Source organism: Stenomitos rutilans, assembly GCF_059505485.1.
Window position 1 is genome coordinate 1 of the sequence record NZ_JCACKR010000070.1, and the last position, 82264, is coordinate 82264.

Consider the following 82264-nt stretch of genomic DNA (forward strand, 5'->3'; position numbering starts at 1 on the left):
TTCTACTCGCTACAAAGGTGACATGCTCCCCTTAAGAGTTGTGTCAGTCAATCAGCCTGACGGGCTTGAAACTGCTCAACCCCAAGTTGCTGCCCGCTGTCTAGATGTTCAATCTTGCTTACGGTGGGAATACTAGGTTTGAGATGACGAAAAAGACTTGATTAAGGGGAGTAGTGGCAGCTAGAGGCTAAAGCATTTGCAGTTTTAGGGAAGCTGGCAATGCAATCTTTTTACTTAGAGAATGGTATTCACTAAGATAGATTACCGATAACAAACAAAAATTTATATCGAATGAAACATGCACTTAATCCTGAAATATTTGCTGAGGATAAGGTCGTTAACTCTCATGGATATAGAGAACTTGGGTAGCGCTTGAATTGTCATATCTAACCATTGCTTGGATTAGCAGTCTGCCTATTTTAGGCTTTTACTTGATTCTTCAAAAACTGCTTGAATTGGTGTTAAGTTCTCGTTGCTTAGCTGCAAGATAAACTACATATTTTATACAAAAATCAGGCATTTTATTTTTACCTAAAGGCAGCGGAATTTATGGCAAATGATGGTAACAGCATCTCCAGATTAGTAAACGGTATCTCCGACAGCCAATTAGTCGCCCAATTTCAAATGGCAGCTAAAACTCACTTCAGTGGCAAATTGGATTTTTCCACCGCTGATGGCAAACAGTGGAGCCTTTACTTTCGTCTCGGTCGTTTGATTTGGACGGCAAGTAGTGAGCATCGCTTTCGCCGTTGGTATCGATTACTCAAGCAATTTTGCCCGACTATTCATCCCCAATCGATTCATTTACGAGAAAACGAATTTCCGTTTTACTGGGAATATTTGGTGCTCTCGGTCTTATTTAAGCGGCAGCATATTAGCCGTGAGCAGGCGATCGCGCTCATTCAAGCCGTTGTTTTAGAAGTTTTATTTGATCTGCTTTATGTAGGTGAGAAAATTACCGAGAGTGGCTACATATATGACAAGCAAGAAGAATTTAGCGATCCGCTTGCGCCCTTTAATGCAGAGCAGATTCTTGGGCAGGTACAGCAAGATTTAACCCAATGGTATAGCGCTGGTTTGATCCATTATTCACCGAATGCTGTGCCTGTGATTAAGCGACCCGATGAGTTGAAACAATGTGTTTCGCCTAAAACCTACCAGACGTTAGAAACGCTCATTCATGGCAATGCAACCTTACGGGATTTAGCTAGAACAACAGGGCAGGAGTTAGTCAGCCTCACTCGCGTTTTAGCGCCCCATTTTCAGCGGGATCTGATTGGGCTGAGCCAGGTACCAGATTTTTCAGCTCCCAGCGGCTTTAACACTCAGCCAAAAGCAGTCGTTACTACCAATCCGAATGCACCTCTCGTTGTGTGTATTGATGATAGTCCGCAGGTTTGTAAAGCAATGGAACGCATTATTCAGCCTGCTGGTTATCGCTATGTCAGCGTGGAAGATTCAGTTCACGCGCTGCCGTTGCTGTTAGAAAAGAAGCCCGGTTTGATCTTCTTAGATCTCGTGATGCCGATCGCAAGTGGCTATGAAATCTGTGCCCAAATTCGCCGCATTTCGATCTTCAAAACGATTCCGATCGTCATCCTGACTGGCAAAGACGGCATTGTCGATCGGGTGCGTGCCAAGGTTGTTGGGGCTTCTGATTTTCTGGCAAAACCTGTAGATGCGGCAAAGGTGCTGGCGATCGCCCATCAATACTTGCCCCTCGCTCCGACGACTGCCGTTCCGCCTGACGATCCTAGTCCACCAGAGCCGCTGGAAGAGAGCTACGACATGGGCGAAACCACCGCCCTACTCATTCACCAAAGCATGAGTAATGTTTCCAGATCTCTGTAATCTGTCCGCGTTCAACGTCCTGACCACACCCTTCAATGAGCATCTGACCTTATGAGCACAGTTCTACTAATCGAAGACAGTTTGACAGAAGCCGAAATGTTAACCCGCTATCTCCAACAAGCAGGTCTCCTCGTCATCAGTGCAAAAAGCGGTGAAGAAGCTCAGGAGCGGTTGCATAAACAAAGACCTGACCTGATTGTGCTAGACGTGATCTTACCGGGACAGAGCGGCTTTGAACTCTGCCGCGAACTGAAGGCAAATCAGGACACAAAGCAGATTCCGATCGTCATATGTTCCACCAAAAATACTGACGTAGACAAGATGTGGGGCAATATGCTGGGGGCGGATGCGTATGTCACCAAACCCGTTAACCAGCAGGAATTTCTGCAAACAGTCTGTCGCTTGATGGGGCAAGCCGTATGATGCCGTTCTCAACGGACGATCGCCACAATCAATCCCATGACCAATTGCTGCAACTGGCGTATCAGGGAGATGCCACGGCGATCGCCACGTTAATGAATCGCCACCTCAGCCGTCAGCAGATTACCGCCCAAGTGGAATGGGAAGGGAATCGGCTGCACATTTGCCTGGAGGCCGTCCGTCCGCCTGCCCCAGAACCATTGACTACAGTGATCCATCGCACCATTTTGAAGTTGAAGGTGCCTACGCTCAAAACGTTGAAAATCAGTTGTCAACAGGCTGATACGCGTGAGCTTGTCTGGAGTCAGGAACAAGCGATCGCGCCCCGCAGCACTGCTAATACTGTTAATCCAGCTCATACAGCGTTGTCGAAACAAGACGCTGATCGTGCTTCCCAATCGCTGGCTGCACCGATCACGCTTCAAGACTGGCTGAGTCAGACGGCAAAGCCATCCTTAGCCGAGTTGATGCAGCCCCTTTCAGCGACGAATGAGAGTGAAGCAGACTTGCGCTTTCTCCGGTTTTCCTTCAGTGCTTCAGAAACCGCGCTACTCTCCCTTGCCAGCATTCGGCAGGTGATGAAGGTGCAGCCGCAGAGCCTTTTGACGGTGCCTGATATGCCAGCGTTTGTCATCGGGATCTGTCATTTTCATGGCGAAATGCTGTGGCTGGTAGATCTGGGGTTGCAGCTTGGGTTTCAAGGCGTCACCGTGGGGCGATCGCACCTTCACGCACCCTCTGCCACAGCCCCACAGGGGCACTGGATGGCGATCGTCATTCAAGCGCAAAGCAAATCGCTGGGACTCATTGTACCCCAGGTGATCGACATTGAACGCCACGCTCCCACCCAGCTACAGCCACCAACGAAGGACTTGTTTCCCGCCACCCTGCTGCCGTTTATCCAGGGTTATTTGGTGCGGTCTAGCAGTCCTGTTTTGGATGCCAATGCGTTGCTTGCCGATCGCCGCTTGCAGGTTCACGCCGCCTAGTAAGAGTCTCGTCGGATAACACCCCACGGCCCCTCCACTCATCCACCCTTCCACTCATCCACCCTTCCACTCATCCACCCCCTTCAGTTTGGGTTTGTTACTACCCTTACGCCCCGCCATTGCCCAGCTGATCGCTCCAGCATGGCACCCCTCTTACCGACATCCAGAAAACACTTACAGGACTGATTCCGATCGAAGCCATTGCTGTTTTCCGTTACCGCACTGCCAACTCTACGTCTTTTCAGAGGTTAATACCCGTGACCATTTCTCACTCAAACCAAGATTTGTTTGCGCTCTTTGGCGATGCATCAGAAGAGCCATCGTTACTTAGCAGCCACTACGCTGCCACCACGTTCGCTCCAGCACCGGGCAATGGCAATGGTCATAGCGGGAGCCAGCCTACGACCGATCGCAACAGCAGCCCAACCGGACTGGGGAATGGCGGATTGGGGAATGGCGGTCATGAGTACAGGTCAGCCGACAATGGCAACCGCTCTGGTCAGTCCAACGGGTTTGCCGATTCTAGCCAGCCTGAGAAAGTTGCCGTGCAAAAGGCGATCGTGGCAATTCAGGCGATTCGCAAAGAGGTGGAGAAGTCGCAAACGGCTATCAAAACTGAACTGACCAGAGTGGGCACCTCCAATAATTCGGTGATTGCCGAAAATCTGAATCAACTGGATAAATTGCCACCGCTGCTCGATCAGTTGGGGCAGTTTGTGCAGCAGCAGTTTCAGGGACAGTTGACGGCTAAAGCGCAGCAGCAAATTGCCGCCAACCGGGAATGGTTAGGGGCGATCGCCCAACAGATGCAGCAGGCGGAAACTCAGGATGATCTATTCCATATGATCGTGAGCGAAATGCGCGATCAACTCCAGGTCGATCGCGTGGTCATCTTCAACTTTGACACTGAGACGAAAGGAACAGTGGTGGCGGAATCGATTGCCTCTGGCTGGACACCCATGCAAGGCGAAGCACTTCCAGTACTCCTCTTTGGGGCTGAAAATGCCCGCGAATATCGGCGGAGGCAAATTGTGAGCCTGCGCCATCTTGATGCCGATCGCATCTTTGCCTATCAACGCCAACTGCTCGAACGCTTTCAGCTCTTAGCCAGCCTCGCCATTCCGCTAGTGATTAACGATCAGGTGCAGGGCTTGCTCGTGGTGCAGCAATGTCGGCAACCGCGCGTTTGGCAAGAGCCAGAAATTTATCTGCTCACGGATATTGGTGCCAAACTATCGCTGGTTTTGCAGTTCGTTCAATTCAAAGTGCAACTGAAACAGATTGCCGCACGGGAACAAGCAACCAGCAAAGTCATCCAAAAAATTCGCAGTACGATCGATATCCAGGCCATTTTTAGAGTCACGACGCAGGAAGTAAGCCGACTGCTGGACGTAGAGCGTGTCACCATTTACAAATTTCGCCCCGACTTTTTTGGCGATTTTGTGGAAGAAACGGTTTCCGGCAACTACCCTCGTCTAGTCGGTAGCGGTTGGGAAGATCCTTACATCAGCGAACATCGTGGCGGACGCTTCCGTAACAACGAACCGCTGATCGTCGAAGATGTGCGGGTCGGTGAACTCCAGTGGGAGGGCGGACGGCTAAACGCTAAAGCACCCCGCAAACCCCTCACCGACTGTCATATTGAGGCGCTGGAATACTACCAGGTAAGAGCCTGCGCCGTGGTCGCCATCTTTCAGGGGCAGCATCTCTGGGGTTTGCTCTCGGCGTTCCAAAATAGAGAGACTCGCGCCTGGGATGAGGCAGACGTTCAAGTGTTGATGCAAATTGCGAACCAGCTTGGCATTGCGCTTCAGCAAGCGGAGTTTGTGGCGCAAGTGGAGGCAAAGGAAACCCAACTGGAAAAATTGGTGGCTCGCGAAAGGGCAACCGATCGTGTGATCCAAAAAGTTCGCAGCACCACCGATTTGCAAGATATCTTTAGGGTGACAACGCAAGAAGTGAGCCGCTTGCTCAACGTCGAGCGCGTCACCGTTTACAAATTCCGTCCCGACTTCTTTGGCGATTTCATTGAAGAAACGGTTGTGGGTAATTATCCTCGTCTGGTCGGCAGCGGCTGGGAAGATCCTTACATCAGCGAACATCGCGGCGGACGCTTCCGCAAAAACGAGCCGCTGATTGTGGATGATATTCAGGTTGGTGAAACCCACTGGTCAGGCGGACGGATGCATCCCCAGATACCCCGCAAGCCCCTGACCGATTGCCACATTGAGGCGTTGCAATATTACCAGGTTGAAGCCTGTGCCGTCGTTGCCATTTTTCAGGGACAGCAGCTTTGGGGCTTGCTCTCTGCCTTCCAAAACACAGGCGCGCGCCAATGGGACGAGGCAGACGTTCAACTGCTGATGCAGATTGCCAACCAGCTAGGCATTGCCTTGCAACATGCAGAATCGGTGCATGAATCACAGGCGAAAGCACTGCAACTGCAACGAGGGATTGAACGCGAACAGGCACTTGCCCGCGTCGTCAACCGGATTCGCAACACCCTGGAGATTGACACCATCTTTAAGGCGGCGACGCAGGAAGTCAGGAGTCTGCTGAGTGTGGAGCGTGTGACCATCTACAAATTCCGCCCCGATTTCTTTGGTGACTTCATTGCCGAGTCTGTAACAGGCGGCTACCCCAACCTCACGGGCAGCGGCTGGGAAGACCCCTACATCGGCGAACATCAAGGCGGCAGGTTTCGCCAAAATGTCCCGCTCGTTGTCGATGATATCCACAGCGGTGAAACCATCTGGGAAAACGGGCATTTAAACCTTCAGGCTCCCCGTAAACCAATGACGGATTGCCATGTTGAGGCATTGGAATACTACCAGGTGCAAGCCTGTGCCGTTGTCTCGATTTTCCAGGGCACCAAGCTCTGGGGCTTGCTCTCGGCATTTCAAAACAGTACCTCTCGCGTCTGGGAAGACGGTGAGGTTAACTTGCTCATACAGGTTGCCAACCAGATTGGCATTGGGATTCAACAGGCGGAATATGCCAGCCAGCTTCAGGCACAGTCACAGCAATTGGCAGAAGCCGTCGCCCGTGAAAAAGCCTCGAAAGAATTGCTGCAACAGCGGGCTGTACAACTCTTGATGGCAGTCCGCCCAGCGCTGGAAGGCGATCTAACCGTCCGGGCACCGCTCAGTGAAGATGAAATGGGCACGATCGCCGATGCCTACAACAATACGCTTCAGGCACTCCGCAAAATCGTGGTGCAGGTGCAAGATGCCGCCACACGAGTCAGCGACACCTCTCAAAGCAACAGCAGTGAGATTACCAAACTATCCCAGGGCGCTCAAAAAGAGTCGCAGCAGGTGACGGCAGCACTGGCACAGATTCGGACAATGGTGGAGAGTACACAAGCGGTCGCCAGCAGTGCCCAGAAGGTAGAAGTGGCGGTACAGCAGGCAAACCAAACGGTGCAACAGGGCGACGCTGCCATGAACCGCACGGTGGAAGGGATTCAAACCATCCGCCAAACCGTGTCTGAAACCAGCAAGAAAATCAAACAACTGAGCGAATCGTCCCAAAAGATTTCTAAGGTGGTGAACTTGATTTCAGGCTTCACGACCCAGACTCAGCTTTTGGCACTAAATGCGGCGATCGAAGCCACCCGTGCAGGCGAAGCAGGACGAGGCTTTGCGGTGGTAGCGGATGAAGTACGTTCCTTGGCGCGACAGTCGGCGGAAGCCACCACGGAGATTGAAAAACTGGTGCAGGAAATTCAGGCAGAAACCAGTATGGTGTCGCAGGCGATGGATACGGGCATTCAACAGGTGGTCAACGGCACAGCCTTGGTGAACGAGACGCGCCAGAGTTTGACCGCGATCGTGGCTTCAACGGCACAGATTAGCAGCCTGGTGCAGCACATTACCCATGCAACGCAGGCACAGACGCAGGATTCGCAACTGGTGACGCAAACAATGGCAGAGGTGGTGGCGATCGCCAACGAAACCTCTACCACCACCAAACAGATTGCCACCTCGTTCGATCAACTCCTGACTACTGCCAGCGAACTGCAAACCACCGTGAAGCGGTTCAAATTATAAAGACACGAACGATCGGATCTCATTCTGGAACGTCTCACCATGTCCATTCCATCTACCGTCCAGCAGGAAGACTATGCAAACTTCCTCACCGAGGCAAGCGACCTGCTCCAAACGATCGAGCAGGAATTATTCCACCTAAAGCAAGACCATACGCCTGCACGGGTGCATAGTCTCATGCGAGCGGCACATACCCTTAAGGGCAGTGCTGCCAGCGTGCAGCTAGAAACGGTGAAGTCCGTTGCCCATGTCTTAGAAGACGTGTTTCGGGCGCTCTACAACCCAAAGGTGGTGATCGACGCTGAGCTAGAAGCCTTGCTCTTTCAGGCATATGAGTGTCTGCGGCTACCGCTGATGGCCGAGTTTACAGGCGGCAGTGTGGATGAGGCAGAGATCCTGGGGCGATCGGCGACCGTCTTATCGGCACTGCAAACGAAGCTCGGCGACTTGTTTGATCAAGATACGCCGATCCCAACTTCCGTCGAACTGGGGTTTGATCTGGTGCAGTCGATGTTTGAGGGTGGCGTGGAGCAACGGCTACAAGCGCTCGAACAGGCTCTAACCCAGCCCCAGCTTACGACCCTTGCTGCGCAGCTACAAGCTGAAGCGGAAGTGTTTCTGGGTCTGGCAGAATCGTTGCAATTGGCGGGTTTTGGCGCGATCGCGCAAACCACACTTGCCGCGCTTGCTGCCCACCCCAATCAGATCCAACAGATTGCACCCCTGGCGATCGCAGACTTTCGTCAGGGACAGGCGGCCGTACTAGCGGGCGATCGCACCCAAGGCGGCTCACCCGCGATCGCGCTTCAGCAGCTTGCTCAAGTCCGTGCAACGGTGACAGCACCGACCAATGTCGATCGCAACAGCGACGGACACTACCCTGAGCCTCACCAGCCATTCAATCAGCCATCTCATCAGGCTGCTCACGGATACCGCACCGAGCGGTCTTTGACAGCGACACCGACCCTAGAAAAAAAGCCGAAAACGTTTTTTCAACGGTTAAAAGATTTCTTCTCTCTAGAGCCAATCTACTGCCCCGATCGCCCCATTCCCACGCCTACTTCTCCGATTGCGCCGCCCACAACGCCTTCTCTCTCATCCTCCTCCGCCAACGACAGCCTGGATGCCTTCTTCGATCGTATCTCAACAGAACCCACCCCCTTCACACCACCGTCTACATTACAGCCCGATCATCCACTGTCCCCCTCACAATCTGAGCTTCCACGTCCTAATCTATCCGCGCCCGATCTTGCACTTTCTGATCTGCCACAGCCCGATCTGACGCTGCTCGATCTGTCCATGCCCTATCCTGCACTGCCTGATCTTGCGCCACCCAATCTTGCGCCGCCTGATCGTTTCAACTCTGAACAGTCATACCCGACACCCGACACCCAACACCCGACACCCGACACCCGACACCCGACACCCGACTCCTCTCCCACCCCCGTCGTTCGCGTCAATCTGGGGCAACTCGAACGGTTAGATTACCTGGCGGGGGAACTATTGATCAACCAGAACCAGCAGACAATGCAGGATGATCAGTTTCGACTTGCTGTGCAAGAACTGGTGCTGCATCTGCAAAAACATAAACGGACGCTCAGCAGTTTGCAAAGTTGGTCAGATTTGACCCTGGCGACCAACGGTTCCTCCCCACAACCGCTGCTTTCGGATGGGATGACCGACTTCGATGCACTAGAGATGGATCGCTATACCGATTTTCATGTGTTGGTGCAAGCGGCGCTCAACGATCTGGTGCAGTTAGAAATCGTGGGAGAGAGCCTGGAAACCCAAATTCGGCAGGCGAGACAGGCGAGAGAGACGCAAAAACGGTTGCTCACCAGCATTCAAGATGACCTGACAACGGCTCGAATGCAGCCCCTAAGCGAAACTCTCAATCGGCTGTCGCGCGTTCTCCAGCAGTTGGCGACGGTTCACTCCAAGCCTGTGGCAATGTCGCTGAGTGGGATGTCTGTGCTGGTTGACAAGGCGATCGCCGAAAAACTCTACAATCCCCTGCTCCACCTGGTGCGAAATGCCTTTGACCACGGTATCGAAGCCCCTGCACTACGGCAAGCCAGCGGCAAACCAGAAACGGGGCAAATTCACATTCATGCCTATCATCAAGGCAACCGCACGTTGATCGAAATTCGCGACGATGGGCAGGGAATTGACTGGCAGCGGGTTGCTGAGAAAGCGATCGCGATCGGGCTAGTAACCCCGGACGTTGCAGCCGACCTATCCTCTGCACAGTTAGCAGATTTTCTGTTTCGATCGGGCTTTTCCACTGCCGCTCAGGTGAATGATTTATCGGGGCGGGGCGTTGGTTTAGACATGGTGCGATCGGAAATGCAGGCGTTAAAAGGCACTGTTAACGTCAGTTCCACTCCTGGACACGGCACGACCTTTACGCTCTCTCTACCGCTGTCGTTCTCCACCACCCGTCTCATGATCTGCCAGCAGCACGGCATCACCTATGCCTTACCCATCAATGTGATTCAGCAGGTAATTTTATCCCAGCCCAATCAATTGATGCAAACCAGTGGACAACAGATGGTCTTACACTGGCAAGCGGATGACGTGGAACAGATGGTGCCAGTCCACACCTTAGCGCAACTACTCAACATCCCGCGCTCAAAAACGCTAGCTGAAGACTCGTCCCAACGTACACCCATCATTTTGCTGCAAGGCACTGAGGGACTTTGGGGACTGCGTGTGGATCAGGTGATGGGTGAACAAGAACTGGTGATTCGCCCCCTGGGAACGGCGATCGCGCCTCCACCCTATGTCTATGGCTGTAGCCTGTTGAACGATCGACAAATGGCGCTGGTGATTGATCCCGTTATCCTCCAGGCGTTTCACATCGCTCCACTCAGCGCATTGCAACCGACCAAAGCACCCGCAACGCTCCACTCTCTGCTCGTCACGGCTCCCCCCTCACGCACCCACATCCTGCTAATCGAAGATTCATTGACGGTGCGTCATAGCCTTGCTAGAACACTACAGGAGCAGGGCTATCGGGTTTCTCAAGCAGGAGATGGCTTAGAAGCGTTTACATTCCTACAGCAAGATCCTGACGTACATCTGATTATTTCTGATGTTGAAATGCCGCGCATGAATGGCTTTGAATTTCTCAGTCAGTTGCGAAAAACGCCTACCTTGCAGACAATTCCTGTCGTTATGTTGACTTCTCGTAGCGGTGAAAAATATCGCCAGTTCGCCACAGATCTGGGAGCCAATGCGTTTGTGAATAAGCCGTTCTCTGCTGAAGCACTCTTGCCGCTTCTGGAGACGTTGATTAACCCATCGACTCTGGTGAAGTCATAAGGGCAAATAGCCATCTACCCCTATGAGGATTGGGCAATGGAATCTCAAGCATTGACATCACTCCACGTCTAAACATTCTTTTTCAACAGGCTATTTATGTTTACCATTGCACCACCCCAGTCGTCTCAGCAGCCAGCTTCACAGCCTACGGAGCCACACTCTTGTCAGGCGATCGCCTTTCAAATTGCCGGGCATTGGTTGGCACTCCCTCATACGGCCTTGCTGCAAGTGGTTCACCAAACAGCGCTGAACAGGGATGTCGGGTCAGAGACGTTGGTTTATCTAGGGAAGCAGCCACTTTCCATCCTGAATCTGCGCCCGCTGTTGGCAGCCGTTCCCACTGGTCGATCGCGCTCCCAAGACCAACTTACCGCTATAGAAGCGCCGTTTCTTGTCATTGCAGCACTGGATACAACCCTTGTCGGCATTCCAGTCGATCAACCACCCATTTTGCTTGAGCTACCCCTCACAGCCACCTATGCTGTACCGCCTGCCTACTACAACGCCATTCGTGGGATTGCCAGTCATGTGGTTGCGGTTCCCCAGCTAGGGGCAGTCCTCTTACTAAACCTACAGGCAGCCACCAGCGGGGTTTGACCGTATGCTTTCACAGCTCCTTAGCATTGCCACGGCAGGAGACTCAAGCTGTCACTGAAGCTAGGCTGAATGATAACAACAACTAACAGGCTTAGTTGTAGCAGCGGAAAAATTCTGGTCTTTAGTGAGCTATTAGAGTGAATTGTCCCACTTATGGTTGAAACCGGGACAGTTCATACTTATTGGTATTGGATTGGCGTATATGATGAATATAACGAATTGCTGAAGCGAGTGTATGTTGAGTTCGTGATAGAGGCACGGCATAACAAGATCCCATGTATACTAACCGCCGAGAGTTGATCTGTAGGAGCTCAAGGTTTCTGCGGCGTGTGAAGCGAGACGTTATGCCGAGTTGAGGGAAAGGAATGGTTGAACAACCCTTTAATCAGTAATGATGAGTACATCCTTTGAATCCTTTGAACAAATGCTCACTGGGGGGCATCCTAACTCATTGGGCAGAACGATTGAAGTTGTCGATTTGGTATTAGAAACTCCAGTCAAGCTTTCTGATTTATACAATTGCTATTTCAGTACTGATGAAGTTGTTCGGCTGCGCACTTCAAATGCTATCAAGAGAATTTCTCGTGAAAAGCCTGAATGGCTCGTACCATACATTGACAAACTAATTTCTGAAGTATCAACTATTCATCAAGCCTCAGCACAATGGACAATAGCAGAATTATTCCAGACCCTTTCAATTTTCATGTCGGAAACACAGCGCACTAACGCACTAAAAATCCTTAAACAAAATCTTGAAACTGCTACAGATTGGATTGTTCTGAATAACACAATGGAAACGCTCGGTGAATGGGCAGTAACAGATTCAGAATTAAAAGGATGGTTATTGCCACATTTGAATAGGTTGAGTGGCGATAGTAGAAAATCAGTTGCAGGGCGAGCTAAGAAAATAGACGCAAAGCTGCATAATTGATTTCCCATATGCTGGTTCATGTTGTTATAACAACAGCGTCCCGTTTAGCCCAATGACACAACGTTGTAAGTTGCTCACTAGCAATTCATCGCAAAGCTCTACCCTATGGCCGCTAAAACTAGTGCCGTCACTTCATGATGATTTGACCACAGCAATTGTCCTTTTCAGCTACTAGGGAATAGCAGTAGTGCTTAAGAGACGCTCCACCACGGTTTTTGCTCTGCGACCACCCATTGGAATCATGCGATGAGCGAGTACATGCGGTGCCAGGAACTTCACATCATCAGGGATGGCATAATCTCGATCGTCTAAAAACGCGAGGGCTTGGGTTGCGCGGTGGAGAGCAACCGTACCTCTAGGGCTAACTCCTAACGTAATCTCTTCATCGTGCCGTGTGGCTCGCACCAGGTTGAGCATGTACTGTTGCAGCGTTGGTTCTACCTTGACAAGCGTGCAGAGGCGATGCAATTCCTGGATATCGGCGATCGATAAACAAGGTTGTAGCTCTTCCACATTGACTTGCCTTTGCAGTCGCTGCAACATTTGCAGCTCTTCCGTTTCGGACGGGTAACCCAGCGAGAGCGACAGCATGAAACGATCCATTTGCGCTTCTGGAAGCGGAAACGTGCCTTGATACTCCACCGGATTTTGAGTGGCAATGACAAAGAACGGATCGGGTACCTGGCGCGATCGCCCATCAACGGTGACCTGGTGTTCTTCCATAACCTCCAGCAATGCCGACTGCGTGCGGGGAGTGGCACGGTTGATTTCATCTGTTAGCAAAATATTGGCAAAGACAGGCCCAGGCAAAAATTCAAACGCGCCTGTGCTGGGATTCCAGATATTTGTCCCTGTCACATCGCTGGGCAGCAGATCGGGAGTGCATTGAATGCGCTGAAACGTGCCGTCGATCGATCGCGCCAGTGACTTTGCCAGCAGGGTTTTACCCACCCCTGGTACGTCCTCTAGTAGCGTGTGTCCGCCTGAAATCAGGGCCACTAGTACCAACCGAATGGCGTCGTGTTTCCCCACGATCGCCTGTCCCAGGTTTTCCGTCAGTGTTTGAATGCGTGCTCTCATACTGATGCAGATTCCAAAAATGTGGGCAGAACAGGTTTCTTTCAGTGTGCCCTAGTTACAGTGGTTAAGCGATTGCATAGCTGATCGTTAATCCCTATGACGTTATAGCAATCCTCATTTACTGGGCGAAAACTAATCTGGATTAGCCTACTCCTTCAGCGAAGCAAGCTACAGCTTTTAACCATCAGCTTCCTCTAGCTAACCGCTGACTGCTGACTGCTAATTGCTATGACCTACGTCTTTACAGTTCCTTGAATTAAGCCTCTAGATTCACTCATGCAAATTTACAGACGCCAAAAGATTGGAGGTTGCTCTTAAGTAGAGGTTAATCTGTGTAGAGGTAGGTCTATCGAAGTCGAGCGATCGAGATGAAATCAAGACTCTTAGAGGCGATCGAAGCCTTTTCTGGTATCTACAGCGGTTGGATTCTGTGGAACCTCTTTTTAGCCTTCATTCCCCTGGTGCTAAGCTTCTGGCTGTTTCGGCGCAAAACCAACGATCGCCCCTTTGTGTGGTGGTTAGGATGGCTTGTCTTTCTGGCGTTTTTGCCCAACGCACCCTACTTGTTGACAGACATCATTCACCTGATTCGGGGTACACGGGTAGGATACGCTACCTGGATCATTGCGCTGGTCTTCATTCCCTTGCATATTGCTGCCATTGTGAGTGGCTTTGAGGCGTATGTCATCTCGCTGATTAACCAGGGGCACTATTTGAAGCGTCAGGGGCAGCGAAAGCTTGTGATGTGGGTTGAGTTAGCTTTTCATGGGCTTTGTGCGATTGGCATTTATCTAGGCCGGTTCCAACGTTTCAACAGTTGGGATTTGGTGACCGATCCAGGGAACGTGCTGCTGGTAACGATCGACGATCTGACAGCAAAACTCCCACTGCTAGTGGTTGTGGTTACGTTTGTGATTCTCACCGTCCTTTACTGGATCATGAAGCAAATTACGTTGGGGCTGCTGTTGCGCTTTCAATATACGCATCGGGACAAGCTAATTAACTCTGATTAAGGCAATGGTTTGGCCTGTCTTGGTAAGCCGATCGAGCGATGAGGCAACCTTGGAGCATCCGCTACGCCAGTACAATGAAGCATTAGCCTCTGCAAGCCCGCACGCTCGTTGCGATCATGTATGGAACCATCGCTAGATATCACTCTGCAAATGATTTTGACCGTCATCGCAGGGATTGGGGCGCAGGTATTAGCAGAATTCCTCAAGGTTCCGGGCATTGTCTTTTTGCTGCTAGCTGGCATTTTGCTGGGTCCCAGTGTCTTTGGATGGCTGTCTCCCGATCGCCTGGGTTTGGGACTAGACGTCATTGTGTCGCTGCTCGTAGCGGTGATTTTGTTTGAGGGCGGTTTCAACCTGGAACTGCGAGAGTTGGGTCGCGTGTCGGGTAGCCTGCGCAATCTGGTGACGATCGGCACCCTCATTACCTTGCTGGGCGCTGGCGTTGCAGCCCACTGGCTCAGTGAATTTCCCTGGGCGATCGCCTTTCTCTATGGCTCTCTGGTGGTGGTGACGGGGCCAACCGTGATTAACCCATTGCTGCGACAGGTCAAGGTCGATCGGCAGGTGGCAGCTTTACTAGAAGGTGAAGGAGTCCTCATCGATCCTGTTGGTGCGATTCTGGCAGTTGTCGTTCTCAACATCCTGCTAAACGGTGAAGCCGATCCCGTTCGCATTATGAGTGGGTTGATGGTACGGTTGGGCATTGGTAGCGTGATTGGCATCGCTGGCGGCTGGTTGCTCGGCTTGATTCTCAAACGAGGGCGCTTTTCCGATGACCTGAAAGCCCTGGTAGTATTGGCAGGCTTGTGGGGGCTGTTTGGGCTGGCGCAAACGGTGCAAAGTGAATCAGGGCTAATGGCAACCGTTGCGGCTGGCATCACGTTAAGAGCCTCATCAATACCCGAAGAACGCTTGCTCAAGCGGTTTAAGGGACAGCTCACTATCCTAGCGGTATCCGTTTTGTTTGTGCTGCTGGCAGCCGATCTGTCGATCGCAGGCGTCATCGCCCTTGGCTGGGGCGGTGTGTTGACCGTACTAAGCCTCATGCTGGTCGTGCGTCCCCTCAATGTTTGGTGCTGCACCTGGAACAGTGGCTTGAACTGGCGGCAAAAGCTGTTTATTTGCTGGATTGGCCCAAGAGGAATTGTTTCAGCGTCGATCGCCTCCCTTTTTGCCATTTCGCTCACTCAGCGCGGTATTAATGGGGGTGACTCCATCAAAGCGCTCGTCTTTCTAACGATTATTCTCACAGTCTGTTTACAGGCACTCACCGCGCAGTGGGTGGCAAATCTGCTGCGAGTCACCTCCAACGAAGCCACTGGAGCCGTCATTGTGGGCTGCAATCCCTTAAGTTTACTCATTGCACGCCTATTAACTGAACGGGATGAACCTGTTACGCTCATTGACACGGCACCTGAAGCGCGTCAAAAGGCGGAACAGGAAAATCATCGCATTTTCATCAGCAGTGCACTCGATGCTGAAGTGTTGGAAGAAGCGGGACTGAGCCATGTGGGTACGTTTCTAGCCATGACCAGTAACGGTGAAGTGAATCTGGTCATCGCCCGACAGGTTGCAGAAGAATTTCGGCCCCCTCGCGTTCTAGCCATCTTCCCACGCGATCCCCAGGTCAACAGCACGCACAAAGCCGCTACCGAAGAACCCAAGATTCAACAAGCGTTTACGTCTCAAATTACACTCAAAGCCTGGAATGAGTTCATCAGCGATGGGGCTGTCAAACTGGGAGAAACCGTGTTGCGAGAAGACGCGATCGAGCCACAACAGGCGCACCTGCAATCGCTCATCACAGCCGATACACTGCTGCCAGTACTGATCGAGCGACAGGGAAGTTTAGCCATTTTTCCAGCAAATGAGAGCTTGCAAGTAGACGATCGCCTGATCTATCTTCTGCATGACCCCAAACCCAAACTCTTAAAGCTCCTCTCTGGCTCCAGTCAGACACGACTCACCCTCGAAAAACTGCCGGAAGTGGAGAAATTTCCCCTGCTGGTTGATGAGGATGACCGCGAAACGAAGCCCGATGATGAAATACTGACCGCTCCAACGACTGATTAAGCTTTGTAGAGGAATCGATATTCATCCATAGCTTGCTCTCGGCATTCTACAGGAGACAAGTGAGGATGTTCTCGCTGAAGGCCGTACTGTAGAATCTCCAAATATGCTGGCACTACACGGCTTTCGCCTAGATCAGCTACTAAGCTTGGGATGTGGCTGCTAAGGCCATATCGAAATTTTCGTACGTCTTTAAGCGGTCGCTTCTCAAGGGTTCTAACAGCCTTGCCGATCGGATCTTCCCTCTCAAGCCACCTATGTGGATTTCGTTGTATCGACTTTAAGTAGTTCGCTTCACTTTCTCTAATTAATACGTAAGCAGCAGACGTAATGAGGATCAACCCTAAGATTTCGTCAACAATGGATCCGGTAGTTTTATCTAAATATCGGAGAGCTATCAGGAAAAAAGAGATTAGAAAAACAACAAATGCGCTTACTGTTAGGATTCCTGTTTTTTCTCGATCAGCAAACCAAGGGGGAATGTTAGACATTTTGCCAGAGTTAGGCTACTTTTCCTGAATTATCTTGCTTAGAGATATAAATGGCAAGCACTTCGTTTCTAATAGCCAAATCCCCCAGAAACACAATACTTGTAGCGGTTCTAGGGGACATGTACGAAAGCGATTCTAAATACAACCACAATCAGCTTGTTGGCGGCATCACGATTCTTTTCGCTAGGCCAAGGCTCTTGAGAGCTTGAATCGACCACCAGGTCATGTCCAGTTCCCACCATTTCAGCCCAGCCTTTGCCACATTGGGGTAGGCGTGATGGTTGTTGTGCCAGCCTTCGCCGTAAGTAAGAATCGCTGCCCACCAGAGGTTCCGCGAATTGTCGTCAGGATTAAACGTGCGGTAGCCTCGCATGTGGCTGGCAGAATTGATGAGCCAGGTGCTGTGCCAAAGTAAGACCGCTCTTAAAAACACGCCGTAGATGACAAACGACCAGCCACCTGCCAGGTAGAGTGCTACACCCACGGGCACTTGCAGCAGCAAGAAGTAGCGATCGAGGAAACGATAGAACGGATCTTTATCAATATCTGGCGCGAACTGGCGGTACGAGTTGCGATCGAAGAAACGCGCTTGAGGATAGAACAACCACATCATGTGGCTCCACCAAAAGCCTTTTTGAGCCGAATACGGGTCTTTTTCGTTATCTTCGGTATAGAGATGGTGCATGCGGTGCCCAGCGACCCAAAACGTCGGGCCACCCTGGAGTGCCAACGCACCAATCAACGTAATCGTGCGCTCCAGCCACTTGGGTACCTGAAAGCTACGATGCGTCAGTAGGCGATGATAGCCCAGGCAAATACCAATACTGCCAAAGAGCCAGTGCAACGCAAGCGTGACACCCAGCGCTGTCCAGGAGAAGAACCAGGGTGCCAGGAGTGCCAGGGCGTGAAATGTCCCAAAAAACACCACATTGACCCAGCTCAGCGCGATCGACTGCCTGCTTTCGGAGGCAGTTTCAAGAGAATTAGAAGTCATGAAAATCCTTGTCAAAATGACCACAACGAACCAGTGTCTAACCTTGCAGCACTGGCAGGCTTACTCTCTCTACAACCTGCCCCATCCCAGCAGCAAGAAGCCCGATGAGGCAAGTATCAATACTCCTGTTCAAGCGATCGCGCCTCTAATGAACTTATCAGCGGCTCGTTTGCAAAAGAACCCGTTACAGTAGGAGAGAATGCAAGTGTTACTTACACCTGTAGCCTAACAGCGAACTTTAAATCTTGCAAGTGTTACTTACATTTTGCCCATGTCTGCTCAACGAAACCCAACTCGACAGCGTTTAATTCATGCAGCGCTGGAGTTGTTTGCTGTTCAGGGTGTGACCGATACAACGACGCGGCAGATTGCAGAACTGGCGGACGTCAATGAAGTTACGCTCTTTCGCCACTTTGGAAACAAGCATGGCTTGCTGCTAGCGGTGATTGAAGATGCAGGCGTGTTTGCGCATCTCGGTCAAACGCTCATTCGGAAGGCCAATCAGACCAGCAATATCTACCAGGCGCTTAAAGACTATGCCACTGCCTCCTTAGCCGCAATGGATCAGGTGCCTGCTGTGGTGCGATCGGTCGTGGGCGAAGCCGGACAATATCCTGCCAAAAACCGAGAGGCGATCGGGCGTGGGTTTACGCAAGCCAATCGCTACGTTGCCAAATATTTTGAAACGGTGATTAAGCGGGGACAACTCGACACACACATTCCTGCCGAAAAGCTTGCAGGATTGCTTAATGGCATGCTGTTGGGCTACGCCGTGATTGAGTTCACTAGCGAATTCCATCAACTTTGGCAGGACCGAGATGACTTTCTTGAAAACCTGGTGACGCTTTTTCTTCAGGGTGCGGTGTCGCCCTCTTCAGAAGCAAGCCCGACGGCGCTTGGATTGCTTCCATTTAATTCAACTGCCACACTCACTAAAACCGCTGCCACTGAAAAAGTTGCGGATCTTCCGGCTTCCTTAGTCCATACCATCTTGCAACGCGCTAAAAAACTGGGACTGCAAGAGTATGCGATCGCCTACGTTCTCTTTGGCGCAGGATTGAGTCCACTAGAGATTTGCCAATTAGAGCGATCGCACCACATCAGCGACCCACATCAACAGCTTCTGCAAATCACACAGGGCGCTGTACGACAGGTACCCGTTAATCAGTGGCTGATGGGCAAACGCTACGGCTCGTACACGCGCAACCCGCTCACGCAATGGCTGCGAAGCCGAAAAGACAGCCAGCCAGCCACGTTCCTAAACCCATCTGAACAACCCCTTGCTGAGCGTGAATTACTTCAGCTTTGGCACTCTCTCACCGACGGCTTGCTCACCCCAGATGGACAACCACCTGTGATCGAGCAAACTCAACAAACCTGGTGTGTGGAACTCTTGATGCGCGGCATGAGTTTAGCCAATATGCGTCTGCTGACAGGTTGGGATGTTGCAAGGCTTCAACCCTATGTCGATCGAGCCAAAGAAAAAGCTGCACTGGAACAGGCACTTCGTCTGGATCACAAAGCATAAAACATGGGTGGGACTGCTGCGCCTGAAACAGTTGTATCACCTCATTAACCGTCCAATTTGCATGACTGCCTGCGTTGAAATGTTCACCTCAAGCAGCGTCATGGCGATCGCACTCATGGTAGGCAGCAGTCTGACAAGGCAAATTTGATGAGGTCTTTAATTTCCTCACTTTTTACCGAGCTATAGATCTAAAGTGGTGCGATCGGCGTATACCTTCTCGACAACATTGAGCTGCTTATCACTCTGTTCGTTTGCTGAGCTTGATTATACCCAGACTTTTACTGGTAATCGAGCGATTTTGTGGTTCGCTTAGCTCAAAAGCAGCTTTGACGTATCCTTCCACAGGCAGAGGAAGTCATTAGTTTCAGTATTTACCCTTAGTTTGAAATAGTTTTTAGGTTTTGAATGATACTCAAAATCTACGGAACTACTTGTGTAAATTTAAGAGGCATCACCACTTATGGCTTTTCCAATTGCATCTCCTCAGCGGGGTGCGCCTTCGCGCCGTGCGTTGCTGAAATGGGGTTTTCTTAGTCTTGGTACAGCGGTTTTGACCACTCTGCCAAAAACAGTCTTAGCCCAATCTGGTAAATCCATCAAAACGTTGACCTTCAATGCTGACGATGTTGGTATCCTTAACTTCGCTCTCTTACTAGAAGAACTAGAAGCAGCGTTCTACGTGCTCGCGCTTGCGTCTGGGAAGATTACTGATGCCAAGGAATTTGATTATCTGAAAGCCATTGGCAAACACGAAGCAACGCACGTCAAATTTCTCCGTAAAGTTTTAGGAAAGAACACAACGTTCAGGTTTCGAGACCTTAGCTTCAATCAGGCTGGTTTAGAGGCTGTCCTAGCTGACCGTAATACCATCCTGAACACCGCTGTTGCACTCGAAGATACTGGCGTTCACGCTTATAACGGTGCTGGACCAAGCCTTAAAGATCCCACCTATCTCTTGGCGGCTGGTTCAATTGTTTCGGTAGAAGCGCGCCATACAGCAGGAGTTCGCGGATTATTACAACGCCCTTCTACTGAACCTGATAGCGATCGTGCAGTGAGCGATGCTGAGTTAGTCCCTGAACTTAACCCATTCAAAGGGCGACCTTACGATGAACTGTACACACCAAAGCAAATTGTGGCGATCGTTGCTTCGCTGAAGATCCTGAATAATCCCATTACTGGCGCACTCGTTGCCTGAACTAAGGAGTTTTACCATGACCATTTTTTCAAATCTCGTCTTAGAGCAGGCAGCACCCACGGCACAATCGCAGGTTCAGCGCTTTGGAATAACCATCCTGGAGCGAGTGAGCACCAAAACCTTGTCCCTCATTGCAAGCGTCGTGTTCTTTCTGCTGTTTGTCGTGCTCTTCCTGTTGACGACTCTTTTTATTACGCCCACCGCACCCGCTTACGCTCAAACCGCAGTCTTGACACCCCGACAAGTCGTTGAGTACGCACTCACCCTGGAGAAATTGGAAGCTGATTTTTATCGTCGTGCCTTGACCCAAATTGAGAGTGGTAGCCTGACCAGTCTGCCAGAGCCAGCAAAGGCGGCAGTGCGGTCTTATGGAGAGGATGAAACCCTGCACGTGCCTGACCTCTCGACTGTCTTAACTGCACTAGGTGGCAATCCAGACGCAATCACGATTCCTGCAAATCCCAATTACAACGCCATACTCAGCAGAGACCCATTTGCCAATCCTGAAGATTTCCTCCTTGCATTACAACTCGTTGAAGATACAGGGGTAGCTGCTTACAAAGGACAGGTACAAAATTTGCAGGCGGCTGGTGAGGCTGGTAAAGCTGTGTTAGCAGGTGCTCTAGAAATACATAGTGTGGAAGCTCGACATGCGGCTGGCATTCGCTATCTACGGCAGACGTTTTACAATGCTAATGTCCGTCCCTGGATTCGGAAGTCTAAGGAAGTGCTTTACCAAGAAGTGCGTCCTGACTCACCGATTCCCTTTGGTAATGAAGCCTTTGATGGTTACGCTACAAGAGATGAGGTGCTGGCAAGAGTGGCTCCCATCTTAGCTGGATCATAGCTTGCGTCATAAGTAGACGTTGCTGAAGTAAGAGTCTAGAGCTTGTGGAATGAATAGCAGGCTCTAGACTTACTGATGTGCTTTCAAGAGTTAGTTCTCAAATATGGTGGAGTGAATGTGTGGGGTGTGCTCATGGCTAGGTGCTGATCAACGCAGAAGCTTTCTGTTTAATAAGACTTATGGATGAACAGTGGAAGCTGTGTGCAAAAATTTCCTGACGTAAAAGCGTCTTAGCGATCGCTGCTCGGTTTGATGACATGAGTGAGGCTAACTCGGCTGTGTACTTGCACTCAGGTGGAATGGACGGGTTATGGAGTGGGATTTAGAGCTAGAGTCGTGTCGCTAGCGCTTTCCATCTCCTGCAAAACCTACTCCGATCGGAGGACGCGGCGACCCAAGCATCTCCCTATAGTAGGAAAGTTTGAGTACTTGTCCGTGAAAACGTTGAGAGCCTTTAACTAAAAGGAAACTCAAGCCAATCGGCTGCCCTTTGCTTAACCACTCTATTCATACGAGAGGAAATCTATGAGCCAGCAAGACAACATCGCTGTAATGCAACGCTTTGGGGAAGCCGTTAATAGCGGGAACCTCGCCGCCTTACGTGATGTCATCGCACCCACTGCCCTTGATCATGATCCAGCACCCGACCAGGATTTGGGACCAGAAGGCTTCATCAAATTTTTCACCGGCTTCCGGGCAGCGTTTCCAGACTTGAGTATAGCGATCGACCATCTGGTTATAGATGATGACAATATTGCGATCGCCTATACCGTCAAAGGGACACATCAGGGTGACTTTTTAGGTGTGCCAGCAACGGGTCGAAAAATTAGTGCGCGAGGTATGCAAATCGCCCGCTTTGAGAACGGTCAAATGGTGGAGCGATGGGGCAGTTCTGACCAACTTGGCATTCTCCAGCAGCTTGGCGTCGATCCAACGGCTCAATAAGCCTGGCTCAATCACTGCATCGCTGTAAAGGGTTAGCGTTCGGACATTACCTTTAGATAACACTAAAGCTTCATTACCGAATGCTAACTCTCAATCTACGTACAATTCATGACCTTAGATCTCATTTTTACATCGGTTTTTTTCATTGAGCTGCCTCAGTTTCTTCGTACTTTTAGCTCGACGCTTTAAGCCTGTGGTAAGACGCAACTGTGATTGGCTTTCTTTAGTTTAAAGGGGAACAATAAGCGCAGTACAACGATGACAGCTCAAGCTCCCCAACAAACAGACTCCTTTCAAAAGCTAAAAGCTCTAGTCAAAAGCATTGACATCGCCATGCTGACGACGCTTGATGAGAGCGGTGGTCTACACAGTCGTCCCATGTCGTGCAATGGAGAGATTGACGATGATGGCACCCTCTGGTTTTTCACCTCTAGCCAATCGCCTAAAGTGGATGAAATCGATCGTCGCCAGCAGGTAAACGTGAGCTTTGCCGATCCTCATAAGCAGCAATATGTTTCGCTCTCTGGCACGGCTCAACTGGTGCAAGATCGGCAACAAATTCAGCAACGATGGCAGCCAAAACTTCAAGCATGGTTCCCCAACGGTTTAGAGGAGCCAAACATTGCCCTACTAAAAGTCACGGTCGAGAAAGCTGAATACTGGGATGCACCATCTGGCTTTGTGGCACATACCCTTGGTTTGCTAAAAGCGGTCACAACCGGGAAACCAGCAGAAGGCGGTGAAAATAAGAAAATGTCTCTTTAGTCGCAGCTTTCCATGCAGGCGATGTACACCTCTACCGCTGGAATGACACGAAACTTAGTCAATTCCCTAAAACCCGATGTAAAAATGCGGGTTTTTTATTGTTTTTGCTTACGTTTGTTTGTATGATTGCTTATTGACACACAACCTACGTTATTCCGACTGGCTATTCGCACATTAAGGAGACATGGAATGACCCTCCGGCAACAGAAACCCAATGGTTTGGGTACGTTGATTCACCGATTTACAGACCGATTAAGATTCAGTTCATTCAGAAAATTTGTCTCCCTCATGGTTGTGGGAGTCGTACTAAGCGCTGCGATCGCTGCTTGCTCTTCAAGCAATAACGCTTCAGCGCCCGGCACTTCTGGTAGCGCTAGCCCCGTTGCAGACCAGAAAAAAGATGTCGAACTGACCCTAGTTGGTTACGCCGTACCTAAAGCTGCTCATGACGCCATCATCCCAAAATTTGTTGAAAAGTGGAAGACTGAGCATGGCGGACAGAATGTGACCTTCAAGCAGAGCTATGGTGGTTCAGGCACTCAAACTCGCGCCATTATTGACGGTCTAGAAGCCGATATAACTCACCTAGCGCTAGCTGCTGACACAGGCAAGTTGGTGAAAGCAGGCTTGGTCAATGCTGATTGGGACAAGAAAGAGCCAAATAACGGTATTGTGGCAAAGTCGGTTGTGGCGATTGTGACCCGCGAAGGCAACCCCAAACAGATCAAAACCTTTACCGATTTGACCAGAGATGATGTGAAATGGGTCACTGCAAACCCCAAAACCTCTGGTGGTGCTCGCTGGAATTTCCTTGCATTGTGGGATTACGGCCTGAAGACTACTAAAGACGAAGCGAAAACCAAAGAGTTTGTCACCAAAGCCTTTAAGAACGTCGCTGTGCTGGCAAAAGATGCACGGGAATCCACCGATTCCTTTGCTAAGCAAGGTCAGGGTGATGCGTTGTTGAACTACGAAAACGAGATCATTCTTGCTAAGAGTAAAGGTGAAAAAGTAGAGTATGTGGTGCCTGAAACCAACGTGTCGATTGACACGCCCGTTGCGATCGTAGACAAAAACGTGGATAAACACGGCACTCGTGAAGTGGCTGAAGCATTTGTGAACTATCTGTTCACTCCGGAAGCACAAGCAGAATTTGTGAAGGTTGGTTTCAGACCGCTTGATGCTGATGCGGCCAAGACGAAAGAAAATGCCGATAAATTCCCACCTGTGAAGACCCTCGGTACCATCAAAGATTATGGCGGCTGGAGCGATTTCCAGAAGAAATTCTTTGAAGATGGCGCAATTTTCGACCAGATTGAAGACTCTGTTGGGAAGAAATAGCCGTTCAGTTGAGGATTGATGAATTTGAGGGGGCAAGGTTACTTGCCCCTTTTTTTAATCAGGCAAGGCGTTAAGTAATGAGGTGATGGCTTGAACGCCGATGAGCAATACAAAAAAGCCTGCCGCTAGAATGCTCAGTGGTCGCAGCATTGCCTCTAGCTGTTTCAGTTGACGCTCCAGATCGCTTTCGTAATACGCTGACAGTTTGCCCAACATTTCATCCAGGTTGCCCGTCTCTTCGCCTGTCCGCAGCATTTGCAGTGCCAACGGCGGCAGTTTCCCCTCAAGGCTTTGACTCAAGCTCTGCCCTGCCTGAATCTGACGAGCCGCGATCGCCAAACTCTGCCGCAACGCCAGATCAGGAATGCGCAAACGAATTAGCTCAAGCGCTTGCAGGATGGGTACGCCACACCGTAGCGGCAACTCTAGTTCTGTGAAGTAAAGAAGCGATCGCACCTGAGCAATCCTTTTGAGCAACGGTATTTTCGACATGACCTGATACAGCACCACACCTGCACCAGCAGTCGCAATATGGGCAAAGAAAAATAACGCACAGAACATAATTCCAAAGGTCAACCATGTCATGGCTTCTTTTGGCAGTACGACGCTTAGTAATGCCGTTACACCCATGAAACAAATTGAGCTTTGAAGCAGTACGGAGCGGTATAAGAGTAGCCGTTTGCTTTCAGTTTCAAATCCGATCGCCAATCGCTCAAAGGTGTCTGCCAATGAGCCACTGTATTCGGCTGATCGAATCAGGGCGATCGTCCAGCCGTCAAAGTAGGGCGATCGTCCTTCCAGTGAGGTCGCCAGATCTTGACCCATTTCAATCTTCAAACTGGCTTCTTTCAGGATGCGCTGTAAGGTTGCACTACCATCCTTTCCCGCCATGCCTAAACTTTGCTGCACAGGAATGCCAGCATTCAGCAAGGCCGCAAACTGATGAAAGAAACGAGCGTTTTCCAGCATGAAGGGGGATGGGGTGTGGGGTGTAGGGTAACAGCGTTTTTCCGCCTACGCCCTACACCCTAACCCTCTACTCTAATACTCCGGTACCGACGAATCAACGTCCCGGCTCCATGCCGTAATGCCACCTTTCACGTTGATGCCGTCGATGCCTGCTTGTTCTTTGAGGATGCCGATCGCCTTAGCCGATCGACCACCCATCTTGCAATGCACGACGAGCTTATGACCATTCAACAGATCCTTCACCTGACTCACGCCAGCGCCATTCTCAATATCAGGCAGCGGCACTAACACGGCACCGGGAATCTTCGCAATCTCGTACTCGTGTGGGTTGCGAACATCCAGCAGGACGTAATCGTTCGCATCGCTATCCAACAATTGCTTGAGTTCTTGCACGGTTATTTCTTGCATACCAGCTTGCTCCTTTGCCTCAGCGGCTTTTGCTTGGGGAATGCCACAGAATTCTTCGTAGTCAACCAGCTTTTCAATAACGGGACGAACGGGATTAGGGCGCAGCTTGAGTTCCCGGAAGCTCATGTTCAAGGCATCGTACAGCAGTAGACGACCGCTAAGCGTAGTGCCCTTGCCGAGAATGATTTTGACCGTTTCCGTCGCCTGAATCACACCGATGATCCCCGGCAGAATGCCCAACACGCCACCTTCAGCACAGGAAGGAACTAATCCGGGTGGAGGTGGTTCGGGATAGAGGTCACGATAGTTGGGGCCACCTTCGTAGTTAAAGACGGTTGCCTGCCCTTCAAACCGAAAGATGGAGCCGTAGACGTTAGGCTTGTCGAGCAGCACGCAAGCATCGTTAACGAGATAGCGGGTCGGGAAGTTGTCCGTTCCATCCACAATGACATCGTAGTCTTTGAACAACTCCAGCGCATTCTCAGAGGTGAGGCGCGTTTCGTAAAGGTCTACCTGACAGTAGGGGTTGATTTCGTGAATGCGGTCTTTGGCAGACTCAATTTTGGGCTTGCCCACCCAGGAGGTCCCGTGGATGACCTGTCGTTGCAGGTTAGAGAAATCGACCGTATCAAAGTCCACAATACCTATGCGTCCGATACCCGCAGCGGCAAGGTAGAGCAGCAGAGGGGAACCGAGTCCACCCGTGCCAATGCACAAAACGCTGGCGGCTTTGAGGCGCTTCTGCCCTTCTAGCCCCACTTCAGGCAAGATCAGGTGCCGCGAGTACCGTTCGTACTCTTCTTTAGTCAGTTGAATGTCATTCAGATCGGGATTTAGCATGGTAGAGAAAAGCTAAAGGATAAGAAGGATGGAACCAGATTGCTGAACGGCTTCACATTCGAGCCAGTGCAGCAAGTTGGATAGTTTCGGGGTCAAATTGGTGTTGCTCGTTTAGTATCCAACTGCGACAGTCGATCGCAGTGCCTTGCTCAACGGAGACAATCAGGTAAGAGTATTGTGACCAGGCGATCGCGCGATCGCACTCTGAAGGGATTGCTGGATGGTCAGGATGGGAATGATAAATGCCAATAATATCCAAATCGCGCTGATGTGCTTCGCGCATGGCTGCTAGCGAATCTTCCGGCGCAATCCAATAACGACGAGTCTTCGTCAAGCCTTCTCGATCGTTGAGGACAGTGGCCACATCTTGATCCCACGCGTTGGGTGTTGTGTAAACCTCATGCACGACCTTCTCATCAGCGGCGATCGTGCCCAACAGCAAACCACAGCACTCTTCGGGATAGGTGCGATCAGCGTGGGCTTGAATGGCCTGCAAGTGGTCAGGGTGAAGCGTTAAGGACACAAAAGCCTCGATCGTTGCATTACAGACTATCTATTCTAGGACAGGATTACTCTAGATATGTGAGTTGTCTAAAATGCTTAAGCAACGGCTGGCTTTGGTTGCCCTTGCAACTGACAAAGTGCTTTCAATGTTTGCAGGAGTTGTAAGGCACGATCGGGTTCAAAAAGGTGCAGCGTTGGCATTAACTGATAGGTTGGTGTACTCCCCTGTCGCAAAGACACAAACTGATAGTCTGTACCATTTGTAATCCAGCCCCATACTGAGTCTTGATGCATCAAACTCTGATGTGCATAGGTGAGCAGTTGGGGTAGCCCAGGCGTTAATGAGATGGAGCTATTCTTCACCTCAATGATCAAAATCCCAAACGGCTTACCCTCTCGCGGTGCGGCTTTATTGATCGCCAGAATGTCAAACCGCCCAGTAGTGTAAGTGTCTTCATCATCGACTGTGATACGTGCGATCGCCTCTTCTAGATGCAGCTCAACCGGAAATCGAATGAGATTACCTTGGCGAGTGGTAGCGCCGATGGCACCATCAAGCTGTGGCACTGGCAAACCGGACACTGCCTCAATACTCTACAGGGCCATAGTAGCTGGGTTTGGTCAGTGGCATTCCATCCACAAAGACCACTCTTAGCCAGTGGCAGCTACGATCGTACGATCAAACTTTGGGATCTGGATGCAGGCAAATGTATCCAAACTCTAGAAGAGCATACAGCTCCTGTCATCTCGGTTGCCTTTAGTTCCAATGGCAAATGGCTGTTAAAACTGGTAAGTGCGCTCAGGTACTGAAAGGACATACCGACTTAGTTTCAACAATGATGTGCCAATTGAACGTGCCTGCAAAGGACAGTGGCAATCAAGCCGATGCAGATTCCCCAAAAGTCGTCCCACTGCAATCCACCTCATCCCTCTTTAGCGGCAGTTTTGACGAGACAATCAAACGTTGGAGCCTTGAAACACTATTGTGCCAATCAACCTTAAGAGTACCGCGCCCCTATGAGGGTATGAATATCAGCCATAGCATCGGACTCAACGAAGCTCAAAGAATGACTCTGAGGGCTTTAGGAGCCGTTAGCGATAAAATATAACTTTTTCTTATGAGAAGGGCTTGAACTTTTGGCAACGGGTTGCTCTAGATTTAGACTTTCGGCAAATGGATGGCTGAACCAAGTAGAAAACGGCTGCGATTGCTCAACGGAAGAATCGGTATTTCAGGTTGACCTGCGGCAAAAGGATGCCTTATTAGACGGCAAAGGCTTGGCTTAAGTCACAGTTTTAGTGAGCCGCTGTTAAAGCATCGCTCGGTGTACTACGCCCTAAGAGCACCGCCTCGATCGCCCGTCCCAATTGTTCTGAGATGCGATTATAGCTAGAGAAAATCGGGCGCGATCGTCCGTAAGGAGCCTGTGACAAAAAGACATCCACAACGGGTTGCTTTGCTTTGTAGTCCTGATAAGCTTTGCTTTGCCGAGATTTTAGATTTGTGGGCAAGTACCCCGTTGCGATCGCCCACTGCGTTTGAAACAGCTCACTCATCACATATGCTGCAAAAATTCGGGCCGCCTGTTCGCGTTCAGGCGTGGTTTTAAGCAAAAACAGGTTTTCACCCCCGATCGCCGTTGCCTGAGTCACCTGGCTGGGAATCGGTAACACTCCAAAGTCTACCCCCGTCTGCTCAAGCTGTCCTAGCGTCCAGGGTCCCGATAGCTGCATAGCAACTCTACCCGCCAGAAACCCATCCAGCTCATAACCCCGTTCCGGCGTAGATAGTTCAACCGAACCATCATCAATTAAATCACGCCAAAATTGCAGAGCCGCGATCGCGCCATCGCTCACCAAGCTGGTTGAAGCTTGAGACTTGAACGCTTGGACACTTTTCCCCTGCTCCCCTTGCACCCTCACACCCTCTCCTCCCTCCAGCGATCCTCCACCGCTCCACAAAAACGGGAGCCACATAAACACCGTCCACTCGCCTTTGCCTAAAGGAAGCAACATGCCGTGCTGGTCAATCCGTCCATCCCCATCTATATCGCGCGTAAGCCGGCGGGCAACCTGGCGAAACTCTGCCCACGTCTTAGGTAGAGCGTTGATTCCCGCTGCTCGAAACAGGCTAGGGCGGTAGTAGACGCCAACGTTGTTAGTGCCAAAGGGAATCGACCAGAGATGGTCTTCAAGCGCCATACTCTCAAGGAGGGTGGGATCAAGCTGTTGTCGTAGAGGTGAGACGTTAAACCAATCCTCTAAGGGACGGATCGCCTCAAGTTCAACCAATTGACCTGTCAGCAATGGTGAATACCAGAGCAAATCGGGAGCCGCATTGCCCACGATCGCCGCCAAGATTTTGGGCAATTGCTGGTCACTCTGCCCAACGTAAAGGGACTCTACATGAATCGTCGGATGCTCAAGATTAAACTGGTCTACTAACTGCTGTAATACAGCTCGATTGGAGGGTGGATTGACTCCTTGCCACAGAGTCAGGCGCGTGGTGTTAGGCATTACCACAGTAGACTGACAGCCAGGTAAGACAAGCAAACAGAAACACAAGAAACACCCTGCTAAATAACGATGAATTTGCATGCTTGACCTGCGTCTCCTTCTATACTCATCTTCCCCTATTGAAAATCACTTTAGAGTATGTTCGATCGAGACTCAGAGCTGGCTTTTTGCTGCTGCCGCTGCATCGCCTCACCGATCGTGACATTCAACTGAGCACCAATCAGCATCATCAGCGAACTGAGATAGAGCCATAGCAGCAAGACAATCACGGCCCCGATCGCTCCATAAGCGCGGTTGTAGCTCCCAAAATGGGAAACGTAAAAGCGAAACAGGCCCGAAAGCAAGGCCCAGCAAACGGCTGCTACAACAGCGCCTGGAAGAATCGGCGTTCCAGCCGTCCAGCGACTTGGCCCATAGCGGTAAATAAACCCGCAGGCAAGAGCAATGATGCCCAACGCCACAGGCCAAGTAAACAGCCGCCACACCGCGAGGAGTCCTGGTTGCAAGGTACCACTGCTTTGTGCCACGACCTGCACAATAAAGTCACTGATAAAAACCAGTACAGACGCAAAAATCAGCAATTGAATGGTACCCAGCGTTAACCCTAACGACACCAGCTTTGCCTTCCAAAAAGGGCGTACTTTATGCAATGGCACCTGATAAATCTGATCAAGCGCGATCATCGCCGCACTGAGCACCCCCGAAGCGGCCCATAGCGCCACAATGAAGCTGACAGAAAAAAGCCCCTGATTCCGTTGCGTACCAATTTCGCCAATAAAGTTTTGAATGAGCGTCAGCGCATCTTGTGGCGCTATGCGGCTCACCTGGCTGGCAAGGTCTTGAAACGTGGCTTGAGAAAACCCAATCAGGCCGATCGCTGTCAGCAGCGCCAAGATACCAGGAAACAATGCCAACATCGCATTGTATGCCATCTCCGACGCAAGACCAGGCAACCGTTGCTGACCAGTCCGCTTAAAAATCTCATGTAGCGTGACTGGCGTGAGATACCGAAAAAAGCGGAAGAAGCGAATCTTCAACATAGCTGAAAGCTGACAGCGGTGAGCCATCCACACGTCTGATGACAACGAATTTGTTTCATTATCCCAAACGTTACACTCCTTACGCTTTTTAGCTGTGGATTACGCCTTTGCGTGTAAGATTCAGTGCAGGAATTTTGCCGCAAACAATTAAACCTCGTGCTTTGAATTTGAAGAGGACAATGATCAATGAAAACATCGATGAAACGACTCGTATCTTTCCAACTATCTGCTGGTGCAATGGTGGCTGCAATCACAGCGATGAGCATCAGCATTCCCGCTTTCGGCGCTGACCCCAGCCCGACTGCTGCACCCACAAGCCAACCCGCACCCACCAGCCAGCCAGCCGCTCCCGCTCAAGGCTCATTGATTGGGCAATGCCGCGCCGTCAACAAAAAAGTTTCTGTTTACAAGCAAGCCACCACCACAAGCGCTGTGGTTAGCACCCTCAACGCTGAAACCAAAGTGACTCTAGCAGACAACGGTAGCAGTGGCTTTATCGGCATCAGTAGCCCTGTTAGCGGCTATTTGCAGACAGCAAGCCTTAAACCGTGCAGTGGAACAACCCCCCCTACAGGCAACACGTGCCGTCGTGTCATGCAACCCTTGGGCTTAGCCATCCGCAGAGAGGCGACGCCCGATTCTGCCACCGTTGGCGGTGTAGCGAATTTAGAGCGTGTTGATTTGTCCACTACGCCAGCCACCTCGAAACGAGGTCCCGATGGTCGTAACTGGGTACAGATTGCGAAACCAACGGCCGGTTGGGTCTCCAATGGCTTCCCTGGTGGCAGCAGCAATTTGGTGCTTTGCCCCTAGAGTTGTTGCTGAGCATGTGCTTCCGTTGTCATGACTCTAATCAGTAGGGCGATCGCGCCTCACCTTGTCTAATCAGCGGCTTCAAAACGGCACTAATTCGGTGGTGTGAGCAATGGAATCAAAACGGGTGCAGGGTATCTCCCTCGACAGGGAAAGTACTCTCGCACCCTGTTCTACTATGCTAGAACCTCTTCTCTAGAGCCTTTCATCGCGTGTCTCACATCTTTATTCAAATTGCTAGCTATCGTGACCCAGAATTAACGGCTACGGTCAAGGATGCTATTCAAAAGGCGGTTTACCCACAGAATTTGTCCTTTGGCATTGTCTGGCAGGGGAAGCCAGGAATTGATCCTCTCCCAGTAGAGTATTTATCCTGTTGTCGTCTATTGTTAGTGGACGCCGATCGCAGCCGTGGCGTGTGTTGGGCGCGATCGAAAACTCAGTCACTTTGGGATGGTGAGCCTTACACCCTTCAAATTGATAGCCACATGCGCTTTGTGCATGGTTGGGATGAATTGCTGCTGCACATGCTGATGCATTGCCCTAGTGCCAAGCCGTTACTCACGGCCTACCCACCTGCCTACACCCCACCCAATCACTTACATCCTGGCGAACCCACACGGCTGGTGGCCTCTCACTTTACAGAACAAGGTATTTTGAGCCTAGCTAGTGGTGCCAGCCTGTGCTACGACATAAAACCACAGCTCGGCATGTTTATAGCAGCAGGCTTCTGGTTTGCCCCCTCCCAAATGCTTCAGGACGTTCCCTACGATCCACAGCTTTATTTTCAAGGAGAGGAAATCAATCTAGCAGTCAGAGCTTGGACTCATGGTTGGGACATCTACCATCCCAATCAGGTCACTTGCTATCACGAATATACCCGCCCTGGCAAGCCGAGACATTGGGAAGAGCATGATTACTGGTGGCGGCTCGATCAAGTGGCCCATCAGCGCTTAAAGCACCTTTTGCAAATTGAAGCATCAAGCCAGATCAGCCTCGATCGCTATGGGTTAGGCACACAGCGAAGTCTGAGTAGCTATGAGCAGTTCAGCGGCGTTGACTTCCAACGTCAACAGTTAACCGCTGGTGCCAGAAGTGGACAGCCATTATTCGGTCAGTATTTCTTCTAACAGCAAATCTACTCACTATATCTCCACTGCGGCCTTTCACAAATAACGAAATGGATACAATGAAAGTGAACCTGCTGGATGGGCTAACCGCTGACTGCTAACCGCCTTGAAAGAGCATTAGCTTAATGCAAGCTCTACTTAACTAATGCTTTGCCTAACACTTTACCTAATGCTTTTCGTCAGGTAATGGCCTTATTTAAAGCTTAGAACAAGCTACCTCTAAATTCACGAATCCCACTGCTAATGTTCTGTTATTTATGTCAGTGGAAATTGCCGAGGCATAGAGCCGCTGATTTTGGTTTCTAAGCAAAATAGACTTATCGTAAAGATAATGTAAGCTCAAAACAAGCAACCTTTTTATTTAAGGTGAAGATACAACAAAGACTCTATCAACAGCTGTATTGATTGGTTTATTTTCTTAGCTACAGAGCCAATTCGTTAAGGGTTAGTTGCTGGAAGTCCTTCAACGGTGCCTCCTTACATCATGAAAACCCAACCGTTGTGCCCGGTAACACGCATTGAGTTTTGAAACCGCTTGATTGAACCTCCCCCATCGCCCTGGCTTGCCCCTACATTCACCTGTTATCGCCCTGCCAAAGAAAACGTACATCTCTAGCACATCATTGGTTATGACGAAACTACTTTCAATCGCCATTCCTACCTACAATCGAGCGCCCCAACTACAGATACAGCTTGCTTGGTTAGCACAAGAAATTAAGGGCTTTGAAGATGACTGCGAGATTACAGTCTATGACAACTGTTCGACTGATCATACTCAAGCTATCATTCATGAGTGGCAGCAAGTGCTTGGTGAAGCGACTTTGAGGTCCGTTCGCAATCAGGAAAATATTGGTGGCATGAGAAATCTTGCCCTTTGTTTAAGTGATTCAAGCAGTCGCTTTACCTGGACGTTGGGTGACGATGATCCAATCGATGCGGGTACCGTTTCTTTCATCATTCAGACGCTTAAAAAGAATCCTGAGCTTGGCTTACTGTATTTGAACTACGCAGCTTACTATAAAACGCTCGATCAGTACAACCCCGATCTTTGGTTGCCAACTGATTTTGAGCAGAGCCCTGTTCCCGGTAAAGCAGCCTTTCAGCGCTGTATCGAGGGTCACTATACCGTAGGCGGTGTCATCTTTCTCTCCGCGACAATTTTCCGTACCGAACTTGCTCAGACAGCCCTGAAGATGTGGCCCGAAAGTGTCAAAAATTGGGGCGGCATGGCGTTTTGGACAGGCTATTGCGCGACTCAAGGTGATATTTTTGTCACTCAAAACAAACACCTTGTTTGTATTTGTGGGGCAAGTCAGTGGGAAAGTGAGAAAAAGATCCACACTCGGTCATTAGCCAAAGATATCCCTGAAGTGTGTTGGAAGCTTCAAGAGATTGGTTATTCTCATCAAATGGCCCGGCGAGTCATTGCAAAGAGCCTGGGCAGCTACTTTTACTGGTGTCGTACAGACTTGTTGGGATACTTGCGCCCCTTCAAAGATTGGCCTTTAGAAATGGCAGCGGTCGGCGCGTTTATGATTGCTTCGTTGGGATCATCGGCCTTAGAAGCGAGCAAACTTAGAGAGACGTCTGAACCAGTCGGGCGTTCTGAAATCGCTTACACCATTGCAACAGAGCGTGAGCAGTGGCGGTGAGCTTTATGCGATCGCCTACAGCCACTGGCTATCCCTTAATTTCATGCGAGAGCATTTTTGATCCTAAAGTTTCTTCCCTGTCTTTATCTGAATCGTTTTCCTGTTCACTTCAGTTAGTGTCATTTCATGCTGAACGTTATTCGTCGAAAAGTCGATCGCCTTTTGTCTGAAATCAAATACATGGGGGCACTCCGTCAGCATGCCAAAAAATTGCCCGCGCTCACGGCACAAGATCGGCTCATTGCAGAGGCATGCCGCCAAGAGGGCGCTTTTGTAACATCGTTGGAAGGGTTGGGGCTACCCTTCACCACACCCATGCTGGAGGAAGCAGAAAAGCTCCTGGTTAAGATGCAAGCAGACCTGGCAAGCCGCACAGATCTGAGCACCTGGGGTACCACTGAAAATCCTGCTTACCCACAAATTTTTACGGTGACCGACTTGCCTGCATTCAGCCAATGGGCGCAAAATCAACGATTGCTCAATATCATTGAAAGCTACATTGGGCTGCCCGTCGCGTTTCAGGGCGTGCATCTTCGGCGCGACTTCGCCAATGAGCATCCTGTTACTACTGAGTTCTGGCACCGAGATTTAGAAGATCGCCGTGTGATTAAGCTCTTTGTGTATTTGTCAGATGTGGCAATAGAGACGGGGCCTTACGAGTATATTCCTCGCTCAAAAACGCCCGCTGCGATCGTCCGACGCATTCAAGCCAGCTTCGCCAAGCGCATTGAGACAAATCCCTATGACATGGGAATTACGGATGAAGAGATGGCTGCGATCGTCCCTCGTGCAGACTGGCATACCTGTGTCGGTGCCGCTGGAACGGTGTTGTTTTCTGACCCCGTTGCCGTGTTTCATCATGGCAAATCTCGCACACAAGGACGATCGGCACTCTTCTTTGTCTACACAGCGCAAGATCCCTTAAGACCACAAGACTGCAAGCAGTATAGCGATCGGACCTATGCTCGACCAGAGCAATTCCAACCCCAAACGGAATCCTCAGTGCCAGCAATGCCATAAAAATGTCCCATAAACGAGACATCGAATATCAATTTAAATTTCCTGTCTTGCCGAGCCGTTGGTAGGGACGTTACATGTAAGATCCCTACCAACGGCTTTATTGTGAAATCTACTTTAAATCGGTGTAACGTACCCAAAATCAGAAGTCAGAATTCCTCATAAGGTTGAACAATACTGCCTTCTGCCTTGTTGCGTCCCATGTTTAGCCTACGGTTCTTCAACCTGTTGCACTTCTAGCTGAGCGGGCAGTGGCTCCAGATTCGGCAAGGCAACCAGTTCGGCTTCTGCTGGTTGTTTGGCTGTAAGCGGTAGACGCAGTGGCTGGGGTTGTTCGAGCCAGCAGCTTGCGATCGGCAGCGTTTGCTCCAAGTCACTCAAGGGGCGCGGAATCACCATCACCGCATGCAGTTCGCCGATGCGTTCTGCCTCATGCATCCCAGCTTCTACAGCGACAGCAACATCGGCTACCGCACCTCGAATAATCACCGTGCACAACCCTGCGCCGATCGTTTCGTGGGCAGAGAGTTGCACATCGGCAGATTTCAACATAACATCTGCGGCTCCCACCATCGCTGGAAAACCTCGCGTTTCCAGTAAGCCGATCGCCTGATTGCTTAACCGACTCGATTGACTGCCTTGAGCAAACTCAGCAAGTAGTTTGCCGATCGGCAGTACGGCTTCCAGGTTGGGGAAGGGGCGAGGAATCACTAAACTAGACACCAGTTGACCAAACTGTTCCGCCGCCTCTACACCTGCCGCAACGGCTAACCGGACGTCGGAGATACCGCCCCGAACGATCGCGGTGCAATGCCCACTGCCGATTTTTTCGTATCCGACTAGAGCAACCTCGGCTGACTTCAGCATCATGTCTGCTGTGCCCACAATCGCTGGAAAACTTTGCGTGGATACTAACCCTAAAGCGCGATCGCTGAAATCGTCTGGAATAGATTTACCGCCCTCCATCTTAATCCTCGTTACCGCTTCTTAGATTGTAGACTTTGGCTCCTGGTTGAGAGAACTCACTAAAGTGTGACGCTCACTCGCTTTCTACACCCCTCAAGCGCCAACCGTCTAGGATGCATCATGCTTCAAACGCCTGATGAGCTTGCGTACTAATGGCCTTACGTGCTCATTCCTGCCCTTTCAAAAACGTTTGTCGGTGTGGCAATAACGTTGATAGCAAACGGTTGAGATTTTCCTGCCCATAAACTGGCGTGCTAAAACTAAGCTGAATTTCTGCGGTTGGCTGGCTTAAAGCAGTTTCAACCGTTCCATTTGGCGGCTCCTGCTGTGCCACAGGTACAGGAGAAGCTGGGGGAGGATTGGGTGACTCTGCCGCTACAGTCATTGCATGATCGGGCATACCCAGAAGGGACAAGGGGGGAACCATTTCACCACGATCGATCGAATGATTCCAGATGGTGGAAGCCGCACCAATACAAGCGCTAGCTCCAATCTTGCCCTCGCCGATGATCAGCACTCCCGCACCGATCGTGGCTTCAGCTTCCACCTCTAGCGTACCCTGATGGGCATGAAGCACCGTTCCCATACCCAGGCAAGCACCTGCACCAATTCTGATGCAGCTACCTGGATCTGCTTGCAGCAAAACACCAGCCGCAATGACAGCCGTTGGATGGATCGTGACATCGCCACTCACACAGAAGTGATCACTGGTAACAGGTTGTAGCGACGGCACATACATGAGAATGAGAACCTCATTTGAACACTAGAAAGCTGTTGGTTGCTGCGACTAATGGCCATCAGCAGTGGCTTTTAGCCATTAACCACAGATTCTATTCACCCACTCAGATCGGATAGCAAGACCTGAAGATAGAACAAGCAACCCTGCCAGCGCTCAAAGCAATCATTTACTAGGGCGCTGAAGCATCGTTTCCAGCACTCGTCGTTTCGAATCGGTGTCCGTGCCAACCAGTCGGACATACGCACGGCTGTGTTCAGAAATCACCGCGGACAAGGCAGCTAGCACCTCACTTTCACGCTTTGCTTGAATCACGCCGCCCGTTTGCCACGAACTCGTTTTAAACCGACGCTCATCGGCATACTCGGTACTAATCTGGTAGCCCTGAGCCAGTGCTCGACGAACTTGCTCAACCGCTTCCTGGCTTAAACCTGGTGGGGCAGGGGTGTAACTACTGTAAGCAGGACCAGCGCTGGCAGAGCTAGAACGATCGCCATTGCTAGTTGTCGCACCAGCCTGACTTGCACCAGCCCCGCCCGGTCGTTGAATAATCATCTCGACCACTCGCCGCTTCGCTTGCGTATCTACCCCAATCAAACGGACATATTCACCGTTATGCTCAGCGATACAACGCTCAAGCGCTCCTAACACATCGGCTTCGCGTCTGGAATCGACCGCGCCACAGGTTTGCCATGAGCTGGTTTGAAAGCGCCGCTTATCGGCGTGTTCCATCCCGACTTGATGCCCCTGTGCCAGCAGTTGCCTGACCTGAGCAACTACGTCTGCGCCTAAACCTGCTGAAGGCGCAGCATATCCTCCCTGACCCTGACTAGAGGAAGCCTGGTAACTAGACGGCGATGAGGCCATCCCTGGTCGCTGAACGATCAGTTCACCCACTCGGCGTTTAGCCTGCTTATCGACTCCAATCAACCGCACGTATTCTCCACTATGCTCAGCCAGACACTGCTCCAAAGCGGCAAGGATATCGCCTTCGCGCTGAGAGTTAATCGCCCCGCAGCTCTGCCAAGAACTGGTCTGAAAGCGCCGTTTATCGGCATGCTCGGAGCCAATTTGATAGCCTTGAGCCAGCCACTGACGTACCTGAACGATCGCGTCCTGACTTAACCCTGCACCCTGAGAGCCGTTATTACCAGAGCCAGCGTTGGAGCCAGAGCGATTAGTATGGCTGGCATAAGAAGCAGACGATGTTTGCGTTTGATCACCCGTTCGCCCGTTGGGCCGTTGGATAATGGATTCAAACACCCGGCGCTTGGCACCTGGATCAATGCCAATCAACCGCACATAATCTTTGCTATGTTCAGCTAAACAGGCTTCCAGTGCGGCAAAAACTTCTGATTCTCGTGTGGCCTGAATAGGTGCACAGCTTGTCCAAGAAGCCGATTGAAACCGTCGTACATCGGCATGTTCGGTGCCAATGCGAAAATTTTGAGCCAGCAATTGACGTACCTGTTGCACCACGTCTGCACTTAGGCGTGTGTGGCTGCTCGACCCGCTCGATTCGTAAGCCCGCGTCATCTCATCCCTCACAGATGCTATACAACTAAGATTGTCAGCGCAGTGATAGCCCGATCGCAGCGCGTCATTAATACCCAACACATGGGTTGCAAACTTAACATCGCCTGCCTGAACATCAGGAAGGCGATCGGCCTGTTGCTGGTTGGTAATCACCGACCCCGAAGCAACATACTTCCCAGGTGGAATTTCAACATCCTGAATCAGCACATGCATCATTACAATGCTGCCCTGACCTACCCGCGCATTAAATACCGTAGAGCGGAACCCGATAAAACAGTCGTTGCCAACATAAGCAGGACCGTGAATCAGCGCCATGTGGGTGATAGAGGCATTATCTCCAATCCAAACAGAGTAAAGATTGCTGTCATCACCAACCACTCGCCCACGCTCTAAACCGTGAACTACCACACCGTCTTGAACATTCGTACCGTTACCGATATGAAAGGGGCTGCCCTCATCTGCGCGGATGGACGTTCCAGGCGCAATCAATACTTTTTCGCCGACGTAAACATCCCCAATGATATTCGAGAACGAATGCACGTAGGCGGTTTTGTCAATTTGTGGAGTAGTCAGACTCTTCGACCAGGGAGTGGGGGGAGCCGCAGCACTACGAGCGACCATAAACAGATTCTCCTATGAAAAATTTAGCGAGTGCACACCAATGGCGTGAAGGAGCCAGTCGCAAGCATCTGCTAAGACTGAAACGCTAGGCGATAGGCCAGAGCAAACACTGCCGTAGGACAATCCTTTTGCTGAGGCCCGCGCTCCTTCGTTGAGGGCGCATAAAAGACATCCCTGAACTCGGAGCCTGTCCGCGCCAAACCCTTAAAGGAAGCTCTGATGCCGCCTTGACCGCACCAGAATCAGCGCTCTGAAGAGTGAACGCGAGAGCCTGGAGTGCAGCACTAGCGGTAATCGTCTCGCTTGTTGTAAAGGCGACGATCGTCCACACTAACCGTGTCAATAATCCCCACTACCACCGCATCGATCGGACGGTGTTCGCTGCCCGCCACCTGACGAGCAGCACTACCACAGCTAACCAGAACCCACTCATCCATCCCAGCACCAACCTGATCGGCAGCCACTTCATAGCGTGGTAATGGAGCGCCTTCCTCATCCATAAATTGCAGGAGGAGAAACTTCACACCACTCAAGCTTGGCTCTTTCTGAGTGCTGACAACCGTGCCACGGACTTTTGCAATCTGCATGCTGCTTTCTTTTGCGTTCGTTATGGTCTGGTGTAAGGGCCAGCGTGAATCGCTCTACCGCTGACGCTATCCCGGAACTGCTCCACTTCATCGGTGTAGCGGATGGGGAGCACATACTCCAGGTTTTCGTGGGGACGAGCGATGATGTGAGTTGAGAGCACCTGCCCACCGCTCACACGCTTGACGTTATCAACACCAGCCGCAACTGAAGCTTGCACTTCCGAAACATCGCCACGCACAATCACCGTCACGCGACCGCTACCAATTTTTTCGTAGCCTACCAGCGTAACGCGAGCCGCTTTTACCATTGCATCGGCAGCTTCCACAACAGCGGGAAAACCGAGCGTTTCAATCATTCCAACAGCAATCGCCATGAGTCGTACTCCCTAAATAATTAGTCAAAAACAGTAAACAGTCTGGCTTCGTGCCTGAACGCTTAACATAAGGCCGAAACCAGGTTTGCCAGTGGAAATATCCAGTGCGAACGGTCTAAAGCCTGCGTGAAGGGTGCAATCAAGAATCCAGCCTTGCGGAAAATGTTGGATGAAGCATCCTGCCTTCGCTAGACGCGAAACTGCTCAACAGCTTCGGTGTAGCGGATTGGTAGTACGTATTCCAGATTTTCATGAGGGCGCGCGATGATGTGAGTAGACAAGACCTCACCACCATTTACCCGGTTTGCCGAGTCAACGCCAGCCGCGATCGATGCCTGCACTTCTGAAACATCACCGCGCACAATTACTGTGACACGTGCACTACCAATCTTCTCATAACCGACTAAAGTTACGCGGGCAGCTTTGACCATTGCATCCGCGGCTTCCACAACCGCAGGGAAGCTCTTTGTCTCAATCATTCCAACAGCAATTGGCATATCCTCCTACTCCCTTCCTACAGAGTTATCTTGCAAATATTTGGTAATAATGCTTGACAGAGATACCGCTTAAAATTATGACGGAAAATGCCATTATTAAAGCTCTTTTGCAGCTTTGGGTATCTTCATTTAAGAATAGAGCGATTGTCTTACATTTGGCAATATAACTGTAAATAATATTTTTAGATTTTAGTTATTAGTAAAACTGATTTAATCGGGTCTCTCGCTATGTATTCTGCCAGAGGGTCAATAATTTCTCATTATTTATCCAGGTTTTTGAGGCTGATGCTGATGCAGCAGTTGTCGTTGACAGGTCTCTTTAATGAGCTGAAACCTCTATACGTTGGGAGGTAAACGGTAGACGAGCGCCATTCCTTATCTTCGAGTTAACGAGCAAACCTGGTTGTCGCATTTTGATAGATTATTTACAATAGTTTACATAATTTTTTATCTATACAAGAAGAAGATACATTTGTTATGACGTATTAGACGGGTGACAATGCTGTTGCAACGGTCTGCGATCGCGACTATTGACCGAGATTTTGCTGTTCTAGAGTGTCGGTCTTACGCTAAAGTAAAGACAATTAAAGTGCTCAGCTAACTCGTTGATAATTAATTAAAAGTTTGAGCAAAAGTTTGAGGTTCTTGAAACCTTGCTAAAGCGATTTGAAGTGAGCCTTTAAAGGCTAGAAAGATTACTTAAGTTTCGGTGCGATGGTCTTTCAATGATTCAGTTTCTCCTCCAATCAAGTTGGTGGGTGCCTTGTTATGGGCTAATCGGTGCAATCCTGACGCTGCCCTGGTCAACTGGAATTGTCCGTCATACTGGCCCCAGACCTGCTGCTTATTTCAACTTATTTATGACGGTGCTGTCGTTTTTACACGGCGCTATTGTGTTCAGGGCAACCTGGAACCAGCCGCCCCAGGCGATCGTCTTCCATTGGTTTCATGCAGCAGATTTAGATCTAACCTTCGTGCTGGATATTTCGGCAGTGAGCGTTGGTGCGATGGAATTGGTCACAGGACTAAGTCTGTTAGCGCAACTGTTTGCTCTGGGATACATGGAAAAAGATTGGGCACTAGCGCGGTTTTTTGGCCTCATGGGGTTCTTTGAAGGAGCTATGAGTGGGTTAGCCATTAGTAATTCGCTGCTGCTGACCTATGCGCTGCTGGAGATGCTGACTCTTTCAACGTATTTATTGGTTGGCTTTTGGTATGCTCAACCGCTGGTGGTAACGGCGGCGCGAGATGCATTTTTGACTAAGCGAGTCGGCGACATCCTACTGCTGATGGGGGTTGTTGCCCTTTTTACCTTGAGCGGCACGGGCAGTTTCTCTGAGCTTTACGAGTGGGCTGATACGGTGACATTGGCCCCTACGACAGCAACGCTGCTGGGGTTTGCTTTGATTGCTGGGCCAACCGGAAAATGTGCGCAGTTCCCCCTCCACCTCTGGTTGGATGAGGCGATGGAAGGCCCTAACCCAGCGTCGATTTTGCGTAACTCAGTAGTGGTTGCCTGTGGTGCTTATGTGTTGATCAAGCTTCAGCCGATCTTGAATCTTTCGCCGATCGCCCTATCGGCGCTAGTCGTGATTGGCGCAACAACGGCAATCGGAGCTTCGTTAGTGGCGATCGCGCAAATCGACATCAAGCGAGCGTTGTCACACTCAACCAGTGCTTATTTAGGCTTGGTTTTTATCGCCATCGGGACTCAATGGACAGGCTTTGCGTTGATGTTGCTCTTTGCTCACGCCATCTCGAAAGCCCTGATGTTTATGAGCGTTGGCTCGGTGATTACTACCACGCATAACCAGGACTTGACTGAGATGGGTGGGCTATGGTCACGCATGCCAGTCACTACCTCTGCGTATGTCATGGCGTCTGCTGGTTTGATAGGGATTCTGCCGCTGGGTGGTTTCTGGGCGCTGCGGTTGGGCATGGATGACTTTTGGACGGCTGATCCGCTGCTGGTTGGGGTTGTGCTGGTGGTCAACGCCCTGACAGCGTTGAATTTGACGCGTGTTTTTCGATTAGTGTTTTTGGGTTCATCCCAGCCGAAGACGCGACGTGCACCAGAGGTGGGTTGGGCGATGGCTGTCCCAATGGTGTCGTTGATCATTGTGACGCTGCTGACCCCAGTGATGATGGATCGCCTGTCTGTTTTACCTGACTGGGCGTATTTCAACCATACGGCGGCGCTACTTCTGGTGCTATCAGGTATTGTTGGCTGTGCGCTGGGTTCCACCATTTATCTCCACAAAGCCTGGTCACGATCGGTGCATTTGCCTTGGCGCGTCTTGCAAGATTTACTGTCGTATGACTTCTACGTTGAACGGCTCTATGCAGTGAGTGTGGTAAAAGGTGTCGTGCTGATGGCGCGCTTCAGCAACTGGTGCGATCGCTACATTGTGGATGGCATGGTTAATTTCTTGGGGATTGCCTCTATCTTCAGCGGCGAAAGCCTGAAATACAGCATTACCGGACAATCTCAGGCCTATTTGCTCACGATTTTAGTGGCTGTTAGTCTGCTGGGTGGGTTCTTAATTTGGTTCGCGTGGTAACTCTGGAGTGGCATCATGCTCAGTGCGTTAATCTGGATACCGATTTTGGGCGTGTTGCTCATTGGGTTTGGCGTTGAACCGCTGATTCCATCACGAGCACGGCTGGTGGCGTTACTCACGGTTGGCAGCGTGTTTCTGCTGACGATCGTGCTCGGTACCCAGTTTGCAGTCGGGGATGCAGGCATGCAGTTTGCAGAGCATTTGGTCTGGATTGAACCACTGGGTTTGACCTATGAACTGGGGGTTGATGGCTTATCCTTACCGTTAATTGCCCTGAACGGTTTGTTGACGGCGATTGCGATCGCGGGTGGAGAGCCCTCAGTCAATCGCCCTCGGCTTTATTTCATCTTGCTATTGCTGCTCAATGCCAGCGTGACAGCCGCCTTTCTTGCCCAGAATTTGTTGCTGTTCTTTTTGTTCTATGAGATCGAACTCATTCCGCTTTATCTGCTGATTGCCATTTGGGGCGGAGCAAACCGGGGTTATGCTGCAACCAAGTTTCTGATTTACACCGCCATTTCAGGCATTTTGATCCTGGCTGCGTTTTTGGGATTGGCGCTGCTGACGGGTGCCCCCAGCTTCGACTACCAGGTGTTGTTAACGCAGGTTTTGCCCCTGGGTCAGCAGTTTGTCCTGTTGGGGGCAATCTTGATCGGGTTTGGCATCAAAATTCCCCTGGTGCCTTTCCATACCTGGTTGCCCGATGCTCATGTGGAAGCATCAACGCCTATTTCGGTGCTCTTAGCGGGCGTGCTGCTGAAACTGGGTACCTATGGCTTGCTGCGGTTTGGGTTAGGGCTTTTTCCTGAAGCGTGGGCCGTGTTGGCACCCTGGCTGGCAACCTGGGCAGCAGTCAGTGTCCTTTATGGGGCGTTTATGGCGATCGCCCAAACGGATATGAAAAAGATGGTGGCCTATAGCTCGATCGCGCATATGGGCTATGTGCTGCTGGCTGCTGCTGCCGCTACACCGCTGAGTCTTTTGGCCTCCGTTTGCCAGATGGTTAGCCACGGACTGATTGCAGCGATGCTCTTTCTGCTCGTAGGGGTCGTCTATCAAAAAACAGGCACTCGCAATCTAGAGGCGCTGCGGGGTCTGCTCAATCCTGAGCGAGGTTTGCCCCTCATTGGCAGCCTGATGATCATTGGAGTGATGGCAAGCTCTGGCATCCCTGGCATGGTGGGCTTTATTTCAGAGTTTTTGGTGTTTCGAGGCAGTTTTCCCATCTTTCCAGTGCAGACGCTGCTCTGCATGGTGGGAACGGGTCTCACAGCCGTGTATTTTTTGCTGTTGGTCAACCGCGCGTTCTTTGGGCGGCTGTCGGAAAGCGCCGAAAATCTGCCGCCAGTCTCCTGGAACGATCGCGCCCCAGCCATGCTTCTCGCTGCCTTAATCGTGGTGCTGGGATTACAACCGAACTGGTTAGTTCACTATAGTGAGACGACCACCAAAACCCTGATAAGTGATCGCTTGGCGATCGCGCAAGCCTCTGTAGTTGTTAAACAAGTGGTTGCTAAACAAACGCTAAAAGCGGAAATAATGGAATAGATACTTCATCCCTCAGCCCTTCGTCTCGTTTGAATCATCATGACCGATACGCTCAACGTAGCCGCTCAATCGTCATCGCATCCGTTAGCGGGGTATATCAATCGCTTGAAAGCGGGCGATGCGCTACTGCCAGACACGCCCCAAAACGTGTTGGAAGTGGTGGGCATTCTCAAGAGTTATGGCATTGTACTGGAGGCTTATTACCAGAATCTTCTTTACATCGCTGAACATCAATTCCTCGTCTTTTTCCCGTTTTTCAAATATTTCAATGGCGATGTTTCCTTAGCCAGGCTGTTACGCCACTGGCAGCACAATCGCATCAACTTTGAGTATGCCGAATACTGCATGAAAGCTATGTTCTGGCATGGTGGCGGCGGTTTAGACGCCTATCTAGATTCGTCAGAATTTAGGGCACAGGCGCAGTCAGCCATTCAGGCAAGAATCAAGGGAAATCCCTTACTCATAGGGTTAGATCGCTTGTTTCCAGATTTTTTGCCTGAGCAAGTACGGCAACTGTCCTACTACAGCGGGCTGGGTCAATTTTGGAAGGTGATGAGTGAAATGTTTCTGGAACTCTCCGATCGCTACGATCGCGGCGAGATTCAGTCTATCCCGCAGGTCGTTGACCATATCAAAGCAGGGCTGGTCGCTGCTGCAAGCCTACCCATCACCTATACGGTCAAGCTGCGCAAGCAGTCCTACGACATTATTCCAGCCTCAACCGGGTTAACGTTTTTGCCCGATGTGGCGGTGCCTTACGTAGAGGCCGTCTTCTTCCGGGGTACGCCTTTTTCCGGCACAGTTTCATACAATGCACAGGCGCACCAAATTTCGCCTGATCAAGGCCGCTTTGCCTATGGTGCGCTGTATGCTGATCCGCTGCCGATCGGGGGTGCTGGCATTCCTCCCACCTTGCTGATGCAAGACATGCGGCACTATCTGCCAGAGTATCTGCACGAAATCTATCGCCGTGGCCTACGGGGTGAAGACGATTTGCGGGTCAAAATCTGCGAGACGTTCCAGAAGTCAATGTTCTGTGTCACCACCGCTACGATTCTAGGGTTAGCTCCTTTCCCCTTAGAAACAACCGATCCAGAGCAGCAGCGGCAAAATCAAACGTATCTGGAGGGCTGGATGGATCGCTTTGTCCAATCTCGCTTGCCCAATGTGCAGTCGATCGCTTAAGAGCGAGAAATGAGTGAACGTGTAATGTTGAGGTGCGGACGTACAGTCGTGCGTCTCCTACGAGGGATCTCATACCAATAGGACTTACGCAGTTGCCCCCTTTTCTTGTACGCCCAAAGGGCTTTAAGCTCCCAATTCTGGGGGACTTTGAGTGCTTGCTCCCCCAAATTTGGGGGCTGGGGCGCTAGTTTTAGAGAATTTGCGTAAGTCCTGACCAATTGAAAGTAACCGACTGAACGCACGATCGCTAAGTAGAGCGATCGTCACATCAATCCTCATCATTCGCCACATTCACCCACAGTGCTAAGCCACCACCACGCCCACGAGCCGCAATCAACGTCGGAGTGACTCTGAAAAAGGCAAAAAAGGGAAGACTGCGAGCGGATTGTGCGTAAATGTTTTGTGTGACCTTACGTCCTGGTACTGCGCCATTGTAAATGGCTTTGCTCAGCACAGTCAGTTGTACGTGGGTAAAGTCAAAGGCCAGCAAATTCTTCTTGCCCAGGTAATGCGCTGGGCCAGTGAACCGTAGCAGCACTGGGCCAACCTCAACCTGATTGTCGATCGTCCCTTTTCCGATCGCCGCATCGCTAGCCTCTGCCTGAAAGGAAATTTGAGCCACCGCAAACTTGGGTACATAGAACCCATTTCCCAGGACAATTCCACCACGCCGCACCTTTCGTGTACCTGTGGCAAAGCACAACTGCCAAGTCCCCAACAATGGCTCGAAGGGGTAGAGTAGATGCTCTTGTTTTGCGGCTTTTTCTGCTTGTAGCAAAGCGTTCACAACGGCTGAAGCCGTCGGGCGATCGTTCGCCTTCGCTTGAAAGGCAACTGCGGCCTTAGTTAAGACCGCTAAAAAGCTAGCCGATGGAGAAACCAGGTCAGCAGTCATACAGTCTTTTCATTACCATTTCAATCGCAACAACCCTAAGCTAACGGATAACGGGAACCGCGATCGCTTACGGTGACGGCTCGGTTTCAGAAGCAGGTTTAGCATCAGCGGTGTTGGGTGCTGCTGGGTTTTGGGTCTCGGTGAACGTCACGTCGATCGCCTCTAACGTCGGCGGCTCCTCCAAAATGGGTGACTCTGGTGAAGACTCTGAAACAGCAGGAATGCTCGTAGCATCTGAAGCAGCCGTATCTGCACCAACCGCATCAGCTTCAGGAGTACGAAATTGCTTTCTAACGTAGACTGGTTTGCTCTCACGTTTGGCAGTCAGTCCCTTAAATGAACCCTGGACTTGTTTGGCGATCGCAGCTAACGTACTCTCCTTCGACGGCTCCTTCTCGTTTAGTTGCCCATCGCCATCAAACTGTACCACCGCCGTATCAGCCGCGATCGTTTTGGAGGACGGCACAGCCTTTTGACGGGCATTGGCAAAATCAGCAGGCGTTAGCGGCACATAGGGGTGCTCTTCTACAGCAGGGGGTGGCGTACTGGTGGGTGTGGTGGTCGTCGTCACAAGTGCCTCGACCCACGCTGTCAGCTTTGCAGCCTGTTTGCCGATCGGCTGAGCGATCGGTGCCAGCACCTTAGATTTCGATAGTCCCTCCCACGTCTGAGACAGTGCCGCTCGCCATTCGGCAGGAGTGGGTACAGCCGTTTGCTGATCTACTGGTGCAACCTGCCGTCTCAGCTCAAGTGTCTGCCAGCCCATCCAGCCAAGTAAGACCACACTCGCCGTTTGTCCTAGCAGTACGCCGCCCGTAATGCGCCCTGCACAAACCCACAGCACTAGCGCATAAAACATGCCCAAGCCACTCCAGAGGAAGTCGTGCTTACGATGAACCTCTGGGAAAAAGAACGCCGCCATATAAAGTGCAACGCTGCTCAACCCAACGACAAATGCCAGAATATATGCCAGCATACGGCTGCTCCAAACGATGCCAAACAACTATTTATAGATCGATTCTGTCAGGGAGTGTTGAAGTTTCAGCGATTAATTTTTCTCAGACTGGAACCGCCTCAAGCCCAAACTGTATTCCGTTTTCCCTGCTGTCACATCTCCACTCTAGCGTTCAAACCATACAGCTTAAGATTATCTTCCAAGCGAACTAAGACGGTTCGAGCTACCCTTTAGGGGATAAGACCCAAGCACTTGCAGAGTTAGGCAAAGAATTCTTATGGCACAAAGCTTTGGTGTAATTGGTCTGGCGGTGATGGGCGAAAACCTGGCGCTAAACGTCGAGCGTAACGGGTTCCCGATCGCTGTCTACAACCGCAGTCGTGAAAAGACAGATGCCTTTATGTCGCAACGCGCCGTGGGCAAAAACGCTGTAGCAGCTTATTCCTTAGAGGAATTTGTGGCGGCCTTAGAGCGTCCCCGCAAGATCCTGATTATGGTTAAGGCAGGTGCTCCTGTTGATGCCACGATCGAGCAGCTAAAGCCTCTTTTGGACGAAGGCGACATCCTCATTGACGGTGGCAATTCTCTGTTTACCGATACGGAACGCCGCGCGAAAGATTTGGAATCAGCCAAATTCACCTTCATTGGCATGGGGGTAAGTGGTGGGGAAGAAGGTGCACTCAATGGTCCCAGCTTAATGCCTGGTGGCACAGAGCAAGCCTATCGCTACCTTGAACCCATCCTGACAAAGATTGCTGCTCAAGTCGATGATGGCCCCTGCGTCACCTATATTGGTCCCGGTGGGGCTGGTCACTACGTCAAAATGGTGCATAACGGCATTGAGTACGGCGATATGCAGCTCATTGCCGAAGCATACGACCTTCTCAAGAGCGTTTTGGGGCTTAACGCAGAGGAACTGCATGAAGTCTTTGCTCAGTGGAACACCACTGATGAACTCGACTCGTATTTGATTGAAATTACCGCCGATATCTTCAAGAAAATCGATCCGGATACAGATACCCCTCTGGTTGAGTTGATCCTGGATGCGGCTGGGCAGAAAGGCACTGGGCGATGGACGGTTGCCGATGCACTAGAGCTTGGAGTGTCGATCCCCACCATTATTGCAGCGGTCAACTCTCGCATCATCTCGTCCTACAAAGAGGAACGGGTAGAAGCATCGAAAGTGCTGCCGGGTCCCACCGCAAAATTTGAGGGAGATAAAAAAGCCTTTGTCACGAAGGTGAGAGATGCCCTCTACTGCTCCAAAATGTGTTCTTACGCTCAAGGGATGGCGCTGCTGAGCAAAGCATCTGAAACCTACGGCTTTAAACTGGATCTGGGTGAATGTGCTCGGATTTGGAAAGGCGGCTGCATCATTCGGGCACGTTTTTTGAACAAGATCAAGCACGCCTTTGACGAGAATCCCTCGCTGCCAAACTTGCTACTGGCTCCTGAATTCAAGCAAACCATTCTGGATCGTCAGGAAGCTTGGCGTGAGGTGATTGCAACGGCGGCTAAGGTAGGCATTCCGGTACCCGCGTTTAGTGCGTCATTAGATTATTTTGACAGCTATCGCCGCGATCGCTTGCCGCAAAACCTCACCCAGGCACAGCGCGATTACTTTGGTGCCCATACCTATCTCCGCACCGATAAAGAAGGTGTCTTCCACACTGAATGGATGAAGCCGGACGAATCAGTTCAGAAGCAAACGCCGGATACGGTCTTAGAAGACCAGCGCCAGCCATCAGCGGCTGAGGTGCAAAAGCAAGAAGTTGAAACACGCAGCTAAAGTTTGCGATCGCATTCAGCAAGAGGGCGTTCTCAGTCTTTGAGTGCGCCCTTTTCTATGCCTTATCCTCGCGTTCACTCGGCATTTCTTCTAAAGCAGGACAAGCATTGGGGGACAAGCGTAAATAGCGCAAACATTCTTCTGGTTTGAGCTGTCGCAGGGTACGATCGCGCGCGATCGCCAGCAGTTCGTCCCAAGTAGCAGCCCAAAGGTAAAGCTGCCCATGCGTATTGAGGCTTGCAACATAGCGGCCATCAGGGCTGAAAAAGGCTTGTTGAATTTGTTCTGGCGTGACTCCCGATTCAGCAGAACGTAATAGCGCCTGTTCCGTACCTGTTTTTGCATCCCACAGACGGATCGTGCCATCTGCACTAGCCGTTACTAACGTCGCGGCATCAGGGCTGAACTCAGCATCTAGTACCGCCTCCCGATGACCCGTCATCACAACTCGTAAAGCACCCGTGGCTGCATCGAGAATTCTGGCAGTGCCATCCCAGCTTGAGATCGCAACCAGTTGTCCATCAGGGCTAAAGTGGGCGCTACTAATCACATCCCGGTGATAAAGTGTCGCCATTAGCTTGCCAGACCCAATATGCCAAATGCGTGCGGTGCGATCGCGGCTGGCGCTTAACACTCGCTGACTATCGGGGCTAAACTGCGCCTGCTCAATGATGTCTTCGTGCCCCTGCAACCGCTGGAGCAGCTTCCTAGAGGACACATCCCACACGTAGATTGTTTGATCATTGCCCACACCTAAGAGGGTTCTGCCATCAGGACTGAAGGCAAGCTGACGAACCAATGGGCGTTTGCTCAATACCGTCTGCTTGGGCAAACCTGATGCAGTTGCGAATGAGGGTGGTATGGCATCAAGGCGACTGATGTGCTTCAGCGGTTGGTTGGTTGGGGCTTGCCAAATTTCTACAATGCCGTTGGCAGCAGTCGCTAGCACCTGAGCATCAACGCTAAAGGCAACGCTGGCAAGCTTAGCGTCAGACGAAAGGTTGCGACGTAACCATTCAGAATTACGAACCAATTCCGCCTCATCTGGTGGAAATTTGTTTGCCGTGGTTGAACCAACCTGGCTCACTAAAAGCACCGGATTGACCGCAGATGAAGGCAAAGCTGAGCTAGCTGCGGGCACTGGCAGCTGATTATAAAGCATTGATGTTGGCGAAACAGGAGAGCGTTGGAGCGATCGCGTTGAGTCGTTTGAGGACCCTAAGAAATTCAAGAAGTTAAATAGCTTTTTTCCGGCTAGACGCGCTGGTCTCCATAGTTGATCTGCTGGCTCAGACATAACACGCTCAGCCTCATCCGGCCGCATCATCGCGGTAGTCGGGTTCCAGGTTTGCAAAGTACCATCGACGGCAACTGTCACCATGCCCCCAAAACGTTCTACTGACGTAGTCCGTGATGCAGACGGTAGTAGGCTAGAACGTGCAAGCGTCATCGAAGGAATAGACTTAGCTGGTTCTTGGGTTGGCAGCTGACGAAAAGCCGCCCACTGAATCGGACGATTGTTCATCTTCAATAGCGGAAATTCACTGCCTGGTTCAGTTGCCCATAAGCGAGTTGCCCCATCTGCACTAGCGGTCGCAAGCAAGGAGTTATCGCCGCTAAACTGCACAGCCTCGATCGCTCCTGAATGACCATTTAAACTACTTAAAAGCCCTCCAGACTGCACATCCCACAGGCGAGCAACCGCAAGCGAACGATCGTCCCCTAATCCGTGGCCCACCACCACCAGCTGACGGCTATCGGGGCTAAAGGCAAAGCGATCAGTCCCGTCATCCTGGGGCACCGTATGCGGCTCAGGATACGCGTCGCTCTTTAGCTCACCATCTGCTTTAAATTGTTGCCAGGGTTGCCCCGTAGCTACACTCCAGAGCTGCACTTGCTTTGCCGTAGCGGCCGCAAGAAAGCGTCCATTCGGGCTAAATAACACCTGCTTTAGCGGTTGCACAGCTTGTCTAATTGGCTGTCGCAACTGGCTGCGGTCTTGAGCACCTCCCCTATTCGCCATGATCAAAGCGCGACGTAACTGTCCGGTGTGGCTGAGCCAGAGCCGCGCATTGCCATCATCACTCGCTGTAGCAATCAACTGACCATCTGGACTGAACGTAGCGCTGCTGACAGAAGCCGCATGACGTAAGAGGACGCGACGTTGCCAATTGCTTACTTGCCAAAGTTGCGCCAAGGTGCCGCTGGCTGTCAACAGGGTTTGATTGTTAGGGTTAAAGCTCAGGGCAGTGACAGGAGCCGCATGATGAAGCGTGGCACGCGATCGACCACTATTTGCATCCCAAACCCGTACCTCACTGCCAGCACTAGCGGCAAGCCATCCGCCACGAGGGGCAAAGGCCAGTCGGCTGACTGGTACTTTAAAGCCACTCAACGTCAAGACGCGCTTGCTTGAGGCAACATCCCATACCTTGACATCGGTAGAATTTTGAGCGATCGCCGCCAGTTGAGTGCCATTAGGGCTAAAAGCGATCCCTGCAATCGGCGTTGCGGGCGTTAGCGTTGCAGGTTGCACCGCTGGCTGATTGCTGTCGCCATGCCACGAAAATACCTTCTCTACTCGTTGCGTTTCCAGCGACCAGAGCATCACGGTACCATCATTACCGGCGGTAGCCAGGTAGCGCTGGTTAGGGCTAAACGCAATGTGATGAATGGCTCCTTGAGACCCTTTTAAGCTAAACTGCAACCTCAAGCGCTGTAACGCCGCTCGCAAACTTGCCTGAGCCTCATAGGTATGGCCACCTTTTTCAGCCGCTAGCCGACTGATAAGTAAAGCAGTCGTTGGGTCACTCTCCGGCTCTTGCAAAATTGATTGCGCCACCGCGGCCTGTTCTCGAGACGTTGAAATTTGCAGTTGATAGTCTTTCTCCGCTTGGCTTGTGACCACCGCTCGATACTGGCTAAACGTAACTACTAATGCCACCAATAGGGTACAAGGGACAGTCAATTGCAGAAGGCGGCGTTCTTTCTGAGTGCGGCGATTTTCCTCACGGCTCACCGCAATGTACCGCTGTGCCAACGCTGACAGTTCATCAGGATAGGCAATCAAATAATCTTCAGCCTCTGTAAGGCGATCGCCGTGCAGCAAATATTCGGGCGATCGCGATTCTTCAGCGGCGTACCACTCTTTTGCTGCATGCTCCATCCGTCGCTGCCGTTGGAGTAACTCCCGGTTTTCATCTAGCCAGGTTCGCAGTAGTGCCCAGTTCCGGATCAGCGCTTCGTGAGCGACATCTACGGTTTCTTGATAATCGCTATGACAAAGTTGACCCGTTACCAAATCAGCCAAATCGTTTGGCGATCGCTGCGTGATACCAATAATGTTGAAGTTAGAGCTGTCATCCAGCACCAAAGAAGGCGAGGGATCGTAGTCAGAAAGCTCTTGCAGGCGTTTACCCCGACGCATCTGAGCAAACCGTAGAGCTGTAGATACATTGGCAAACCGCTGCACTGATTGATCTTGGCGGCTACAGGTCGAAATCAGGCGGTTCGTGACAACAAGCTTGGCAGTCACTAGCTTTTCCAGGACTCGTTCAACCAGTTCGACTGGAAACCACGGACTGACAAGCTCTGATTTGGTGATGCGACGGCGCGTATCTTCCGTGCCATCACCAATCTGCGTTAGTGCAATAAAAATCCGCTTAGCGACGCGCTGTTCTTCATGGGTCAGGCTGTAAAAAGTATCATTTGCCCGCTTCTGCAAAGTACCTCGCACGCCACCCAGCTCATTGTAGGCATCTAGCGTCAAGTGCGCTGGCCCACCGTCTGGGCCAGGTTGTCGTTGCTGCCACAGTTCAAGCAGCGTGTATTGCAAGAGCGGGAGTTCTCCAGGTGCGCCCACAACGTCAAGTAAAATGTTGTAAACCAGGTTAGGCTCACAGACAATGCCTGCTTTTTCAGCCGGTTTAACGATCGACGCTTTGATCTGTTGATAGGTAAGAGGGGTAACTGTCACCAGATGCTGCTCAATTTGCTCAGCCAGGCCATTGTAGAGAGAATATTTGCCGAAAAAATCGGCCCGCAGCACCACGACCACGCTGAAGCAATCCCCAATTTCCCGCAAGGCCGTCACAAGACTGTTAAAAAAGCTTTGACGATCGCGCTCTGCTTGAGTGCCCTGGCAAAGGGTAAAGACTTCCTCAAATTGATCAATGATCAGCAAGAGCCGCGAATTTCTACCATGCTTGGCAGACATTAAACTGGCGCGAACGAGATGAGACAAGCCAGTGCCACCATCGCGCAACAGCGTTTCTGCCCGCCTCAGTTGCTCAGCACGATCGACCGCCGAATCTTTGGGATTGACGAAGGCCGTAGCCAAGCTTTTCAGCGGCTGCTCGGTGGGGCTAATTAACTGAATGCGCCAGCGATCGCTACCCGAAAACTTTTTGCCCTGACGCAGGGTATGAATTAAGCCAGCACGCACCAGCGACGATTTTCCACTGCCAGACGCTCCCACCACAGCGGCAAAATTGCCCACTCTCAGCTTTTCAATGAGCTGATCGGTCAGATCCTCGCGTCCAAAAAAGTACTCAGCATGGGCTTCATCAAAAAACTCCAACCCCCGGTACGGACAAACATCCTGCACAAGCTCTGTTTTGATGATCGCAGGCGCACCCTGTCCACGGGTAAGCAGAATCTCACTGCCAGAATTTTCAAACAGCGGTTGCTGCATTTCACGCTTGAGCGCGTTGCTCACCCAATCAGTCAACGCATAGTTCGTTACCGTACCGTTCACCATGCGAGACGGATCTAGCCCATCCAACAGCGCCTGAGTAAACACGCTGTACTTACCGATCATCGATTCGTAGGCCGCTTCATATTCCCGCGATGCTGCCATAAACAAGCGATCGGTGCCTGAGCGAGCACCCGGATCAGCCTCCAAAAAGTTCAGCAACTCACCACTGTGGCAGCAATCAAGCAGGATGATACGCTGCCGCACAGGGCTTTCCTGCAAAAGTCGTCGTAGCCAAAAGAGCGATAGCCCATAAAAGCTGGCACTCGGATTTGCATCACTGGTTGCTAAGAAGCCTTCCTGGACACCCGCATCTTTTTGCAGTCCGTGCCCCGAAAAGTAAAAGAGTGCTGTTTGAGGGATGTTGGTGCCCTTCGGTTTAAACAGCTTTACCAGTGCCGCTTCCAGTTCAGCTACAGTAACCTGGGTTTTGAAGCCAATTCTGGACTGACCCGCCTGAACAATTTCCGGCATGCGGACAACCCGAAAATCGCCATCCGTTTGCAGTCGCTGAGCGATCGCCTCAGCATCGTGGGAGGGAGCGCTTAGCCCTGGCAACCACTGATACGTACTAATGCCGACAATGAGAGCATCGCGTGACATGATTAAACCTTCCCCCACGGTTAGTAGCCGTGAGGATAAATGATGTGCTCAACAGTTTTAGGAACAAGCAAACAGTGCCTTTAGCGCACCGAAAACATCGCCAGGAACAACACAAAACGTCGTTTAGAAACAGCCACAGGGAGCGTGAACCGAGCTCTTACTGTCAGCCGTTAATCGATCGTAGAAGGGAGAAGTTAGCGAGTAAAATCTACTTTTATGGCTGAGAAAAACCTACGCCAGATGGCTTAGATTTCCCTTTAACTAATAGGAACAAAACCTGAAAGTCCCTTACCAAAGCAATTCCTATCCATTAGCACTCAGAAAATCTTAGAATTCAAACTATCTCTTATTAATTCAAACGTAATGAAGTTTGTGGCAAGTGTACAAGGGGGTAACACCCCTAAGGGTGATTTTTTAGATCCCTTAGATCGGTTAAGAGGTGAGCCTGATGAAATGTAAGATCTAGTGAACTGAATAAAGCTTTCAGAGGATGTCTTAAAAGGTATGGCTCATTATCCAAGAGTTGCATGGGCGCGGCATACCCTGCGGGAAGCAAGCTACGGGCAACGATGCTTCGAGTTTTACGGGGGCGGGTTGCCGCATGCCATGCCTTTGCGCGAGGCGATCGCAACGTTTCAGACATCCTCTCAGCGATCGCTTGCTCACCTTGCATTACAGCGTTTTCCAGGCACGTGAGGTTGCGCGTTGGGATCGAGGTTGCACCGCCGTTGCCTGAGCATTGCGATATGGCAGTCACTTATTTGAGCACTGGAAACTCTGCACGCAACAGAGTTTGAATGGCGTTCTCCATGTCTTCGGGTTTGGTTAACGAAGAGTAGCGGTGAACGACATTGCCCGCGCGGTCAACTAGAAATTTCGTGAAGTTCCACTTAATCGCTTCCGTACCCAAAATGCCTGGAGCTGCTTTTGTCAGATATTTGAACAATGGATGAGCGTTTTGACCATTCACGTCGATTTTTTGAAAGAGGGGAAACGTCACGCCAAAGCGCATTTCGCAGAAGGACTGGATTTCACTGGTGCTACCTGGTTCTTGCTGCCCAAACTGGTTACAAGGAAAGCCTAGAACCTCAAAGCTCTGACTAGCGTACCGATCGTAAAGCGACTGAAGCCCCTTGTACTGAGGCGTAAAGCCGCACTGGCTAGCGGTATTCACAATCAACAGCACCTTGTCTCGATAGGTACTCAAATTGATGGGTTTGCCTTCAAGGCTGGTGGCAGTAAAGTCGTAGAGCGATTGGGGCTTGGTGGTGGTCATAACGATAAGTTCTTAACAAAACGCAACGATATCTTCACTCTAACTTTACCACTGTCCACTGCGTGACGGGTGCGAGCGATCGCCAGCCTAAAAACCGTCCAACAGGTTCTGCCCGTTGAATGGCAATGCGGGTGAAGGTTCCGCCCACCTTGTCATACCACTGAAAAAGCAGGCGTTCTCCCTCGATCGTGACGACATTAGCAACGAGCCGTCCACCCGGTTTCAATGCAGTCCAGCAACTCTCCAGCAACCCTGCTGTTGTCACACCACCACCAATGAAGATCGCATTGGGACTGGGTAAATTGTTGAGCGCATCGGGCGCTTTGCCATCAACGATGTGCAATCCCGGGGTACCAAGGGCAGTCGCGTTATCGGCAATATACTGGGTTCTGGCTTTCTCAATCGCGATCGCGCGGCAGCGGGGATGGCTCCGCATCCATTCGATGGCGATCGACCCACAGCCTGCGCCCACGTCCCACAGCAGTTCTCCTGGTGTCGGAGCTAGTGCCGATAGGGTGATGGCTCGTACTTCGCGCTTGGTTAGTTGTCCATCATGGTGATAAGCATTATCTGGCAGTCCTGGTGTTCGTGGCAGCAGTGGGATGCCTGGATCGGGGACGCATTCAACCGCGATCGCGTTGAGATCCGCTAAAGCCATTTCCTGCCATGTTGCAGCAAGGCTTGTAATGTGCCGTTCGTATTTGCTACCCATTCGTTCTAAAACAGTCATTGCGCTGTTGCCAAAGCCACATTGAGTCAATAATGCAGCCACGATCGCGGGCGTTTGTTTCCCTTCGCTCAAAATTAAAAGTTTGGCCTTGGGGTAGAGATAGGGATGCAGCAGGGCAGGCGATCGACCGCACAGGCTAACCGTTTCGACCTCCGTGAGCGACCAACCAAGCTGGGCACAGGCGAGGCTAAACGTTGAGGGTGCTGGAACAATGGTCATTTCGGCGATCGGAATATGGCGCAGTAGCGTGACGCCGATGCCGTAACAAAGAGGGTCACCGCTTGCCAGCACACAAACCGCTTGCCCCTGACGATGCAGAATTTCTTCAACCGAGTGGTGGATGGGCGATGTCCAAACCACACGTTCGCGATCGTCCTCTGGCAGCATGGCAAGATGGCGATCGCCACCTACCAAGACTTCAGCTTGGTTAATGAGAGAACGGGCGATCGGGCTGAGTCCAGCTAATCCATCTTCGCCAATGCCTATGATCGCAAGCCACTTCTGAGTCATATACATCAATCATCTACGAGATAACTAGCGGTCAGAAGGTGGAGGGGTAGAGGAAGCAGAGGGGGCAGGGGACAGGGGACAGGAGTTAGAAGTCAGGAGTCAGGAGTCAGAATTAACTCAAAACTCAAAACTCTCCACTCCTGCTGATCGCTGACCGCTCATTACAAAAATTGGCATCTCACGTCTTGCCTGCTTTCTCATGCTAAGTTACGAAAGCCTGGAGTCGGGAAAGTCCGGTGTGATTCCGGTACTGTGCCGCAACTGTGAAGCGAAAGGACGAAGTAAAGGATGAAGGATCAACGCTAAAGGATAAGTTTTACCTTTAGTTTTTAGCCTTTAGCCTTTAGCCTTTTCAAGTCAGAATGCCGACTAGGTGGTATCTGTGGGATACCGTTGTCTACTCCCTGCGTCGCACGGGGAAGGAGTAAGGGTTTGTCTTCAAACGTTGCCCTCTCAAAATCGGCAATCTGTCCTGGTTTGTTTGTTCCATCGATCGCGCAAGATGGGCTACTGGTTCGCCTGAGAATACCGGGCGGTTTGCTGAACGTGGCCCAGTGCGAGGCGATCGCGGCTCTTGCTGATGATGCGGATAGTGGTTTTGTTGAAGTTACGAATCGCGCCAATATCCAAATCCGTGGGCTTCAAGCTGATGTGTCGATCGAAGCGCTAGAACATCTACAAGCAGTAGGCTTAGCGTCTCCGATCGCGGCGGTGGATGCCCTTCGCAATATTATGGGTAGCCCCACCGCAGGTATCGATCGCCAGCAGTTGTTAGATACCCGCCCTTTGATTGCGGCCTGGAATGAGTATTTAACCACTCGTCCCGATTTTGCGGTGCTGTCACCAAAGTTTAGCGTGTGCTTTGACGGTGGTGAAGCGGTTTCAGTCCGCGATCGTCCGAACGACATCAGTTTGGTGGCAGAAGCGATCGACCACGAAATTTTGTTCCGCCTTCATTTGAATTTGGGCGATCGTGGGGACGCGCCTTGTGATGTTGGTGTGCTGGTTAAACCGCAAGAAAGTTTGCCGTTATTATCAGCAATAGCAGAGATTTACTGCGATTACACAGAGCAAGTGCTGAAGATAGAAAAACAGCGTAAACCACGCTTACGAGACCTTTTGCATGATTGGGGTGTAGAGCTATTTCTGCAACAAGTTGTCGATCGTCTTCCGTTTTCTTGGCAAAGAAGTGAATCGCCTGCTAATACCTTGCTGCTCAATCACTATCAACATTTAGGGGTTCATTCCCAACGTCAAGCGGGCTTTTCCTACATGGGTGTAGTGCTTCCACTGGGTCGTTTGGAGACGCAGCAATGGCGTGAATTAACAACACTTGCAGCACGTTATAGCAATGGTATTCTTCGTTTAACGCCCTGGCAAAACTTGCTGCTGACTGATATCCCAACGCCAAAAGTTGCCGCCGTACAGGCAGAAATTGAACAGCTTGGATTGTATGTTTCTGCAACTCATCCTCATAGCGCGATCGTAGCTTGTTCGGGGCTTTCAGGCTGTAAAGCATCGGCTACTGACACCCAAGAAAATGCGCTAACTTTGGCAAATCATTTGGCAGAACATTTAACGCTCGATCGTTCAATTAACATTCATTTCAGCGGTTGTGAAAAGTCTTGCGCTCAGCATCACACTAGCGATATAGCCTTACTGGGTATTGCACAAGAAGGTGAGGCAACCTATCAGATTTATGTTGGAGATGATGGCTCAAAATTTGGTCGATCGCTCGATAAAACCTGTACTTTTACGCAGTTGCCTACTGTCATTGAGCAAATAATTCGCACCTATCAAGCAAAACGATTTCATCCAAATGAAACCTTTAGAGCCTTTGTGAATCGCCACGAGATCGCGGAACTAAAGCAATTATTTAACATTGCTCAAGTGGTATCTTAAGCGAGGCAGCTATGGCAATGAAACTAGAGACGATCGTACCCTTTGGTCGATCGCTGGATGAATACATCAGAATGTTTAACCTGACGGATGCTGATTTAAGCAAACGCATTCTTGGCGTAGGTGATGGGCCTGCTAGCTTTAACGCGGGGGCAACAAAATTAGGGTATACCGTGACCTCTATTGACCCTGTCTACCAGTTTGGTGTTGCTGAAATTTTGTCTCGTTTTAATGCTGTTATCGATGACATTATTCATCAGGTAAAAGCTTCTCCAAATGACTGGGTTTGGACATATCACCAGTCGCCTGACAACCTACGCAAAAATCGCGTTCAGGCCATTTATACTTTTTTGAGTGACTATGAGACTGGCAAAGCAGAAGGACGGTACTTAATTGACGCATTGCCCAAACTGGCGTTTCTCGATCGAGCCTTTGAGCTTGCGTTGTGTTCTCATTTCTTATTCCTTTATTCGGAACAACTCGACTATCAATTTCATCTAGATTCAATTCGAGAGATGCTTAGAGTCAGCCAGGAAGTGCGAATTTTTCCGCTCTTGACGCTGATGCGTGAGCGATCGCCCCACCTTGATCCAGTCATAGAAACCTTGACCGAAGGCTATCGGTTAGCCATCAAAACAGTGCCTTACGAATTACAAAAAGGTGGGAATGAAATGCTAATCATTACAACGAAACATGAGCATGATTGACTACATTCGAGATGGCAACGAAATTTATCAGCACTCGTTTGCCATCATTCGAGCAGAGGCAAATTTGTCACACCTACCTGCGGCACTAGAAACTGTGGCCGTGAGGCTGATCCATTCCTGTGGCATGACGGATATTGTGCAGGATTTAGCGTTTTCCCTGAACGCAGCGGAGGCTGGACGATCGGCATTACGCAACGGTGCACCCATTCTCTGTGACGCTCAAATGGTGGCAAACGGGGTTACTCGTAAACGCTTGCCTGCCAACAATGTGGTGCTTTGTACGTTGAATGACCCACAAGTGACCACGATCGCTCAACAAATCCAAAACACGCGATCAGCGGCAGCGTTGGAACTGTGGAAACCCCACTTGGCAGGGGCGATCGTGGCGATCGGCAACGCCCCCACCGCGCTCTTTCGTTTGTTGGAATTGTTGGATGAAGGCGCATCCAAACCCGCACTGATCTTGGGCTTTCCCGTTGGCTTTGTGGGTGCCGCCGAATCCAAAGCCGCTCTTGCAAAAGACAGCAGAGACGTTCCTTTTTTGACCCTTCAGGGTCGTCGGGGTGGGAGTGCAATGGCAGCCGCAGCCGTGAATGCGTTAGCAAAGGAGAATGAATTATGACAGCGGAAAGGCAGAGGGCAGAGGGCAGAGGGCAGAAGGCAGAGGGAGCAGGGGGAGTAAGGGGAGCAGAGAGAGCAGGGGAAGTTGAGAAAGTTGAGGCAGCAGAAGCAGCAAGGGGAGCAGGGGAGGCAGAGGAGGTAACTCAAAATTCAAAACTCAAAACTCAAAACTCAAAACTCTCTTCCCCAACTCCCGACTCCCGACTCCCCACTCTCCCACCCCTCGGCAAACTCTACGGCTTAGGCATTGGCCCTGGCGACCCAGAACTTTTGACGCTCAAGGCTCATCGCATTTTGACCTCGGTGCCTGTCATTGCCTATCCCATGATGGAAAGTGGCAAGGTGCTGGCACGGGCGATCGTGGCTGACTTTATTCGCCCAGAGCAAATTGAAGTGCCCATGCCGCTTCCGTTTAGCGTGGAGCGATCGTCGCAGCCGTACTATGACACTGGCGCTGAAGCCATTGCCCAACACCTGACCGCCGGACGGGATGTGGCCGTGTTATGTGAAGGTGATCCCATGCTGTACGGCTCGTTTATGTACATCTTCAATCGTCTTGCTGGACGCTTTGAAACTGAGGTGGTGCCGGGGATTTCTTCAACCTTTGCCAGTGCGGCTATGCTGGGTGCACCTCTTACCTACCGCAATGATGTGCTAAGCATCATGCCTGCCACGCTGGATGAAGCAACCTTGCGCGATCGCCTCGCTGTTGCGGACGCGGCCATCATTATCAAACTGGGTAGACACTTCGCCAAAGTTCGCATCATTTTGGATGAACTGGGTTTGCTCTCACGAGCGCTGTACATTGAACGTGCCACCATGCCAAACCAGCAAATTCGCCCGATCGCTGCCATGAATCCGGTTGACGTTCCTTACTGGGCGCTCATTCTCATTCCCAGCGAGACGCGACCACAGTGAAATTGCCGATAATAGAATCACTTCTGCCCCCCAAATGGGACTGTTGCTATGACTTCTTCTCTCCCTCAAACGGCTGCTTCTCAGTTAAAAGGACTGGCGTTACCACCGCTGGAGAATGGTGATCGCTTGACCCGCCCTGAATTTGAGCGTCGCTATAACGCCATGCCCGAAGTGAGAAAAGCCGAACTCGTTGAAGGAGTCGTCTATATGGCATCGCCGTTACGTTTTAGACCTCATGCTGAACCACACGGACGATTAATTACCTGGTTGGGTGTTTATCAGGCTGCTACACCTTACGTTCAAATGGGCATTGAGCCAACGATGCGTTTGGATATCGACAATGAGCCGCAACCAGATGGCGTGTTGTTGATCAGCCAGGAAAGTGGTGGATGCTCATCATTGAGTGAGGATGGTTACCTAGAAGGCGCAACTGAACTAGTTGTAGAGGTTGCTGCGAGTAGTGCCGCCATTGACCTGAGCGATAAAAAACGTGCTTATCGGCGAAATGGCGTGCAGGAATACATCGTTTGGCAGGTGTTTGACCAGAAGATTGATTGGTTTCAGCGACAGGATGGCGATTACGTTTCGTTAGCGCCCGATGACGAGGGTATCATTCACAGTCAGGTGTTTCCAGGCTTGTGGTTAAACGTGGCAGCGATGTTGCAGGGCGACATGCGATCGGTCTTAGCCGTCTTGCAAACAGGCATTGAAACCGCAGAGCATCAAGCGTTTGTCCAGCAACTTGAAGCGCTCCGGAGCAAAACGACGCAAGCCAACGATCGACCGCAATGAAGCCACCCGTTGTCATCATTCTCAGCGAGAGCAGCACGGCGATCGCGCGGCAAATCCAAACAGCCCTACCCATCACTACGATTTATGGATTAGCCGAGCGCACGCAAACGGTCGATGTGTCCTACACCAAATTTGGCGACACAGTACGAGAACTCTTTAGCAACGGCACGCCGCTTATTGGCATTTGTGCAGCAGGAATCCTGATCCGATCGCTGGCTTCCCTACTCACCGACAAACGAGCCGAACCTCCTGTCATTGCCGTTGCAGAAGATGGAAGCGCTGTCGTGCCGCTTTTGGGTGGCTTAACAGGTGCGAATGAATTGGCAACCGCGATCGCCCATGCGCTGAAAACCAGAGCCGCCATCACCGCTACCGGACAACTCCGCTTCAACGTGGTCTTGGAAGCCCCACCATCTGGCTATCGGCTCATCAATCCCAACCATGCCAAAGCCTTTACGTCTGATCTCATTGCTGGAGCCACCGTAACGCTCATCGGTGATGCGCCCTGGTTGAGTGAAAGCAATCTTCCTTTTCGTCCAGAGAGTACACACACGATCGAAGTAACCGATCACGCTAGCACGGGTAGCGCCACCCATCTGATCTATCAACCTGTTTCAGTGCGAGGCAAGTTGGCGATCGTGGGAACAGGCCCCGGAGCCGCTGAGTGGATGTCACCAGAAACCAAAGCCATTCTGCAAGCCGCCACAGATTTAGTCGGTTACAAAACCTACTTAGATTTAGTGGGCACCTTTGCTCAAGGAAAACGGCACGAATCGGATAATCGGGTAGAACTCGATCGGGCCCGTCAAGCGCTGGATCTTGCCGCCGAAGGTCGATCGGTCGCAGTCGTCTCTTCGGGCGATCCGGGTATTTATGCGATGGCAAGTGCCGTATTTGAAGTGATCGATCGTGAAGCCAACCCCACCTGGGAAACGATTGACATTCATGTTGCACCTGGAATTTCCGCGATGCAAGCCGCCGCCGCCGCGATCGGCGCTCCCCTGGGTCATGACTTCTGTGCCATTTCCCTTTCCGACATTCTCAAACCCTGGTCAGTGATTGAGCAACGCATTGCTTTCGCCGCTCAAGCTGATTTTGCGATCACGTTCTATAATCCTGTTTCCAAACAGCGAACGTGGCAACTGGACAAGGCAAAAGAAATTTTGATGCAATGGCGATCGCCCGAAACGCCTGTGGTTCTGGCTCGCAATCTTGGGCGATCGGGTCAATCAGTCCACGTCAAACCCCTTGCAGAACTAGCCTCAACCGATGCCGATATGCGAACGGTATTGCTCATTGGTTCTAGCAAAACACGCATGATAGAGCGATCAGATGGTGGGGTTTGGGTCTACACGCCACGCCACTATGAGGGATAAGGGATGAAGGCTAAAGGCTAAAGTTTGATCTGCTTCCCTGGCTCTCCTGCTTCCCCTGCTCCCTCCGCTTCCCCAGAATTGCTATACGATCGGAAGTCTCATGGGGCAAAATGGTAGGGTACTGCTGCTACGTCCAGGAGAACTGCTGGGTTTTGAGGATGTCTTATGTCTAAGAGTCTTGCCAATCGTCGTCGCACCGCTCCCTGGATTCAGCGCTGGTCGCGTCCGCTCATCGGTGGAGTTGCCATTCTCGGTATTCTCAATACCGCTTACCTGACCATTACCAAGCTGACGAATGGCGCTACGGCTTGTCCCAGTGGAGGCTGTGAGCAGGTGCTTTCCAGTGCCTATGCCACTGTCTTTGGTTTACCACTGGCGTTGTTTGGGTTGTTGGCTTACATCGGCATGGCGGTTTTTGCCCTTGCCCCCCTGGCAGTTCCAAGCGACCAACAGAAGGAACTCCGATCGAACCTGGAAAATTGGACGTGGCTGCTGCTGTTTATCGGATCAACGGCGATGCTGGTCTTCAGCGGCTACCTCATGAGCATCATGTTCACCAAGTTTGTCATCCCATATGGCGCTCAGGGCATCTGCTATTACTGTGTGGCATCAGCGATTTTTGCTACAACTCTTTTTGTACTTACGCTTCTGGGTCGCGCTTGGGACGATATTGGACAACTCTTTTTCACGGGCATCATTGTTGGGATGGTTACGCTGGTCGGTACGCTGGCGCTCTATGCTCCTGTTGGTAAAGCAGTTGCAGGTGCGTACAACATCACCTCTGGTAGCGGTCAGGTCTTTTTTACGGTGCAAGATACGTCTGGTGACGCAGAGATCCAGCTTGCACGCCATTTGAAGAAGATTGGCGCAAAGATGTATAGCGCCTACTGGTGCCCTCATTGCTACGAGCAGAAGAAAATCTTTGGCACTGAAGCACTAAAGGATCTACCGTTTGTCGAGTGCGCTCCTGATGGGAAGGATTCGCAGACTGCTGTGTGTCAGGAGACTGCGGTTAAGGTCGAAAAAGAAACCGGGAAACCGTTTGGCTTCCCCACCTGGGAGATCAACGGTAAGTTTTACTCTGGGCAAGAAACCTTACAAGAGTTAGCCACCCAATCGGGTTATCAGGGGCCGCAAAACTTTAAGAACCGTTTTTAGCGCCATTCCTACTGCGATCGCCGCAGACACTAATTTGTGAAAACAAAGAAATGGAGTGCTTCAAGGGCAACAACTCGCCGTAGACTGAATAACGGTCAGTCGCCAGGTTCAGACCGTTTATGCTTTCGTTGCTTGTCAGTATGTTGCTTGCTCAAGCCGTGCCCATGACTCCCGCTGCACCGCAGGAAATTGTCATCCCGCAACAGACACGTCCGTTGCCGGGTGAGCTTGATCAGGTGCCCGTTTTTAACAGCAATAACCCGGAGGTGGTGAAAACTGAGGGCATTTTGCTCTCAACCTTTCCGCCCCACGGGAAGCGGGTGCCAGGAGCACATCTCGATTTTTCCTTTCGTGGACGGTTTGACCTGTTTTCGCATCACATTGCACGGGCGATCGAAACCCCTGACGATTTGCGATCGCTCTACCTGGGCGTGATTGTCTACAACCCCGGCGATGAGCCTGTAACGGTTGATGTGCTGCAAGCCGCCAGCTACCTTAGCCAGCCCGATGCCGAATTCATTGCGCTTCCCGATCACCTTGATAATGCATTAGGCACGGTTTACTCAGGGCCAGGCGATCGGGCGATGAATGACGTGCTGCGAGGCAAACGACAGGCCGGATGGGTCGATCGACTGGTCATTCCTCCTAGGCAGAGCCGAATGCTGATGAATCTGCCTATTCCTGTCCGCACTTTAAAGCCACCCTTGAATGGGCGATCGACGCTGGCACGGCTTTATAGCAGCGGTGCCGTTTATATGGCAAATCTAGCCATGTTTGCCAAAGAGAGTCCTGATGGGAGCGAACGTGCCCCCACTTTAGAAGAATGGGAAGCCCTGCTGAAAACAGGTGATTTTGCTGGCCCTCGTGAAGCAGCGCCTAGTCCGCCCGATCGTCCTACCGGGTCAGAAATCTACGGTCGTGTGGCAGCCGTGGCGCAAGGTTCCCAATGGCGCACACAGGTTACCGATCCAGACAGCCGCTTGTTAGCGATTCCACAGCGGGGGCAAGCCTACTCCTACGGCTTAAGCACGCTTTTAGCAGGCAAAATGGGCACCGGGCAAAACCAGAGCGCCACGCTGCTGAGCCGTTATCCAGGTACAGCGTATCAGGCTCATGGCAACTACGGCATTGAGTATGATCTCACCTTTCCCCTCATCAACAACACAGACGCACCGCAAACCGTGCAGGTGTTACTTCAAACGCCACTGAAGGAAGATACGTTAACTAAAGCAGGGCTGCGGTTCCGGCAACCGCCCTATACCAGCGTATTCTTTCGAGGCACCGTTCGCATTCGCTACAACGACGATCGCGGCTTACCTCGCACTCAGTACTGGCATCTAGTACAGCGTCGGGGGCAACTGGGCGAACCGTTGGCAACGCTTACCATGCCCCCAGGCGATCGACGCTTAGTACACGTTGATTTTCTCTACCCACCCGATGCAACGCCGCCTCAAATGCTGACCATTCAAACGCTGAGTACGTCGCCATAAGTTCGTAGAAAAATTCCTTATCAGAGCGATTTTGCTTGTAGAAGTGGGTATCTTAACAGCAAATTTTCGCTCTTGCTGATCACCTGTGTATGACTTCCCAACCGCCTAACCTGACGGCTCTTGCCAAGCAGGGAGACTTAACCGCGATCGCCGCTTTAATGAATCGCGCTTTGCAACCCAAAGGCATTGCAGTCAAAGTTGCCTATCAGAAGGGGCATCTGCGCGTGCTGCTAGAGGGGCAACCGATTCCCGATCAGACGGTTCTGGCACCCTATATCCGCAAAGGCATTGCAGCGCTGCAAATTCCCGGACTGCATACCCTGGGTGTTGTTGGGCGGTTAAAAGGAACGAACACATCCACCTGGAGCGAAACCTTTGCAATCGCGGCGGCAGATACGATCGCGAGTTCAGCACCTCAACCGACAGAACCCGCTAAACCAGCGCCTGAGGCGGGGGTAGACGATTCAGCGTTAGCAGAAGACAGCTCGACCGTTAACCAGGAAAGCCATAACCAGGAAGGCCATCCAGCGATCGCGCCAACAGCCCCTTCCGCCACCGATCTCGATGCCATTACTGCACACCTCAATCAGACAATGGGAACCGAAGCCCTGGTGTTTGAGGTAGCCCAGAGCGATCGCACCCTCAAACTCACGGCTAAAACTGACCAAATTCTGGAAGGAGATACGTTTGCCAAAACGGTGCAAAACCTGCTGCTACCGCTCAACTTGTCTGACATTGATCTCATTCAACTGTATAAGCAAAAAACGAAAAGCAGTAGTCCTTACAAGATCAAAGAATTCACGCTGCCAAAGGAGCCAGCACCAACCGAAGCGACTACAAATGACACCCCAGAACCGCACGCAACCGAGAGTACTGCGTCGCTGTATCAATCTCCCCACTCTCGACCTGCTCAACCCTCACCAATTAACTCAACTGCTCAATCCCCCAGCCAAACCAACAAGTCCAAATTCGTGATGATTGGGTTGGTCGCGCTGTTTGTGGTGCTGCTCATTGGAGCCATCAAGCTACTCGCCAAGCCACCTGCCGCAACAGAAGTCTGCCAGGATGCAGCGGGCGCACCAGCCTATTGTCAGCTTGCGGTGCAACTGGTTGGAGAACAAACTCTGCACGACCTGAAAGAGTCTGCAACCCCCTTTACGCCTGAAATGGAAGAAAGGGGTGTGGAGATCTGTGTCAACGCCGTCGGTGCAAAGGTACCGCGAAACCTCAATCGGCAAAAAGAGCGTTACGATTCCTCAATCCGCAAAGAGCCGATCTCGCCGGGAGTCATGATGGTCGAGGCGCAACTAAAAACGGTTCCTCAAAGAAACGTAAAAATGCCGCAGGCCAGTCCAACGGCTGAAGAAACCGTCTTTCGATCGGCGTGCTTGTTCACAAATCAAGACGATCGAATCCGACTGGTCAAACATGTCGTCTTACCGAATGGCTGGCCCGAAGAGCCGTATAAAGGTAAGCAAGAATGGGAGCCTATGCAGCGATCGCTCAAGGTCTACCAGATCCTTATCATGTTGGGCGGCGGCACACTCTTCACGGCGATCGGGCTATTTGCCGCTTCAGCCTTCAACTTCGGCTTCCAGATCTACACGTTCCGAGGGCTATTTCAGACAGCATCAATTCTAGGCACACTCGATACGCTATTGATCGTGCTATCGGGCGCACATCTACATTTGTTTGGTGGAGTGCCTTTGACCTGTTTAGCACTGGGTCTAACTCAAATATGGGTCAAAGATCTTCGTGTTGATTGGGCCTCAGGCTATGGCTCTGTTGCTCTCGGAGTCTTTGTGATGATAATCATTCGGTTCATACTGAACTGGCTCTTGATAGGCTTCATTTTCTCAGTGCTTTAGAATCTTCCGCTATGCTGCTTTTCCAGCTTGGTGCAAGCATCAGCACGGCTCAAACAGCGATTCAGCCGTCGGATAGAGTGCATAAGTTGAACGATTAGCTACTTTTGTTCATAGTGAACAGTCACCCTTTTATTAATTGTTCGATCGATTGCTGGTGGCTTTGTGACCTGATCAACAGCCTACGCTCCCGCGATCGCTCAGTTGAGTTTCAGCAAGCTGCAAGCGACATCCCAAAATTTGCTGATTAGACCAAACAGCGTCCTGCACAGACAGATCCTGTCGCGGAGATTTTTTGTTGCTTGACTGAGCCGTATTGCCTTCTTAGCCATTCATACTTTTGCGACGTTCAGTGAGAAGACGTTTACTATGATTGTTCATCCGACCCAGAATGGTTGGCTGGTGATTTACCACCGTGCCCATGCCTTACTTGCCGCACAAATTGCTGGACACTGGCGACGGAAAGATGCGCCCCCTCGACTCTATGAAACGATCGCTGCCATCTCACACCACGATGATTTAGAAAAAGAGTGGGAAGGCAATCACCTGACCGAAGCAGGTACGCCAAAAGATTTTCTCATGGAGGAGGGCGATGACTATGAACCGCTACGGGAACACATTGAACGCGCACTGTATCGGAGTCACTGGGTCGCACTGCTCAATTCAATGCACCAGACGCATCTCAATGCCAGCAAGCGCGGTACCTCTACCGAAGCCGATGCGTTCTTGGACGAACAAGCAGATAGTCAAAAGCGATGGCGCAAAGAAGTGGAGGCATCCGAAGACGAAGCGACCAGTGCCTATGCCTTTATGCAGTGGTGCGATCGCCTCTCGCTCATTCTGTGTCAACACAAGCTCCCAATGGACGAACGAGCGCTAGAAATCAGCAAAGGGCCTGATGGCAAGCGCTATGACGTGATTCGACACAATAGCGGACTCATTACGGTTACGCCCTGGTGCTTTGAGGACGATCGCTTTACAGTCAACGTCGAAGCCACATCGCTGTCACAAGTCACCTTTGACGACAACGAAAGCCTGGTAGAGGCGTTAAAACACTCCCCACGTAAGCTCCTGGAATGGGCGTTTGTGAAAGAAGCCTCTGAAACGATGCAGGAAAACCCGTTGAGTTGATTGCTAGACATGGGCCTTGATAGTGTACAAATCCCCATTCTGTAGGGGCACTGCATGTTAAGTCCTTCAGGAAATTGTCCACACATTTGAAACACAGACTGATGACCGATTTCGTTCCGCCAGTAATTACCCAAATTCTTACGACTTCACCAACGCCTGAAGCACTCTTTAAAGCTCTCATGCCAGCCATAGGAGAGTTCTTAGACTGCGATCGCTGCTTTCTTTACCTGCGCGATCCAGCCACGTGCTTAGGCAGAGTCCCCTTTTACTGGATACGCCATGCCGCTATCCCTATCATCTACGACAAAGCCTGGAAGCGAGAGCCAGTTTCCCTACCGGATGAAGATCCGATGTTTGCCGCCGCTTTACGAACAGATCCATCGATCTTTGTTGAGGATGTTGAAACCGCCAGCCCGGACGTTTTAAGTCAAGTGTTCGAGCGTCGAAGCTTTGGGCATCGGGCTTTAATTCATGCTCACCTGTGCCAGCACAACCAGCTTTGGGGCGTTTTGCAACCTTGCCTGTTTGAGCGTCCAAGGCAATGGACAGCAGTAGAAAGGCAAGTCATCAATCAGATCGTTCTAGCCATCATGCCTAAAGCGATCGCGTATATTAAAGCGGCTACTGAGGGCTTGTTAATCACTGCCATGCCTGAGAGCAAGTAGTATAAGCATTTTGAAAGCAGGTATCCGCTCTTACCCCACTTTTGGAAGCAGCAAACGACCTCCAAACACGCTCCCATAGAATTTAGCAGCCCAAGCATGCTCAGGCTGCTAGCAGCTTGAAGACTTTGCTAGCGAACACTAGATCGCTTCCAAGTTCTTCTCTCCTGTACGAATACGAATGATTTGATCGACTGGGGTAATAAAGATTTTGCCGTCCCCAATTTCACCTGTGCGGGCAGCGACAATAATTTTTTCGACTACCATATCAATCTGGTCATCTTCAACCACGATCTCCACTTTCAGCTTTTGCAAAAACTCAACCGTGTACTCAGAGCCACGATAGCGCTCCGTTTGCCCTTTCTGTCGCCCAAAGCCTCTGACCTCGGAAACGGTCATACCCACAATGCCAGCGTTGACTAAAGCGATTTTGACTTCATCAAGCTTGAAAGGACGAATAATTGCTTCAACCTTTTTCAATTCCCACACTCCTTGTTTTATCGACGCGGTCAATTGTCCAGCAAGACACTTTTTATCACCGTCAAAAGCGTCCGTTTTGTAGACAAAGATACAATTTTTCGTAACGTGTTGCGATGCTTTGGCAAAAGCAGGATGGGAGCGACTGGCTAGAAGACAGTCGATCGACCGTCATACCAAGGTTTCAGCGCGAAGGCAAGAGTGGGCGTACGATAAAAAAGCCTGTCCCAAAAGCCGTCACAATAATGAAGCAGATGACGATCGCCAACCACCAACCACCCATTTCGGCATTCCGCTCTTTAGAAGCTGCCTGACGGAGTTTGCCTTCCTGTTCTGTAAAGAGCGATCGAGGGGCGGTTGCTCCGGTTTCCAGTGCCTCTGGCGTAACGGCATTAGACGCATTCGTTGGCGCAGCAGGCGGCTGAAAGTGCAGCTCTAACCCCTGCAAGGCTGAAGGCGAAACGGATGCTTGATGTGCAGGTAACTGATTTGCAGGCAAATGGGCATCAGCCGTCTGTCGAAGCTGTAAAGCAGACTGCACCACTCGCTCAATTTCGACCCGCAACTGCTGATTCTGTTGAGACAACTGCTGGTTTTGAACGGTGAGTGACTCCATTTTTGCCTGTGCGGCCTTGAGTTCAGTGGCAACTTCTCGATACAGTGAAATAGGCACTGACGGAGCCTGAGGGTTAATGGGTGCTTTTGGCACACTGGATGCTTGAGCCTTTCGCGGAGGCTGTTTGGCGTTTATTCTAGATGTCATAGGTCTACGTCGGAACGCTAGAGTCGATAAACTACGCTCAGAATAGCCGCAATTAGAAGAATCGAAGCAAAATTCGTCAAGAACTTCTCGAAAATCTGCCCATTACTTTACGCATGACCATGAGCCATCCCGAAACGCAGCAATTTTCGTCACCTGAATCTAGTCTCTCGGATGAAGCTTCTGAGCTCAAGTATGGTGAGCGTCATATTGCCGAAGGCCAACTCATCACGTTCCCCAATCCCCGACCAGGACGGCGTTACGACATTCACATCACGCTGCCAGAGTTTACCTGCAAGTGCCCCTTTTCCGGCTACCCAGACTTTGCGACCATTTATCTCTCCTATGTGCCCAACCAACGGGTCGTGGAACTGAAAGCCATCAAGCTGTATATCAATAGCTACCGCGATCGCTACATCTCCCACGAAGAATCCGTCAACCAAATCCTGGATGATTTCGTTGCCACCTGCGATCCCCTGGAGGTGAAAATCAAAGGCGATTTCTTACCGCGTGGCAATGTCCATACGGTGATTGAGGTCGAGCACAAGAAAGAAATGTACCAGGCAACTGATGGCAAAAATCGGAGACAACGTTGATCCACAGGAATTGCAGTCTTTTACTAAGAATGTGCATCCTTACTTTGAATCATTGGCTGCACAGCCTTTAATCGGCTGGATGTTAGCCGCGACGATATACCTTGTCTTACTGCTAGCGACTCTGGTTGCTGTAGCTTTTACTGTCATTTGGTGTTTGAAAGCGATTTCAGAGGCAAACGCTTGGGCTAAGTTTGTGATCGGAGCAGTGGTTGGAGCATCAGTCGGGACTTTGCTGCTGTTTGTGGCGCTCAGCTTATATTGGGCTGTAGAAAACGCGGATGACTCAGAACGATTTTATGGCATCTCGATCGCTCCAGTTTTGGGCGGCGGAATCGGAGCGATTGGGGGTGCGATCGTCGCTGCAACGGTTGGAACTTACTATCTAGAAGTGATTACGGCTACCGATCGGGGCAGAGTTTTAATTGGTATCCTAATCGGGGCACTAGCAGGAACGGTTACACTCGTTTGTTTAAGGACTGTGCATGAAACAAGCTCAGAGTTCTTCAGCTTTCTCCAGTTAGAAAATTTATATCGTGACAAAGCTAAATTGCCAAGATGGAATGTGCTTCTATTGCCATGCCAATCTTTTTTAGAAATTCTTTTGTATGAACTGCCACTTCTTTTTCGGGCAGGTGGAATAATCGGTGCGATCGCGGGTGCAATCTTCAGTCAGTTCTGATCACCAACTTAACCTCATCGCTAAAATTGCACTCTAATTTATTTGAGTTTGTGACAGTGGTATGGCGATCGCTTAATCACTCTTTTCGCTAGGATGAAAGGCAGTCAGGCATTAGAGCAATCTGGCTAAAGTTTTTTCTCTTGAATGAGGTTTACAGGGAGTTAGGTTAGTGCGTATTCCTGATCATGACAAAAAGCCTGTGTGTCAGCCAACCGTTGCTGAGTCCAAGCACGCTGACCTTGATCTAAGAGCGATCGCCTACAGCCTGGATGCGTTAATTCCGGGCTTCTACCTTTGGTTAGGACCGCTCAAAATCCGCTTGGGGGGTAGTTTGCCGGAAGAAACCTATCCAGGGACCATTCATCATCCAGTCGGTATCGCCCTCGTGTTACCTGGCTACCGCATTTACAGCACCTATCAAGGTAGCTATGACCCTTAACAAGCATAAGCTTGACGGGATTTCGCAAATTGCAGCTAAAACTTTACCAGCCCAAGAGTTTGATGCGCTTCTGATCAATGCAGGCTATACCAAGATTGGCAAAGCCCCAGCAAAGGGAAAGCGCATCAAAACGTGGTGGAGCCATTCAACGTTCAGGCGAATTGAAGCCATTTATAGTCCTGACGAAACAACGGCAATTACTGCCTATCACGTCCCTTGAGCGAATCAACCATGCATCAGCGTCAGCAATTATTCATTTACAGCACGCTGACGTTTATTTTTGCGTCGATTCAAGTCGAGTTTGGCGCGGAGTTCGTCTTTGATGCGGTTGAGAATAGAGGTTTCGTCGAGGGAGGCAAGAATGCGGGTAACGACGGCTTTGGGACCATCATCGCCCCAGGAGGCACCGTTGGCGAGATAGGCTTTGGTGATTTGCCCGATCGCATAGGTTGAGACTCCTGCCACTCCCGCTTGAGTCAGAGCTACAGACACATAAGCACCGAGCGAGACACCACCCGTTGCGGGGGTTGCCAAACCCAAGAGGCTCTTCAGGGAACCGAGTCCCAGGGTTGCCAGCAGTTCACTTGCGGTCACACCACCCATTGCCAGGGCAATTTTTTGCAGCAGGCTGACGGCACCGTGTTGTGTCATGGTGATGCCGTACAGCCTGGAGAGGGTCAGGATCAGGGCGACATCAATGACCGCGCTGCTGACAACATCGACTATCATGATGGGGTTGAGGGCGATCGCCACTGACTTCGTCATCACCCCATTCCAGATGGTGCGATCGGCATTCTGGTTACGGAGCACCATTTTGCGTTCAACCAGACGCTCATTCACATCACCGGCAAAGAGCATCGTGTTGAGTGCCACTAGCGCTTTGCCTTCTCGCGCCAGGATTTCCAAGATTTTCAGCTTGAGTTCGTCAATTTGGGGATCGCTTGTGCTGAGTTTTGCGGCAACCCGGCCATCGGGACGACGCACAGCCTTTGCTTCTAGCGGCGATGCGGCTGCCATCACAATTTCATCGGGTGAGAGTAATTCCTTGACGCGCTCATCTCGAATTTTGTGATAAATGGCGAGACGATCGGCATCCGGATACTGATCAATCTTGTTAAACACCAGCAGGATAGGCTTACTGGCATTCCGAAGCTCTGATAACGCCTGGTATTCTACTTTCGTCATATCGCCAGCAATGAGAAACAGAATGAGATCTGCTTGCTTGGCGACTTGGCGTGCTAAAGCTTCCCGCGCTTCACCATGCACTTCATCAATGCCAGGAGTGTCAATGAGTTCGATGTGGGATTCGCCGACGCTGGGGAGAGCAACACGCAAAATGGGGCGATGGCTACCCGCGATCGCCTCGCGTTTAATGTCCCAGCTAGCGGTCTGGCAATCACGCGTGACGCCATGAATGGGGCCTGTCTCAAAAACCCGATCGCCCAACAAGGCATTCAGCAACGACGACTTGCCCCGTCCCACCATCCCAAAGACGGCAATGTGAACAACCTGGCGATCGAGCTTATCCAGCAGCGTTTCTAACCCACCGATTTCTGGTTCTAACCCGCGTCGTTCTTGCGGCGTTAAATCCAGATTTTCGACTAAGGTATGCAGCGCGCTCTGCGCCTGCCGATAATTTAGCTCTGCCTGAATGTCTTCAAAGCCTAAAATGGCTTCGTCCAGTTCTTGACTAAATTGGCTGGGGGAGGGCACCCCCACTGGCATCGATTCAGACATAGATAGGAGCAGGCATCATTGACAGCGACTGCTTCATCCTAGCGATTTTAGAGCAAAGCTAAACGAGATTGACTGATAGCGTCTCGCTCTCTGCCTTTGCAAACTCTACTCGTCGCTACTAATGTCTTCTGAGTGAATATTCAGCGGTTTCGGTTCTGTTTGGGAAACATTCGGCCCATCAGTAGGGGCTTCAGGCTGGCGAGAGGACGATCGCAACCGCTCAGCGTTGTTAGAGAGAGAATCAGACTGCCAATGATCGTGGGTAGTAGGCGGACTGGGTTCTCGCAACGTTGGCTCAGGCCTGCGAGTGATTGGGGTTGGGGTTGAGCTTTCTTCAGCCTCTAACCGTCGAGTTTTAAGACGTGTGCTGCCTGATAAACCATCGTTAGAGCACCCGTTATCTCGTAGCAAGCCTTCAAATTCATCCGGTCGGGATGCAGAACCGCGCTCAACTGAACGACGCTGAGAAGCCGATTTTGGCGATCGGGTAAAGGTACGCCAAGCTGCCTTAAAGCCAATCACCACACTGCGAGTGGTGGATTGCACCCGTTGCGCCTGTTGCCGCGCTCCCGTCAAGCTTTGATCAACTTGTTTAACAACTTGCCCTGCACTCTGTACCCCTTCACTCACATCATCGGTTAAATCGCTAATCTCCAGCCCCGTGAGCCGAATCGCCTGGAGAGTCGGTGGGAATTCTCGCCGAAGCGTATCGAACAGCTTCTCAGCACTGCGAGCTGCACGGGAAAGCTCTTTAAGCGTCGGGATTGCCACAACCAGCACAATCGTCAAGCTGACCGTGACAAACAGCAAAGACAACACTAGCCAGAACAACGGATTGCTCACAGTTTCGCCTACAGCAGCCTACAGCAATTTATCGTGAACCGGCGGGTCAAGTTCAGGCGTATGGTTAGTATCAACCGTTTCCAACGCCTGATGTTCCTGGCTGGCTTCAAACCCAGCCGCGATCGCTTCTCGCAGCCGCACTAGCGTACCATCCCAATTGCGCAACGCTGACTCAGACAGGCGATCGGCTTGCAGTTGCACGCTGCTAGACAAATCTTCAGCCAGTTCTGGCAAGGCATCAGCTGATTTTTTCAAAAACTGGCGAGTTTCACGACCAGCACGCGGTGCTAAGAGGATACCCGTGATGGTTCCGATCGCCGTTCCTACCAGCAACCCTCCCAGAAATGCTCCAGAGCGGTTATTTGACATATTCTGGTCTTTCCTTTTTGAACGATGACTCGCGTGTTTCTGGGTAAAGCGCCAGGAGACAGCCCGTTGTTACTCGGATGCCGACGGCTTCTGAAAGGTGTTTGAAGAACTGAAGCAAGACACTCATGTTCATGAAGGCGTAGCAGCACTGGCTCGACCAACACCTTCTAATCTACCCCAACATTACCCAGATGATTGCGGCTTACTTCCGTAAGCTTCCTGTAGAAGCTGAATCGCTGCCTTCACGGGCTCTGGAAGCGTTGATCGTTAAAGTGATCGTCGAGTGCGGGGTGGCATGACGGCGGGCGTCGATCGCGATCGACGCCTACTGAGCAAAAACCGTTGCTGCCAGAGTGCTTGTCCTAAGTTAAGCAACGCTAACGCCTGTTGAGCCTGTTGAAGCTGAGTCTCCAGCCCCCGATACTGTTCACGCAATTGATGAATACCTGCATGCCCACGACCAACAACCTCTGGCGCGCAATGCAGTACCCGACGCACCGATCGCTCAAAGGAAGACAGCGTGTTAGCGGCTCTTGCCAGACGGTGTTTGAGCCGCCAAAGCTGCCAGGCTGCCCCTAAGCAGAACAGGCCAATCAGCACATTGCAGACTAACACAGCGACCAGCAACATCAAATATTTCCTATACGAGTCAAACACTTAACCAGGCTGCAAATGCATCGACTTCACAGCTTTTGGACCAAACTTCAACTTAACAAAGCTCGCGACGACCCTCTATTGCTCAAAAGCATCCACTGACCCCGAAGCGATCTAGCCGATAGCAACGCTTAGTCTTTGAAGTATTGTAAGGCCAGTTTCTTTTGGAGCGATAGAGTACACACGTTGATTAGACACATCGCAGTGGGCAACGCATGAGAGCCGAGGCTTTCTTTTCGGCCTCCTACTGCTATGCACGAACGTAACCTTACGCTTGTGCTTTACAACGTTCAGCAACAGCAAGCATGAACGAATGCAACGCGGAATCACCAAAGTCGGCATTGAAGGCAATAATCATCTGAGAGAGAGGAACCATTATGGTGCAAGCGACTTCGACTCCCCTGTTTGTCAATCCAGTAACAGGCAATGACGGTGGAAAAGGGACACAGGCAGCGCCCTTTAAAACGCTCACTCGTGCGCTTCAGGTAGCTCAGGCAGGCACAACCATTCAACTAGCTGCTGGCAACTACAGCGCAGCAAGCGGCGAAGCCTTTCCCATCAAGATCCCTTCAAGCGTGGCCGTTGTCGGCAGCGAAGCAAGTAAAGGTAGCGGTATTTTAATCTCTGGTAGCGGCATTTTTCCCAGCCCGACCTTTGCTAATCAGAACGTCACCTTTCAACTAGCTAATAATGCGCAACTCAAGGGTGTAACCGTCACAAACCCAGAGATTCGTGGTACTGGGGTTTGGGTAGAGTCAACGAATCCGACGATCGCCAACAATACCTTCACCAATTGCAAACGGGAAGGCATTTTTGCCACAGGTACCGCCAATCCTCTGGTCATTGGCAATGTTGCCATCCAAAATTCTGCCAGTGGCTTCTCAATTACCCGCAACTCTAAAGGAGAATGGCGGCAAAACGTGTGTCGGCAAACTGGTTTTGGGATTGCAGTGGGCGATAGTGCTGCACCGCTATTAGCAGAAAACCAAATTTCTGAAAATCGTGCGGGCATTGTGATTAACAAGCAAGCAAAAGCAGTACTGCGAAGCAATGTTGTTCAAAACAATACGGAGACAGGCTTAGTCGTGACCGAAACAGCCCTACCAGATTTGGGCAGTAGTCAGGCACCAGGCGGCAATATTTTTCGACAAAATGGGCAGTTTGATATTCAAAATGGCACAACGGTGACACTTATCTCCGCTGGTAATCAAGTTGACCCCACCAAAGTACAGGGTGCGATCTCCTTCGTGGGCAATGAGATTCCAACTCCAGTGCCTTCTCCATCGGGGACTCCAGTCCCAACCCCTGCACCAACTCCCACACCATCTATCCCACCTTCAACTCCGGCTGGTTTTAACGATACCCAAGGGCATTGGGCAGAAGGGTTTATCCAGGGGTTGGTGAGCCGAGGCTTTATTAGCGGCTTTCCAGATGGCACCTTTAAGCCAGAAGCGCCCATCACACGCGCTCAGTATGCAGCCGTCATTGCAAAAGCCTTTGATTTACCGGCCAAGCAGTCCGCTAAAAGTTTTAGTGACGTACCGCAAAGCTTTTGGGCGGCTGACTTTATCACCAAGGCGAACCAGATGGGCTTTATTAGTGGCTTTCCGGACAATACCTTTCGCCCCAATCAAAACTTGACTCGTGTGCAGGCGATCGTTTCGCTCATTAGCGGCATCAACCTTACAGGCGGCGTTCTAGATGCACTGAAGGTCTATGGCGATCGCGCTCAGATTCCCAGCTTCGCGACCGAAACAGTAGCAACTGCGACCCAGCGCCGCATTGTCGTTAACCATCCTAATATCAGACAGCTAGAACCCATGCGAGATATCACGCGTGCAGAGGTCGTGGCAATCATTTATCAATCACTAGTAGCCCTCAATCGAGCACCCGCGATCGCTTCCCCATTCATTGTCTCTCCCGATACCCCAATCCCCCTCTTCACAGACATTCAAGGTCACTGGGCCAGTGACTTTATTATTGCTATGGCAAATCAAAATTTGGTTAGCGGGTTTGAAGACGGTAGCTTTAAGCCCGATGTCACCATGAATCGCGCCCAGTACGCCGCCATTATCGCCAAAGCCTTTAACCCACCATCTAAACGCGCCCTGTCTGCCTTTGCTGATATTCCTGCTAACTTCTGGGCAAAACCCGCGATTGACCAGGCATACCAGGGCGGTTTTATCTCTGGGTTCCCTGATGGCACGTTTAAGCCAAACCAAAATGTGTTGCGCCTTCAGGTTTGGCTCTCGCTAGTGAGCGGGTTGAGTCTGCCTGCGGGTGATCTCAGCCTGCTAAATGCCTACGACGATCGCAACACTATACCCCAAAACGCTCAGGATGCCGTAGCCGCCGCAACCAAAGCCAAAATTGTCGTCAACTTCCCCACCGTACGACAGTTGAATGCGACCCGTGAGGCAACCCGTGCAGAAGTTGTGGCGATCGTTTACCAAGGACTCTTCCAGACAGGGCGAGTTCCCGCCATTAGTTCCCCATACATCGTCTCTGTCTAACCAACGTCTCATAGAGGTACGGTTAAACCCAGCGCTCCGTACCTCTCTGCTAGACAAGTGAGCTACGTCACGGGCACGATCGCCTTTAGCTCAAAAATTTTCTCTAAAACATCCTCAACAATTTTGTCTGGCGTTGAAGCCCCCGACGTAATCCCTACAACAACGGGGCCAACAGGTAGCCAATCTTCGGCCACTTCTAGATCGCGTTTCAGCGGCTTATGCTCAATGCGGTTGTCCGGGCCAATCCGGTCGGCACTATCGATGTGGTACGAGGGAATACCTCGTTCAGTTGCAATCTCTTGCAAATGAGTCGTATTAGAGGAGTTGTATCCTCCGACTACAATCATTAGATCTAAGGGTTCTTCTACTAGCTCAAACATCGCATCCTGACGCTCTTGAGTTGCATCACAAATCGTATTAAAGCTTAGGAAATGCTGATTAAGTTGGTCAGGCCCATACTTTCGCATCATCGTGCGTTCAAACAGCTTAGCCAGTTGTTCTGTTTCACCCTTCAGCATGGTGGTCTGATTCGCAATGCCAACTCGCTCTAAATCACGATCTGGATCAAAGCCAACTGAACACGCACGTTCAAACTTGGTCATAAATTCAGCGCGATCGCCGCCATGAAGAATGTAATTCACAACGTATTCCGCTTCCTTCATGTTCAACACAATCAGGTACTTGCCTGCAAACGAACTCGTAGCAACCGTCTCCTCATGGTTGTATTTGCCATGAATGATGGAGGTGTAGTCAACCTTCTTATGCTTTTCAACCGTCGTCCAGACCTTTGAAACCCAGGGGCAGGTTGTATCCACGATCGTGCAGCCCCGTTCATTCAAAAACTGCATCTCCTGCACACTGGCACCAAAGGCAGGCAAAATCACCACATCGCCTGGATCGACCCCAGAAAAATCTTTCTCTCCGTTAGTAACGCTTATAAAATTCACGTTCATCTCCCGCAATCGCTGGTTTACCGATGGATTGTGAATAATTTCATTCGTGATCCAAATCTGCTCTGTGGGGAAATGCTGCCGCGTCTCATACGCCATTGCCACCGCTCGCTCAACGCCCCAGCAAAACCCAAACGCCTCTGCCAGCCGAATGGTTACATCCCCTCGCTGAATGGTGAAATTGTTGCTGCGAATTTGCTGCACCAGATTGCTCTGATACTCCGACTGCATTTGATCTGAAACATCCGCTTCATGCCCAAACCCCTTGCGATGGTAGTTCTCTGAACTGTTCAGCGATCGCTTAAATGCTCGTGTATCCATCAACATTCTCCCTGTTGCAACCACACCAGACCTGTAACCTCTTCTCATCATACGTGCTGACGTAGTGAAGCAACTAAAGAGCCTCAGAGTCTAGAGCTGATTCATTTTCGGCGGCGAGAAAGGGCGATCGCAAAGTCCGTCCCAGCTTTTGTGACGACGGTATTCCTCAGTCTTTGCTGTAGACATTTTGCTAAAGATGTGCTGCCTCTCTAAAAATTCTGCTATGATAGCTCCCAAATATCTCGATCGATTTCAAGTATCCTGCCAGGCTTTGGCACCGTTGAGATCTATTGAGTATGTCCCTCGAAACTTGGTTGGAGAGAAGCGTGACTATTTACGTTGGTAACCTGTCCTTCCAGGCTACTGAAGACGACTTACGAGAAGTATTTGCAGAGTACGGCGAAGTCAGTCGGATTAGCCTTCCTACAGATCGCGAGACAGGTCGAAAGCGAGGATTTGCCTTCGTCGAAATGAAGGACGAATCAAAGGAAGATCTTGCCATTTCTGAGCTTGATGGCGCAGAATGGCTCGGGCGTGAGCTGAAAGTGAATAAAGCCAAACCACGCGAAGATAGTCGTGGCTCTGGTGGTGGCAAAAGCCTCTCAAATAGCTCCTACTAGACAAAGCCACCGACATAGGTTGTTCACAAGCCCAATTTTCCCTACTAACTTCCTAGCTCTAGGTTGAAGAAGCTTAAGGGTCTTCATGGTGCTGACGACAATATCTATTTTGCGGAAAAAGAGTCTCCCTCATTTATTGAGAAAGGCAAAGCTAAATGCCCATAGGGTTTTGAATTTCCTTCTTAAAGGTAAGCTCTAAGCAAGCTTTTAAGGAAATTTTCGTACCTGATACTCACCCTCCTCAATAATTTTGTAAGTATTCTGTCCCATTTGCTGAGCGAACTGCATTTCAATCATCTCTAAAACTTTAATGGGTATAGATTTCCACATTTCACGGCTGGCCCAATGGATAACCAGCACCACCTTATCCAAGTTGTTCGGATCGATCCACACCTGCTTACCAAGGTAGCCGGGAAATTTTGATAGAGCAGTCGTCCAAATCTCTTCATCTTTTTGGATGTATTTTTCACGCAGCTCTGGAACAACCTGAACTTTTAACCACTCGATAACCATAAAACTGGAGTGAGATAATGCACATAGAACTGTAGCGTTAAGCGTTAACGAACACAACCACATCCGAGGTAACCCGTATTGGCATAAAGTATGCAGTAAATTTGACAAAATAAGGCTTTGTAAAACAATCCCTCTAAAGTACTTTGTTTTGAGGTCCTGCGCAGCCTTACACTGTCGATCGCGCCCCTTTATGATCCTACCGCTACGGAACTGAAGCTTCAAAAGTAACTTCGTTTATCACTGCAACCATATAATCACAAGGAAACGGCATGGATAACAATAACTGGCTTTCACAGCTGTTGATGCTTGGTGTTGGTACGACATCATTGGTAGCAGATAAACTTAAAGAAGTCGGCGATCAGCTCGTTAAGGATGGCAAACTCGACCCAGAGCAAGCAAAGGACGTTGTCGATGATCTCATGCAAACGCTGAAGTCAGAACAGGGGAACTTTGAGTCACAGATCCAACGCCAAATTCGCAATATTATGCAAGATGTCGGGGTTCCCCGGCAGTCCGAAGTCGATGAATTGCGTGGTCGTATCGATCGTCTAGAACGACAGCTTAGAGACCTTGAAAATAAACTGTGGCGTTGATTTTACACTCGTGTAAAACCACCACTCTCAGAGATAGAAAAACTAGGGCTTGGAGTATTCAATTGAATACTCCAAGCCCTGATGCTGGATTAATTAACCTGGCACCGTGCTATTTTTGCGGAGGGCAACCCCTCAA

Annotated in this window: 73 protein-coding genes; 45 read left to right on the plus strand and 28 right to left on the minus strand. The window is 50.9% G+C overall.

All coding sequences use genetic code 11. From position 1 onward, the window contains the following. The first annotated feature begins 549 nt into the window (after nucleotides 1–549). From AC5JLP_RS12565 to AC5JLP_RS12595, 7 genes are all read left to right on the plus strand, one after another. Nucleotides 550–1851 (plus strand): response regulator, encoded by a 1302-nt coding sequence (locus AC5JLP_RS12565; protein WP_496068253.1) that lies wholly within the window; start codon nucleotides 550–552, stop codon nucleotides 1849–1851. Nucleotides 1852–1902: 51 nt separating this feature from the next. Then, on the plus strand, nucleotides 1903–2274 hold the full coding sequence (locus AC5JLP_RS12570) for a response regulator transcription factor (RefSeq protein WP_496068254.1): 372 nt from the start codon (nucleotides 1903–1905) through the stop codon (nucleotides 2272–2274). Then, entirely contained in the window at nucleotides 2271–3260 is a 990-nt protein-coding gene (locus AC5JLP_RS12575; protein ID WP_496068255.1) for a chemotaxis protein CheW, read from the plus strand. The genes AC5JLP_RS12570 and AC5JLP_RS12575 overlap by 4 nt, the downstream gene beginning before the upstream one ends. A gap of 257 nt (nucleotides 3261–3517) precedes the next feature. Further along, nucleotides 3518–7312: a GAF domain-containing protein gene (locus tag AC5JLP_RS12580; RefSeq protein ID WP_496068256.1), complete on the plus strand. Its 3795-nt coding sequence runs from the start codon at nucleotides 3518–3520 to the stop codon at nucleotides 7310–7312. Nucleotides 7313–7351: 39 nt separating this feature from the next. Continuing rightward, entirely contained in the window at nucleotides 7352–10633 is a 3282-nt protein-coding gene (locus AC5JLP_RS12585; protein ID WP_496068257.1) for a hybrid sensor histidine kinase/response regulator, read from the plus strand. A gap of 96 nt (nucleotides 10634–10729) precedes the next feature. Then, on the plus strand, nucleotides 10730–11230 hold the full coding sequence (locus tag AC5JLP_RS12590; RefSeq protein WP_496068258.1) for a hypothetical protein: 501 nt from the start codon (nucleotides 10730–10732) through the stop codon (nucleotides 11228–11230). Nucleotides 11231–11621: 391 nt separating this feature from the next. After that, nucleotides 11622–12161: a hypothetical protein gene (locus tag AC5JLP_RS12595; RefSeq protein ID WP_496068259.1), complete on the plus strand. Its 540-nt coding sequence runs from the start codon at nucleotides 11622–11624 to the stop codon at nucleotides 12159–12161. Between the two features lie 171 nt (nucleotides 12162–12332). Here AC5JLP_RS12595 and AC5JLP_RS12600 read toward each other — a convergent pair whose 3' ends face one another. Continuing rightward, on the minus strand, nucleotides 12333–13241 hold the full coding sequence (locus AC5JLP_RS12600; RefSeq protein WP_496068260.1) for an AAA family ATPase: 909 nt from the start codon (nucleotides 13239–13241) through the stop codon (nucleotides 12333–12335). A 368-nt stretch (nucleotides 13242–13609) separates the two neighbouring features. Here AC5JLP_RS12600 and AC5JLP_RS12605 point away from each other — a divergent pair, with 368 nt between their 5' ends. Further along, nucleotides 13610–14254, plus strand: coding sequence for a DUF1361 domain-containing protein (locus tag AC5JLP_RS12605; RefSeq protein ID WP_496068261.1), 645 nt, complete (start codon nucleotides 13610–13612; stop codon nucleotides 14252–14254). Nucleotides 14255–14374: 120 nt separating this feature from the next. Next, complete coding sequence (locus AC5JLP_RS12610; protein WP_496068262.1) at nucleotides 14375–16327, plus strand: cation:proton antiporter; 1953 nt, start codon at nucleotides 14375–14377, stop codon at nucleotides 16325–16327. Here the strand turns inward: AC5JLP_RS12610 and AC5JLP_RS12615 are convergent. Then, entirely contained in the window at nucleotides 16324–16815 is a 492-nt protein-coding gene (locus AC5JLP_RS12615) for a hypothetical protein (protein WP_496068263.1), read from the minus strand. The two genes, AC5JLP_RS12610 and AC5JLP_RS12615, sit on opposite strands and share 4 nt — an antisense overlap. Nucleotides 16816–16966: 151 nt before the next feature. Further along, nucleotides 16967–17809 (minus strand): acyl-CoA desaturase, encoded by an 843-nt coding sequence (locus AC5JLP_RS12620; RefSeq protein ID WP_496068264.1) that lies wholly within the window; start codon nucleotides 17807–17809, stop codon nucleotides 16967–16969. Here AC5JLP_RS12620 and AC5JLP_RS12625 point away from each other — a divergent pair. The 7 genes from AC5JLP_RS12625 (at nucleotide 17808) to AC5JLP_RS12655 (ending at nucleotide 24433) form a co-directional block, all read left to right on the plus strand. Next, nucleotides 17808–18002 (plus strand): hypothetical protein, encoded by a 195-nt coding sequence (locus tag AC5JLP_RS12625; RefSeq protein WP_496068265.1) that lies wholly within the window; start codon nucleotides 17808–17810, stop codon nucleotides 18000–18002. The genes AC5JLP_RS12620 and AC5JLP_RS12625 overlap by 2 nt on opposite strands. Nucleotides 18003–18080: 78 nt before the next feature. Next, a complete protein-coding gene (locus AC5JLP_RS12630) occupies nucleotides 18081–19337 on the plus strand; it encodes a TetR family transcriptional regulator (RefSeq protein WP_496068266.1) in 1257 nt (418 codons plus the stop codon). A gap of 460 nt (nucleotides 19338–19797) precedes the next feature. Then, nucleotides 19798–20535, plus strand: coding sequence for a ferritin-like domain-containing protein (locus AC5JLP_RS12635; protein WP_496068267.1), 738 nt, complete (start codon nucleotides 19798–19800; stop codon nucleotides 20533–20535). 16 nt (nucleotides 20536–20551) lie between these two features. Continuing rightward, nucleotides 20552–21382 (plus strand): ferritin-like domain-containing protein, encoded by an 831-nt coding sequence (locus tag AC5JLP_RS12640; RefSeq protein ID WP_496068268.1) that lies wholly within the window; start codon nucleotides 20552–20554, stop codon nucleotides 21380–21382. Nucleotides 21383–21907: 525 nt separating this feature from the next. Next, on the plus strand, nucleotides 21908–22327 hold the full coding sequence (locus AC5JLP_RS12645) for an ester cyclase (RefSeq protein ID WP_496068269.1): 420 nt from the start codon (nucleotides 21908–21910) through the stop codon (nucleotides 22325–22327). Between the two features lie 258 nt (nucleotides 22328–22585). Then, complete coding sequence (locus AC5JLP_RS12650) at nucleotides 22586–23092, plus strand: pyridoxamine 5'-phosphate oxidase family protein (protein WP_496068270.1); 507 nt, start codon at nucleotides 22586–22588, stop codon at nucleotides 23090–23092. Between the two features lie 189 nt (nucleotides 23093–23281). Then, entirely contained in the window at nucleotides 23282–24433 is a 1152-nt protein-coding gene (locus tag AC5JLP_RS12655; protein WP_496068271.1) for a sulfate ABC transporter substrate-binding protein, read from the plus strand. 54 nt (nucleotides 24434–24487) lie between these two features. Here AC5JLP_RS12655 and AC5JLP_RS12660 read toward each other — a convergent pair whose 3' ends face one another. From AC5JLP_RS12660 to AC5JLP_RS12675, 4 genes are all read right to left on the minus strand, one after another. Then, nucleotides 24488–25402: a type II secretion system F family protein gene (locus AC5JLP_RS12660; protein WP_496068272.1), complete on the minus strand. Its 915-nt coding sequence runs from the start codon at nucleotides 25400–25402 to the stop codon at nucleotides 24488–24490. A gap of 72 nt (nucleotides 25403–25474) precedes the next feature. Then, on the minus strand, nucleotides 25475–26650 hold the full coding sequence (gene moeB / locus AC5JLP_RS12665; RefSeq protein WP_496068273.1) for a molybdopterin-synthase adenylyltransferase MoeB: 1176 nt from the start codon (nucleotides 26648–26650) through the stop codon (nucleotides 25475–25477). Between the two features lie 52 nt (nucleotides 26651–26702). Beyond that, the gene (locus AC5JLP_RS12670) at nucleotides 26703–27173 is read right to left on the minus strand and encodes a M67 family metallopeptidase (protein ID WP_496068274.1); all 471 of its coding nucleotides are present in this window, start codon (nucleotides 27171–27173) and stop codon (nucleotides 26703–26705) included. A gap of 77 nt (nucleotides 27174–27250) precedes the next feature. Beyond that, complete coding sequence (locus AC5JLP_RS12675; RefSeq protein WP_496068323.1) at nucleotides 27251–27736, minus strand: hypothetical protein; 486 nt, start codon at nucleotides 27734–27736, stop codon at nucleotides 27251–27253. On the opposite strand from AC5JLP_RS12675, the gene AC5JLP_RS12680 reads away from it, so the two are divergent. Both AC5JLP_RS12680 and AC5JLP_RS12685 read left to right on the plus strand, forming a co-directional pair. Beyond that, a complete protein-coding gene (locus AC5JLP_RS12680) occupies nucleotides 27647–27964 on the plus strand; it encodes a WD40 repeat domain-containing protein (protein ID WP_496068275.1) in 318 nt (105 codons plus the stop codon). The genes AC5JLP_RS12675 and AC5JLP_RS12680 overlap by 90 nt on opposite strands. Further along, nucleotides 27928–28263: a hypothetical protein gene (locus AC5JLP_RS12685; RefSeq protein WP_496068324.1), complete on the plus strand. Its 336-nt coding sequence runs from the start codon at nucleotides 27928–27930 to the stop codon at nucleotides 28261–28263. The genes AC5JLP_RS12680 and AC5JLP_RS12685 overlap by 37 nt, the downstream gene beginning before the upstream one ends. Before the next feature lie 187 nt (nucleotides 28264–28450). Here AC5JLP_RS12685 and AC5JLP_RS12690 read toward each other — a convergent pair whose 3' ends face one another. After that, nucleotides 28451–29671, minus strand: coding sequence for an ABC transporter substrate-binding protein (locus AC5JLP_RS12690; protein WP_496068276.1), 1221 nt, complete (start codon nucleotides 29669–29671; stop codon nucleotides 28451–28453). A 131-nt stretch (nucleotides 29672–29802) separates the two neighbouring features. Then, the gene (locus AC5JLP_RS12695; RefSeq protein ID WP_496068277.1) at nucleotides 29803–30738 is read right to left on the minus strand and encodes a YihY/virulence factor BrkB family protein; all 936 of its coding nucleotides are present in this window, start codon (nucleotides 30736–30738) and stop codon (nucleotides 29803–29805) included. A gap of 159 nt (nucleotides 30739–30897) precedes the next feature. On the opposite strand from AC5JLP_RS12695, the gene AC5JLP_RS12700 reads away from it, so the two are divergent. From AC5JLP_RS12700 to AC5JLP_RS12715, 4 genes are all read left to right on the plus strand, one after another. Continuing rightward, nucleotides 30898–31524 (plus strand): hypothetical protein, encoded by a 627-nt coding sequence (locus AC5JLP_RS12700; RefSeq protein ID WP_496068278.1) that lies wholly within the window; start codon nucleotides 30898–30900, stop codon nucleotides 31522–31524. Nucleotides 31525–31736: 212 nt separating this feature from the next. Then, nucleotides 31737–32654: a GlcNAc-transferase family protein gene (locus AC5JLP_RS12705; RefSeq protein WP_496068279.1), complete on the plus strand. Its 918-nt coding sequence runs from the start codon at nucleotides 31737–31739 to the stop codon at nucleotides 32652–32654. Nucleotides 32655–33283: 629 nt separating this feature from the next. After that, nucleotides 33284–34306: a glycosyltransferase family 2 protein gene (locus AC5JLP_RS12710; RefSeq protein ID WP_496068280.1), complete on the plus strand. Its 1023-nt coding sequence runs from the start codon at nucleotides 33284–33286 to the stop codon at nucleotides 34304–34306. A gap of 126 nt (nucleotides 34307–34432) precedes the next feature. After that, complete coding sequence (locus tag AC5JLP_RS12715) at nucleotides 34433–35326, plus strand: phytanoyl-CoA dioxygenase family protein (RefSeq protein ID WP_496068281.1); 894 nt, start codon at nucleotides 34433–34435, stop codon at nucleotides 35324–35326. A 207-nt stretch (nucleotides 35327–35533) separates the two neighbouring features. Here AC5JLP_RS12715 and ccmO read toward each other — a convergent pair whose 3' ends face one another. From ccmO to AC5JLP_RS12745, 6 genes are all read right to left on the minus strand, one after another. Beyond that, entirely contained in the window at nucleotides 35534–36289 is a 756-nt protein-coding gene (gene ccmO, locus AC5JLP_RS12720) for a beta-carboxysome assembly protein CcmO (RefSeq protein WP_496068282.1), read from the minus strand. A gap of 166 nt (nucleotides 36290–36455) precedes the next feature. After that, nucleotides 36456–37028: a beta-carboxysome scaffolding protein CcmN gene (ccmN, locus tag AC5JLP_RS12725; protein ID WP_496068283.1), complete on the minus strand. Its 573-nt coding sequence runs from the start codon at nucleotides 37026–37028 to the stop codon at nucleotides 36456–36458. Between the two features lie 162 nt (nucleotides 37029–37190). Continuing rightward, on the minus strand, nucleotides 37191–39182 hold the full coding sequence (gene ccmM, locus AC5JLP_RS12730) for a beta-carboxysome scaffolding protein CcmM (RefSeq protein ID WP_496068284.1): 1992 nt from the start codon (nucleotides 39180–39182) through the stop codon (nucleotides 37191–37193). A 284-nt stretch (nucleotides 39183–39466) separates the two neighbouring features. Further along, complete coding sequence (ccmL, locus tag AC5JLP_RS12735) at nucleotides 39467–39769, minus strand: beta-carboxysome shell vertex protein CcmL (RefSeq protein ID WP_496068285.1); 303 nt, start codon at nucleotides 39767–39769, stop codon at nucleotides 39467–39469. A 20-nt stretch (nucleotides 39770–39789) separates the two neighbouring features. Next, entirely contained in the window at nucleotides 39790–40143 is a 354-nt protein-coding gene (locus AC5JLP_RS12740) for a carbon dioxide-concentrating mechanism protein CcmK (protein ID WP_106256501.1), read from the minus strand. 188 nt (nucleotides 40144–40331) lie between these two features. Continuing rightward, complete coding sequence (locus tag AC5JLP_RS12745) at nucleotides 40332–40640, minus strand: carbon dioxide-concentrating mechanism protein CcmK (RefSeq protein ID WP_496068286.1); 309 nt, start codon at nucleotides 40638–40640, stop codon at nucleotides 40332–40334. Nucleotides 40641–41365: 725 nt separating this feature from the next. On the opposite strand from AC5JLP_RS12745, the gene AC5JLP_RS12750 reads away from it, so the two are divergent. From AC5JLP_RS12750 to AC5JLP_RS12760, 3 genes are read left to right on the plus strand one after another with little or no spacing between them, the layout of a single operon-like run. Further along, on the plus strand, nucleotides 41366–43201 hold the full coding sequence (locus tag AC5JLP_RS12750) for an NAD(P)H-quinone oxidoreductase subunit F (protein ID WP_496068287.1): 1836 nt from the start codon (nucleotides 41366–41368) through the stop codon (nucleotides 43199–43201). A gap of 15 nt (nucleotides 43202–43216) precedes the next feature. Further along, a complete protein-coding gene (locus AC5JLP_RS12755; protein WP_496068288.1) occupies nucleotides 43217–44749 on the plus strand; it encodes an NADH-quinone oxidoreductase subunit M in 1533 nt (510 codons plus the stop codon). Nucleotides 44750–44788: 39 nt separating this feature from the next. After that, entirely contained in the window at nucleotides 44789–45934 is a 1146-nt protein-coding gene (locus AC5JLP_RS12760; RefSeq protein WP_496068289.1) for a CO2 hydration protein, read from the plus strand. A 268-nt stretch (nucleotides 45935–46202) separates the two neighbouring features. Here AC5JLP_RS12760 and AC5JLP_RS12765 read toward each other — a convergent pair whose 3' ends face one another. Together AC5JLP_RS12765 and AC5JLP_RS12770 are read right to left on the minus strand one after the other, a co-directional pair. Beyond that, nucleotides 46203–46829 (minus strand): hypothetical protein, encoded by a 627-nt coding sequence (locus AC5JLP_RS12765; RefSeq protein ID WP_496068290.1) that lies wholly within the window; start codon nucleotides 46827–46829, stop codon nucleotides 46203–46205. A gap of 67 nt (nucleotides 46830–46896) precedes the next feature. Then, the gene (locus tag AC5JLP_RS12770) at nucleotides 46897–47805 is read right to left on the minus strand and encodes a Ycf66 family protein (RefSeq protein ID WP_496068291.1); all 909 of its coding nucleotides are present in this window, start codon (nucleotides 47803–47805) and stop codon (nucleotides 46897–46899) included. 256 nt (nucleotides 47806–48061) lie between these two features. Between AC5JLP_RS12770 and gnd the strand changes: the two genes are divergently transcribed. Next, on the plus strand, nucleotides 48062–49573 hold the full coding sequence (gene gnd / locus AC5JLP_RS12775; protein WP_496068292.1) for an NADP-dependent phosphogluconate dehydrogenase: 1512 nt from the start codon (nucleotides 48062–48064) through the stop codon (nucleotides 49571–49573). Nucleotides 49574–49628: 55 nt separating this feature from the next. Here gnd and AC5JLP_RS12780 read toward each other — a convergent pair whose 3' ends face one another. Beyond that, the gene (locus AC5JLP_RS12780; RefSeq protein ID WP_496068293.1) at nucleotides 49629–54929 is read right to left on the minus strand and encodes an nSTAND1 domain-containing NTPase; all 5301 of its coding nucleotides are present in this window, start codon (nucleotides 54927–54929) and stop codon (nucleotides 49629–49631) included. A 504-nt stretch (nucleotides 54930–55433) separates the two neighbouring features. Here AC5JLP_RS12780 and AC5JLP_RS12785 point away from each other — a divergent pair. Further along, nucleotides 55434–55625, plus strand: coding sequence for a hypothetical protein (locus tag AC5JLP_RS12785; protein WP_496068294.1), 192 nt, complete (start codon nucleotides 55434–55436; stop codon nucleotides 55623–55625). Nucleotides 55626–55686: 61 nt separating this feature from the next. On the opposite strand, the gene AC5JLP_RS12790 is transcribed toward AC5JLP_RS12785, so the two are convergent. After that, nucleotides 55687–56205: a glutathione peroxidase gene (locus tag AC5JLP_RS12790; RefSeq protein ID WP_496068295.1), complete on the minus strand. Its 519-nt coding sequence runs from the start codon at nucleotides 56203–56205 to the stop codon at nucleotides 55687–55689. Nucleotides 56206–56239: 34 nt separating this feature from the next. Beyond that, a complete protein-coding gene (gene cbiE / locus AC5JLP_RS12795) occupies nucleotides 56240–57445 on the minus strand; it encodes a precorrin-6y C5,15-methyltransferase (decarboxylating) subunit CbiE (RefSeq protein WP_496068296.1) in 1206 nt (401 codons plus the stop codon). A 432-nt stretch (nucleotides 57446–57877) separates the two neighbouring features. Here cbiE and cobG point away from each other — a divergent pair, with 432 nt between their 5' ends. The 11 genes from cobG (at nucleotide 57878) to AC5JLP_RS12850 (ending at nucleotide 70067) form a co-directional block, all read left to right on the plus strand. Continuing rightward, nucleotides 57878–59347 carry a precorrin-3B synthase gene (cobG, locus tag AC5JLP_RS12800; RefSeq protein ID WP_496068297.1) on the plus strand — a complete coding sequence of 490 codons (1470 nt, stop codon included), beginning with the start codon at nucleotides 57878–57880 and terminating at the stop codon, nucleotides 59345–59347. Nucleotides 59348–59358: 11 nt separating this feature from the next. After that, nucleotides 59359–60051 carry an SAM-dependent methyltransferase gene (locus tag AC5JLP_RS12805; RefSeq protein ID WP_496068298.1) on the plus strand — a complete coding sequence of 231 codons (693 nt, stop codon included), beginning with the start codon at nucleotides 59359–59361 and terminating at the stop codon, nucleotides 60049–60051. Continuing rightward, nucleotides 60044–60673, plus strand: coding sequence for a precorrin-8X methylmutase (locus AC5JLP_RS12810; RefSeq protein ID WP_496068299.1), 630 nt, complete (start codon nucleotides 60044–60046; stop codon nucleotides 60671–60673). The genes AC5JLP_RS12805 and AC5JLP_RS12810 overlap by 8 nt, the downstream gene beginning before the upstream one ends. Then, nucleotides 60670–61590, plus strand: a complete 921-nt coding sequence (locus AC5JLP_RS12815; protein WP_496068300.1) for a precorrin-2 C(20)-methyltransferase — start codon at nucleotides 60670–60672, stop codon at nucleotides 61588–61590. The genes AC5JLP_RS12810 and AC5JLP_RS12815 overlap by 4 nt, the downstream gene beginning before the upstream one ends. Before the next feature lie 48 nt (nucleotides 61591–61638). Continuing rightward, nucleotides 61639–62382, plus strand: a complete 744-nt coding sequence (locus AC5JLP_RS12820) for a Uma2 family endonuclease (protein WP_496068301.1) — start codon at nucleotides 61639–61641, stop codon at nucleotides 62380–62382. Next, entirely contained in the window at nucleotides 62379–63758 is a 1380-nt protein-coding gene (cobJ, locus tag AC5JLP_RS12825) for a precorrin-3B C(17)-methyltransferase (RefSeq protein WP_496068302.1), read from the plus strand. The genes AC5JLP_RS12820 and cobJ overlap by 4 nt, the downstream gene beginning before the upstream one ends. A gap of 165 nt (nucleotides 63759–63923) precedes the next feature. Next, nucleotides 63924–64916, plus strand: a complete 993-nt coding sequence (locus AC5JLP_RS12830; protein WP_496068303.1) for a vitamin K epoxide reductase family protein — start codon at nucleotides 63924–63926, stop codon at nucleotides 64914–64916. 119 nt (nucleotides 64917–65035) lie between these two features. Then, on the plus strand, nucleotides 65036–66406 hold the full coding sequence (locus AC5JLP_RS12835; protein ID WP_496068304.1) for a DUF3370 domain-containing protein: 1371 nt from the start codon (nucleotides 65036–65038) through the stop codon (nucleotides 66404–66406). Nucleotides 66407–66495: 89 nt separating this feature from the next. After that, nucleotides 66496–68274 (plus strand): hypothetical protein, encoded by a 1779-nt coding sequence (locus AC5JLP_RS12840; protein ID WP_496068305.1) that lies wholly within the window; start codon nucleotides 66496–66498, stop codon nucleotides 68272–68274. Between the two features lie 366 nt (nucleotides 68275–68640). Beyond that, nucleotides 68641–69402, plus strand: a complete 762-nt coding sequence (locus AC5JLP_RS12845; RefSeq protein ID WP_496068306.1) for a DUF3891 family protein — start codon at nucleotides 68641–68643, stop codon at nucleotides 69400–69402. A gap of 101 nt (nucleotides 69403–69503) precedes the next feature. Next, nucleotides 69504–70067, plus strand: a complete 564-nt coding sequence (locus tag AC5JLP_RS12850; RefSeq protein WP_496068307.1) for a GAF domain-containing protein — start codon at nucleotides 69504–69506, stop codon at nucleotides 70065–70067. Nucleotides 70068–70205: 138 nt separating this feature from the next. Here AC5JLP_RS12850 and AC5JLP_RS12855 read toward each other — a convergent pair whose 3' ends face one another. Next, on the minus strand, nucleotides 70206–70553 hold the full coding sequence (locus AC5JLP_RS12855; protein ID WP_496068322.1) for a P-II family nitrogen regulator: 348 nt from the start codon (nucleotides 70551–70553) through the stop codon (nucleotides 70206–70208). A 172-nt stretch (nucleotides 70554–70725) separates the two neighbouring features. Next, nucleotides 70726–71304, minus strand: a complete 579-nt coding sequence (locus AC5JLP_RS12860; RefSeq protein WP_496068308.1) for a hypothetical protein — start codon at nucleotides 71302–71304, stop codon at nucleotides 70726–70728. A 119-nt stretch (nucleotides 71305–71423) separates the two neighbouring features. On the opposite strand from AC5JLP_RS12860, the gene queF reads away from it, so the two are divergent. The 4 genes from queF (at nucleotide 71424) to AC5JLP_RS12880 (ending at nucleotide 73235) form a co-directional block, all read left to right on the plus strand. After that, nucleotides 71424–71897 (plus strand): preQ(1) synthase, encoded by a 474-nt coding sequence (gene queF, locus AC5JLP_RS12865; protein ID WP_496068309.1) that lies wholly within the window; start codon nucleotides 71424–71426, stop codon nucleotides 71895–71897. Further along, nucleotides 71872–72576, plus strand: coding sequence for a hypothetical protein (locus tag AC5JLP_RS12870; RefSeq protein WP_496068310.1), 705 nt, complete (start codon nucleotides 71872–71874; stop codon nucleotides 72574–72576). Before queF ends, AC5JLP_RS12870 begins: the two co-directional genes overlap by 26 nt. A 169-nt stretch (nucleotides 72577–72745) precedes the next feature. Beyond that, nucleotides 72746–73015 (plus strand): hypothetical protein, encoded by a 270-nt coding sequence (locus AC5JLP_RS12875; RefSeq protein ID WP_496068311.1) that lies wholly within the window; start codon nucleotides 72746–72748, stop codon nucleotides 73013–73015. Beyond that, the gene (locus tag AC5JLP_RS12880; RefSeq protein WP_496068312.1) at nucleotides 73005–73235 is read left to right on the plus strand and encodes a hypothetical protein; all 231 of its coding nucleotides are present in this window, start codon (nucleotides 73005–73007) and stop codon (nucleotides 73233–73235) included. The genes AC5JLP_RS12875 and AC5JLP_RS12880 overlap by 11 nt, the downstream gene beginning before the upstream one ends. A gap of 29 nt (nucleotides 73236–73264) precedes the next feature. On the opposite strand, the gene AC5JLP_RS12885 is transcribed toward AC5JLP_RS12880, so the two are convergent. From AC5JLP_RS12885 to AC5JLP_RS12900, 4 genes are all read right to left on the minus strand, one after another. Beyond that, entirely contained in the window at nucleotides 73265–74752 is a 1488-nt protein-coding gene (locus AC5JLP_RS12885; protein WP_496068313.1) for a GTP-binding protein, read from the minus strand. Between the two features lie 105 nt (nucleotides 74753–74857). Next, nucleotides 74858–75595: a DUF948 domain-containing protein gene (locus AC5JLP_RS12890; protein ID WP_496068314.1), complete on the minus strand. Its 738-nt coding sequence runs from the start codon at nucleotides 75593–75595 to the stop codon at nucleotides 74858–74860. An 18-nt stretch (nucleotides 75596–75613) separates the two neighbouring features. Continuing rightward, a complete protein-coding gene (locus AC5JLP_RS12895) occupies nucleotides 75614–75964 on the minus strand; it encodes a YtxH domain-containing protein (RefSeq protein WP_496068315.1) in 351 nt (116 codons plus the stop codon). Between the two features lie 267 nt (nucleotides 75965–76231). Then, entirely contained in the window at nucleotides 76232–76594 is a 363-nt protein-coding gene (locus tag AC5JLP_RS12900) for a hypothetical protein (RefSeq protein ID WP_496068316.1), read from the minus strand. Between the two features lie 401 nt (nucleotides 76595–76995). Between AC5JLP_RS12900 and AC5JLP_RS12905 the strand changes: the two genes are divergently transcribed. Further along, nucleotides 76996–79131, plus strand: coding sequence for an S-layer homology domain-containing protein (locus AC5JLP_RS12905; RefSeq protein WP_496068317.1), 2136 nt, complete (start codon nucleotides 76996–76998; stop codon nucleotides 79129–79131). A 62-nt stretch (nucleotides 79132–79193) separates the two neighbouring features. Here AC5JLP_RS12905 and AC5JLP_RS12910 read toward each other — a convergent pair whose 3' ends face one another. Further along, a complete protein-coding gene (locus AC5JLP_RS12910; RefSeq protein WP_496068318.1) occupies nucleotides 79194–80402 on the minus strand; it encodes a 4-hydroxy-3-methylbut-2-enyl diphosphate reductase in 1209 nt (402 codons plus the stop codon). A 326-nt stretch (nucleotides 80403–80728) separates the two neighbouring features. Between AC5JLP_RS12910 and rbp the strand changes: the two genes are divergently transcribed. Beyond that, complete coding sequence (rbp, locus tag AC5JLP_RS12915; RefSeq protein ID WP_496068319.1) at nucleotides 80729–81022, plus strand: RNA-binding regulator; 294 nt, start codon at nucleotides 80729–80731, stop codon at nucleotides 81020–81022. A 207-nt stretch (nucleotides 81023–81229) separates the two neighbouring features. On the opposite strand, the gene AC5JLP_RS12920 is transcribed toward rbp, so the two are convergent. Further along, nucleotides 81230–81535: a TIGR03792 family protein gene (locus AC5JLP_RS12920; protein WP_496068320.1), complete on the minus strand. Its 306-nt coding sequence runs from the start codon at nucleotides 81533–81535 to the stop codon at nucleotides 81230–81232. 269 nt (nucleotides 81536–81804) lie between these two features. On the opposite strand from AC5JLP_RS12920, the gene AC5JLP_RS12925 reads away from it, so the two are divergent. Beyond that, nucleotides 81805–82128, plus strand: a complete 324-nt coding sequence (locus AC5JLP_RS12925; protein ID WP_496068321.1) for a phasin family protein — start codon at nucleotides 81805–81807, stop codon at nucleotides 82126–82128. The last annotated feature ends 136 nt before the right edge of the window (nucleotides 82129–82264 follow it).

What these genes read in the sequence shown, in the direction of transcription:
- AC5JLP_RS12565 (WP_496068253.1), top strand. Translation starts at nt 550, where the DNA reads ATGGCAAATGATGGTAACAGCATCTCCAGATTAGTAAACGGTATCTCC.
- AC5JLP_RS12570 (WP_496068254.1), top strand. Translation starts at nt 1,903, where the DNA reads ATGAGCACAGTTCTACTAATCGAAGACAGTTTGACAGAAGCCGAAATG.
- AC5JLP_RS12575 (WP_496068255.1), top strand. Translation starts at nt 2,271, where the DNA reads ATGATGCCGTTCTCAACGGACGATCGCCACAATCAATCCCATGACCAA.
- AC5JLP_RS12585 (WP_496068257.1), top strand. Translation starts at nt 7,352, where the DNA reads ATGTCCATTCCATCTACCGTCCAGCAGGAAGACTATGCAAACTTCCTC.
- AC5JLP_RS12590 (WP_496068258.1), top strand. Translation starts at nt 10,730, where the DNA reads ATGTTTACCATTGCACCACCCCAGTCGTCTCAGCAGCCAGCTTCACAG.
- AC5JLP_RS12595 (WP_496068259.1), top strand. Translation starts at nt 11,622, where the DNA reads ATGATGAGTACATCCTTTGAATCCTTTGAACAAATGCTCACTGGGGGG.
- AC5JLP_RS12600 (WP_496068260.1), bottom strand. Translation starts at nt 13,241, where the DNA reads ATGAGAGCACGCATTCAAACACTGACGGAAAACCTGGGACAGGCGATC.
- AC5JLP_RS12605 (WP_496068261.1), top strand. Translation starts at nt 13,610, where the DNA reads ATGAAATCAAGACTCTTAGAGGCGATCGAAGCCTTTTCTGGTATCTAC.
- AC5JLP_RS12610 (WP_496068262.1), top strand. Translation starts at nt 14,375, where the DNA reads ATGGAACCATCGCTAGATATCACTCTGCAAATGATTTTGACCGTCATC.
- AC5JLP_RS12615 (WP_496068263.1), bottom strand. Translation starts at nt 16,815, where the DNA reads ATGTCTAACATTCCCCCTTGGTTTGCTGATCGAGAAAAAACAGGAATC.
- AC5JLP_RS12625 (WP_496068265.1), top strand. Translation starts at nt 17,808, where the DNA reads ATGAAAATCCTTGTCAAAATGACCACAACGAACCAGTGTCTAACCTTG.
- AC5JLP_RS12620 (WP_496068264.1), bottom strand. Translation starts at nt 17,809, where the DNA reads ATGACTTCTAATTCTCTTGAAACTGCCTCCGAAAGCAGGCAGTCGATC.
- AC5JLP_RS12630 (WP_496068266.1), top strand. Translation starts at nt 18,081, where the DNA reads ATGTCTGCTCAACGAAACCCAACTCGACAGCGTTTAATTCATGCAGCG.
- AC5JLP_RS12635 (WP_496068267.1), top strand. Translation starts at nt 19,798, where the DNA reads ATGGCTTTTCCAATTGCATCTCCTCAGCGGGGTGCGCCTTCGCGCCGT.
- AC5JLP_RS12640 (WP_496068268.1), top strand. Translation starts at nt 20,552, where the DNA reads ATGACCATTTTTTCAAATCTCGTCTTAGAGCAGGCAGCACCCACGGCA.
- AC5JLP_RS12645 (WP_496068269.1), top strand. Translation starts at nt 21,908, where the DNA reads ATGAGCCAGCAAGACAACATCGCTGTAATGCAACGCTTTGGGGAAGCC.
- AC5JLP_RS12650 (WP_496068270.1), top strand. Translation starts at nt 22,586, where the DNA reads ATGACAGCTCAAGCTCCCCAACAAACAGACTCCTTTCAAAAGCTAAAA.
- AC5JLP_RS12655 (WP_496068271.1), top strand. Translation starts at nt 23,282, where the DNA reads ATGACCCTCCGGCAACAGAAACCCAATGGTTTGGGTACGTTGATTCAC.
- AC5JLP_RS12660 (WP_496068272.1), bottom strand. Translation starts at nt 25,402, where the DNA reads ATGCTGGAAAACGCTCGTTTCTTTCATCAGTTTGCGGCCTTGCTGAAT.
- moeB (WP_496068273.1), bottom strand. Translation starts at nt 26,650, where the DNA reads ATGCTAAATCCCGATCTGAATGACATTCAACTGACTAAAGAAGAGTAC.
- AC5JLP_RS12680 (WP_496068275.1), top strand. Translation starts at nt 27,647, where the DNA reads ATGCAGCTCAACCGGAAATCGAATGAGATTACCTTGGCGAGTGGTAGC.
- AC5JLP_RS12685 (WP_496068324.1), top strand. Translation starts at nt 27,928, where the DNA reads ATGGCTGTTAAAACTGGTAAGTGCGCTCAGGTACTGAAAGGACATACC.
- AC5JLP_RS12690 (WP_496068276.1), bottom strand. Translation starts at nt 29,671, where the DNA reads ATGCCTAACACCACGCGCCTGACTCTGTGGCAAGGAGTCAATCCACCC.
- AC5JLP_RS12695 (WP_496068277.1), bottom strand. Translation starts at nt 30,738, where the DNA reads ATGGCTCACCGCTGTCAGCTTTCAGCTATGTTGAAGATTCGCTTCTTC.
- AC5JLP_RS12700 (WP_496068278.1), top strand. Translation starts at nt 30,898, where the DNA reads ATGAAAACATCGATGAAACGACTCGTATCTTTCCAACTATCTGCTGGT.
- AC5JLP_RS12710 (WP_496068280.1), top strand. Translation starts at nt 33,284, where the DNA reads ATGACGAAACTACTTTCAATCGCCATTCCTACCTACAATCGAGCGCCC.
- AC5JLP_RS12715 (WP_496068281.1), top strand. Translation starts at nt 34,433, where the DNA reads ATGCTGAACGTTATTCGTCGAAAAGTCGATCGCCTTTTGTCTGAAATC.
- ccmO (WP_496068282.1), bottom strand. Translation starts at nt 36,289, where the DNA reads ATGGAGGGCGGTAAATCTATTCCAGACGATTTCAGCGATCGCGCTTTA.
- ccmN (WP_496068283.1), bottom strand. Translation starts at nt 37,028, where the DNA reads ATGTATGTGCCGTCGCTACAACCTGTTACCAGTGATCACTTCTGTGTG.
- ccmM (WP_496068284.1), bottom strand. Translation starts at nt 39,182, where the DNA reads ATGGTCGCTCGTAGTGCTGCGGCTCCCCCCACTCCCTGGTCGAAGAGT.
- ccmL (WP_496068285.1), bottom strand. Translation starts at nt 39,769, where the DNA reads ATGCAGATTGCAAAAGTCCGTGGCACGGTTGTCAGCACTCAGAAAGAG.
- AC5JLP_RS12740 (WP_106256501.1), bottom strand. Translation starts at nt 40,143, where the DNA reads ATGGCGATTGCTGTTGGAATGATTGAAACGCTCGGTTTTCCCGCTGTT.
- AC5JLP_RS12745 (WP_496068286.1), bottom strand. Translation starts at nt 40,640, where the DNA reads ATGCCAATTGCTGTTGGAATGATTGAGACAAAGAGCTTCCCTGCGGTT.
- AC5JLP_RS12750 (WP_496068287.1), top strand. Translation starts at nt 41,366, where the DNA reads ATGATTCAGTTTCTCCTCCAATCAAGTTGGTGGGTGCCTTGTTATGGG.
- AC5JLP_RS12755 (WP_496068288.1), top strand. Translation starts at nt 43,217, where the DNA reads ATGCTCAGTGCGTTAATCTGGATACCGATTTTGGGCGTGTTGCTCATT.
- AC5JLP_RS12760 (WP_496068289.1), top strand. Translation starts at nt 44,789, where the DNA reads ATGACCGATACGCTCAACGTAGCCGCTCAATCGTCATCGCATCCGTTA.
- AC5JLP_RS12765 (WP_496068290.1), bottom strand. Translation starts at nt 46,829, where the DNA reads ATGACTGCTGACCTGGTTTCTCCATCGGCTAGCTTTTTAGCGGTCTTA.
- AC5JLP_RS12770 (WP_496068291.1), bottom strand. Translation starts at nt 47,805, where the DNA reads ATGCTGGCATATATTCTGGCATTTGTCGTTGGGTTGAGCAGCGTTGCA.
- gnd (WP_496068292.1), top strand. Translation starts at nt 48,062, where the DNA reads ATGGCACAAAGCTTTGGTGTAATTGGTCTGGCGGTGATGGGCGAAAAC.
- AC5JLP_RS12780 (WP_496068293.1), bottom strand. Translation starts at nt 54,929, where the DNA reads ATGTCACGCGATGCTCTCATTGTCGGCATTAGTACGTATCAGTGGTTG.
- AC5JLP_RS12785 (WP_496068294.1), top strand. Translation starts at nt 55,434, where the DNA reads ATGGCTCATTATCCAAGAGTTGCATGGGCGCGGCATACCCTGCGGGAA.
- AC5JLP_RS12790 (WP_496068295.1), bottom strand. Translation starts at nt 56,205, where the DNA reads ATGACCACCACCAAGCCCCAATCGCTCTACGACTTTACTGCCACCAGC.
- cbiE (WP_496068296.1), bottom strand. Translation starts at nt 57,445, where the DNA reads ATGACTCAGAAGTGGCTTGCGATCATAGGCATTGGCGAAGATGGATTA.
- AC5JLP_RS12805 (WP_496068298.1), top strand. Translation starts at nt 59,359, where the DNA reads ATGGCAATGAAACTAGAGACGATCGTACCCTTTGGTCGATCGCTGGAT.
- AC5JLP_RS12810 (WP_496068299.1), top strand. Translation starts at nt 60,044, where the DNA reads ATGATTGACTACATTCGAGATGGCAACGAAATTTATCAGCACTCGTTT.
- AC5JLP_RS12815 (WP_496068300.1), top strand. Translation starts at nt 60,670, where the DNA reads ATGACAGCGGAAAGGCAGAGGGCAGAGGGCAGAGGGCAGAAGGCAGAG.
- AC5JLP_RS12820 (WP_496068301.1), top strand. Translation starts at nt 61,639, where the DNA reads ATGACTTCTTCTCTCCCTCAAACGGCTGCTTCTCAGTTAAAAGGACTG.
- cobJ (WP_496068302.1), top strand. Translation starts at nt 62,379, where the DNA reads ATGAAGCCACCCGTTGTCATCATTCTCAGCGAGAGCAGCACGGCGATC.
- AC5JLP_RS12830 (WP_496068303.1), top strand. Translation starts at nt 63,924, where the DNA reads ATGTCTAAGAGTCTTGCCAATCGTCGTCGCACCGCTCCCTGGATTCAG.
- AC5JLP_RS12835 (WP_496068304.1), top strand. Translation starts at nt 65,036, where the DNA reads ATGCTTTCGTTGCTTGTCAGTATGTTGCTTGCTCAAGCCGTGCCCATG.
- AC5JLP_RS12840 (WP_496068305.1), top strand. Translation starts at nt 66,496, where the DNA reads ATGACTTCCCAACCGCCTAACCTGACGGCTCTTGCCAAGCAGGGAGAC.
- AC5JLP_RS12845 (WP_496068306.1), top strand. Translation starts at nt 68,641, where the DNA reads ATGATTGTTCATCCGACCCAGAATGGTTGGCTGGTGATTTACCACCGT.
- AC5JLP_RS12850 (WP_496068307.1), top strand. Translation starts at nt 69,504, where the DNA reads ATGACCGATTTCGTTCCGCCAGTAATTACCCAAATTCTTACGACTTCA.
- AC5JLP_RS12860 (WP_496068308.1), bottom strand. Translation starts at nt 71,304, where the DNA reads ATGACATCTAGAATAAACGCCAAACAGCCTCCGCGAAAGGCTCAAGCA.
- queF (WP_496068309.1), top strand. Translation starts at nt 71,424, where the DNA reads ATGAGCCATCCCGAAACGCAGCAATTTTCGTCACCTGAATCTAGTCTC.
- AC5JLP_RS12870 (WP_496068310.1), top strand. Translation starts at nt 71,872, where the DNA reads ATGGCAAAAATCGGAGACAACGTTGATCCACAGGAATTGCAGTCTTTT.
- AC5JLP_RS12880 (WP_496068312.1), top strand. Translation starts at nt 73,005, where the DNA reads ATGACCCTTAACAAGCATAAGCTTGACGGGATTTCGCAAATTGCAGCT.
- AC5JLP_RS12885 (WP_496068313.1), bottom strand. Translation starts at nt 74,752, where the DNA reads ATGTCTGAATCGATGCCAGTGGGGGTGCCCTCCCCCAGCCAATTTAGT.
- AC5JLP_RS12895 (WP_496068315.1), bottom strand. Translation starts at nt 75,964, where the DNA reads ATGTCAAATAACCGCTCTGGAGCATTTCTGGGAGGGTTGCTGGTAGGA.
- AC5JLP_RS12900 (WP_496068316.1), bottom strand. Translation starts at nt 76,594, where the DNA reads ATGTTGCTGGTCGCTGTGTTAGTCTGCAATGTGCTGATTGGCCTGTTC.
- AC5JLP_RS12905 (WP_496068317.1), top strand. Translation starts at nt 76,996, where the DNA reads ATGGTGCAAGCGACTTCGACTCCCCTGTTTGTCAATCCAGTAACAGGC.
- AC5JLP_RS12910 (WP_496068318.1), bottom strand. Translation starts at nt 80,402, where the DNA reads ATGGATACACGAGCATTTAAGCGATCGCTGAACAGTTCAGAGAACTAC.
- AC5JLP_RS12920 (WP_496068320.1), bottom strand. Translation starts at nt 81,535, where the DNA reads ATGGTTATCGAGTGGTTAAAAGTTCAGGTTGTTCCAGAGCTGCGTGAA.
- AC5JLP_RS12925 (WP_496068321.1), top strand. Translation starts at nt 81,805, where the DNA reads ATGGATAACAATAACTGGCTTTCACAGCTGTTGATGCTTGGTGTTGGT.